Annotated in this window: 106 protein-coding genes and 1 pseudogene (1 of these 107 only partly in view); 47 read left to right on the top strand and 60 right to left on the bottom strand. The window is 60.3% G+C overall.

Features of this window, described 5'->3' with window-relative positions:
* The first annotated feature begins 101 nt into the window (after positions 1-101).
* Positions 102-509 (top strand): SMI1/KNR4 family protein, encoded by a 408-nt coding sequence (locus tag AC1MDC_RS20410; protein ID WP_007954245.1) that lies wholly within the window; start codon positions 102-104, stop codon positions 507-509.
* Positions 510-530: 21 nt separating this feature from the next.
* Here AC1MDC_RS20410 and AC1MDC_RS20415 read toward each other — a convergent pair whose 3' ends face one another.
* On the bottom strand, positions 531-2,294 hold the full coding sequence (locus AC1MDC_RS20415) for a cation:proton antiporter (protein WP_085696713.1): 1,764 nt from the start codon (positions 2,292-2,294) through the stop codon (positions 531-533).
* Between the two features lie 282 nt (positions 2,295-2,576).
* On the opposite strand from AC1MDC_RS20415, the gene AC1MDC_RS20420 reads away from it, so the two are divergent.
* Entirely contained in the window at positions 2,577-3,059 is a 483-nt protein-coding gene (locus AC1MDC_RS20420; protein ID WP_003229693.1) for an acyl-CoA thioesterase, read from the top strand.
* Positions 3,060-3,102: 43 nt separating this feature from the next.
* On the opposite strand, the gene pdxY is transcribed toward AC1MDC_RS20420, so the two are convergent.
* Positions 3,103-3,975, bottom strand: coding sequence for a pyridoxal kinase PdxY (gene pdxY / locus AC1MDC_RS20425; protein ID WP_085696711.1), 873 nt, complete (start codon positions 3,973-3,975; stop codon positions 3,103-3,105).
* A gap of 117 nt (positions 3,976-4,092) precedes the next feature.
* Between pdxY and AC1MDC_RS20430 the strand changes: the two genes are divergently transcribed.
* Positions 4,093-4,506, top strand: coding sequence for a DUF3301 domain-containing protein (locus AC1MDC_RS20430; protein ID WP_085696709.1), 414 nt, complete (start codon positions 4,093-4,095; stop codon positions 4,504-4,506).
* A gap of 1 nt (position 4,507) precedes the next feature.
* On the opposite strand, the gene AC1MDC_RS20435 is transcribed toward AC1MDC_RS20430, so the two are convergent.
* A complete protein-coding gene (locus AC1MDC_RS20435; RefSeq protein WP_085696707.1) occupies positions 4,508-5,479 on the bottom strand; it encodes a CobW family GTP-binding protein in 972 nt (323 codons plus the stop codon).
* A 25-nt stretch (positions 5,480-5,504) separates the two neighbouring features.
* Between AC1MDC_RS20435 and AC1MDC_RS20440 the strand changes: the two genes are divergently transcribed.
* Positions 5,505-5,861, top strand: coding sequence for an NADH:ubiquinone oxidoreductase (locus AC1MDC_RS20440; protein ID WP_085696705.1), 357 nt, complete (start codon positions 5,505-5,507; stop codon positions 5,859-5,861).
* Between the two features lie 4 nt (positions 5,862-5,865).
* Here AC1MDC_RS20440 and AC1MDC_RS20445 read toward each other — a convergent pair whose 3' ends face one another.
* Positions 5,866-6,516 (bottom strand): DUF1826 domain-containing protein, encoded by a 651-nt coding sequence (locus AC1MDC_RS20445; protein WP_085696702.1) that lies wholly within the window; start codon positions 6,514-6,516, stop codon positions 5,866-5,868.
* Positions 6,516-7,721 (bottom strand): zinc metallochaperone GTPase ZigA, encoded by a 1,206-nt coding sequence (zigA, locus tag AC1MDC_RS20450; protein WP_085696700.1) that lies wholly within the window; start codon positions 7,719-7,721, stop codon positions 6,516-6,518. Before zigA ends, AC1MDC_RS20445 begins: the two co-directional genes overlap by 1 nt.
* A 223-nt stretch (positions 7,722-7,944) precedes the next feature.
* Between zigA and AC1MDC_RS20455 the strand changes: the two genes are divergently transcribed.
* Entirely contained in the window at positions 7,945-8,319 is a 375-nt protein-coding gene (locus tag AC1MDC_RS20455) for a glutamine synthetase (protein WP_085696698.1), read from the top strand.
* Here AC1MDC_RS20455 and AC1MDC_RS20460 read toward each other — a convergent pair.
* Positions 8,316-9,515, bottom strand: coding sequence for an N-acetylmuramoyl-L-alanine amidase (locus AC1MDC_RS20460; protein ID WP_480393558.1), 1,200 nt, complete (start codon positions 9,513-9,515; stop codon positions 8,316-8,318). The genes AC1MDC_RS20455 and AC1MDC_RS20460 overlap by 4 nt on opposite strands.
* 84 nt (positions 9,516-9,599) lie before the next feature.
* On the opposite strand from AC1MDC_RS20460, the gene folE2 reads away from it, so the two are divergent.
* The 6 genes from folE2 to AC1MDC_RS20490 are packed head-to-tail and all read left to right on the top strand — an operon-like array spanning position 9,600 to position 14,812.
* The gene (gene folE2 / locus AC1MDC_RS20465) at positions 9,600-10,496 is read left to right on the top strand and encodes a GTP cyclohydrolase FolE2 (RefSeq protein ID WP_085696694.1); all 897 of its coding nucleotides are present in this window, start codon (positions 9,600-9,602) and stop codon (positions 10,494-10,496) included.
* Positions 10,493-11,161 (top strand): metal ABC transporter ATP-binding protein, encoded by a 669-nt coding sequence (locus tag AC1MDC_RS20470; protein WP_480393559.1) that lies wholly within the window; start codon positions 10,493-10,495, stop codon positions 11,159-11,161. The genes folE2 and AC1MDC_RS20470 overlap by 4 nt, the downstream gene beginning before the upstream one ends.
* On the top strand, positions 11,161-12,027 hold the full coding sequence (locus AC1MDC_RS20475) for a metal ABC transporter permease (protein WP_085702269.1): 867 nt from the start codon (positions 11,161-11,163) through the stop codon (positions 12,025-12,027). The genes AC1MDC_RS20470 and AC1MDC_RS20475 overlap by 1 nt, the downstream gene beginning before the upstream one ends.
* Before the next feature lie 11 nt (positions 12,028-12,038).
* Complete coding sequence (locus AC1MDC_RS20480; RefSeq protein ID WP_085702268.1) at positions 12,039-12,914, top strand: metal ABC transporter substrate-binding protein; 876 nt, start codon at positions 12,039-12,041, stop codon at positions 12,912-12,914.
* On the top strand, positions 12,911-13,471 hold the full coding sequence (locus AC1MDC_RS20485; RefSeq protein ID WP_011336655.1) for a gamma carbonic anhydrase family protein: 561 nt from the start codon (positions 12,911-12,913) through the stop codon (positions 13,469-13,471). Before AC1MDC_RS20480 ends, AC1MDC_RS20485 begins: the two co-directional genes overlap by 4 nt.
* A 3-nt stretch (positions 13,472-13,474) precedes the next feature.
* Complete coding sequence (locus AC1MDC_RS20490) at positions 13,475-14,812, top strand: dihydroorotase (RefSeq protein ID WP_480393560.1); 1,338 nt, start codon at positions 13,475-13,477, stop codon at positions 14,810-14,812.
* Between the two features lie 45 nt (positions 14,813-14,857).
* On the opposite strand, the gene AC1MDC_RS20495 is transcribed toward AC1MDC_RS20490, so the two are convergent.
* Entirely contained in the window at positions 14,858-15,376 is a 519-nt protein-coding gene (locus AC1MDC_RS20495) for a DUF3617 domain-containing protein (protein WP_007954220.1), read from the bottom strand.
* 146 nt (positions 15,377-15,522) lie between these two features.
* On the opposite strand from AC1MDC_RS20495, the gene cls reads away from it, so the two are divergent.
* Complete coding sequence (gene cls / locus AC1MDC_RS20500) at positions 15,523-16,962, top strand: cardiolipin synthase (protein WP_480393561.1); 1,440 nt, start codon at positions 15,523-15,525, stop codon at positions 16,960-16,962.
* A 2-nt stretch (positions 16,963-16,964) separates the two neighbouring features.
* Here the strand turns inward: cls and cfaB are convergent, their stop codons facing one another.
* The 5 genes from cfaB to hflK (AC1MDC_RS20525) all read right to left on the bottom strand — a co-directional run bounded on the left by cfaB (position 16,965) and on the right by hflK (AC1MDC_RS20525) (position 24,278).
* The gene (gene cfaB, locus AC1MDC_RS20505; RefSeq protein WP_480393562.1) at positions 16,965-18,152 is read right to left on the bottom strand and encodes a C17 cyclopropane fatty acid synthase CfaB; all 1,188 of its coding nucleotides are present in this window, start codon (positions 18,150-18,152) and stop codon (positions 16,965-16,967) included.
* Between the two features lie 177 nt (positions 18,153-18,329).
* Complete coding sequence (locus tag AC1MDC_RS20510) at positions 18,330-20,237, bottom strand: heavy metal translocating P-type ATPase (protein WP_480393563.1); 1,908 nt, start codon at positions 20,235-20,237, stop codon at positions 18,330-18,332.
* A complete protein-coding gene (gene hflK / locus AC1MDC_RS20515; RefSeq protein ID WP_480393564.1) occupies positions 20,234-21,292 on the bottom strand; it encodes a protease modulator HflK in 1,059 nt (352 codons plus the stop codon). The genes AC1MDC_RS20510 and hflK (AC1MDC_RS20515) overlap by 4 nt, the downstream gene beginning before the upstream one ends.
* Entirely contained in the window at positions 21,289-22,335 is a 1,047-nt protein-coding gene (gene hflC / locus AC1MDC_RS20520) for a protease modulator HflC (RefSeq protein WP_085696676.1), read from the bottom strand. The genes hflK (AC1MDC_RS20515) and hflC overlap by 4 nt, the downstream gene beginning before the upstream one ends.
* Positions 22,332-24,278, bottom strand: coding sequence for a protease modulator HflK (gene hflK / locus AC1MDC_RS20525; protein ID WP_480393565.1), 1,947 nt, complete (start codon positions 24,276-24,278; stop codon positions 22,332-22,334). Before hflK (AC1MDC_RS20525) ends, hflC begins: the two co-directional genes overlap by 4 nt.
* A gap of 210 nt (positions 24,279-24,488) precedes the next feature.
* Between hflK (AC1MDC_RS20525) and lpdA the strand changes: the two genes are divergently transcribed.
* The gene (lpdA, locus tag AC1MDC_RS20530; protein WP_480393566.1) at positions 24,489-25,889 is read left to right on the top strand and encodes a dihydrolipoyl dehydrogenase; all 1,401 of its coding nucleotides are present in this window, start codon (positions 24,489-24,491) and stop codon (positions 25,887-25,889) included.
* A 37-nt stretch (positions 25,890-25,926) separates the two neighbouring features.
* Here the strand turns inward: lpdA and AC1MDC_RS20535 are convergent, their stop codons facing one another.
* Positions 25,927-26,400 (bottom strand): Lrp/AsnC family transcriptional regulator, encoded by a 474-nt coding sequence (locus AC1MDC_RS20535; RefSeq protein WP_007954205.1) that lies wholly within the window; start codon positions 26,398-26,400, stop codon positions 25,927-25,929.
* Positions 26,401-26,544: 144 nt separating this feature from the next.
* On the opposite strand from AC1MDC_RS20535, the gene AC1MDC_RS20540 reads away from it, so the two are divergent.
* Positions 26,545-27,174, top strand: coding sequence for a LysE family translocator (locus tag AC1MDC_RS20540; protein WP_227233982.1), 630 nt, complete (start codon positions 26,545-26,547; stop codon positions 27,172-27,174).
* Here the strand turns inward: AC1MDC_RS20540 and AC1MDC_RS20545 are convergent.
* Genes AC1MDC_RS20545 through AC1MDC_RS20575 form a run of 7 tightly spaced genes read right to left on the bottom strand, consistent with a single transcriptional unit; the run spans position 27,171 to position 36,271 of the window.
* Positions 27,171-29,309 (bottom strand): hypothetical protein, encoded by a 2,139-nt coding sequence (locus AC1MDC_RS20545; protein ID WP_480393567.1) that lies wholly within the window; start codon positions 29,307-29,309, stop codon positions 27,171-27,173. The genes AC1MDC_RS20540 and AC1MDC_RS20545 overlap by 4 nt on opposite strands.
* A complete protein-coding gene (locus AC1MDC_RS20550; RefSeq protein WP_480393568.1) occupies positions 29,296-30,492 on the bottom strand; it encodes a DUF3142 domain-containing protein in 1,197 nt (398 codons plus the stop codon). Before AC1MDC_RS20550 ends, AC1MDC_RS20545 begins: the two co-directional genes overlap by 14 nt.
* Positions 30,493-30,542: 50 nt before the next feature.
* Positions 30,543-31,370, bottom strand: a complete 828-nt coding sequence (locus AC1MDC_RS20555; protein WP_480393569.1) for a class I SAM-dependent methyltransferase — start codon at positions 31,368-31,370, stop codon at positions 30,543-30,545.
* A complete protein-coding gene (locus AC1MDC_RS20560) occupies positions 31,364-32,518 on the bottom strand; it encodes an acyltransferase family protein (protein ID WP_480393570.1) in 1,155 nt (384 codons plus the stop codon). The genes AC1MDC_RS20555 and AC1MDC_RS20560 overlap by 7 nt, the downstream gene beginning before the upstream one ends.
* Complete coding sequence (locus tag AC1MDC_RS20565; RefSeq protein ID WP_480393571.1) at positions 32,515-33,417, bottom strand: class I SAM-dependent methyltransferase; 903 nt, start codon at positions 33,415-33,417, stop codon at positions 32,515-32,517. The genes AC1MDC_RS20560 and AC1MDC_RS20565 overlap by 4 nt, the downstream gene beginning before the upstream one ends.
* Positions 33,414-34,718, bottom strand: coding sequence for a glycosyltransferase (locus AC1MDC_RS20570; RefSeq protein WP_480393572.1), 1,305 nt, complete (start codon positions 34,716-34,718; stop codon positions 33,414-33,416). The genes AC1MDC_RS20565 and AC1MDC_RS20570 overlap by 4 nt, the downstream gene beginning before the upstream one ends.
* A complete protein-coding gene (locus AC1MDC_RS20575) occupies positions 34,718-36,271 on the bottom strand; it encodes a glycosyltransferase (RefSeq protein WP_480393573.1) in 1,554 nt (517 codons plus the stop codon). The genes AC1MDC_RS20570 and AC1MDC_RS20575 overlap by 1 nt, the downstream gene beginning before the upstream one ends.
* A gap of 426 nt (positions 36,272-36,697) precedes the next feature.
* Here AC1MDC_RS20575 and AC1MDC_RS20580 point away from each other — a divergent pair, with 426 nt between their 5' ends.
* Genes AC1MDC_RS20580 through AC1MDC_RS20615 form a run of 8 tightly spaced genes read left to right on the top strand, consistent with a single transcriptional unit; the run spans position 36,698 to position 45,683 of the window.
* The gene (locus AC1MDC_RS20580) at positions 36,698-37,612 is read left to right on the top strand and encodes a GDP-mannose 4,6-dehydratase (RefSeq protein ID WP_085696656.1); all 915 of its coding nucleotides are present in this window, start codon (positions 36,698-36,700) and stop codon (positions 37,610-37,612) included.
* Complete coding sequence (gmd, locus tag AC1MDC_RS20585) at positions 37,609-38,580, top strand: GDP-mannose 4,6-dehydratase (RefSeq protein WP_007954189.1); 972 nt, start codon at positions 37,609-37,611, stop codon at positions 38,578-38,580. Before AC1MDC_RS20580 ends, gmd begins: the two co-directional genes overlap by 4 nt.
* A gap of 3 nt (positions 38,581-38,583) precedes the next feature.
* Positions 38,584-40,026, top strand: coding sequence for a mannose-1-phosphate guanylyltransferase/mannose-6-phosphate isomerase (locus AC1MDC_RS20590; protein ID WP_085696654.1), 1,443 nt, complete (start codon positions 38,584-38,586; stop codon positions 40,024-40,026).
* Positions 40,027-40,824, top strand: a complete 798-nt coding sequence (locus AC1MDC_RS20595) for an ABC transporter permease (RefSeq protein WP_480393574.1) — start codon at positions 40,027-40,029, stop codon at positions 40,822-40,824.
* Positions 40,824-42,074 carry an ABC transporter ATP-binding protein gene (locus tag AC1MDC_RS20600; protein ID WP_085696652.1) on the top strand — a complete coding sequence of 417 codons (1,251 nt, stop codon included), beginning with the start codon at positions 40,824-40,826 and terminating at the stop codon, positions 42,072-42,074. The genes AC1MDC_RS20595 and AC1MDC_RS20600 overlap by 1 nt, the downstream gene beginning before the upstream one ends.
* Entirely contained in the window at positions 42,071-43,438 is a 1,368-nt protein-coding gene (locus AC1MDC_RS20605) for a glycosyltransferase family 4 protein (protein WP_480393575.1), read from the top strand. Before AC1MDC_RS20600 ends, AC1MDC_RS20605 begins: the two co-directional genes overlap by 4 nt.
* Complete coding sequence (locus AC1MDC_RS20610; RefSeq protein ID WP_480393576.1) at positions 43,422-44,552, top strand: glycosyltransferase family 4 protein; 1,131 nt, start codon at positions 43,422-43,424, stop codon at positions 44,550-44,552. The genes AC1MDC_RS20605 and AC1MDC_RS20610 overlap by 17 nt, the downstream gene beginning before the upstream one ends.
* A complete protein-coding gene (locus AC1MDC_RS20615; RefSeq protein ID WP_085702251.1) occupies positions 44,553-45,683 on the top strand; it encodes a glycosyltransferase family 4 protein in 1,131 nt (376 codons plus the stop codon). It abuts the gene before it with no gap.
* A gap of 4 nt (positions 45,684-45,687) precedes the next feature.
* Here the strand turns inward: AC1MDC_RS20615 and AC1MDC_RS20620 are convergent, their stop codons facing one another.
* From AC1MDC_RS20620 to rpmH, 24 genes are all read right to left on the bottom strand, one after another.
* Positions 45,688-47,718 carry a 2Fe-2S iron-sulfur cluster-binding protein gene (locus tag AC1MDC_RS20620; protein ID WP_266202010.1) on the bottom strand — a complete coding sequence of 677 codons (2,031 nt, stop codon included), beginning with the start codon at positions 47,716-47,718 and terminating at the stop codon, positions 45,688-45,690.
* Between the two features lie 45 nt (positions 47,719-47,763).
* Positions 47,764-48,390, bottom strand: a complete 627-nt coding sequence (locus AC1MDC_RS20625; protein WP_085696644.1) for a glutathione S-transferase family protein — start codon at positions 48,388-48,390, stop codon at positions 47,764-47,766.
* A 104-nt stretch (positions 48,391-48,494) separates the two neighbouring features.
* The gene (locus AC1MDC_RS20630; protein WP_480393577.1) at positions 48,495-49,421 is read right to left on the bottom strand and encodes a LysR family transcriptional regulator; all 927 of its coding nucleotides are present in this window, start codon (positions 49,419-49,421) and stop codon (positions 48,495-48,497) included.
* 72 nt (positions 49,422-49,493) lie between these two features.
* A complete protein-coding gene (gene glmS, locus AC1MDC_RS20635) occupies positions 49,494-51,326 on the bottom strand; it encodes a glutamine--fructose-6-phosphate transaminase (isomerizing) (protein ID WP_085702248.1) in 1,833 nt (610 codons plus the stop codon).
* A gap of 2 nt (positions 51,327-51,328) precedes the next feature.
* A complete protein-coding gene (locus tag AC1MDC_RS20640; RefSeq protein ID WP_085696639.1) occupies positions 51,329-52,105 on the bottom strand; it encodes a DeoR/GlpR family DNA-binding transcription regulator in 777 nt (258 codons plus the stop codon).
* A 129-nt stretch (positions 52,106-52,234) separates the two neighbouring features.
* Positions 52,235-53,602, bottom strand: a complete 1,368-nt coding sequence (gene glmU, locus AC1MDC_RS20645; RefSeq protein WP_480393578.1) for a bifunctional UDP-N-acetylglucosamine diphosphorylase/glucosamine-1-phosphate N-acetyltransferase GlmU — start codon at positions 53,600-53,602, stop codon at positions 52,235-52,237.
* 119 nt (positions 53,603-53,721) lie between these two features.
* Positions 53,722-54,147, bottom strand: coding sequence for a F0F1 ATP synthase subunit epsilon (locus AC1MDC_RS20650; protein WP_007954164.1), 426 nt, complete (start codon positions 54,145-54,147; stop codon positions 53,722-53,724).
* A 45-nt stretch (positions 54,148-54,192) separates the two neighbouring features.
* On the bottom strand, positions 54,193-55,569 hold the full coding sequence (atpD, locus tag AC1MDC_RS20655) for a F0F1 ATP synthase subunit beta (protein ID WP_065260117.1): 1,377 nt from the start codon (positions 55,567-55,569) through the stop codon (positions 54,193-54,195).
* A 27-nt stretch (positions 55,570-55,596) separates the two neighbouring features.
* Positions 55,597-56,457 carry a F0F1 ATP synthase subunit gamma gene (gene atpG / locus AC1MDC_RS20660; protein WP_040071850.1) on the bottom strand — a complete coding sequence of 287 codons (861 nt, stop codon included), beginning with the start codon at positions 56,455-56,457 and terminating at the stop codon, positions 55,597-55,599.
* Between the two features lie 50 nt (positions 56,458-56,507).
* Positions 56,508-58,052, bottom strand: a complete 1,545-nt coding sequence (gene atpA, locus AC1MDC_RS20665; protein WP_085696635.1) for a F0F1 ATP synthase subunit alpha — start codon at positions 58,050-58,052, stop codon at positions 56,508-56,510.
* Positions 58,053-58,073: 21 nt separating this feature from the next.
* Complete coding sequence (locus AC1MDC_RS20670) at positions 58,074-58,610, bottom strand: F0F1 ATP synthase subunit delta (RefSeq protein ID WP_085696633.1); 537 nt, start codon at positions 58,608-58,610, stop codon at positions 58,074-58,076.
* Between the two features lie 12 nt (positions 58,611-58,622).
* Positions 58,623-59,093, bottom strand: coding sequence for a F0F1 ATP synthase subunit B (locus AC1MDC_RS20675; RefSeq protein ID WP_007954149.1), 471 nt, complete (start codon positions 59,091-59,093; stop codon positions 58,623-58,625).
* Between the two features lie 58 nt (positions 59,094-59,151).
* Positions 59,152-59,409: a F0F1 ATP synthase subunit C gene (gene atpE, locus AC1MDC_RS20680; RefSeq protein ID WP_003097235.1), complete on the bottom strand. Its 258-nt coding sequence runs from the start codon at positions 59,407-59,409 to the stop codon at positions 59,152-59,154.
* 134 nt (positions 59,410-59,543) lie between these two features.
* Positions 59,544-60,413, bottom strand: coding sequence for a F0F1 ATP synthase subunit A (gene atpB, locus AC1MDC_RS20685; RefSeq protein ID WP_085696631.1), 870 nt, complete (start codon positions 60,411-60,413; stop codon positions 59,544-59,546).
* Between the two features lie 16 nt (positions 60,414-60,429).
* Positions 60,430-60,837 (bottom strand): F0F1 ATP synthase subunit I, encoded by a 408-nt coding sequence (locus AC1MDC_RS20690; protein ID WP_003229783.1) that lies wholly within the window; start codon positions 60,835-60,837, stop codon positions 60,430-60,432.
* 148 nt (positions 60,838-60,985) lie between these two features.
* Positions 60,986-61,858 (bottom strand): ParB/RepB/Spo0J family partition protein, encoded by an 873-nt coding sequence (locus AC1MDC_RS20695; protein WP_085686130.1) that lies wholly within the window; start codon positions 61,856-61,858, stop codon positions 60,986-60,988.
* A 9-nt stretch (positions 61,859-61,867) separates the two neighbouring features.
* Positions 61,868-62,665 (bottom strand): ParA family protein, encoded by a 798-nt coding sequence (locus AC1MDC_RS20700; RefSeq protein WP_039764974.1) that lies wholly within the window; start codon positions 62,663-62,665, stop codon positions 61,868-61,870.
* Positions 62,666-62,683: 18 nt separating this feature from the next.
* Positions 62,684-63,328: a 16S rRNA (guanine(527)-N(7))-methyltransferase RsmG gene (gene rsmG, locus AC1MDC_RS20705; RefSeq protein ID WP_007911906.1), complete on the bottom strand. Its 645-nt coding sequence runs from the start codon at positions 63,326-63,328 to the stop codon at positions 62,684-62,686.
* Positions 63,325-65,223 (bottom strand): tRNA uridine-5-carboxymethylaminomethyl(34) synthesis enzyme MnmG, encoded by a 1,899-nt coding sequence (gene mnmG, locus AC1MDC_RS20710; protein WP_085702244.1) that lies wholly within the window; start codon positions 65,221-65,223, stop codon positions 63,325-63,327. Before mnmG ends, rsmG begins: the two co-directional genes overlap by 4 nt.
* 553 nt (positions 65,224-65,776) lie before the next feature.
* Positions 65,777-67,147 (bottom strand): tRNA uridine-5-carboxymethylaminomethyl(34) synthesis GTPase MnmE, encoded by a 1,371-nt coding sequence (mnmE, locus tag AC1MDC_RS20715; protein WP_085696625.1) that lies wholly within the window; start codon positions 67,145-67,147, stop codon positions 65,777-65,779.
* Between the two features lie 81 nt (positions 67,148-67,228).
* A complete protein-coding gene (gene yidC / locus AC1MDC_RS20720; protein ID WP_007954136.1) occupies positions 67,229-68,911 on the bottom strand; it encodes a membrane protein insertase YidC in 1,683 nt (560 codons plus the stop codon).
* A gap of 2 nt (positions 68,912-68,913) precedes the next feature.
* A complete protein-coding gene (gene yidD, locus AC1MDC_RS20725; RefSeq protein WP_010465488.1) occupies positions 68,914-69,159 on the bottom strand; it encodes a membrane protein insertion efficiency factor YidD in 246 nt (81 codons plus the stop codon).
* Positions 69,152-69,553: a ribonuclease P protein component gene (gene rnpA / locus AC1MDC_RS20730; protein ID WP_011336726.1), complete on the bottom strand. Its 402-nt coding sequence runs from the start codon at positions 69,551-69,553 to the stop codon at positions 69,152-69,154. Before rnpA ends, yidD begins: the two co-directional genes overlap by 8 nt.
* 16 nt (positions 69,554-69,569) lie before the next feature.
* Entirely contained in the window at positions 69,570-69,704 is a 135-nt protein-coding gene (rpmH, locus tag AC1MDC_RS20735) for a 50S ribosomal protein L34 (RefSeq protein WP_003213577.1), read from the bottom strand.
* 567 nt (positions 69,705-70,271) lie between these two features.
* Here rpmH and dnaA point away from each other — a divergent pair.
* From dnaA to gyrB, 4 genes are read left to right on the top strand one after another with little or no spacing between them, the layout of a single operon-like run.
* Positions 70,272-71,795: a chromosomal replication initiator protein DnaA gene (gene dnaA / locus AC1MDC_RS20740; protein WP_480393579.1), complete on the top strand. Its 1,524-nt coding sequence runs from the start codon at positions 70,272-70,274 to the stop codon at positions 71,793-71,795.
* 39 nt (positions 71,796-71,834) lie between these two features.
* Entirely contained in the window at positions 71,835-72,938 is a 1,104-nt protein-coding gene (gene dnaN, locus AC1MDC_RS20745) for a DNA polymerase III subunit beta (RefSeq protein WP_007954131.1), read from the top strand.
* Between the two features lie 14 nt (positions 72,939-72,952).
* Entirely contained in the window at positions 72,953-74,056 is a 1,104-nt protein-coding gene (gene recF / locus AC1MDC_RS20750) for a DNA replication/repair protein RecF (protein WP_003220208.1), read from the top strand.
* A gap of 5 nt (positions 74,057-74,061) precedes the next feature.
* On the top strand, positions 74,062-76,479 hold the full coding sequence (gene gyrB, locus AC1MDC_RS20755; protein WP_085686140.1) for a DNA topoisomerase (ATP-hydrolyzing) subunit B: 2,418 nt from the start codon (positions 74,062-74,064) through the stop codon (positions 76,477-76,479).
* A gap of 71 nt (positions 76,480-76,550) precedes the next feature.
* Here gyrB and AC1MDC_RS20760 read toward each other — a convergent pair whose 3' ends face one another.
* Complete coding sequence (locus AC1MDC_RS20760; RefSeq protein WP_085696622.1) at positions 76,551-77,270, bottom strand: response regulator transcription factor; 720 nt, start codon at positions 77,268-77,270, stop codon at positions 76,551-76,553.
* A 166-nt stretch (positions 77,271-77,436) separates the two neighbouring features.
* Between AC1MDC_RS20760 and AC1MDC_RS20765 the strand changes: the two genes are divergently transcribed.
* Positions 77,437-78,978 carry a sensor histidine kinase gene (locus AC1MDC_RS20765; RefSeq protein ID WP_480393580.1) on the top strand — a complete coding sequence of 514 codons (1,542 nt, stop codon included), beginning with the start codon at positions 77,437-77,439 and terminating at the stop codon, positions 78,976-78,978.
* 157 nt (positions 78,979-79,135) lie between these two features.
* Here the strand turns inward: AC1MDC_RS20765 and AC1MDC_RS20770 are convergent, their stop codons facing one another.
* The 4 genes from AC1MDC_RS20770 to glyQ form a co-directional block, all read right to left on the bottom strand.
* Positions 79,136-79,915, bottom strand: a complete 780-nt coding sequence (locus tag AC1MDC_RS20770) for a lysophospholipid acyltransferase family protein (protein ID WP_085696942.1) — start codon at positions 79,913-79,915, stop codon at positions 79,136-79,138.
* Positions 79,916-79,997: 82 nt separating this feature from the next.
* Positions 79,998-80,537, bottom strand: a complete 540-nt coding sequence (gmhB, locus tag AC1MDC_RS20775) for a D-glycero-beta-D-manno-heptose 1,7-bisphosphate 7-phosphatase (RefSeq protein WP_164872121.1) — start codon at positions 80,535-80,537, stop codon at positions 79,998-80,000.
* Positions 80,538-80,541: 4 nt separating this feature from the next.
* Positions 80,542-82,596 (bottom strand): glycine--tRNA ligase subunit beta, encoded by a 2,055-nt coding sequence (glyS, locus tag AC1MDC_RS20780; RefSeq protein ID WP_085696617.1) that lies wholly within the window; start codon positions 82,594-82,596, stop codon positions 80,542-80,544.
* Complete coding sequence (gene glyQ, locus AC1MDC_RS20785) at positions 82,593-83,546, bottom strand: glycine--tRNA ligase subunit alpha (protein ID WP_085696941.1); 954 nt, start codon at positions 83,544-83,546, stop codon at positions 82,593-82,595. Before glyQ ends, glyS begins: the two co-directional genes overlap by 4 nt.
* 81 nt (positions 83,547-83,627) lie before the next feature.
* Between glyQ and tag the strand changes: the two genes are divergently transcribed.
* Positions 83,628-84,185 carry a DNA-3-methyladenine glycosylase I gene (gene tag, locus AC1MDC_RS20790; RefSeq protein WP_085696615.1) on the top strand — a complete coding sequence of 186 codons (558 nt, stop codon included), beginning with the start codon at positions 83,628-83,630 and terminating at the stop codon, positions 84,183-84,185.
* Positions 84,186-84,225: 40 nt separating this feature from the next.
* Positions 84,226-85,113: a lysophospholipid acyltransferase gene (locus AC1MDC_RS20795; RefSeq protein ID WP_085702241.1), complete on the top strand. Its 888-nt coding sequence runs from the start codon at positions 84,226-84,228 to the stop codon at positions 85,111-85,113.
* A gap of 51 nt (positions 85,114-85,164) precedes the next feature.
* Here AC1MDC_RS20795 and AC1MDC_RS20800 read toward each other — a convergent pair whose 3' ends face one another.
* Genes AC1MDC_RS20800 through def form a run of 5 tightly spaced genes read right to left on the bottom strand, consistent with a single transcriptional unit; the run spans position 85,165 to position 89,726 of the window.
* Entirely contained in the window at positions 85,165-85,479 is a 315-nt protein-coding gene (locus AC1MDC_RS20800) for a tetratricopeptide repeat protein (RefSeq protein ID WP_085696612.1), read from the bottom strand.
* 18 nt (positions 85,480-85,497) lie between these two features.
* Complete coding sequence (trkA, locus tag AC1MDC_RS20805; protein ID WP_085696610.1) at positions 85,498-86,874, bottom strand: Trk system potassium transporter TrkA; 1,377 nt, start codon at positions 86,872-86,874, stop codon at positions 85,498-85,500.
* 22 nt (positions 86,875-86,896) lie between these two features.
* The gene (gene rsmB / locus AC1MDC_RS20810; RefSeq protein WP_480393581.1) at positions 86,897-88,207 is read right to left on the bottom strand and encodes a 16S rRNA (cytosine(967)-C(5))-methyltransferase RsmB; all 1,311 of its coding nucleotides are present in this window, start codon (positions 88,205-88,207) and stop codon (positions 86,897-86,899) included.
* Positions 88,204-89,163 (bottom strand): methionyl-tRNA formyltransferase, encoded by a 960-nt coding sequence (gene fmt / locus AC1MDC_RS20815; protein WP_480393582.1) that lies wholly within the window; start codon positions 89,161-89,163, stop codon positions 88,204-88,206. The genes rsmB and fmt overlap by 4 nt, the downstream gene beginning before the upstream one ends.
* A 56-nt stretch (positions 89,164-89,219) precedes the next feature.
* On the bottom strand, positions 89,220-89,726 hold the full coding sequence (gene def / locus AC1MDC_RS20820) for a peptide deformylase (RefSeq protein ID WP_085696605.1): 507 nt from the start codon (positions 89,724-89,726) through the stop codon (positions 89,220-89,222).
* A gap of 169 nt (positions 89,727-89,895) precedes the next feature.
* On the opposite strand from def, the gene AC1MDC_RS20825 reads away from it, so the two are divergent.
* The 8 genes from AC1MDC_RS20825 (at position 89,896) to AC1MDC_RS20860 (ending at position 98,049) form a co-directional block, all read left to right on the top strand.
* Positions 89,896-90,921: a LysM peptidoglycan-binding domain-containing protein gene (locus AC1MDC_RS20825; RefSeq protein ID WP_085696603.1), complete on the top strand. Its 1,026-nt coding sequence runs from the start codon at positions 89,896-89,898 to the stop codon at positions 90,919-90,921.
* 79 nt (positions 90,922-91,000) lie between these two features.
* Positions 91,001-92,101, top strand: coding sequence for a DNA-processing protein DprA (dprA, locus tag AC1MDC_RS20830; protein ID WP_480393583.1), 1,101 nt, complete (start codon positions 91,001-91,003; stop codon positions 92,099-92,101).
* Between the two features lie 54 nt (positions 92,102-92,155).
* Complete coding sequence (gene tsaC, locus AC1MDC_RS20835; RefSeq protein WP_085696600.1) at positions 92,156-92,713, top strand: L-threonylcarbamoyladenylate synthase type 1 TsaC; 558 nt, start codon at positions 92,156-92,158, stop codon at positions 92,711-92,713.
* Positions 92,714-92,984: 271 nt separating this feature from the next.
* Complete coding sequence (locus AC1MDC_RS20840; protein ID WP_480393584.1) at positions 92,985-93,656, top strand: hypothetical protein; 672 nt, start codon at positions 92,985-92,987, stop codon at positions 93,654-93,656.
* Complete coding sequence (locus AC1MDC_RS20845) at positions 93,634-94,368, top strand: iron-containing redox enzyme family protein (protein WP_085696597.1); 735 nt, start codon at positions 93,634-93,636, stop codon at positions 94,366-94,368. The genes AC1MDC_RS20840 and AC1MDC_RS20845 overlap by 23 nt, the downstream gene beginning before the upstream one ends.
* A 42-nt stretch (positions 94,369-94,410) precedes the next feature.
* Positions 94,411-95,505 carry a DUF3419 family protein gene (locus AC1MDC_RS20850; protein WP_085702237.1) on the top strand — a complete coding sequence of 365 codons (1,095 nt, stop codon included), beginning with the start codon at positions 94,411-94,413 and terminating at the stop codon, positions 95,503-95,505.
* Positions 95,502-96,770, top strand: a complete 1,269-nt coding sequence (locus tag AC1MDC_RS20855; RefSeq protein WP_480393585.1) for an aminotransferase class I/II-fold pyridoxal phosphate-dependent enzyme — start codon at positions 95,502-95,504, stop codon at positions 96,768-96,770. The genes AC1MDC_RS20850 and AC1MDC_RS20855 overlap by 4 nt, the downstream gene beginning before the upstream one ends.
* Positions 96,760-98,049: a phenylacetate--CoA ligase family protein gene (locus tag AC1MDC_RS20860; RefSeq protein ID WP_480393586.1), complete on the top strand. Its 1,290-nt coding sequence runs from the start codon at positions 96,760-96,762 to the stop codon at positions 98,047-98,049. The genes AC1MDC_RS20855 and AC1MDC_RS20860 overlap by 11 nt, the downstream gene beginning before the upstream one ends.
* 23 nt (positions 98,050-98,072) lie before the next feature.
* On the opposite strand, the gene AC1MDC_RS20865 is transcribed toward AC1MDC_RS20860, so the two are convergent.
* The gene (locus tag AC1MDC_RS20865) at positions 98,073-99,050 is read right to left on the bottom strand and encodes an NADPH:quinone reductase (protein ID WP_480393587.1); all 978 of its coding nucleotides are present in this window, start codon (positions 99,048-99,050) and stop codon (positions 98,073-98,075) included.
* Between the two features lie 147 nt (positions 99,051-99,197).
* Here AC1MDC_RS20865 and hemF point away from each other — a divergent pair, with 147 nt between their 5' ends.
* Complete coding sequence (gene hemF, locus AC1MDC_RS20870; RefSeq protein ID WP_007954079.1) at positions 99,198-100,112, top strand: oxygen-dependent coproporphyrinogen oxidase; 915 nt, start codon at positions 99,198-99,200, stop codon at positions 100,110-100,112.
* Positions 100,113-100,121: 9 nt separating this feature from the next.
* Entirely contained in the window at positions 100,122-100,943 is an 822-nt protein-coding gene (aroE, locus tag AC1MDC_RS20875; RefSeq protein ID WP_085696589.1) for a shikimate dehydrogenase, read from the top strand.
* Positions 100,944-100,950: 7 nt separating this feature from the next.
* Here the strand turns inward: aroE and AC1MDC_RS20880 are convergent, their stop codons facing one another.
* The 3 genes from AC1MDC_RS20880 to betC all read right to left on the bottom strand — a co-directional run bounded on the left by AC1MDC_RS20880 (position 100,951) and on the right by betC (position 105,069).
* Positions 100,951-102,519, bottom strand: coding sequence for a SulP family inorganic anion transporter (locus AC1MDC_RS20880; protein WP_480393588.1), 1,569 nt, complete (start codon positions 102,517-102,519; stop codon positions 100,951-100,953).
* Positions 102,520-102,620: 101 nt separating this feature from the next.
* Positions 102,621-103,538, bottom strand: coding sequence for a choline ABC transporter substrate-binding protein (gene choX, locus AC1MDC_RS20885; RefSeq protein ID WP_085696585.1), 918 nt, complete (start codon positions 103,536-103,538; stop codon positions 102,621-102,623).
* 16 nt (positions 103,539-103,554) lie between these two features.
* On the bottom strand, positions 103,555-105,069 hold the full coding sequence (gene betC / locus AC1MDC_RS20890; protein WP_480393589.1) for a choline-sulfatase: 1,515 nt from the start codon (positions 105,067-105,069) through the stop codon (positions 103,555-103,557).
* Positions 105,070-105,183: 114 nt separating this feature from the next.
* On the opposite strand from betC, the gene AC1MDC_RS20895 reads away from it, so the two are divergent.
* Positions 105,184-106,134 carry a choline sulfate utilization transcriptional regulator gene (locus AC1MDC_RS20895; protein WP_227234018.1) on the top strand — a complete coding sequence of 317 codons (951 nt, stop codon included), beginning with the start codon at positions 105,184-105,186 and terminating at the stop codon, positions 106,132-106,134.
* 4 nt (positions 106,135-106,138) lie between these two features.
* On the opposite strand, the gene AC1MDC_RS20900 is transcribed toward AC1MDC_RS20895, so the two are convergent.
* Entirely contained in the window at positions 106,139-106,798 is a 660-nt protein-coding gene (locus AC1MDC_RS20900) for an NAD(P)-dependent oxidoreductase (protein ID WP_480393590.1), read from the bottom strand.
* Positions 106,799-106,882: 84 nt separating this feature from the next.
* On the opposite strand from AC1MDC_RS20900, the gene AC1MDC_RS20905 reads away from it, so the two are divergent.
* Positions 106,883-107,209, top strand: a complete 327-nt coding sequence (locus AC1MDC_RS20905) for a DOPA 4,5-dioxygenase family protein (protein WP_085696579.1) — start codon at positions 106,883-106,885, stop codon at positions 107,207-107,209.
* A gap of 12 nt (positions 107,210-107,221) precedes the next feature.
* On the opposite strand, the pseudogene AC1MDC_RS20910 reads toward AC1MDC_RS20905, so the two are convergent.
* Positions 107,222-107,323, bottom strand: a pseudogene (locus AC1MDC_RS20910) (GFA family protein); the annotation flags it as partial.
* 324 nt (positions 107,324-107,647) lie between these two features.
* On the opposite strand from AC1MDC_RS20910, the gene AC1MDC_RS20915 reads away from it, so the two are divergent.
* From AC1MDC_RS20915 to AC1MDC_RS20940, 6 genes are all read left to right on the top strand, one after another.
* Positions 107,648-108,955, top strand: coding sequence for a CitMHS family transporter (locus tag AC1MDC_RS20915; RefSeq protein WP_007954069.1), 1,308 nt, complete (start codon positions 107,648-107,650; stop codon positions 108,953-108,955).
* Positions 108,956-109,026: 71 nt separating this feature from the next.
* The gene (locus AC1MDC_RS20920) at positions 109,027-109,794 is read left to right on the top strand and encodes a TerC family protein (protein ID WP_085696577.1); all 768 of its coding nucleotides are present in this window, start codon (positions 109,027-109,029) and stop codon (positions 109,792-109,794) included.
* Between the two features lie 214 nt (positions 109,795-110,008).
* Entirely contained in the window at positions 110,009-111,667 is a 1,659-nt protein-coding gene (locus tag AC1MDC_RS20925) for a Na/Pi cotransporter family protein (protein ID WP_480393591.1), read from the top strand.
* Positions 111,668-111,836: 169 nt separating this feature from the next.
* Positions 111,837-113,228 carry a M16 family metallopeptidase gene (locus AC1MDC_RS20930; RefSeq protein ID WP_085696574.1) on the top strand — a complete coding sequence of 464 codons (1,392 nt, stop codon included), beginning with the start codon at positions 111,837-111,839 and terminating at the stop codon, positions 113,226-113,228.
* A 76-nt stretch (positions 113,229-113,304) separates the two neighbouring features.
* Positions 113,305-114,333, top strand: coding sequence for a DUF5924 family protein (locus AC1MDC_RS20935; protein ID WP_085696573.1), 1,029 nt, complete (start codon positions 113,305-113,307; stop codon positions 114,331-114,333).
* Positions 114,334-114,388: 55 nt separating this feature from the next.
* Positions 114,389-114,507, top strand: partial view of an ABC transporter permease gene (locus AC1MDC_RS20940; RefSeq protein ID WP_480393592.1) — the start only. Its footprint extends 1,030 nt past the window's final position; the window shows 119 of its 1,149 coding nt (coding positions 1-119); it begins with the start codon at positions 114,389-114,391; its stop codon lies beyond the right edge, outside the window.

Here is a 114,507-nt window from a genome sequence, read left to right on the forward strand (position 1 = left end):
GGCCTCGGCCGGGGTTTTCTATTTCGCGGTTGCATCTGTAGCGAGCTACTGTATAAACCGGCCCATATGAACCGCGCCATTCAAGCAAGAGGATCCCGGACGTGGAAGAAATCATCGAACAACTGCGCGAAGCCAACGAACCCGTACCGGTTCCCCTGGAGTTGCCTGACGAAGACCAGTTGGTGGAAATCGAAGAAGAGCTCTTCATCAACATCCCGTTCGTCTTCAAAGAGTTTCTGCTGACCGTCAGCGACGTGGTTTACGGCAGCCTGGAGCCGGTGACCGTCACTGACCCGCAATCCCACACCTACCTGCCGGACGTAGCCGCCAATGCCTGGGATGCCGGCGTGCCGCGTGACCTGATCCCGATCTGCCAGGACGGTGACGACTACTACTGCGTCGAAGAAGACGGCACCGTGGTGCTGTGGTCCGGCGAAGAAGAACTGATTACCGAAGAGTCCTGGGAATCGGTCTGGCACTGGGCGCGGGACGTCTGGCTGGAAAGCTGAAACGCCCCTCACCCTGGGAGGTCAATGCCCCGACGACTCCTTGTGGTTGTCGAGGGTTTCCAGCAAGGCCACCTGCATCCGCGTGTGCACCCGGATGAACCAGCGCCAGAGCAGCGCCGCCACGGCGGCCGCGACCACGGCGACCAAGACCAGCAACTTGTTGGTCGGCAAGATACTGGCCGACAAGGCTGCCAGCAGCAGGAAAATCACCAGCAGCGAGATGATCGGGATCACTTCGGCGATTACCCGGCGCACTCGCTGTGTGTGACGCCCGGCCATTTCCGGCTTCACGCCCATCTCCGCCAGCAGCATCGACAGCGCCTTGAGCTTGCGATAGGCCGCGATCAGGAACGGCAACGACACCAGCAATGCCCCGCCCCAGATCAACGCCTTTTGCCAACTCGGATCGCTGATCCAGTCCTGCATCCAGATCGAGAGGCGCCCGGCAAAGAAAGCGCCGGCAAAGAAGATCGCGATCACCAGCGCCAGATTGACCCCGACCTGCAGCAGGATTCGCCGGATCATCGAGGCCAGCATCGCGCCCTCACCCTGCGGCTGAATGCTGCGTAACCATTCGCCGTACATTCCGAATACGCGACCGAGACGCTGCGGCATCGCGGCGGACAACTTGATCGACAGCGGATCGGCAGCCCGGATCAGGTACGGCGTCAGCAACGTGGTAATCACCGAAACCGCCACGGCCACCGGATAAAGGAAGTTGCTGGTGACCTGCAGCGTCATCCCCAGCGCCGCGATGATGAAGGAAAATTCGCCAATCTGCGAAAGCCCCATCCCCACGCGCAGTGAGGTGCGTCCGTCATTACCGGCGATAAAGGCACCGAGGCCGCAGGACAGCATCTTGCCCAGCACCACGGCTACCGTGATGACCGCGATCGGCCACGCATATTGCAGAAGAATCATCGGGTCGAGCATCAGGCCGATGGCGACGAAGAAGATCGCACTGAACAGGTCGCGAACCGGCTCGATCAGGCGCTCGATTTTCAGCAGTTGCCGCGACTCGGCCATGATTGCGCCGATCAGGAACGCCCCGAGCACCATGCTGTACTCGAGCTTGACCACCAGCAGGCAGAAGCCGAAACACAGCCCCAGCACGGTGATCAGCAGCATCTCGTTGCTTTCGAACTTCGCCACGTAGGCCAACAGTCGTGGCACCAACAGGATGCCGACGACCAACGCGACGATCATGAACAGTGAGAGCTTGCCCACTGTGGAAAACACTTCACCGGAACTTACCGTGCCGCTGACCGCAATGCTCGACAGCAAGGCGATGATGCCGATGCCGAGAATGTCCTCGACGATCAGCACGCCGAAGATCAGCTGCGCGAAGCGCTCGTTTTTCATCTTCAGGTCATTGAGCGCCTTGACGATGATGGTGGTCGAGGAAATCGCCAGGATTGCGCCGAGGAACAGCGAATCCATGGTGTTCCAGTCGAACCAGCGGCCGATTTCGTAGCCGATCCAGATCATCAGGACAATTTCCAGGAACGCCGCGATGAATGCCGTGGCGCCGACCTTGAACAGCTTGCGCAGGCTGAACTCCAGGCCCAGGCAGAACATCAGGAAAATCACCCCGAGCTCGGCGAGGGTCTTGATGGTTTCCTCGTCGTGGATCAGGCCGAACGGCGGCGTGTGCGGGCCGATGATGAAGCCGGCGACGATGTAGCCGAGCACTACTGGCTGCTTGAAGCGGTGAAACAGAACGGTCACCACACCTGCGACCAACATGATCACCGCCAGATCCTGAATAAAGCTGATGGCATGCATGGTGTGGGCTCCTTGAATGACGAGGCTCACGCAGGCATGGGAAATGTCTGGGCGAGCTGAGTAAAAATCCGCTTTGGGTGTAGGAATCGCCCTTGGAGAGGCGCTTTTGCAGGGTAACACCGCGACTTCCGGCTGAAAGGCGGTGCAATATATGGAAACAGATCGATTCGGGCGTGACGGCGGCCAGTTGCCTGGCGTCCCGATAACGGTGCTTTTGAAAAGCGACCAGGCACCCGCAGAGGTGTTTCTTTCAGCAACCCTGCCTTGACCCGTGAGAACGTTATGGAACCCGGAAACGCCCAGCTGTCGATGACGGTACTGATGACCCCCGACATGGCCAACTTCTCTGGCAATGTCCACGGCGGCACCCTGCTCAAATACCTCGACGAAGTGGCCTACGCCTGCGCCAGCCGCTATGCCGGCCGCTACGTGGTGACCCTGTCGGTGGATCAGGTGATTTTCCGCGAGCCGATCCACGTCGGCGAGCTGGTGACCTTCCTGGCGTCGGTGAACTACACCGGCAATACCTCGATGGAAGTCGGCATCAAAGTGGTGACCGAAAACATCCGCGAGCGCTCGGTGCGCCACACCAACAGCTGCTTCTTCACCATGGTTGCGGTGGACGATCAGCGCAAACCCGCCGCCGTACCGCCGCTGCAACCTCAGAACAGCGAAGACAAACGCCGCTACATGCAGGCGCAGCAACGCCGGCAGATCCGTCAGGAGCTGGAAAAGCGCTATCAGGAAATCAAGGGCGACGCCTGATTGAAAGCGCGCTCGCGGACCCCGTCCGCGAGCGCGGCAATGATCAGAGACTGATCGGCGTAGCCTCGAATTTCACCCGAGGATGCGCAATCCGGTCCTGCGCCCGCACCAATTGCAACTCGTAACTGGCGCAAGCCTGAGTTTCCAGAAGCACCTCATGCACCGCCGCTGCGGTGAATTCGAACGCCGCCACCAGACTGTCGCCGAGCAGCACGCGCGCCAGGAACAGGCCGGACGTGAGATCGCCCACTCCCACCGGCTGACGCGGAAACGCCAGCAGCGGACGCCGCAGATGCCAGCTGCCCTCGGCCGTCACCAGCAACATCTCAAAACCATCCGCCGGCTTGCCCGGATAATCCAGATGTTTGACCAGCACCGCTTTCGGCCCACGTGCCAGCAGCGCCCGCGCCATCGCCAGGCAATCGAACAGCGACTGCGGCTTGCGCCCGGCGAAGCTGTCCAGCTCCAACTGGTTCGGACACATGAAATCCGCAACGGCGGCGGCCTCTTCCAGCAGAAACTCACTGACCTCGGCAGGAACGCTGCAACCCTTTTCCGGATGCCCCATCACCGGGTCGCACAGGTAAAGGGCTTTCGGGTTAACCGCTTTGATCCGCTCGATGCCACTGAGAATCGCCCGGCCCTGCGCCGCACTGCCGAGATAGCCGGACAGCACCGCGTCGCAATTACCCAACTCACCGATGGCGGCGATGCCTTCGACCAGCTCGGGGATCCGCTGCGGCACGAGCACTTCTCCGGCCCACTGGCCGTACTGGGTGTGGTTGGAGAACTGCACGGTATTGAGCGGCCAGACATTCACCCCGACCCGCTGCATCGGAAAAACCGCAGCGCTATTGCCGGCGTGGCCGAACACCACATGGGACTGGATGGCGAGCAGATGAGGCGTACGTTTCATTCGGGTTTTTCCGTAAAACGATTGAAATTCAAGCCGCGCAGTATGCGACGAAACGCAGCCTGTACGACAGACCGGCGACGCAGTTAAGCTGACGCCATCATTTGGAGTTTCGTGTTGATGCTCACCCTGGAAAACATTTTCGTGCTGATGCTGTTCGCCGTCGCCGGTGCGTGGCTTTGGCACAACCACGGCTTGCGCGAGCGGGCGCTGGAGCGGGTCAAACAGCATTGCGTGAATGTCGGCGTCGAGTTGCTCGACGGTAACGTGGCGCTGAAGAAGATCGGCCTGATCAAGGACGCCAGTGGCCGGCGACGCCTGGCCCGGGTCTACAATTTCGAATTTACCGTGACCGGCGAAACCCGGCACAACGGCACCATCACCCAGTTCGGAGCACACAGCGCCCAGATCGAGCTGGCGCCCTACCCGGCGCCGTTCGATGACTCACCGCCCGTGGTGGAAGTGACCAAGCCGCGTGGTGAAGTGATCGAGCTGAGCCAATGGCGTCAGGAACACACCAAGTGGAAGCCTTGAATCAGCTCGTCTGAAGCCGGCACTGAGCCAGCGCAGCCTGTAATTCACCGACCGCTTGTGGCTCGGCGAAAATCAGCTCGATCCGGGAGTCCTTGCGCCATTCACTGGGCAGCCAGCTGAGCTCGGCATTGTCCAGCGCATTGGCTGACTGCCAGCCGTCCGGGCTGTGAATCACCAGTTTGGCCCGGCGCCAGTTCAGACTTTTCAGCCATTGGGTAATCCCCGATACATCGAATACCTGGCTCGGATGCCAGCGCCAACCGATACTCCAGCCACCTTCCTGCGCCTGACTCAGACAGATCGGCAACGCCGGATCGCTCCAGATGGCCGGCATCTGCGCCAGCCCTTGGGGCACGATCAACTTATCCACACCTGCTTGCGCCTGTACCGCCAGACCCGGCAACTCGCTGAGCGGCAACATTGCCTGCTGCGTCCAGATCAGTCGGGCAGGCGGCAACTGTCGGCTGATTCGCTCGCGCGTGGTCTCGTCGAGGTTTTCCGCTTTGTTCAACAGCAGCAGGCCTGCACTGGCCAAAGCCTCTTGCTGCGCGTCCGGCAACGGTTTGCCTGCGGCGAGAGCCTTGGCGTCCAGTACCAGCACGCAAGGCTGTACGGCGAGTACGCCTTGCCACGGCGCCTCGTTCAGCTGGTTCAGCAACTGCGCCGGATGCCCGAGCCCCGAGGGCTCGATGAACAACCGATCCGGCCGCGCCTTGCGCAACAAACGCCCCAGACCAATCTGGAACGGCGCCCCGTTCACGCAACACAAACAGCCCCCGGCCACTTCACCCAGTGCGATACCATCGGCGTCGCGGGTCAACAGCGCAGCGTCGAGCCCGATCTGGCCGAACTCATTGATCAGCACCGCCCAGCGCTCGCCCGCCGGTCGCTGAGCCATGAGCTGGCGGATCAGGCTGGTCTTGCCCGCGCCCAAGGGGCCGGCGATGACGTGGGTGGGAATGTTCTGCAACATGATCAAGGTTTTCTGGAGGTCGAAGATGCGGTGGATGGGGTGGTCGTTGCTGTTGATGCTGATGTCCGGCGAAGCTTTGGCACAGGCCTGTGTGGTGCACAGCCAGGCGGAGCGGCTTGACGTGAAAGTCTGCCAGCAAAATCGCAACATCCCGGAAAAACTGTTCAACGACGGCTTCTGCCAGCCGACCCTGGCCGGGCAGAAAGTCGAGGTTCAATACGTCGACCATTGCCCCGTCGGCGCATTCGGCGTGTGCAGCAGCGCGCAAGTCGCCAATATGCCTTATCGCCAGGATATCCACTATTACGGCGTTGCCACCGATGCGGCGTATTTGCAGCCCTATTGCGAGGCTCAGAGCCAGGGGGAATGGCTCAAGCCCTGAGGTGCTAGCCGAGCCAGTCGAGGGTCAGCATCAGCCGCCGCTCACCCGGCGCCGGCTGCGGCGAGCGATGGATCAGCCCGAAACCTTCATTGCCGTGCCATTTTTCGCCTTTGAGCAATGCCACCTCGCCCCGATTCAATTGCTGAATACGTGACGTTTCCTGCAGCTCGGCTTGCGGTTGGCCAAGTTGCCGACGGTCCATCTGCCCTTCCCTTAGCCATTCACTGCCGACACCTGCATACGTCGTGATCAATCGCACCGGCACATGATCGACGTGAAAACGCGGACACATGGCCTTGTCCAATACCCGCAGACGCAAACCGATCCGCCGTGCACCCAACAGGCAGGCGAAGGCACTGATCAACCATTTCAGGTCGGCGATAAACCCTTCGTAACCCTGCAGATCACGAAAACCGCTGGCCAGTCCCGTGAGATCCGGCTCTGCGTCATCGTCCGGCAATTCCAGGCACAGCGCCTCTGCGTAAGGTTCGTTCAGAGAAAGTAACAGGTCCGCAAATTCGGAAATGTGCAGCGGAAGCTGGCGTTGCCAGACCGCGAGGTTGGTCTCGTCGTCAAGAATGTCCGCCAGCGTCTGCGGGGTCTGGCCGAACGATTGATGACGCGTGCTGCCGGGCAGCGGTTTCAGGGCGAGCATCAGGCCACCTCGTCGTGCCAGGAGCCAAAGGGATCGTGCAGTTGTCGCCAGCCTTGAGTACCGAGCGCCATTTCGGCATCGGTCAGCAGGCAATCATCCAGTTCCGACGACAGCTGTGCGAAATCTATGTTCTGCCCGATAAACACCAGCTCCTGGCGACAATCGCCTACGCTGGCGTTCCAGTTTTCCATGATCGCGGCGGTACTTTCCTGATCCTGTGGCCATTGTTCTTTTGGCACGAAGCGCCACCAGCGCCCGGCGAAACCGTGGCGCATCAGGCCTCCGGCCTGGGACCAGCTGCCAGCGTCGGTGGGTTTGCTGGCCAGCCAGAAGAAGCCTTTGGAGCGCAGCAGTTTGCCGTTTACCCAAGGGCGATCGATGAAGTCGAAAAAGCGCTGTGGATGAAAGGGTCGACGCGCCCGATAGGCTGTGGATGCAATGCCGTACTCCTCGGTTTCCGGCACATGTTTCCCACGCAGTTCCTGCAACCAGCCTGGGGCCTGGGCAGCTTTTTCGAAGTCAAAACGACCGGTGTTGAGAATTTTCTCCAGCGGTACTTCACCCATGACCATCGGGATGATCTCGGCCTGAGCGTTGAGACGTCTGAGAATGGCCATCAGCTCCTCCCGCTCGCGACTGCTGATCAGGTCGATCTTGCTGATCAACAGAACGTCGGCGAACTCGATCTGTTCGATCAGCAGATCGGTGATCGAACGCTCATCCTCTTCACCGAGAAATTCGCCACGGGAAGCGAGATTTTCAGCAGCCTGGTAGTCCGGCAGGAAATTCATGCCGTCGACTACAGTGACCATAGTGTCGAGGCGAGCGATGTCGGCAAGGCTTTGCCCCTGCTCATCGCGGAAGGTGAACGTCTCGGCCACTGGCAATGGCTCGGAGATTCCAGTGGATTCGATCAGCAGGTAATCGAAACGGCCTTCACGAGCCAGCTGGCTGACCTCTTCAAGCAGGTCTTCGCGTAACGTACAGCAGATACAGCCGTTGCTCATTTCCACGAGCTTCTCTTCGGCACGATTCAGGCTGACATCACGCTGGACTTCGCTGCCATCGATATTGATCTCGCTCATATCGTTGACAATAACGGCAACGCGCAGATCGTCTCTGTTACGTAGTACGTAATTCAAAAGTGTACTTTTTCCGGCGCCGAGAAAGCCGGACAAAACGGTCACGGGAAGTCGGGAAGACATTGGATAAACCTCATCAGACGTTCGCTAAACAGCGCTGGAAGCTCTCGGGGCTAGCGTTCTTGGGCTTCGATGAGATCACCTGGGAAGCGGACGCTTGAAAAAGAAGCCACGAAAAGCCTTGTCTGAATAATGTTATAGTATAACAACAAATTCAATCTACTCTCTTCTTGCCCAAAGTGACAAAGGGCCGGAAGCTGCAATCAGTTTGTCGCCGAGTGACGTCATGGAAACCGTGCTGAAGTACTCGCTTATCTGCCTGGCAATGCTGACGCTGAGTGCCGAAGCACAAGTGCCGGGGCTCGCCAACTGCACACGCAGCGCAAACCTGTTGGCTTGCATTGATGCCAACGGCAACGCCTATAGCGTCAACACCGTCGGCAGCACAATTTACGTGCGCGGATTCGAGAAAGCGGGCAACCGCTACTGGGCACAAACCAATAGCCGTTATGGGCAACTCACGTTCTTCACCGGCATCGCTTCTGATGGAGAAGCCTGGGTTGGCTACAACCGGCGCGTAGGCTGGACGACGATCAATCGGTTCTCCAGCTCCGGCGGCAGCAGTGCGAAGTTCACCTGCAGCCGGATCATCGGGTGTTAAACCCGTGATCCTTTCTGCTCTTGTTGCCAGGCCATGTAGCTGTCGATGGGTGGACTTTTCTGGAAATAGCGCTGCAAGCCGTCAAACAAACCATCGGCCACGGCCTGTTGATGACGCGCCGTCACCAGGCGCTGACTGTCCCGCGCGTTGGAAATGAACCCGGTTTCCACAAGAATTGACGGCACGTCCGGTGATTTCAGAACAGCAAATCCAGCCTGTTCCACGCGCTTTTGGTGCAGCGTGGTGATGCCGGCCAGACTGCTCAGCACTGTGCTTCCGAGTTGCAAACTGGCAGCGAGGGTCGCGTTCATCGACATGTCGAGAATCACGCCAGCAAGCATCGGATCCTTGTCCTTGAGATTGAGCAGGCTGGTTGCACCGAGCAGATCCACGCCGTTCTCACGCTGCGCCATGAACCGTGCGGTGGCGGACGTAGCACCGCCTTCGGACAAGCAATACACCGATGCCCCGGAAGCCGTCAGACGTGGCGCAGCATCGGCGTGTACCGAAATGAACATGTCGGCCTTGTGCTGACGGGCTATCTCCACACGTTTGCGCAACGGGACGAAGAAATCGTCGTTACGAACCAGCTTCACATCAAAGCCTTTCTCTCGCTTGAGTCTTCGTGCGAGCAGTCGCGCAATGGACAGAACTACATCCTTTTCCCGCTCGCCCTTGGCGCCGATTGCACCTGGATCTTTCCCGCCATGACCCGGGTCGACTACCACCATGATGTCGCGCTTGGAATGGGATTTTTCTTGTGGTGTTTCACGTGGAACGCTTGCCGGAAGCTCTGCCGGAGCTCCCATCAAGTCCAAAACCAAGCGGTGACCTTGTCCATCCTGAGGCGCCAGCAAGAAAGAATTAAGCTGAACCGGACTGCTTAAATCCAGCACGATCCGGGTGTTTCCTTGGCCAAAATGGCCGGAGCGAATCGAGCGAATCGGGGTGCCGGATAACGCTAATTGGCTGAAATCGCCATCCAGGCTCGCCCCGCTCAAATCGATAATCAAGCGTTCAGGCGTACTCAAAGTGAATGTCTTGTAGCTCACAGGCCCGCTTAGATCGAATACCAGCCGAAGCTTTTCATCCGAACGCCAAAGCCGAGCATTCCGTATCTGCGCGGCGGGCACTGAAAAAGGCAAAACAAAGGCCGCGCTGGCCAGCATCAAGTTGAGCAAGTGGCGTCTGTGCATATGAAAGCCTGTTCATGAAAAAGGCATCGTGGTTTGAATTGTTATAATGTAACATCAAATCCAATAACCATCATGGAACTGCTCATGAACGCGCTGACTTTGCCGGATGTCGCGGCTCAAGCCGCTCGCCAGGCCCTGCCTCTCGAATGGGTGGGGATGTGCGGCATCGCTTTACCTGTGTTTATCGAAGGCCAGCGCCTGGCCGCAAAAGCGGATGCAGGCGTCAGTCTTGACGATGGAGACGCACGCGGCATTCATATGTCGCGACTGTATCTGGGGCTGGAAACGCTGGAGCAGCAGAATCTTTCGCCGGCCCTTCTGCGACAAGTTCTGCAACGCTTCCTCGACAGCCACGAAGAGCTCTCCGACGCCGCCTATCTCAATATCCACGCTGATTTACTGCTCAGAAGGCCGGCATTGGTCAGCCCGTTGGCAGGATGGAAAACCTATCCGGTCACTGTTTCAGCCCGGCTGAAAAACAAAGTGTTCCACGTGGAACTGAAAATCGACGTCGCGTATTCCTCGACTTGCCCCTGTTCCGCGGCATTGGCGAGGCAGTTGATCCAGCAACAATTCGTCGACGACTTCGCCAACAAACCGCTGCAACACGCCGATGTGTTGGCGTGGTTGGGCTCGACCCAAGGCATTGTCGCCACACCTCACAGTCAACGCAGTACTGCGCAATTGCATCTACATCTGGATGAATTCATTGATGAACTGCCTCTGACATCCATCATCAACGACGCCGAAGCAGCCCTCGGCACCGCTGTACAAACCGCTGTAAAACGCGCCGACGAACAAGCCTTCGCCCTCGCCAACGGCCAGAACCTGATGTTCTGCGAAGACGCTGCCCGCCGCCTGAACCAGGCACTGCGCCGCTCACCGGGTGTCAGCGAATTCCATGTTCGAGTTATCCACGCCGAAAGCCTTCACGCTCACGACGCCGTCGCCGAGAGTCATTGGAGCCGGGAGCAGCCATGATTCGTTGCCAGAATCTGAGCTGGGGAGCACCCGGCCAACCGCTTACCGCGCCGCTTGACCTAAAGCTGGAAAGCGGCAGCCTGACGGCAATCATCGGCGTCAACGGCAGCGGCAAAAGCAGCCTGCTCAAAGTCATCGCCGGGTTACAGCGACCATTGGCCGGCAAGGTCGAACTGGGTGTTCCACGCCAAAGCGGTTTGTCCTTCCTGCCTCAACAGCAGCATCTGGATCGACAGTTCCCGATCAGCCTCCAGGAATTGGTGGCTGCAGGTTTTTGGGGACGCCGACTGTCATCGCAACTCAGGGCTCAACGTCTTGAATCCGCACTCGAAGATTGGCACCTCGGCGGGCTGGAACATCGTCCCCTGATGGCCCTCTCCGGCGGAGAACTGCAACGCGCCCTGCTCGCCCGATTGAGCCTGGCCGACACACCGTTGCTGCTGCTCGACGAACCCCATGCCGCACTCGACGAACTGGGTCAGACATTGCTGTGGCAACACCTGCACGCCTGGCATGAGCAGGGACGAACCCTGGTCGTGGTTTGCCATGACCTTGCCGCCGTGCGCCAACACATTCCACAAACCTTGCTGATCAAACCGAGCGGCTGCGCATTCGGCAGCAGCGTCGACCTCATCCAGCAAACGCCTCACACGCAGGTGGCCTGATGCTCGCGCTCAGTCATTTATGGCAGCCGTTCCACGAGTTCGTCTTCATGCGTCGGGCCTTGCTGGGCGGTCTGGTATTGGCGTGCAGCACTGCACCACTGGGCGTTTTCCTGATCCTGCGGCGGATGAGCCTGATCGGTGATGCCGTCGCCCACGGCATTCTCCCCGGCGCCGCATTGGGGTTCTGGTTCGCCGGGCTGAGTCTTCCAGCGCTGACCCTCGGCGGGCTCGGTGCCGGCCTGAGCATGGCCGGACTCGCCGCGTGGATCACTCGACGCACCGGCCTGCGCGAAGACGCCAGCCTCGCGGCCATCTATCCCATCTCGCTGGCGAGCGGCGTGCTGATTCTCGGCATCGCCGGCAAGCGACTGGATTTGCTGCACCTGCTGTTCGGCTCTGCACTGGCGGTCGACGGGCCAACCCTTAACGGCATGTTGTGGGTATCAGCGCTTAGCCTGATGGCCATGGCATTAATCTACAAACCCTTGCTCCTCGACACGCTCGATCCGTTTTTCCTGCGCACGGTCAGCCGACTCGGCCCCGTCGCCCATGGCGTGTTCCTGACGCTGGTGGTGCTCAACCTGGTGATCGGTTTCCAGGCCATCGGCGCCCTGATGGTGGTCGGTCTGATGATGCTGCCAGCCGCCGCCTCACGCTTCTGGAGTCGACGCCTGCCGATCCTGATCGCCATCGCCGCGCTCATTGGCTGCGCATCGGTATGGCTCGGTCTGTTGCTGTCGTTCTACTACTCGCTGCCCAGCGGCCCGGCCATCGTGCTGGTCGCCGGTGGCGGCTATGTGTTTTCCGTGGTGTTCGGACCGGTTCACGGTCTGTTGCGCCGCCCGCCTTTGCTCACATCCCAATGAGGTGTTTCCCGATGCGCGCTCTACTCGTGCTGTTCAGCCTGATGCTGTCGATGTCGTTATCGGCGGCGGAAAAACTGCCGGTGGTCACCAGTTTCAGCATCCTTGCCGACATGGTGCATCAGGTCGGCGGTGAGCATATCCAGATCACCGACATGGTCGGCCCTGACGCTGATGCCCACACTTACGAACCCACTCCGGATGACGCCAAGGCCCTGCTCAAGGCGAAACTGATCGTCAAGAACGGGCTGGGTTTCGAGCCTTGGCTGGATCGGCTGGTCGCCAGCACCAACACAAGAGCCCCAGTGATCAGTGCCAGTCGCGGCGTGATTCCGCGCTCGCTGGATGAGGACGGCGAAACCGTCCCCGACCCTCACGCCTGGCACAACCTGGCAAACGCCGAGCTGTACGTTGCCAACATTACCAAGGCGCTGATCGCTGCTGATCCGGCCAACAAAGCCGACTACGAGCGCAACAGCCAGGCCTACCTGAAACAGATCTACGCCCTCCTCGCCCAAGCAAAAACCAAGCTCGGTTCGCTGCCGCCGGGCAACCGCAAGATCGTCACCAGCCATGACGCCTTCGGTTATCTCGGTCAGGCCTACGGCATCGACTTCATGGCGCCACAAGGACTGTCCACCGAACGCGAACCTTCTGCTGCCGAAGTCGCCGCGCTGATCACCCAGATCCGCCAGGCCAAGGTCAAAGCGGTGTTCATGGAAAACATCAAGGACGCGCGCCTGCTGAAACAGATCGCCGACGAAAGCGGCGCACACATCGGCGGCACGCTGTACTCCGACGCCCTCGCCGCCAACGGTCCGGCCAGTACCTTCACCGGGCTGTTCGAATACAACCTCAACACTCTCTACCAAGCCCTGAGCCAGCCATGATCCGAAAAAATCCTTCCGGTGATTTGCCGCAGATTGCCGAGTCTGCCTACGTCGATAAAACCGCGATCATCTGCGGCAAAGTGGTGATCGGCGAAAACGTTTTCGTCGGCCCGTACGCGGTGATCCGCGCTGATGAAGTGGACGCCACGGGCGAGATGGAACCGATCACCATCGGCGCCAATTCGAACATCCAGGACGGCGTGGTGATCCACTCCAAATCCGGCGCAGCGGTGACCATCGGCGAATTCAGCTCCATCGCCCACCGTTCGATCGTGCATGGCCCGTGCACGGTCGGCGACCGCGTTTTCATCGGCTTCAACAGCGTGCTGTTCAACTGCGTGGTCGGTAACGGTTGCGTGGTGCGGCACAACTCGGTGGTCGACGGCCGGGACCTGCCGGACGCGTTCTATGTGCCCTCCACCACCCGCATCGGTCCGGGTACCGACCTCTCGCAATTCCCGCCGGTGAGCGTCAGCGCCTCCGAGTTTTCCGAAGACGTGGCGCGTACCAACGTCGACCTGGTGCGCGGCTACAAAGCCCTGCAGAACGAGTTCTGAATCATGAGCAGTATGTTGATTCGCAATGCGCGGCTGGTGAACGAAGGTCGTCAGTTCGACGCCGATCTGTTGGTCAGCAACGGGCGCATCATCAAGATCGCCGGCAGCATCGAAGGTGAAAACGCGACCCGTGAAATCGACGCCAACGGCCAATGGTTGCTGCCGGGCATGATTGACGACCAGGTGCATTTTCGCGAGCCGGGTGCGCCGGCCAAGGGCAGCATCCACACCGAATCCCGTGCTGCCGTGGTTGGGGGCATCACCAGTTTCATGGACATGCCCAACACCAACCCTGCCACGCTGACCCTTGAAGCGCTGGCCGACAAAAAGCGCCGGGCTGCGATCACCTCGGTGGCCAACTACGGTTTTCACTTCGGTGTCAGTCACGACAATCTGGACACCGTCGCGGCGCTCAATCCCTGTGAAGTGGCCGGTGTGAAAGTGTTCATGGGCGCGTCCACCGGCAACATGCTGGTGGACGACCCGAACACCCTCGAGCGCCTGTTCGCGCAAGTGCCGACGATTCTGCTGGCCCACTGTGAACACACGCCGAGCATCGAAGTGAATGCCGGGAATCTGCGTGAGCGCTACGGCAATCATTTGCCAGCCGATGCCCACGCGCTGATCCGCAATGCGGATACCTGCTTTCGTTCGTCGTCTCTGGCAGTGGATCTGGCGAAACGTCATGGCACTCGTCTGCACGTCCTGCACCTGACCACGGCCCGCGAACTGGCGTTGTTCGAAGACAAGCCGCTGTCGCAAAAACGCATCACCGCCGAAGTCTGCCTGCACCATCTACTGTTCGATGACCGTGACTATCCGAACCTCGGCAACCTGATCAAATGCAATCCGGCGATCAAGTCCCAAAGCGATCGCGACGCCCTGCGCCAGGCACTGCTAAGCAATCGGCTGGACGTGATCGGCAGCGATCATGCGCCGCACACCTGGGCGGAAAAACAGCAAGCGTATGAACAGGCGCCGTCCGGGCTGCCACTGGTGCAACACGCGCTGCCGGCGTTGTTGGAACTGGTGGCGGATGGCGTGCTGCCGATCACCACACTGGTGGCCAAGACCAGTCACCGGGTGGCGGATCTGTTTGCCATTCCGGATCGCGGTTATTTGCGTGAGGGGTATTGGGCGGATCTGGTGTTGGTGCAACCGGAGCCCAAGGGTGTCGCGGTGTCACGCCAGCCGGTTCTGTCGCAATGCGGCTGGACGCCGTTCGCTCAGCGCAGCTTTCGGCATCGGGTCAGCACGACGCTGGTTTCGGGGCAAATTGCGTGGCATGACCATCGGATCCATGACAACTGTCAGGGATTGCCGCTGCGGTTCATGCGCTGAAAAAAACCGCCTCCACTCGATGTGGAGGCGGTTTCGACAGTGACGTTACGCTCTCGGTTTGACCGTACCGCAATCCTGACCCAGCCAGACTGCCCGGGTTTCCAGACTGCCCTTCTGGTTGATCCCGATGGCGTTGAAAGTACCGTTGGCGACGGTGGTGAACTCGCGGTCACTGAGGAACGTCGCGACACCGGTGCCTTGGGCTTTCGGGCAACTGAAGCGGAATTTCCACTGGTTGCCGACACGCTCGGTGATCTGCTGCTTGCAGCCCGACTGTGGATCCGCCAGTGGAATATCGTTGGTCGCCACCTGCTGCGGCGTCAGACAGGCGCGAATGCCCTTGCCGCCGATGTTGATCCCCTGCTTCTCCAGTTCAGCCCGTTGTTGCGGAGTGATCTGGCCCTGAATCTGGCCGAGGATCGACTGCACATCCATCACCTGATCATCGACCTTCACATTGCTCGACGTCATTTCCCACAACCCCGGCTGCAGCATTTGCGCCTGAGCAACCACCGGCAAGGCCAAACCCAGGCCCAGCGCCAAACCCAGCAGACGAACGTTCATTGAAAAACTCCTGATCAGTAGTGGCCGTTAGACGCCGGCCGCCTGTTTCGGTTCATGGCGGACGCTGGCGACTTGAAAACAAATAGCGACAATCGCCCTGGAACATGGTCTGTTAAGCATTGAATCTTCAGGAGCAAGGTTGCCCCATGGATTATTTCGGACCGCACATCTTCGGTTACCTGATCGCCCTGATACACACCCTCGGCTCGATCGCTGCGATCCATGCCGTATTGACCGTACGCACGGCACAAGGCTCGATTGCCTGGGCGCTGTCGCTGATCTTCATTCCCTACCTCACCCTCATCCCGTATCTGGTGTTCGGCCGCAGCACCTTCGATGGCTACATCAAGGCCCGCCGCCAGGCCAACGAACAGATGCGCCAGGCGATTTCCGAACTCAACTGGCGGCCGTGGGTGGAAGAAGCCCTGACCGCCCGCGCCTCGAATGCGTATGACTCGTTGCGGGCGATGCCGAAACTGGGGCGCATGCCGTGCCTGGCCAACAATGAAGTGCGATTGCTGATCAACGGTGCCGCCACCTTCGAGGCGATTTTCCACGCAATCGACCAGGCGCGGGAAGCCGTGCTGATCCAGTTTTTTATCATTCACGACGATCGACTCGGTCAGCGCCTGCGTGACCTGTTGCTGAAAAAAGCGGCCGAAGGCGTGGTGATCCATTTGCTCTATGACCGCATCGGCAGCCACGCCCTGCCCCACAGCTACGTGCAGGCGCTGCGCGATGGCGGCGTCGAGGTCAAAGCATTCGCCACCCGCGGCGGCTGGCTCAATCGTTTCCAGGTGAATTTCCGCAACCACCGCAAGATCGTGGTGGTCGACGGGCTGATCGGGTTTGTCGGCGGCCACAACGTTGGCGACGAGTACATGGGTGAAAAACCACCGCTGGCACCGTGGCGCGATACCCACGTCCAGGTGCGCGGCCCGGTGGTCGCGTGCATGCAGGAGTCATTTGCCGAAGACTGGTTCTGGGCCGCGCGGTCATTGCCGCCGCTGATCCTGCCGGACGCCTACCCGGAGGACGGCGTACTTTGCCAAGTACTCGCCAGTGGCCCGGCGGATGCCTACGAAACCTGCTCGCTGTTCTTCGTCGAAGCCATCCACGCCGCCACCGAGCGCGTGTGGATCACCAGCCCCTACTTCATTCCCGACGAAGCCGTGTTCGCCGCATTACGCCTCGCGGTATTGCGCGGGGTCGATGTGCGTCTGCTGCTGCCTTCGCGTCCCGACCACCGCATCGTCTACGCCGCATCCAGCCTGTACGCGTTCGAAGCGGTGCGCGCCGGCGTGCGGGTATTCCGCTATGAACCGGGATTCCTGCATCAAAAAGTGGTGTTGATCGACAGCGAAATCAGCGCCATCGGCAGCGCCAATCTGGACAACCGCTCGTTCCGGCTGAATTTCGAAGTGATGCTGCTGACCGTCGACAGCGAATTCGCCGCCAGCGTGGAACAGATGCTCAATGACGACTTTGCCCAAGCCTACGAGGTCGCCAAAGAAGAAAGCCGGGAGATCCATCGCCTGCAACAGGTCGGCATGCGGATCGCCCGGCTGATTTCACCGATTCTCTAGGTTCAAGGGTTGTAGATGTCGTCCCTGGTCCACGGCAGTTCATGGCTGCCGTCGGCATGGGCTTTCACGGCGAGAATCTGGTGCAGGTTGATCCAGCCGCGAGCGAATGCGTAAGCGCAGCCCGCCAGGTACAGACGCCAGATACGCAGCGCCTGCTCCGGCACCAGTTTCGCGGCGGCTTCAAGATTGTCCTCCAGCCGTTCGCTCCAGTGGTCCAGGGTGCGCGCGTAATGCAGACGCAGACTTTCGACGTCGACAATCTCCAGACCCGCTTCGCTGATCTCGGCCGAGATCATCGCCAGGTGCGGCAGCTCGCCGTTGGGGAACACGTACTTCTCGATGAAATCCCCGGCACCGCGCCCCACCGGACGGCCATCGGTGTGCTTGGCGGTGATGCCGTGGTTCATCACCAGACCGCCCTCTTTCACCGCGCCGAACAGGGTTTTGCAGTATTCGGCGAGGTTGGCGTGGCCGACGTGTTCGAACATGCCGACGCTGACCACTTTGTCGAAACGCCCATCCTGAGGCAGGTCGCGGTAGTCAAGCAGCTGCAGTTCGACCTGGTCTTCCAGGCCTTCAGCCTTGACCCGCTCACGAGCCAGCGCCAGTTGTTCCTTGCTCAGGGTGATACCGAAGACCTTGGCGCCGAACTCACGGGCGGCGTAACGCGCCAGACCGCCCCAGCCGCAACCGACGTCCAGCAGGTAATCACCCGGCTGCAAACGCAGCTTGCGACACAGGTGCCGGAACTTGGCCTGTTGCGCCTGTTCAAGGGTTTCGCTGCCGGTTTCGAAATACGCGCAGGAATACGCCATGTCGCTGTCCAGCCACAGCTGGTAGAACGCGTTGGACAGATCGTAGTGATAGGAGATGGCCTTGGCGTCGGTTTCCTTGTCGTGGAGCGTGCGCACCGGGTGACTGTCTTCGTCTTCATCGAGCAGCGCGGAGCTCAACTCATCGCACACCCGGATGACCTCGCTGATCGACCCTTCCAGTTCAAGTTTGCCCTCGACAAACGCCGCCCCCAGCGCGTCGAGGCTTGGATGGGTCAACTGGGACACCATCAACGGGTCCTTGACCACGATGGTGACGCTGGGCGTCGGGCCCAGATTGAATTCATGGCCGTCCCAGAGTCGCAGGCGAAGCGGAAGCTGCAGATTCTGTAAGGCCGGTGGAAGTTGCGCGAGCATGGAATATCCCCCTGGTTTCAGACGTCTGATCTGAGGGTAGACCATCCTTGAAAATTAGCAGGCTATCGATCTGATAGTCGCCGACTATCATTCACAGCGGCTGTCACCGCGCGGTCATCCGTGTTTCAGTGCGCCTTCTCAAATGACTGCGAGAGCGGCGCACAGTTCGAAAAATGATCAGTCCGATGCCTTCAGTTTCAGCAGCGGCTCCTGAAAACGCAGCAGCCGGCCAGCATTGCCCAGCACCAGCAGCGTGCTCAGGTTGTGCAGCAATGCAGCGATCATCGCGCCCGCCGCACCGAGCCAGCCGAAGGCCGCGAATACCACGATGGCCAGCGTCCAGCCCAGGCCGATGATCACGTTCACCTGCAAGGTTTTTCGGCACTGACGACTCAGGCGCACACAGGTGCCGAGCCGACGCAGGTCACTGCCGATCAGCACGATGTCGGCTGACGCCAACGCAATGTCCGCGCCGCCCGCGCCCATCGCCACCCCGACGACACCTGCTTTGAGCGCCAGCGAATCGTTGATCCCGTCGCCGACCACCATCGGCCGGAAGCCGTTATCGATTTCCTTGAGCACTCGGTTGAGTTTGTCTTCGGGCAACGCCTGGGCTTCTACTTCATGCAGGCCGATGTCCATGGCCAGGGTTTGCGCAACGCTCTGCCGGTCACCGGTTAACAGCAGTTGCCTCCCCAGCCCGAGGTCACGCAGCTCGCTCAACGCAAATCGCGCTTCCGGTTTGACGGTGTCGGCCAGCAACAGCCAGGCGAGAAATTCGCCATTCAATGCCAATCCGGCAAGCGGGCCATCGTGTTCGGGGATCGCGGTGGTCGGGATGCCCAACTGCGCAAACAGCTCCGGGCGCCCGAGTGCGGCCTCGCCTTGCGCGGTTTTGGCCACTACGCCCAACCCCTGCCGCTCATGAATATCGGTCAGCACCAACACCTCTTCCGCGCTGACCAGTCCGGCCAGCGCGCGGCTGACAGGATGGCTGCTCGCCGCGCCCAGGCTCGCGGCCAGTGCCATTACCGATCCGTGATCCGCTCGCGGGCTGCTGATCGACTGCAAGCGCAGCGTGCCGTAAGTCAGGGTGCCGGTCTTGTCGACGACCAGCGAAGTGAGATCAGCCAATTCCTCCAGGAACGCCGAACTGCGGATCAGAATCCCGTGCCGAGCGGCCACCGCCACTCCGGCAATCGCCGTGGCCGGCGCCGACAACACCAGCGCGCATGGGCATGCCGCCACCAGCACCGCGAGCATCGCCTGCGCATCGTTGGTGATGAACCAAGTGACTGCCGCAAGCAACAACACCAGCACCATGTAACTGCCGGCATAGCGTTCGAGCAAACGGGTGATCGGCGGCTTGGAGCGTTCGGCGTTTTGCATCAGCGCGATGACCTTGCCGAGGGTCGACTCATCCCCGGTACGGGTCACTTCAATTCGCAGCAACCCGTCGAGGTTGATCGCGCCGCCGAACACCGCCATGCCGACAACCGCCTCCACCGGCACCGACTCACCGGTGATCGACGCCGTATCTAGGCTGGCCTGACCGGACACCACCCGACCGTCCGCCGGCACGCGATCGCCGGCGCGCACTTCAACTTTGTCGCCGGCCTTGAGCGCACCATTGTCGACTTCGATGACCGAGCCGTCCGCCTGCACCTTGCGCGCATGGCTGCGCGTCAGTTGGCCGAGGGCATGAATCGCTTCCTGGGAGCCGATCACACTGCGCTCTTCCAGCACATGGCCGAAGATCATGATGATCGGCAACAGCGCAGCGGTGAGCAGATCGCCCGTGGCCCAGGCCCCGATCATCGCCAGGGCGATCAATTGATCAGTGATGCCGTGCAGGCTCGGATAACGCAGGCTGAACCACGCAGAACGCATCACCGGCACCGCGACCAATAAAGAAGCAAATCCGAGCAACAACTGACTGACGCCGGTCTGTTCCGGCATCAACCAGCGCCAGATCAGTCCAAGACCAAGCAAGCCGAGGGCGAGCATCGCCAGGGTCAACTGGCGCGCGGCGCGGCGTTGTTCGGCCGAAGACAACAGGCTCGGAGCGGAGGTGGTGGCAGTCATTGGCTGGCTCCCTGAATGATCAGGCGTGAATCGTCTTTCGGATCGACCGTGGTCACCGAACCGGCCTGGCCGAGAATCTTTGGCATCCGCTCGCGGTACAAACGCAACAGCATTTGTGGATCAGTGCCCTGCTGTTGCGCCTTGGCCAGACTCAGCACCGTCGCCGTGTCGGCGGAGGCTTTGGCCAGGCGCTCACCGGCCTGGGCGTGGGCGACTTGCAGCGTGCGGTCGGCCTGTTCGTTGGCGGACTGGGTCAGCTTTTCAGCGTCCGTGCGGGCATTGGCGACCGCCTTGTCGGCTTGCTGGCTAGCGGTGAGGACGGCGTTGAAAGCACTCACCGCCGGCTCCGGCAGGCTCGATTGCACATCGACCCGCGCCACTTCGATGCCGATGCCCTGACCGCTCGCCTTCAACTCGGCGAGACGTCGGTTGATGCCTTGCACCAGATCACCGCGCAACCGTTCGCGACGTTCGGCGGCCTGATTGTCAGCGCCGATCAACTCGGGCCGCGCCACCAGAATGGTGTCCAGATCCCGCGCAGCCGTCAGCGCAACCGCGCTTCGCGTCACCACTCGATCCAGTGCCGGCAAAACATGTTCGCCTTGCAGCACAAAGTCATAGGGATCGGTGACCTTGTAGAACACCCGCACATCCAGCTGCACAACGCCGGCATCACCGGTGAGCAGATAACCGGAACCGGCCAGCGCGTCACTCAGCGGTGTGGCGAAGGTGGCGACGCGATCCGCCCGCACGGCCCGATCACTGCGCAGCAGATTTTCCACCCGTCGCTCAATGACCCGATCCGCCGCCGGCAACAAAATTACCTGTTCAAACGGCTGCGGCCACGCCAATAGCAACCCGGCATTCTGAATGCGATCCAACGCTCCGAAATGCAAAACCATCGCGCGATTTTGCGGGTCAATCTGCCGCACATTGGAAAATGCCCAGGCCAACGCCGCGAGCACGGTTACTGCGTACAGGGCGAAAAACGCCAGACGTCCCGCTTGAATCCAGGGACTGTTCAGCGAATGTGTTCCACGTGGAACTTCATTCATGGCTGCGTTCCGCTTTTGCTGTCGAGATTGGGCGGACCGTCGACCAACACCCGGAATGGCGCGGCGTCGGTGCGCAGGATCAGCTTGGTGTCTGGCGAAACGATGGTGCCCAGGGTGTCCAGCGAACGCAGCAAGTTGTACAGCTGCGGCGAACCGGCGTAAGCACGTCCGTAAATCTGCGCCGCTTCCACCCGCGATTGGGCCTCGATATCGGCGGCTTTCACCGTGGCATCAGCTTGCACGATTCGCGCATCGCGTTCGGCGGCGGAGCGGATTTGCGCCGCTTCACGCTTGCCGACGGCGGTGCGTTCGGTGGCGATGGTTTCACGCTCGGCACGCATCCGGTCAACCGTTGCAGTCAAGGTCACCGATGGCAATGTCAGCCGTTCGATGCCCACCTGCACCACGCGCACCCCGTAAGTGGCGAGCAGTTGCTGATCGATTTGCTGACGCAGCTGCGCTTCAAAATCGGCGATGCGAACCTGACTGGCATCGGTGTTCACCAGATTGGCCAGATCGAAACTGCTGGCCGTGGTTTCCAGCGCCGAGCCGACAAACGTCCGAATCTGCCGCGCCGCTTCGTCCGGCTGGTTCTGCACGGCGCGCATGAAGCGCTGCACGTTGTCGGGGTCGCCTTGTACCTGCCAGGCGACGTACGCCTGAACGATGATGCGCAAACCATCGCGGGTGCCGACGTCCTGCAAGCCGCTGGAGGTCGTGCGCAAACGCAGGTCTACCGGAATCGCCGCTTCGAACGGTGCCGGCCAGCGCCAACTCAGACCCGGTTCCAGCAACACGCGGGACGGGTTGCCAAACCGCGTGATGACCGTGGCTTCACCGGAGCGCACTTGCACCAGGCTTGCCGCCGCGATGGCAAAGGCCACCAGTAACGCTGCCCAACCCATGCGTTTCCAGGGAAAAGGCCCCGCCTCTTCCGGCGCGCCGTGGTGATGGTGATGATGCCCGTGATGGTGATGACCGCCGCCATGAGCATGATCGTGGCCGCTGTGGTCATGGTGATCGTGAGTGTGCGACTGGCTCAATGGGTGGCTCCTGGCTGAGCGGTGGTGCGCGCCGGGTCTGCCGGCAGCGTGAACGTACGCAGATCGATGGTCGGCGCATTACTGCTGCCGCCCAGGCGATGGTCGAGTACCAACAGTTTGGCTTTGCTCAAACCCTGGCTGAGTTGGCTGAGGTATTGCTCCAGCACGAAGGCTTGGCCGGCGCTGGCGTAGGCCTTTTGTTCGGCGCTGAATTTCAGGTCCGCCGCCCGGGCGGTGGCATTGATTTCGTGGGCGTTGGCAGTGGCCTGATCCCGAGCGAGACTGGCCTGCAATTGCGCCTGGTTACTCGCTTCGGCAGCAGCGCCGCGCTCGCGGGAGATCAATGCCTGAGCGCCGATCTGTGCCGCTTGCACGCTGTGATAGGCATTGGCCGCCCCTGCCGGCGGGTGAATCGCTTCGACCACCGTGGCGAGAATTTCCACGCCGCTGTCGAGTTTCTGCAGATCGCCTTGCACGGCGCGGCCGATTTCTTCGGCGAGCCCGGTCCTGTCCTCGCCAAGCAATCCGTCGAGAGTACGCGAGGCAAAGTCATGCACCAGAATCCGGCTGGCGGTGCTGCGGATCAGCGTCGGTACATCGGCGCTGTTGTAGGTGGCGGCCAGCGCGGCTTGATCGCTCAGTCCTATGCGATAGACGAAGCGCACATCCATGTTGACGATCTGAAAGCTCTGCTGATCGCCACGGCTGCTGGCGATAACCTGAGACTTGTCGTTGACGTGGCTGGCGTCCCACAAACGATTCGCGGTGAAAGGCGCCGGCCCTTCTGCCGGGTCCAACTGCGCGGGCGTCGGGTTCTCGCCGACGCTGGTCGCCAGTTCGTGCACAACACCATTTTCAACATTCAGCACGCGCCCCAGCGGCCAGGGTAAACCGGCGTGCAAACCCGGACCGAAAACCTGCACCGGTTTGCCGAAGCGCTCGTAGATGCCACGGCTTTGCAGCGGAATTTCGTGAAGGCCGGTGAGCAGCCAACCCACCGCTGCCACCAGCAGCAACACCGGCAAGAAGGCGCGACGCATGTAACTGAAGGCCCAGATCTGACGCAGATCGATGCCGAAACGGTTGTGCAATTCGTGCTGCAATGCGAGCAACGGTTGTGGCGGCCAGCGCAGCAAATCGGCGACGAAACTGCGCGCCAGCAATACCGGTTCGAGTTGTTCGCGGCGCGGGCTGAACAGCGACAGCAGCGCACGCAGCAGTAATTCCAAGGCAACCAGTCCCGGCAGAATGCCGATCAACACTGCCAGACGCACCGGCCAGATTGCACTCTCACTGGCGAAAAGCAGGCACAACGCGCCCAACACCAGACTGATGATCGCCACTCGCGTCAGTTGCGCCAGCGCTCCGGCCTCGGGCCATTGCGCCGGGTTTTCCTGCGCCAGTTGCCGCTCCAGCACCAGCAGAGCGAATGCCAGGAGCAAAGCGATGGCCGCGCCAACCGTGGCAGACAAGCCCACACCCGCCGCCGGCAACGCCAGATTCCATATTTGCTCGATGCTCAACAGCACCAGTACCGACCACCCGCCCAACCACAATGTGGCCGCGCCAATCTGCCTGAGCAGGTGCAGACTGCGCTGGCTCATGCGATCCAGCAGGCGCTCGTACCAGCCTTGCGGCGCTGGTTCCTCAGCAGCCGTCACCGGCACGACGGGATTGATCACCCGCGCCCGCCAGCGCGTCACCCACCACGCCGATTGCAACCCGGCCACCAGCACCAGCAACGCCGCGCTCTGATTGACCAGCAATGCGGGCCACAGCGATTGCGGCGCAAACAGGCCGACGAAAAATGCCAGCCCCCATCCCGCCCCGGCCAACACGCCCAGACCGATCGCCAGGCGACGCAAACGCCGGCCCTGCGTCGCCGCTTGCTGAAAGCGCGGCATCGCGGTCACCTGCGTGCCTTCATCCAGATCGACTTGCATATCCCCCCAAAACCCTTGGCTTTCCACACATATCGTTACGATATAACGAAAGTCGTGAAATATTTGTACTCATTTGCGCCATTCAAAGATGCGCAACCTGTCGCTTGCCTGAAGCCTTGACCGAAATGTCTGGAAACGCACATATTACGTTCGTAATTTTCAGTGCGAACTACTTTTACCGATCCGCATCCTTAAGCCAGGAGTGAGAGCATGAGCAACTATGACGTGGTGATTCTGGGCGGCGGCCCCGGCGGTTATAACGCAGCGATCCGCGCCGGCCAGTTGGGCCTCAAGGCCGCGTGTGTCGAGGGCCGCGCCACGCTGGGTGGCACCTGCCTGAACGTCGGCTGCATGCCGTCAAAGGCGCTTTTGCACGCGTCCGAGCTGTACGAAGCGGCGCTGGGTGCGGAGTTCGCCAACCTCGGCATCGAGGTCAAACCCACGCTCAACCTTGCGCAAATGATGAAGCAGAAAGACGAAAGCGTGAGCGGCCTGACCAAAGGCATCGAATTTCTGTTTCGCAAAAACAAAGTTGACTGGATCAAGGGCTGGGGCCATATCGACGGCCCCGGAAAAGTCAGCGTGACCGGCGATCAGGGCAGCCGGATCGAGCTCACCGCCAAGGACATCGTCATCGCCACCGGCTCCGAGCCCACTCCCCTGCCCGGTGTGGAGATCGACAATAAGCGCATCCTCGACTCAACCGGCGCGCTGTCCCTGAATGAAGTACCCAAACATCTGGTAGTGATCGGCGCGGGCGTGATCGGCCTCGAACTTGGCTCGGTCTGGCGCCGGCTCGGCGCGCAGGTAACCGTGGTGGAATACTTAGACCGCATCTGCCCCGGCGTCGACGGCGAAGCCGGCAAAACCCTGCAACGCTCGCTGAGCAAACAGGGCATCAGCTTCAAGTTGAGCTCGAAAGTGACCAGCGCCACCTCCTCGGCCACTGGCGTACAGCTCAGCGTCGAACCCGCCGCTGGCGGCAGCGCGGAAATCCTCGAAGCCGATTACGTGCTGGTGGCCATCGGTCGGCGTCCGTACACCCAGGGCCTGGGCCTGGAAAATGTCGGCCTGAGCACCGACAAACGCGGCATGCTCGCCAATAAACAGCATCGCACCGAAGCACCCGGCGTGTGGGTGATTGGCGACGTGACGTCCGGGCCGATGCTCGCGCACAAGGTCGAAGACGAAGCCATGGCCTGCATCGAGCAGATCGTCGGCAAGGCCGGCGAGGTCAATTACGACCTGATTCCCAACGTGATCTACACCCGCCCAGAGCTGGCCAGCGTCGGCAAGACCGAAGAGCAACTGAAGGCCGAAGGCCGGGCGTACAAGGTCGGCAAATTCCCGTTCACCGCCAACAGCCGGGCGAAGATCAATCACGAGACCGAGGGCTTTGCCAAGGTCATCGCCGATGAGCGCACCGACGAAGTCCTCGGCGTGCATCTGGTCGGGCCGAGCGTCAGTGAAATGATCGGTGAGTTCTGCGTGGCCATGGAATTCAGCGCCTCGGCCGAAGACATCGCGCTGACCTGTCACCCGCATCCAACCCGCTCCGAAGCGTTGCGTCAGGCGGCAATGAATGTCGAGGGGATGGCGACGCAGATGTAAGCACTGTGCGAATACTTCCCGCGCAATGCGGGAAGTATCAGGACGGCAGATGCCCCAGCGGTAACGCGCCGGGCGTCTTCACTGTGTGGATCGCAAAATTGCTGCGGATATCGCTCACCCCCGGCAGCTTCAACAGACATCCGGTGAGGAAGCGGTCATAAGCGCGCAGGTCCGGCACCACCACTTGCAGCAGAAAGTCTGATTCTCCGGACACCAGGAACGCCGAAATCACCTCCGGCAACGCCGTCACCGCCCGGTGGAACGCCTCAGCCTGTTCATCGTTGTGGCGCTCGACCTTGACCCCGACAAACACCGTCAGCCCCAACCCCACTTCATCACGATCCAGATTGGCCTGATAACCGCGAATGACTCCGGCCTCTTCGAGCATGCGCACCCGGCGCAGGCACGGCGATGCCGACAGACCGATTTCATCAGCCAGCTGCACATTGCTAAGGCGCCCGTCCCGTTGCAGCGCGGCGAGAATCTTGCGGTCGAAGGCATCCAGTTTCATGGTTGGCAGATCCTGATGGTTTAGGCGGTGAAAGTGCGCAGATTATGCCAATTCATCCGCCCTTAGAAGCTGATTACGCAACCACCTGCCCTGCCCTTCGGCCCTAGACTGAGGCGACCGAATCGACAACGAGAGGGGTGCGACATGGCGAGTCTCTGGCTGTTTTTCCTGGCGTTGGGGGTGGTCTATCTGCTGCCCGGCCCGGACATGATCCTGCTGTTGCAGACCGGCGCCCGCCAGGGACGCGGCGCAGCGCTGGCCACAGCGATGGGCCTGGCGATTGCCCGAGGTTGCCACGTCGCGTTGGCGGCGTTGGGTTTGGCGGCGCTGTTCAAGGCGGCGCCGTGGACGTTCGATGCCGTGCGGATCGCCGGGGCGGCGTACTTGCTGTGGATCGGCGTTCAATGTCTGCGCACCACGCTGTTGCCGGATCTGAACGCCGACACCGTAACGGACAGTCATGCGCAGTGGTACGCAGCCATCCGTCGCGGCCTGCTGACCAATCTGCTCAACCCGAAAGCGTTGCTGTTCTGTTCGGTGCTGCTGCCGCAATTCATCGTGGCGAATGGCGCACCGGTGCTGACGCAGTTTGCGCTGCTCGGCGCGATGTTGGTGGGCGCAGGTCTGCTGTTCGACAGCGCCTACGCCCTGACCGGCGCCGCGCTGGGCCGCTGGCTGAAACACAGCCCGACAGCCCAGCGAGTGCAACAGTGGCTGTTCGGCAGCCTGTTGATCGGCTTCGCCGTTCGCCTGACGTTTGTCCAGCAGGCTTAAGGTTTGCGGGCCTTGCGTTGGCGGCGAGCAATCAGCAACAACGCCACGGCAGTGAAGGCCACAATCGCGCCGATCTGAACCGGCCACTTGTACGGGCGCAGTGTCGAACGCACCGAATCGGTCACCTGAGTGACGTAGCGCTTGTCGGCGTTTTCGAAGTCCGGATAAGGACATTGATGGCCGAAATCCACGGCCCACGGTACGTACGGCCCTTCGTCGACATAACGTTTGTACAAGGCGCTCTGCTCTTCCAGGCTGCTGTTCCAGCCCGCCGCCGAGCACAATACGGCGGCGAATGCCTGACTGGTGTGCGGCAGATTATCCGCCGCACGACTGGCCAGCGCCGTCGCGACGAACCGATAGTGATAACGCTCATCCGGCTGCGCCTCACTGGCTTTCTGACGTTGCACTTCGGCTTCGCTCACCAGCGGCCCGACTTTGAGCTCGGCATTTTCCAGGCTGTAGTTGCCGCCGAATGTCGCGTAATCCGGGGCCATTTCGTAGCCCAGAATGTCCATGCCCCACTCACGGGCCGTCCACGCGGCATTGAACAGCGCGCTGGCACGCTTGGTCGGCCACCATGCCGAATCCGCCTTCAGGCGTTGCTCACCATAGAGCCGGGCCTTGTTCTGCAGATCGGCGCTGTCGAAATAGCCGACCGCCTCTTCATAACGCCCCTCACGCAGCAACCGCCGCCCCAGCAGATTGCGCAGGCTTGCGGCCACCGGCAGCGGCACGTAATTGTCGCGATCCTGCTGACTCAGCGCGGGCGGTGCCGGGACATTGGTATCGACGTAGTTTTTCAGTTCTTCGACCGTCAGCACCCGCTCGGCCACGGTCGCGGCGTCGAACCAGTAAATATTCCGGCTGCGATACAACTGGTCAAAAGCCTGCAGATACTCGCCACGTTGCAGCGCGAGAATCGCGCTTTCACCCTCGACCCGGCACTTGGGCTGCACGCTTTCGAGATTCCAGTCGGCGGTGCGCCGCTCACCCCAGGATTCGTCCTGCGGGAACGCTTGCGCGGCTTTTGCGTAGGCCGCAGCTGCTGCGTTCCTGTCGCCGTCGCGCACCGCCAGTTTTGCCCGCAACCACCACGCCAGGCCACTGTCGCCAGCGTGTTCGAGGAACGCCTTGGCACTGGCGTAATCGCCTTGTTGGTAATTCATCGCCGCCAATCGATCAGCGTTGTCGAGGCTGCCGCGCGTGCTCGCTTGCAGGGCCTTGACCAGCTTCTTCTCGTTCGGCGGCTCATCGCCAAACGACCAGCCCATCCGGCTGATGAGCGAGGCGGTCACCAGTTGCTGCACCGCTTCGCCGCGCAGCAATTTCGCCAGCCGGTCTTCGGGCTCCTCGGCCAGCTCGTTCATCAATTGTTTGAGCGAGGTGTAACCGACGTTCGAGCCGTGCAGGTTCTGCGCGGCATAGAGCTTGATGGCATTGTTCCAGTCACCTGCCGTGCGCAGCGCCCGCGCCTCTTCGCCGAGGCTGGCCACGCCGAGTTCCAGCGGATCGCTGAAACCGTCGATGCTCAATTGCCGGGTCTGGCGGAAGGCTTCGATGGCGTTCTCCAAAGCTAGTAGCGCATCCCCGGCTTCGCTGCTCATGGCAAAGAATGCCCGGCCCAGTGAATAAGCCGCCCAAGTGCTGCGCAACGCGCGCTGATCGGCCGGCAGCGCCAGCAACTGACGGAAATACTCGACAGCCAGTTGATGGTCACCGGCGCCGAACGCCACGGCGCCCGCCACATATAGACGCAGTTCCGCCGGCAGGCTCGCGCCCTGCACGTCGACCTGACGCGCATCGGTCAGGCTGCGCAGTCGTTTGACCAGTGCCTGCTGTTCAGGTGTCAGACCGATCTGCTCGGCCTTGTCGCGCACCTCGGCGGGTTCTGGCGCCTCGGCGTAGATGTCATCCGGATTATGGGTGGCGGCGGTGACGTTCTTCAGCCCGGCAATGGTTTTGCCGAGACGACTGATCTCGAACCTGAAGTTGCCCTCCGGCAGTTCCGCCAGCGATTGCCCGCGATCGTCGAGCAGACGCATCGGGAAATCAGGGCCGCAGGCCAGGGCCGATCCCAGCGGCAGGCTGAGACTCAGACAAAGCAGATGGCGGGGCCAGTTACGGGTCAACATGCGAACCTCCTTGATCAATATTTGCGCAGCGTGCCCAACCGATCGCCCGCTGCCCGCCCGCCGGCAATCGGCCGTCGCGCAGGCGGGTGAAGGTAAGCAGATCCGCTGTCTGTTGCAACGCGTAACCGGCGAGCGCGTCAGCCCCTTCGCAGCTCCGGGCCTGGATGGTGATGCGGGCGGGCCAGGTGCTGTCGAGGTTACCGACGTTACGCAAGGTGATGTCATTCACATCGTTCTGTTCGGTGAACACCAAGCCGAGCTGGCTGTTCAACGCATCGCCTCGGGCGACCGCACGCAGCGTGCTCAGGCTCCAGGCTCTGCGGTCGTTGGCCAACGGCAGCCGAAACCAGATCAGACCGGCCAGATGCGCCGGGCGATCCTCGCGTAATGCTTTGGCCAACCGGCCCAACTGTTGTGGATCGGCCAGCAATTCGCGTCGCTGGCCGCCACGTTCGAGCGGCACTTCACTTTCCACCACCGGGGCGCCATCGGTATTCGCCAGCAACGCCACGCCGTAGGCCGGCAGCGCCAGATAAAACGGCTTGTTGGTCACCCGCGCCCAGGCCTTGGCCCAGCGCTGCGCCTGCTCGGGATCGAACAGACCGTGACGCGGATCGCTGACGGCGTGCACCTGCAACACGCTGCTGTCGACGGTCGCCAACAGCGCCGGCAATTGCGGGCTGTCGAGCCAGGCGGGCAATGCGGTGATGCTCAGGGGCAGGCTGGCCGGCAATGCGCCGCGCAAGTGGGTGAGGAATTCGATGTAAGCGGGCAGTCGGGCACTGCCGGCGTCATGGTCGATCTCGACGCCGCTCAGGTTCAGCCCCTGCCCTTGCCAGTCGGCAAGTACTTGAAGGATTTGCGCCGTGACCGCTTGCGGGTCGAGCGCCTTGAGCTGGCCGTCGAGGCGAATTACTGCGATCAACGGCCGGGCATCGCGTTTCAGCAGTGCGGTATCGATTCGTGCCCGACTCCATCCAGCCTGCGGAAAGGCTTGCAGCGCCAGCACCCGCAGTGTGGAGAAATCAGCGTGGCTGTCACGCAATGCCGCCTCGTGGGCCGGCGTCCATTGGCGTTGCCAGATATAGAGTTGTTGATCGAGCGGCAGCGCGTCCTGCCGCTCGCAGCCACCCGACAGCAACAGCGCTGCCAGCAAGACCGAACCACTCAAGATAAAACGCATAGCTGTGCAAACCCCGACCTCACGAGGCTGCAAGGTTACACAAAAAAGCGTTACGGCTTGCGCGCGATGATCACCTGACTCTTCGCCACCACCGCATCCAGCGCTTCCTTGATCTGCGCACCACGCGGCGAGTCCAGAACGGTTTTCCAGGTTTGAGCCCAGTGGTTGAGCATCGGGTGATCGGGGCTGCTCAAGTCAACCTTGGCTTCCCAGAACAGCAGCATCCACATCGACCAGTAAAAACCGTATTGGCTGTGGCTGATGATCTCCAGGCCGGCGTTGCTGACCATTGCCTTGAACTGCTCTTCACTGATGATCCGGATGTGGTTGGGCTTCTGGAAATACACCGGCGCGGCGATGTCCTTTTGCAAGTCTTCGGAACTTGGGTGCGGCACGCTCAACAGGTACAGCGCTCCTGGCTGGCCGACCCGCACCAGCTCGGAAAGAAACTGCGCCGGGTCATCGACGTGTTCGATGACTTCAGTGGAGACCACACGGGTTGCCGTTCCATCAGGAATGGGTAGCGGGTTGCAATCTGTGACATGACACTCGACGCTGCGCGCCGGGGTATCAACCAGACGTTGGCGGGTGGCTTCGATTTTGGCGGCATCGATATCGGCAACGATAATTCGCGCGCCGCGCCGGGCGCAGAACTGCACGTTGCCTCCGTCACCGCAGCCAACATCGATCAAGGTATCGTCGGCCGTCACCGGGAAGCCTTTGAACAACTCGCCGGTTTCCTGATTGAACCAGCCGCTGAGCATCGCATCGTGCAGGCCGAGCATGAATGGATCGATACGCTCAGGTGCCGCAGCAACAGGTTGCACAGGCGCAGGTGCAGCCGGCGCCGCCGTGAGTTTCTTCAACAGTCTCAACATGAGGTGGCTCCAGAGGATGGGGCATTGATGCGCGATGTTCCGAGGCGTTGGACCAGAGCGGCGCCACGATTACGCATGGGCATTTCGATCAAGCGGTAATTGAGTTCACTGAGCAGCACGATCAAGCCACCGGCGATCAACAGTGTGATGATCGGGTGCCCGGCCGGACTCGGCAGCCCGGCGACCTGCAAGCGAAAGATCAGCTCACGCACTAACTGGTAAGCCGGAATGTGGATCAGGTAGATTCCGTAGGAACGGCTGCCAATCCAGCCCATCAGTCGTTGCAGACTGCCTGCCGGCATCAGGTAGTCGCGATTGTACGAAGCGATCCACACCAGCACCGCGCTGAGCACGGCGATCGAACCGATGCGGTAACTGGCAAACGTGAAACGATCAGTGGCCATGAAGCTCAACAGCGCGCCGATAACGATCAGCGCCGACAAACCGGCCCACGGCTGCCGCAGAAAGGTCGGTTCCCAGCGCCGGTAACCTGGCTGCGTGGTCCACATCGCCAGCAGCACCCCCAGCGCCAGGGCGTCAGTGCGCACCACCATCAGCATCGGCGTGCGCACGGTGAACAATTGCACTGCGACCAACGCCAGCAGTACCCACACCAGGTGTTTGCGACACAGCACGATCAGCAGTGGAAACAGCAGATAGAACTGCTCCTCCAGCGCCAGGCTCCAGTACACGAAACTGCTGCCGTACTCGTAATGGAAAAAGCTGTCGGCAAAGCGGAAATTGGCGTACTGGAATACCCCGGCCAACGTCGCCTGCACGTTGGCAGACAAAGTACCGAATGCACCCGAGCGGTTGAGAAACAGGCACCCGAGCAGCATCAGCGCAAGCCACAACCATGCCGACGGCAACAGCCGAAACGCTCGGCGCAGCCAGAATCCACGTATCTGCTGCCAATACTCCTGCCGCGTGCTGCAACTGCGCATGGCCGGGATCAGGCCCCGGGCAATGACAAATCCGGAAATGGCGAAAAAAAGATCCACACCCCACCACGGCTGCGCCCAGCCGTGAATGTTAACCAGCAGCGGCACCGGGTCGGTAAACAGGCTGCCTTGCAAGTGGTGAAACAACACACCGAGTACCGCTATCGCACGCAGCACCTCGATGTCCATGATCCGCCTGGCGCTCATGAGGCCCCCCCGGGGTTCATGGGCTTGCGGGCAATGATCACCTGACTTTTTGGCATGAACTGGTCGAGCACCTGCTTGATTGCCGGCCCGTCGGGCTGGGCCAGCAAGTCTTGCCAGGTCTTGGCCCAACCCTGCATCAGGGGCGCAAACGGTGCCTGGATCCGGTCGCGCACTGCGCCACCCGCGTCGACACCGGCAGCCCGTTCAGTGGCCCAGAAAAAGATCATGCTCATCACCCAGAAAAAGCCTGTGGCCTGACGATGCTCGATCACCAGGCCCGCGTCCTGCACCAGTGCCGCGAATCGCTCCTCGGTAAAAATCTGCACGTGATTGGGCGACTGGTAATAACCCGGCGGAGCAATGCCTTTCTGCAAATGCTCGCCCACCGGCGCCGGCACGCTGAGCAGGTACTGGGAACCCGGCCGACCCATGCGCACCAGTTCGGCCATGAACAACTCGGGCTGGTCGATGTGTTCCAGCACTTCCATGCAAACCACTTTGCTCGCGCAACCAGTGGTCAGCGGCAGCGGCAGGCTGTTGCTGACCAGCCCGAGGCTCGTCGCACCGCCTTGGGCTTCAACCTGACGTGCGAGGTCACGCACCTTGTCATGTTCACTGTCGGTGAAGATCACCGACGCGCCCTGGCGCACCGCGAACATCGTCGCTCCACCCTCGCCGCAACCAACGTCGAGCAGGGTGTCGTGCGGGCCGATGGCAAAGCCTTTGAGCAGTTCACCGGTGTCGTTGAGAAACCAGCCATCGAGCACTGCATCATGCAGCCCGACATCGCGCGGCGAGAAACCCGGCGATACGACCTCGTCTGCAACCCGAGCTTCGCTTAACACTGCAGGCTGCACTTGAAACGGTGAAAACAGTCGTCCAAGCAATCTGCCGATCATGCGCCCGATACCCCCAGCGCAGAGCCAGCACGTAACTCGACCGCACGCTGGAGAAAAATACGCAACCGCTGCTCGGCCACGGCCTGACTGCAAAATGCCTGCAGGCTCTCCACTGCCTGCGCCGACATCTGCGCATAACGCAACGGTTCATTTTTGGTCACCGCATAACTGGCGCGATACGCCTCGCACAACGACGTCCAATTGGTTGCATAGCGCAGCGTGCGATAAGCGCCGCGTGGATCGTGCGGCCACGCAGTCAGTTCGTCAGTGGACTCGATCACAAACGCATTGTCACAGCTCAAGTAATCGATCATCGCTGTGGTGCGTGGCGCGACCGCCGGTTTGCCACAGGACATGAACTCCATCAGCGGCAGACATTGACCTTCGCCATAAGAGGTGTTGACCACGTAGCGGGTTGCCTGCACCAGGCGCTCGTAATCCGGGTCAGCCAGATAGCCGTAGATCAGCACAATGCGGCAGCGATAAGGCTGGTTCTTGTAAAGGTGGTGCAGAATATCGGTGAGCGCTTCTGCAGCGTCATGGTGAGTGAGCTTGAGCACCAGTGTCGCGTCTTCAACCTCGCGGAACACCACGCAAAAGGCGCTGATCATATCCTCCCAGTTCTTGCGTCCATCGCTGGGATTGAACACCGAGGTGTAAACCACGCCTTCGAGCAACAACTCCTGCTCGCGCAGTGGCGCGGCGAAATCGATGCCCGAACTTTTACGCACATGCACCGGTCCGTAGGCACTCAGGTCCAGCTGCCGACTGTCGGCTACCAACCCCTTGATCTTCAACAGCACCGAGTCCATCGGTGGCTGCTCGCGCAATTGCGCGCCACGCGCAGCGAACCGGTCCCACACCGGCGCGGGAACCGCGACGACTGGATAATCGGCGCTCATCGCTTCGCGTACCGATTCGACCGTGTAAGTGGAATGAGTGATCGCGGCGCCACATGCACGCAAAACCGTGCGCCAGTCATTACGCGGCTCGCCGGCGAACGGCTCGTTGGGAATAGAACTGAATTCCCAGGCGAACACCGGCAGTGTCGGGCAGGCCAAGTGCATCGGGGTACGATGTGGCGGCGAGAACGACAAAAACACGCAGGGCTCTCCGTTGGCCAGGCAGGCCTCGTACAACGGATCGACTTCGCGCTCGGGATCAACCACTTCGATCACTCGCCCAAGACGTTCAAGCACCGGACGATATTCCTTGAGCACGAAGTAATAGCTGTACTCCGAACGGCCGAGATTTTGCGCAATGGTGTGCTGGTTGGTTTCCGAATAGATGATGATCAGCATCAAGCGTTATCCGTGATCGGGGCGCGATTGCCGGCCTGTGACTCAAGTGAGAAAAAGTCTGCCAGGCGCTGTTGCAGGGCTGGCATCGCGCAGAAATCGTGCATGCGATCGATGGCCGCGAGCGACATGCGTTGATATTCCTGCGGTCGGGTTTTGGCCATCCGATAGCTGTTTTCATAGGCGCTTTTCAGCGAGCCCCAGTCGAGTCTGTGGCGCAGCGTGCGGAACAGGATTCGCGTGTCCTGGGGCCATGTCGTCAGCTCTTCGCTGGACTTGACCACAAACGCCACCGAATCATCTATGTAGTCGTGCATCGCCGTATGGTCGGGGGCAATGACCGGTTTGCCGCTGGCCATGAACTCCATCAGCGGCAGACACAGACCTTCACAGTGCGAAGCATTGACATAGAAACTGGTTGCCTGGTGCAGTCGTTCATATTGCTGCTCGTCCAGATAACCCTGGAGCATGACCACACGGCAGGCAAATGGCGCCAGTTGCGCGAGTGGGGTCATCAATTTGGCGTAACTGGAAGCCAGATCGTTCTGCGTCAGTTTCAGCACCAGGGTGGCATCGGGGGTATCACGAAACGCCCAGCAGAATGCGGTGAGGATCTGCAGCCAGTTCTTGCGACCATCCGCGGGATTCAGGACAGCGACGTAGACCACTCCATCGACCGTGGTTTCAACCAGAGATGAGGTGGTCGGCATATCCCGTGGCGGAGGCTGAACCGCAGCAGGCACAGATTGCGCACCGGCGATGGCCGGCAGGCGCTTGCCGAGCCAGTCATGCATGTGATCCGGGAGCAGGTCGCGAATGCCCTCCCAGTACCAGTTCTGCAGATAGGTAACCCGCGCCACCGGCGCGACTTGCTTGCGAATCAGATCCAGTGCCCACAGGCGCAAGTAATGCCGAGCAATCACATATCGCCGACGCAGGGTCAGCGCCGGGGGACGCGTAGCCTCGGCTTCGGCGAGTTGCTCGGGCGTTGGTAGCAGGTTGTCGGGGTGCAGATCGAGCAACCGGGAATCGAAAATGCAGCCCTTGAACGCGAGCGTGACGCCGGGATTTACCGCTGCACTGACGTGTCGTTCGCGAATGCCTGCGAAGGTTTCCCACAGAGGCGTCGGCAATACCAGCACGGGGAAGTCGTCACCCATGGCCTGACGGATTGCTCTGGCGGTGTGGGTCGATAACGTGATCGCCCGCCCCTGACGCGCGAACATTTGTGTCCAGTCCTGACGGGGTTCGTCATCCCACTGCTCATCGGGGATCGAATCGAACTCCCAAGCGACTACGCAGATGGTCGGGCATTCAAGGTCGGCAGGGGTTTTCTGCGGAGGCGAAAACGAGAGAAAAACGCTGTCCTCGCCGGCGGCGAGCAATTGTCGATGGAGGGGGTCGACCTCGGCTGTGGAAGACACCACGTGCACCCGCCCAAGACGTTCAAGCATTGGGCGATAGGCCTTCAGCACAAAGTAATAACTGTATTCGGGACGTCCAAGACTCTGGCTGATCGAGCTGTCGTTGACATCCGAGTAAAGAATGAAATTCATGGCATCCCACGGTGAGATCACCATCCCGGCGTCCTCACATAATGACGAACTGGCGTCGGGCACAACCGGCATCCCCGGAAATCGGCCTTCAACTTACAGCTCGTCTTTGTTCTTGTTTTGAGTGGTCAGTTTCACTGTGACGCATGCTCGTCCAAAACTACCCGGAGGATCGCGCCGAGGGGCATTCTAAACACATCCCCCAAGGATTCGGGAACCGCCCGGCGAGAAAAACCCGACTAGTCTGACGAGAACTGACCAGTCACGATTTGCCCGGTTGAAATTGCTGCGCAATTGGCACAGATTGGCAACCAAACAAATACAACAACGACTTCACCCGTCTTCTGACATGGTTTTTCTCTTGGTCTGACAGACATCCCCTTAAAGCCTGTGGGAAGAGGTGAAAGTTAAAGACCGAGGGGTCGCTGTTTGAAAAAGAGTCTGTTCATCACGGGCCTCAGCGGGTTCGTAGGACAACACATCCAGTCACGTCTGCATGGGGAAGACGCGTCGTGGCAACTGCTGCCTGCCACCTCTGCCTATGACCTGACAAAACCGGACAGCCTCATCGATCTGTGGCCGCAGCTGCCCGATGCGGTCATTCACCTGGCTGGCCAGACCTTTGTCCCCGAAGCTTTCCGCGACCCGGCACGTACGATCGACATCAACCTGCTCGGCACCCTGAACCTGTTGCAGGCACTCAAGACCCGTGGCTTCAAGGGCACGTTCCTGTATGTCAGCTCGGGCGACGTCTACGGCCAGGTTGAAGAAGCCGCACTGCCGATCACCGAACAACAACCGCCCTGCCCGCGTAATCCTTACGCCGTGAGCAAGCTGTCGGCCGAATTCCTCAGCCTGCAATGGGGATTGAGCGAAGGCTGGCCGGTGCTGGTGGCGCGTCCGTTCAACCACATCGGCACCGGGCAGAAGGACAGCTTCGTCATCGCCAGCGCCGCGCGGCAGATCAATCGCATCAAGCAAGGGCTGCAGGCACCGCAGCTGGAAGTCGGTGACATCGATGTCACCCGCGACTTCCTTGATGTCGGCGACGTGGTCTCGGCCTATTTCGCGCTGCTGGAAAAAGGCACGCCGGGGCAGGTCTACAACATTTGCTCCGGACATGAGCAAAGCATCCGCAGCCTCATCGAACAGCTGGGCGATCTGGCCGAGGTCGAGTTGCAACTGGTTCAGGATCCGGCACGCATGCGCCGCGCCGATCAGCGTCGCGTCTGCGGCAGCCATCAACGGCTGGCCCGGACCACAGGATGGACGCCGCAAATCACTACACAACAATCCCTGCGGGCGATCCTGTCCGACTGGGAGACGCGAGTACGACAAGAATGACAAAAAGTGCATTGATCACAGGGATCACCGGCCAGGACGGCGCCTATCTGGCCAGACTGCTGCTCGACAAGGGCTACAAGGTTCACGGCCTGGTGGCACGGCGCAGCAGCGACTCACGCTGGCGCCTGCGCGAGATGGGCGTTGAAGCCGATATCGTTTACCTGGACGGCGACATGGCCGACGCCTGCTCGGTGCAGCGTGCGGTGATCAAATCGGCACCGGACGAGGTGTACAACCTGGCGGCCCAGAGCTTCGTCGCTGCCTCCTGGGATCAACCGGTGACCACCGGCATCGTCGATGGCCTGGGCGTGACTCACCTGCTCGAAGCGATCCGTCAGTTCAGTCCGCACACGCGTTTTTATCAGGCATCCACCAGCGAGATGTTTGGCCTGATCCAGGCCGAGCAGCAGGACGAAAACACCCCGTTCTACCCGCGCAGCCCTTACGGCGTGGCCAAACTCTACGGCCACTGGATCACCGTCAACTACCGCGAAAGTTTCAACCTGCACGCCAGCAGCGGCATCCTGTTCAACCATGAATCGCCACTGCGCGGCATCGAATTCGTGACCCGCAAGGTCACCGACGCGGCCGCCCGCATCAAGCAGGGCAAACAGCAGGAGCTGGCCCTGGGCAACATCGACGCCAAGCGCGACTGGGGGTTTGCCGGTGACTACGTCGAGGCCATGTGGCTGATGCTGCAACAGGACAAGCCTGACGATTTCGTGGTCGCCACCGGGGTGACCACCACCGTGCGCGAGATGTGCCGCATCGCTTTCGATCACGTCGGCCTCAACTACCGCGACTACGTGAAGATCGACCCGGCCTTCTTCCGCCCGGCCGAAGTCGAAGTGTTGCTCGGCAACCCGGCCAAGGCCCAGCGCGTGCTCGGCTGGAAACCCAAGACCGACCTCGACACCCTGATCCGCATGATGATGGATGCGGACATGAAACGCGTCGCCAAGGAGTAGGCCATGCTGATCCCCGTGATTCTGTCCGGCGGTGCCGGCACCCGTTTGTGGCCAGTGTCCCGCGAGGGCCATCCCAAGCCGTTCATGGCCCTGCCCGACGGCCAGTCGCTGCTGGGCAAGACCTACCGCCGCGCCGCCGCGCTGCTGGACGGCTGGGGCGACATCGTCACGGTGACCAATCGCGAGTACTACTTCCAGAGCAAGGATCACTATCAGGCCGCGCGCCTTTCACGCCATCGCGGGCACTTCCTGCTTGAACCCACCGGGCGCAACACTGCACCGGCCATCGCGGCGGCGGCACTGTCGCTGCAAGCCTTGCACGGTGATGCAGCGATCATGGTGGTGATGCCCGCCGACCATTTGATCGTCAACGAAGACGCACTCAAAAGCGCAGTCGAGCACGCGGTCAATCTGGCGAAAGACGGTTATCTGGTGACCTTCGGTGTGGTGCCGACCGCCCCGGAAACCGGCTTCGGCTACATCGAGACCGGCGCCCCGCTGGATGCAAAAGGCGCAGCCAAGGTCCAGCGTTTCGTGGAAAAGCCCGACCTGCAAACCGCCACCCATTACCTGGAAAGCGGCAACTTCCTGTGGAACTCGGGAATGTTCTGCTTCACCACCGCCACCCTGATCGCCGAGCTGGAGCTGCACGCCCCCGAGCTGCTGGAACAGACGCGCGCCTGCATGGCCGCCAGCGAACCGCTGGAAACCACGGGTTACCTGCAACAGGAACTGTCGCCGCAACTGTTCGCCGAGATCACCGACATTTCCATCGACTACGCGTTAATGGAACGCTCCGAGAAAGTCGTGGTGGTGCCCGCCGGTTTCGACTGGAGCGATATCGGTTCGTGGGGCGCAGTCGCCGCGCTGGTGCCGGCCGACGCCGATAACAATCGCGCCAGCGGCGAGGCGATCTTCATCGACAGCCGCAACAACTTCGTTCAAAGCGAAGGCCGGCTGGTGGCCGCAGTAGGTGTTGAAGACCTGATCGTCATCGACACCGCCGACGCCGTGCTGGTGGCCCACGCCGACCGTGCGCAGGATGTGCGGCGGGTGGCCAAACAGCTCAAGGACAAATCTCACGAAGCCTATCGTCTGCATCGCACGGTCAGCCGTCCGTGGGGCACCTACACCGTGCTTGAGGAAGGTCCGCGCTTCAAGATCAAGCGCATCGTGGTCAAACCCGGCGGCAAGCTGTCGTTGCAGATGCACCATCACCGCAATGAACACTGGGTGGTGGTCGAAGGCATGGCCAAGGTCACCAACAACGGCAGCGGCACGACCCTGGTGGCAAAGAACGAATCAACGTTTATCGCCGCCGGTCACAAGCATCGCCTGGAGAACCCCGGCGTCATCGACCTGGTGATCATCGAAGTGCAAAGTGGCGAATACCTGGGAGAGGACGACATCGTCCGCTTCGAAGACCAATACGGCAGGACGGTGTGAATGCTGCTTTCCCTGTACCGCTCGCTGCATGACTACCGGGGTTTCATCCTCGGTAGCGTCAAGCGGGAGTTTCAAGCGCGGTATCGCAATTCGCTGTTCGGCGCGCTGTGGACGGTACTCAACCCGCTGTCGATGATCATCGTGTACACGGTGATCTTTTCCCACATCATGCGCGCCCGTCTGCCCGGCGTGGACGACGGCATGGCCTACAGCGTCTACCTGTGCGCCGGGCTGCTGACCTGGGGCCTGTTCTCGGAAATCACCCTGCGCAGCCAGAACATGTTTCTGGAGAACGCCAACCTGCTGAAGAAAATCAGCTTCCCGCGCCTGTGCCTGCCGGTGATCGTGCTGCTCAATGCCGGGATCAACTTCGCGATCATCATCGGCCTGTTCCTCGGCTTTCTGTTGATCACCGGACGCTGGCCGGGCATGGCCCTGTTGGCACTGGTGCCGCTGCTGGCGCTGCAAGTGCTGTTCTGCGCCGGGCTGGGCATGATCCTCGGCGTGCTCAACGTGTTCTTTCGCGATGTCGGACAGCTATTCGCCATCTGCCTGCAATTCTGGTTCTGGCTGACCCCGATCGTGTACCCGCTGAGCATCCTGCCCGAGTGGGTGCAGCGCCTGTTGCAGCTCAATCCGCTGACCAATCTGATCGGCAGTTATCAGAACCTGTTTCTCTACGGTCAGTGGCCGGTGTGGAGTTCGCTGCTGCCGACCTTCGTGATCGGCCTGCTGTTGTGTGCGGTCGGCCTGCGCCTGTTTCGCCGGCGGGTCGGCGAAATGGTGGATGAACTCTGATGGGGTACATACGCGTTACCGGCCTGGGCAAGGCCTACAAGCAGTACCCCACTCGCTGGAGTCGCCTGGCCGAATGGCTGATACCGTTTTCGCCAATGCGCCATCGCCAGCACTGGGTGCTGCAAGACGTGAATTTCGAGATCGCCCCCGGCGAAGCGGTGGGCATTGTCGGGGTCAACGGCGCCGGCAAAAGCACCCTGCTGAAAATGATCACCGGCACCACTCAACCGACCTGCGGCCAGATCCAACTCGAGGGCCGGGTCGCCGCGCTGCTGGAACTGGGCATGGGCTTTCATCCGGACTTCACCGGCAGACAGAACGCAATCATGGCCGGGCAACTGCTGGGCATGCAGGTCGAAGACATCGAAGCACTGATGCCGGACATCGAACGCTTCGCGGAAATCGGCGAGGCCATCGATCACCCGGTGCGCACCTACTCCAGCGGCATGCAGATGCGTCTGGCCTTCAGCGTCGCCACCGCGCGCCGCCCCGACATTCTGATCGTCGACGAAGCACTGTCGGTGGGCGACGCCTACTTTCAGCACAAAAGCTTCGACCGCATCCGCAGCTTCCGCAAGGCCGGCACCACGCTGTTGATCGTGTCCCACGACCGTTCGGCGATCCAGTCGATCTGCGACTCGGCGATCCTGCTCGAGGGCGGCCACATGGTCATGCACGACAAGCCCGAAGCGGTGATGGATTACTACAATGCCCTGCTCGCCGAGCGCGAAGGCCAGACCGTGCGCCAGGAACTGCTCGACGGCGGCCAGGTACGCACCGTGTCCGGCACCGGCGAGGCCGGGATCCTCAGCGTGCGTCTGCTCGATGAACGCGAACGCTCTATCGACGCCGCCGAAGTCGGTCAGCCGGTGACACTGGAAGTCGAGGTGGAGATTCGTCAGGACATCGAACGGCTGGTGCTCGGCTTCCTGATCAAGGATCGCCTGGGCCAGGCCATGTACGGCATCAATACCCACCGCCAGAACCAGGCGCTGGAAGACCTGCGGGCGGGTGAGCGCATCACCTATCGCTTCGCCTTCGTCATGGGCTTGGGCAAGGGCAACTATTCAGTCGCCCTGAGCCTGTCGCGACTGGACTCGCACCTGGACCGCAACTTCGAATGGCGCGACTACGGTCTGGTATTTCACGTAATCAACAACCGCAAGGAAGATTTCGTCGGCTGTTCCTGGCTGGGCGCCCACACGTCGATCACCCGCCATGCGGACAACCTCGCGGAGCGTGCGCCATGACCCGCCTGCTGGTCGAATGCACCCACGTCTTCAAACACCCGAAGGTCAATTCGGGGATTCAGCGGGTGGTGCGCAACGTCATCAAACAGCTGCCGCCGAGTGCCGAAGGCGTCGAATGCGTGCCGGTGGTTCTGCTCAAGGGCCAGTTATACCGTGTGAAGCGTCTGGCGCCGCTGGATTCGCCGCTGTTCAATGCCATCGTCACATTTGGCGAACGCCTGGAACGGCTGGCTCATCGTTTCTGGCAGCTGCATCAACGGCTGGACACCCGTTGCCGCACAAAACTGGCACGACGCGTGTTGTACGTCGGCTATCGCCTGACCTCGTTCGGTGCATTCGGGCTACCGCTGCGGCTGGTCGAGCAGGTCAATCGCTATCAAATGCCTCAACGCTGTGAACCACTGCAACACCAGCCAGGCGATCAACTGGTGCTGCTGGATTCGTCATGGCATTCGGACTTTTTCCTGCATGCCGAGCGCCTCAAACAGGAAGGCCTGGGCCTCGTTGCGGTGATCTACGACCTGATTCCGCTGTCCCACCCGCAGTTCTACGACACGCGGCTGGTCGAGGTGTACAGCGAGTGGTTCGACTGGATCGCCCGCAACGCCGACGGCTTCATGGCGATTTCCGCCACGGTGCGCGATCAGGTGCGGGCAGAACTGCAACGTCGCCTGGGATCGGCGCAAGTCGGCAAACGCTGGTTCGACTACTTTCACCTCGGTTCGGAGCTGGATCTGCAGAGCGTCGAAGCCGGCGTCGAACCACGTTTGCAACAGCTGTTCGCCACACCGGAGCCGGTGTTTCTGATGGTCAGCACCATCGAGCCGCGCAAGAACCACGACTATCTGCTGGATGCCTTCGACCGTGCCTGGGCGAACGGCTCGAAAGCTCGCTTGTGCATTGCCGGGCGCATTGGCTGGAAGTGCGACGCGCTGCTTGCGCGGATCCGCAATCATCCCGAACTGAACCGGCGTCTGTTCATGTTCAACGACTTGAGCGACACCAGCCTGGAACACGCTTACGCCCATGCCAGCGCACTGGTGTTTCCGTCGTTCATCGAAGGTTTCGGCCTGCCGCTGGTGGAAGCGATGCAGCGCGGGCTGCCGGCGATGGGCAGTGACATACCGGTGTTCCGCGAGATCGGCGGTGAATTCATGGCGTATTTCGATCTGCAATCGCCGCACAGCCTCGCCGATCTGGTGCAGACCTTTGAACGCAGCGGTCGATTCCCCGCGGCCCGCGATGTGAGCGACTGGCAATGGATCGGCTGGCGCGAAGCCAGCGCGCAACTGGCCGAGCGTACCGCGCGCCATGTGCTGGAGGCACCTGAGGTGTCAGCGAGGCAACATGCGCATAGCCCTTAACGCCCGGATTCTCCAGGCACCGCGCACCGGCATCGGCCATTACGTGGCCGAGCTGGTGAATGCCTTGCACGCGGAAACCGATATCGAAGTGGCGCTGTTCCATGGCTGGGGCTGGAGCTCGCAACTGCCGGAAGCGGCGATGCCCGGTTATTCGCGCCTGACGCCGCTGCTGCGGCAGATCCCAGGCGCCTATCAGGCGCGCCGCTGGCTGGAGCAGAAACGCTTCGATCAGGGCCCTGCGCAACCGGTCGATCTGTATCACGAACCAAGCCTGTGGCCGCTGGCCTTCGACGGCCCGACCGTGATCACCCTGCACGATCTCACGCACCTGCATTTCCCCGAGACCCAGCCGCCGGCACGGCTGCGGGAAATCGAGCGGCGGCTCGCCGACGGCGTACGCCAGGCGCGGATCATTCTGACCGACTCACAAGCCATCGCTGACGAGGCCCGGGATTATTTCGGACTGCCTGCCGAGCGCTTCGTGGTCGCGCCGCTGGGTGTCGCCGAGCGCTTCCATCCGCGCGAGCCGCACGACATCGATGCGGTGCTCAAGGCCCATGCGGTCGAGTACCGGGAGTATTTCCTGTGTGTCGGGACTCTGGAGCCGCGCAAGAACCTTAACCTGGCCCTGCGCGCCCACGGGCGGCTGCCGGAACGGGTGCGCCAGCATTTCCCGCTGTTGATCGTCGGCATGGCCGGCTGGCAGCGCGATCAGTTCAGTGAAGAATTGAATCAGGCGCTGGCTTGCGGGCACGTGTGCCTGCTCGGCTATTTGCCCGACGAGCAAGTCGCGCAATTGCTGGCCGGCGCCCGGGCGCTGGTTTTTCCGTCGCTGTATGAGGGGTTCGGCCTGCCGGTGCTGGAAGCGATGGCCAGCGGCACGCCGGTGGTGCTCACCCGCTCTTCGGCCATGCCGGAAGTGGCGGGCGATGCCGGCAACTATATTGAAGCTGACGATGCAGACGGCTTGCGTGATGCGATGAGCCGACTGATCGATGATCAAGCGCACTGGCAGGCATGCCGGGAAGCCGGATTGCAGCAGGCACGGCTTTTTTCCTGGAAGCGTTGCGCGCAGGCCACGGCCGGCGCCTACCACCAGGCCATGGGAGGTTGAATGCGGGTTCTCCATTTTTTCAAGACATACCTGCCTGACTCGGTCGGCGGTATCGAACAAGTCATCTTTCAACTCTGCGAAAGTGGCGCCCAGCACGGCATCGAAGGCCAGGTACTGACGCTCAGCGCCAATCCCGAGCCAGCCGTGGTACGCCTTGGCCAGCACGAAGTGCATCGGGCCAGACTGGACGTGCAGTTCGCCTCCACCGGGTTTTCCTGGAGCGTGTTCAAGCGGTTTCGCGAACTGGCCGCCGAAGCCGACGTGATCAACTACCACTTCCCGTGGCCGTTCATGGATCTGGTGCACTTCGCCAGCGGCGTGAACAAACCGACGGTGGTGACGTACCACTCGGACATCATTCGCCAGAAGCACCTGCTCAAACTTTATCGTCCGCTGATGAACCGCTTTCTCGCCAGCGCCGACCGGATTGTCGCGGCTTCGCCGAACTACCTGCACACCAGCGATGTGTTGCAGCAGTTTCGGGACAAGACCCGCGTCATCCCGTATGGATTGAACAAGGCAGGTTATCCACAGCCCGACGTCGAGCGCATGAACCGCTGGCGTCAGCAGCTTGGGGATAAGTTTTTCCTGTTCGTCGGGGTGATGCGCTATTACAAGGGCCTGCACATCCTGCTCGACGCCTTGAAAGACGTGGACTATCCGGTGGTGATCGTCGGCGCCGGCCCGCTGGAGCAGGAACTGCACGCCCAGGCCGCCGCGCTGGGCCTGCGCAACATTCATTTCCTCGGCCGTCTGAGCGATGAAGACAAGGTCGCCCTGCTGCAACTGAGCTACGCCATCGTATTCCCGTCGCACCTGCGCTCGGAGGCGTTCGGCATTTCGCTGCTCGAAGGCGCGATGTACGGCAAACCGATGATCTCCAGCGAGATCGGCACCGGCACCAGCTATATCAATATCCACAACGAAACCGGACTGGTGGTGCCACCGAGTCATCCACAGGCGTTTCGTGAAGCGATGCGCACCCTGTGGGAAAACCCGGCCCGCGCCGCCGAAATGGGCCTCAAGGCTGAGGCCCGTTATCGGCAGTTATTCACAGCCGATGAGATGGGCCGCAAGTGGACCGAGTTGTATCAGGAGCTGCTGGAAGAAAAGGCATTGTCCTTCGCCTGATCCGTTACAGATCCAGCACCAGCGGCTGGGCACTTTGTGCCGGTACCGCGCAGCAAATCAGCACCTGCCCCTCCTCCGGCACGTCCGCCGGAGGCTGTGGATAATTCACCGCGCCACTGATCAGCCGTGTCTTGCAGGTGCCGCACGAACCACCGCGGCAACTGAATTCCGGACGCAGACCGCGGCTTTCAGCCAGCTCCAGCAAACTGCCGCCGTCAGGCTGCCAGCGCGCTTCCTTGGCCGAACGCTCGAACACCACCGGCACCGACGTGGTCGCGGCGGGCAATTGCTCGATCACGATCGCATCCGGATCGGCTTGGCGCTTGAGGGTCGAAGGGCCGAAGGTTTCGGCGTGGATCTGCCCGTCCCGCACATCCAGTTCACGCAAAGTGTCGTAGATCCCCTGGGTAAAACCGCCGGGACCACAGAGCACAAAGTCGACCTGATCAAAGTCCTCGTCGGTCAGCAGATTGCGCAATAGGTCGCCATCAATACGGCCACGAATATCGAAATCCTCGCCTTGCACCAGATCGTCCTCTGGCTGGCTGAGCACTCGCAACACCTTCACGGCGTCACCGGCGTCTTCCAGCAAGCGATCCAGCTCCGCGCGAAACGGCTGGTCGGCGAGGCTGCGGGAACTCTGAACAAACAGGGTCGGACGAATCCGCCGAGTCCGCAGGCCCTGATACACCACCTCACGCAGCATCGACAGCAACGGCGTGATGCCGACTCCGGCGGCGAGCAACACCAATGGACGGCGTTCCAACGCCGCGACGGTGAAATGTCCTTGAGGCAGGCGCGCCTCCAGTACATCGCCCACGCGAATCTGCTCGTGCAGGTGCGTCGACACACGACCTTCACGTTTGACGCTGATCCGAAAGAAATCGTCTGACGGCGCGCCCGACAGGCTGTAGGTGCGGATGTGCACCTCGCCATCGAGGTTGAACCGCAGCGGCAGGTGTTGCCCTGCCAGAAACACCGGCAGACCCGCGCCGTCGTCCGGCTCCAGATAGATCGAGCGGATGTGGCGGCTTTCCATTTCGATCCTGGACACCCGCAATGGCCGCCAGCTGTCACCCAATGCCTTGGCCTGCAACCGTGCATCGGCCTGGGCCCAGTTACCGGTCAGCAGACTGGTTGGCGACATACCCTCGAAGCGCCAGCGCAGAGCCAGGGCCGCCGGACGTCGAACCAGTTTCTCCACTTCAAATGTCCACAACCGCTCGGCGCCCTGGAAGGCTTCGATCTGCGGCCCTTCGAGAATCACCTCGGTACGACCGCTGAGCTGCAACACATCGCCTGTGGAAAAGTCGATAAACAGCAAACCGGCCAAGGGATTCAGCAGCAGATTGCCGAGGGTGTTGAAGTGCAGATTGCCGGCAAAATCCGGGATCGTCAGGCGATTGCCTTCGATCCGCACAAAACCCGGCTGGCCGCCACGGTGAGAAACATCCACCGAACGCTCACCGTCGACATCAACGTAACTGGCGACAAAGAACGTGTCGGCGCTTTCAATCAGCGCAATGGCGGCGTCATCGAGGCTGTCACGGTGTTCGGCCTTGCGAGTCTGCGGATCCGTCAGTGGCACCCGCTGAAACTGGCGCAATTGGATGTACTGCGGACAGTTGCCGAACGACTGATCTACCGTCAGCGCAAAACCGTCCGCCCCGAAGCTGCCAATATGACCATTGAGCCGATTGCGCCGGCGGGTGTGCAGCTCGATGCCGAGCAATCCGATCGCGGCGCCGGCCTGCAACTGCGCCGGATCATCGGCAGCCGGCAGACTGGCGAACTGCAGTTGCGTCGGCTCCGGAGAGTGAGCAAAACCCGGCTCCCCCTCCAGCACACTGGCCCAGGGGCGACCTTCGGCATCCACCGCGCCGTACAGCATGAAGGGCAATTGCTGATAGAACTGGCGGTGCTGATCCGGCATCCAGGTGCGAATCACCTTACGACCGAATTCCTCCATGCGTTCGGCAACGCCGACATGGGCCTGCAATTGTTGCTCGCCAGCGTGCCACGGTGAACGTTCCATCTCGGCCTCTCCCCTGCACCCTCGGCGCAGTGTGGATGATCAATGTCAGGCGGTGGTTTGCAGGCCGGCGACAGTGCGCGGCATGCCGACAAAACCGGGCAGCGCTTCGATGCGCGAGAGCCAGGCGCGAACGTTAGCGTAGTCGTCCAGCGACACATTGCCTTCCGGCGCATGGGCGATGTAACTGTAGGCCGAGACATCGGCAATGGTCGGCTCGCTACCCACCAGGTACGGGGTTTTGCCCAGTTCCTGATCCATCACCTTGAGAAAGTTATGCGCACGGGTGATCACTTCCTCGGCGTTGAACTTCGCTCCGAATACCGTGATCAGGCGGGCGGCGGCGGGACCGAAAGCAATTGGCCCGGCGGCTGCGGACAACCAGCGCTGTACGTGCGCGGCGCCGACCGGATCGCTTGGCAGCCAGCGACCATTGCCGTATTTCTGTGCCAGGTAGACGAGGATCGCGTTGGAGTCGGCCAGCACCACGCCGTTGTCATCAATGGCCGGTACTTGCCCGAAGCTGTTGATCGCCAGGTAGCCGGGCTGTTTGTGCTCGCCTTTGGCCAGATCGACAAAGATCAGCTCGGTCGGCAATTGCAGCAGGGACAACATCAGCTCGACGCGATGGGCGTGGCCGGAACGCGGGAAGTTGTAGAGTTTGATCGCTTGCATGGTCGACTCCGTTGAATGATGGCGCCGTTCAGGGTGGACGGCGGCCGTGGGAGCCATCTTCCACCTATCGTGAAAACAACAGAATCACCAGCAAACGCAATCCATTATTTCTCTGGATGAAATAAAGCGGCATTTTTCAAGGCGGGATGCTCACGCAATGCGTTCACCATGAAGTCGACAAAACTGCGCACCCTCGCCGGCGCCTTGCGCCCGCCCTGATACACCACATGGATCGGCAGCGCAGGCAATTCAAACTCGGCGAGGACGATTTCCAGTTCGCCGGAAGCCACCTTGCTGGCCACCTGATAAGACAGCACACGGGTCAGCCCCAGGCCCAGCGACGCTGCCGTGATCGCAGCCTGATTGGCGGTGACCACCAGACGCGGCTCCGGTCTTACGCCAATGAGTTCACCGTTTTCCATGAATGGCCAGCTGCGCTGCTGGCCGATGGCCGACGTCGCCACCACCGGCGCCCCTGCCAGGGCCTGTGGATGGGTCGGCCGGCCATGGACCGCAAAGTACTCCGGCGAGCCACAAATCACCCGCCGCACCTCACCGACCCGGATCGCATGCTGATTGCTGTCCGGTAGCTCGCCGATACGTATCGCGACGTCGACACCCTCCTCGACCATGCTCACCACCCGGTCGAGCAACAGGGCGTTGATGGCAACGTCCGGGTATTGCGTCAGATAACGCGCCATCACCGGTGTGACAAACAACTCGCCGAACAAAACGGGCGCCGTCACCGTCAACTGCCCACGGGGCTGGGTATGACTGCCGGCAGCGGAATCCTCCGCTTCCTGCACCTCGGCGAGAATTCTCCGACAGTCTTCCAGGTAACGCAGACCCGCTTCGCTCAGATGCACGCTGCGGGTGGTACGAATCAGCAACTGCGTACCGATCCGCTGCTCCAGCGCCGCCACCGCCCGGGTCACGCTGGCTGCCGACAGACCCAAGCGCCGCGCAGCAGCAGAAAAACCCTGCTCCTGGGCGACGATGGCGAAAACCTGCATTTCCTGGAAGCGATCCATGGTGTCCTCGATCCGGATAAAAAAATCGCAGCCGAAGCTGCGATTTTATTGGGGTGATCCACTGTGGATAACTTATTCCACCGTCACCGACTTCGCCAGGTTACGCGGCTGATCCACGTCAGTTCCCTTGAGTACCGCGACGTAGTACGACAGCAGTTGCAGCGGAATGGTATAGAGGATCGGCGACAGAATGTCGTGGATGTGCGGCATCTGCACCACATGTGTGCCTTCGCCGTTGGTCATCCCGGCCTTCTCGTCGGCGAACACGATCAGTTCGCCGCCGCGGGCGCGGACTTCCTGCAGGTTGGATTTGAGTTTCTCCAGCAGCTCGTTGTTAGGCGCGACGGTCACCACCGGCATGTCGTTATCCACAAGCGCCAGCGGACCGTGCTTCAATTCGCCGGCCGGGTAGGCTTCGGCGTGAATGTAAGAGATTTCCTTGAGCTTCAAGGCCCCCTCCATCGCTACCGGGAATTGCGCGCCACGGCCCAGGAACAGCGTGTGGTTCTTCTCGGCAAACAACTCTGCGATCTTTTCCACCGTGCTGTCCATCGCCAGCGCTTCGCCCAGACGGGTTGGCAGACGACGCAGTTCTTCGACCAGCGAGGCTTCAACGCCTTTGCCCAATGTGCCGCGCACTTGGCCCAGAGACAGGGTCAGCAACAGCAGACCAACCAGTTGCGTGGTGAACGCCTTGGTCGAGGCCACACCGATTTCGCGACCGGCCTGGGTCAGCAGAGTCAGGTCGGACTCGCGCACCAGCGAGCTGATGCCGACGTTGCAGATCGCCAGGCTTCCCAGGAAACCCAGTTCCTTGGCGTTGCGCAGGGCGGCCAGGGTGTCGGCGGTTTCGCCGGACTGGGAGATGGTGACGAACAGAGTGTCGGGCTGCACCACCACCTTGCGGTAGCGGAACTCGCTGGCGACCTCGACCTGACAAGGAATGCCGGCCAGCTCTTCGAGCCAGTAACGGGCAACCATCCCGGCGTGATAACTGGTGCCGCACGCCACGATCTGCACGTTGCGCACTTTGGCGAACAGTTCAGCGGCTTGTGGGCCAAACGCCTGAACGAGCACCTGATCCGAACTCAATCGACCTTCCAGGGTGCGCTGCACCACGGATGGCTGCTCGTGGATTTCCTTGAGCATGTAGTGACGGAACTCGCCTTTGTCGGCGGCTTCGGCGCCATCGGTGTACTGGACGGTCTGGCGCTCGACGGCTTTACCGGTCACGTCCCAGATCTGCACCTTGTCACGCTGGATCTCGGCGATATCGCCCTCTTCCAGGTACATGAAACGGTCGGTGACCTGACGCAGGGCCAGTTGGTCGGAAGCGAGGAAGTTCTCGCCCAGGCCCAGACCGATGACCAATGGGCTGCCGCTGCGGGCAGCAACCAGTCGATCCGGCTGCTGCGCGTAAATGACCGCCAGACCGTAAGCGCCATGCAGCTCCTTGACCGCAGCCTTGAGGGCGTCGGTCAGGTCCGGCAGCGTCTTGAGTTTCTCAGTCAGCAGGTGGGCGATGACTTCAGTGTCGGTATCGGAACTGAACACATAGCCTTGCGCCTTGAGTTGTTCACGCAGCGCCTCATGGTTTTCGATGATGCCGTTGTGCACGACAGCGATGTCACCGGAGAAATGCGGGTGGGCATTGCGTTCGCTCGGTGCACCGTGGGTCGCCCAGCGGGTGTGGGCAATACCGAGACGGCCGACCAGCGGATGTTCGGCCAGAGCGGCGTCGAGTTCGCTGACCTTGCCCACACGACGGGTGCGCTCGAGGGTTGCGTCATTGGTAAAGACAGCCACGCCTGCGCTGTCATAGCCCCGGTACTCCAGACGCTTGAGGCCTTCGACCAGAATGGCGGTGATATTACGTTCAGCAACGGCGCCGACAATTCCACACATGCTTATTTCTCCTGACTGACAGTCGCGCAAATCAAGTTGATACCGCGAGCCTGAATCTGATCCCGTGCGTCTGAAGGCAGGCGATCATCGGTAATTAGGGTATGGACGCTGCTCCATGGCAGCTCCAGGTTGGGAATCTTGCGGCCGATCTTGTCGGCCTCGACCATCACGATCACTTCCCGCGCCACTTCCGCCATCACCCGGCTGAGGCCGAGCAATTCATTGAACGTGGTGGTACCGCGCACCAGGTCGATGCCATCGGCACCGATAAACAACTGGTCGAAGTCGTAAGAGCGTAGTACCTGCTCCGCGACCTGGCCCTGAAAGGACTCCGAGTGCGGATCCCAGGTGCCGCCGGTCATCAACAGCACCGGCTCGTGTTCGAGTTCGCTCAGGGCGTTGGCCACATGCAGGGAGTTGGTCATCACCACCAGACCCGGCTGCTGGCCGAGTTCGGGAATCATCGCGGCGGTGGTGCTGCCGCTGTCGATGATGATGCGCGCATGCTCGCGGATGCGTGTAACCGCAGCCCGGGCGATCGCCTGTTTGTATTTGGAAACACTGAGGCTGGCGTCCGCCACCAGCTCATGCGGCATGGTGATGGCTCCACCGTAGCGACGCAGCAGCAGGCCATGACTTTCCAGCGCGGCGAGATCCTTGCGAATCGTAACTTCCGAAGTTTCGAAGCGCTTCGCGAGTTCGTCGACACTCACTTCGCCCTGTTCATTAAGCAAGGCGAGAATGTTGTGACGGCGCTGAGGTGTATTGCGTTTCGACATGGCTGATTAAGTTTCGATTCGAAAGATAACGGAAGCAATCAAAACCTATCAGTTGCAAGTCGTCAAGCCGACGCCCATAAAAAAAGACCGCCGGCGGCGGTCTTTTCAGATTCAAGCGTTGTGGATAACTTAGTTCTTTTTGATTTTCTCAGGCCGCTTCCAGCCATCGATATTTCTCTGCCGCGCCCGGCCAACCGCCAATTGCGCGTTATCCACATTCTGGGTGATGGTCGAACCGGCCGCAGTGGTTGCACCGGCGGAGATATCCACAGGCGCCACCAGCGAGTTGTTGGAACCGATGAACACATCCTCACCCAATACGGTTTTCCACTTGTTGGCACCGTCGTAGTTGCAGGTGATGGTGCCGGCGCCGATGTTGGTGCGCGCACCAATCTCGGCGTCGCCCAGATAAGTCAGGTGCCCGGCCTTGGCGCCTTCACCCATGCGGGCGTTTTTCAGCTCGACGAAGTTACCCACATGGGCGCGGGCCTCCAGCACGGTGCCCGGTCGCAGACGGGCAAACGGGCCGGCATCGCTGCCTTCGCCCAACACCGCGCCTTCGATATGGCTGTTGGCCTTGACCACCACGCCCTTACGCAGAGTGCTGTCCTTGATCACGCAGTTCGGGCCGATGACCACGTCATCCTCGATGACGACCTTGCCTTCGAGAATCACGTTGATGTCGATCAGCACGTCGCGACCCACGATCACTTCGCCACGCACATCAAACCGGGCCGGATCGCGCAGAGTGACACCCTGGGCCATCAGACGGCGACCGGCGCGCAACTGATAGTGACGCTCCAGTTCGGAGAGTTGTTTGCGATCATTGGCGCCCTGCACTTCCATCGGGTCGTGCGGTTGTTCAGTGGCGACGGTCAGGCCATCGCTGACTGCCATCTCGATCACATCGGTCAGGTAGTACTCGCCCTGAGCGTTGTTGTTCGACAGGCGACTCATCCAGTCCGCCAGACGATTTGCCGGCACAGCGAGAATGCCGGTATTGCCTTCGGTAATCGCCCGCTGTGCTTCGCTGGCGTCCTTGTGCTCAACGATCGCGGTAACCTTGCCGTCGGCGTCGCGCACGATGCGGCCATAACCGGTCGGGTCATCCAGTTCGACGGTGAGCAAACCCATCTGCCCGGGCACAACGTGCTTGAGCAGGCGTTGCAGGGTTTCGACTTCGATCAACGGCACATCACCGTAGAGAATCAGTACGGTATCGGCAGTGATGAACGGAACAGCCTGAGCCGTGGCGTGTCCAGTGCCCAGTTGCTTGTCCTGCAGCACGAAATTCAGGTCATCGGCGGCCAGACGTTCGCGTACCACGTCGGCGCCGTGGCCAATCACCACATGAATCCGTTGTGGATCAAGTTGACGAGCGCTGTGGATAACATGCCCAAGCATGGAGTCGCCGGCAATCGGGTGCAGCACTTTTGGCAGCGCGGAACGCATGCGAGTGCCTTGGCCGGCCGCGAGGATAACGATTTCAAGAGACATGACTGGCTACCAATCCTGGGTGGTCAGCAACTGCGACCGGGGGTTTTGAAAGTCGGAAAAGAAAAAAGGGTAGCCGAGGCTACCCTTTTTTATCAATCGCACAACAAGTGGCTGACGGATTAACCGCCAAACTTCTTGCGGATCTGCTGGACGGTGCGCAGCTGAGCTGCAGCCTCGGCCAGACGTGCGGATGCAGCTCCGTAGTCGAAATCTGCGCTCTTCTCATGCAGAGCAGCTTCGGCAGCCTTGAGAGCTGCTTGAGCCTGAGCTTCATCCAGGTCGGCGGCACGTTGCACGGTATCGGCAAGCACCTTGACCATGTTCGGCTGAACCTCGAGGAAACCACCGGAGATGTAGAACACCTCGGCTTCCCCGCCTTGCTTGATCAGGCGGATCGGACCTGGCTTCAGATTAGTGATCAGCGGCGCGTGGCCCAGAGCGATACCAAGATCACCCAGAGCACCGTGCGCAATCACCATCTCGACCAGGCCGGAAAAGATCTCTCCTTCCGCGCTGACGATGTCGCAATGGACTGTCATAGCCATCTGATTGCCTCAACCTAAATTAGCGCCCGTTGCCGGGCGCCTGGATTACAGTTTCTTGGCTTTCTCGATCGCTTCTTCGATGCCGCCGACCATGTAGAACGCTTGTTCTGGCAGGTGGTCGTAGTCACCGTTGAGGATGCCTTTGAAGCCAGCAATGGTGTCTTTCAGGGAAACGTATTTACCCGAAGCACCGGTGAAGACTTCAGCCACGAAGAACGGCTGCGACAAGAAGCGCTGGATCTTACGAGCACGGGCTACCAACTGCTTGTCGGTTTCCGACAGCTCGTCCATACCCAGGATCGCGATGATGTCCTTCAGCTCTTTGTAACGCTGCAGCACGTACTGAACGCCACGAGCGGTCTCGTAGTGCTCGTTGCCGATCACGTTCGGGTCCAGCTGACGCGAAGTCGAGTCCAGTGGGTCTACCGCCGGGTAGATACCCAGGGAAGCGATGTCACGGGACAGAACGACGGTGGCGTCCAGGTGAGCAAACGTGGTTGCTGGCGACGGGTCGGTCAGGTCGTCCGCAGGTACGTATACGGCCTGGATCGAAGTAATCGAACCTTGCTTGGTCGAAGTGATGCGCTCTTGCAGCACGCCCATCTCTTCAGCCAGGGTCGGCTGGTAACCTACTGCCGAAGGCATACGGCCCAGCAGTGCGGATACTTCGGTACCGGCCAGGGTGTAACGGTAGATGTTGTCGACGAACAGCAGAACGTCGTTACCTTCGTCACGGAACTTCTCGGCCATGGTCAGACCGGTCAGCGCTACACGCAGACGGTTTCCCGGTGGCTCGTTCATCTGACCGTAGACCAGGGCAACCTTGTCGAGAACGTTGGAGTCCTTCATCTCGTGGTAGAAGTCGTTACCCTCACGAGTACGCTCACCCACACCGGCGAACACGGAATAACCGCTGTGCTCGATGGCGATGTTGCGGATCAGTTCCATCATGTTTACGGTCTTGCCTACACCGGCACCACCGAACAGACCGACTTTACCGCCCTTGGCGAACGGGCAGACCAGGTCGATAACCTTGATACCGGTTTCGAGCAGGTCGTTGCCACCTGCCTGTTCAGCGAAGGAAGGAGCGGCGCGGTGGATACCCCAGCGCTCTTCTTCGCCGATCGGGCCGGCTTCGTCGATCGGGTTGCCCAGTACGTCCATGATCCGGCCCAGGGTCGCTTTACCGACCGGTACGGAGATGGCTGCGCCAGTGTTGTTGACGTCCAGACCGCGCTTCAAGCCTTCGGTGGAGCCCATCGCAATGGTACGAACCACGCCGTCGCCCAGCTGCTGCTGAACTTCCAGAGTGGTTTCGGCGCCTTGAACCTTCAAGGCGTCGTAGATGCTCGGTACGCTGTCGCGTGGAAATTCCACGTCGATAACGGCGCCGATGATTTGAACGATACGTCCGCTACTCATAGCTGGATCCTCTGAATATTTGAACCGTTAAACCGCGGCAGCGCCGCCGACGATTTCCGAGATCTCTTGGGTGATCGCAGCCTGACGCGCCTTGTTGTAGATCAGCTGCAAATCGCTGATCAAATCACCGGCGTTGTCGGTAGCGTTCTTCATCGCGATCATCCGCGCAGCCTGTTCAGCCGCGTTGTTCTCGACCACCGCCTGGTACACCTGCGACTCCACGTAACGCACCATCAAGCCGTCAAGCAGCTCTTTGGCGTCTGGTTCGTAGAGATAGTCCCAGTGGTGCTTGAGTTCTTGATCCGGGGTCGCCACCAGTGGAATCAACTGCTCCACGGTAGGCTGTTGCGTCATGGTGTTGATGAACTTGTTGGATACCACGGACAGACGGTCGATACGGCCGTCCAGATAAGCATCCAGCATCACCTTGACGCTGCCGATCAGATCGTTGATCGACGGCTCTTCACCCAGGTGGCTGATAGCTGCAACGACGTTACCGCCGAAGTTGCGGAAAAAGGCCGCACCCTTGCTACCAACGACACACAGATCAATCTCGACGCCGTTTTCGCGGTTTACCGCCATGTCCTTGACCAGGGCCTTGAACAGGTTGGTGTTCAAGCCGCCGCACAGACCACGGTCACTGCTCACCACGACATAGCCGACGCGCTTGACGGCGCGGTCGATCATGAACGGATGGCGGTATTCCGGGTTGGCGTTGGCCAGATGCCCAATTACCTGGCGGATACGCTCCGCATAAGGACGGCTAGCAGCCATGCGCATTTGTGCCTTGCGCATTTTGCTGACCGCCACTTTTTCCATGGCGCTGGTAATTTTTTGCGTGCTTTTGATGCTCGCAATCTTACTGCGAATCTCTTTTGCGCCTGCCATGTAACACCTATCAGGTTAGCAAGCGGGAGCCTTGCGGCTCCCGCTGCGGCTTACCAGGTTTGGGTGGCCTTGAACTTCTCGATACCAGCCTTCAGGCCAGCGTCGATTTCGTCATTGAAGTCACCTTTAACGTTGATCTTTGCCATCAAATCGGCGTGATCGCGGTTGAAGTAAGCAATCAGCGCTTGCTCGAAGCTGCCGACTTTGGCGATTTCAATGTCAGTCAGGAACCCACGCTCAGCGGCATACAGCGACAGCGACATGTCGGCGATCGACATTGGCGCGTATTGCTTCTGCTTCATCAGCTCGGTAACGCGCTGACCATGCTCAAGTTGCTTGCGGGTCGCTTCGTCCAGGTCAGAAGCGAACTGGGCGAATGCCGCCAGTTCACGGTACTGAGCCAGAGCGGTACGGATACCACCGGACAGCTTCTTGATGATCTTGGTCTGAGCGGCACCACCCACACGGGATACCGAAACACCGGCGTTCACTGCAGGACGGATGCCCGAGTTGAACATGGCCGATTCCAGGAAGATCTGACCGTCGGTGATGGAAATCACGTTGGTCGGAACGAACGCGGAAACGTCGCCAGCCTGGGTTTCGATGATCGGCAGTGCGGTCAGGGAACCGGTTTTGCCGGTGACTGCGCCGTTGGTGAACTTCTCTACGTACTCTTCCGAAACGCGGGATGCGCGCTCCAGCAGACGGGAGTGGAGATAGAACACGTCGCCTGGGTAGGCTTCACGTCCTGGTGGACGGCGCAGCAGCAGGGAAATCTGGCGGTAAGCCACTGCTTGCTTGGACAGATCGTCATAAACGATCAGCGCGTCTTCACCGCGGTCGCGGAAGAATTCACCCATGGTGCAACCGGAGTACGGAGCCAGGAATTGCAGTGCTGCAGATTCCGAAGCGCTCGCTGCAACGATGATGGTGTTGGCCAGTGCACCGTTTTCTTCCAGCTTGCGAACCACGTTGGCGATGGTCGATTGCTTCTGACCGATTGCCACGTAGACGCAGAAAATGCCGCTGTCTTTCTGGTTGATGATCGCGTCGATCGCCAGAGCGGTTTTACCGATCTGACGGTCACCGATGATCAGCTCACGCTGGCCACGGCCGACAGGGATCATGGCATCGACAGCCTTGTAGCCAGTCTGTACAGGCTGGTCTACCGACTTACGCCAGATCACGCCCGGAGCAACTTTCTCGACCGCGTCGGTCTCGGTGTTGCCCAGTGGACCTTTGCCGTCAACAGGATTACCCAGTGCGTCGACAACGCGACCCAGCAGTTCCTTACCAACCGGAACTTCGAGGATGCGGCCGGTGCACTTGGCGCTCATGCCTTCAGCCAGAGTCGTGTATGCGCCCAGTACAACGGCACCTACGGAGTCTTGCTCCAGGTTGAGGGCCATACCGTAGACGCCGCCCGGAAACTCGATCATCTCGCCGTACATGACGTCGGCCAGACCGTGAATCCGCACGATACCGTCAGATACGCTGACGACAGTGCCTTCGTTACGGGCTTGGGAGGTCACATCGAGCTTTTCGATGCGGCCCTTGATAATTTCACTTATTTCGGAAGGATTGAGTTGCTGCATTGCTCTGCTGCCCCTTCAAACTCAAGATTTCAATGCTTCGGCAAGTTTCGCGATTTTGCCGCGAATCGAGCCATCGATAACCAGGTCGCCGGCGCGGATGACGACACCCCCTATAAGGGAAGCATCCTCCGCAACTTGCAGGCGCACTACCCGGCTGAGTCGTGCACTGAGAACCTTGGCGAGTTTGTCTTGCTGTTCTTGGTTCAATGCAAAAGCACTGGTCACTTCAACGTCTACCGATTTCTCTTGTTCGGCCTTGTACAGGTCGAAAAGAGCGGCAATCTCCGGCAGAAGCGGGAGACGGTCGTTCTCGGCAACGACATTGATGAAGTTCTGTGCCTTGGCATCAAACTTGTCGCCGCACACGTCAATGAACGTGGCGGCCTTTTCTGCGCTCGTCAGTCGCGGGGCCTTGAGCACGCGCTGCATGGTGTCGTCTTGCGACACCGCTGCTGCCAGGCCGAGCATGGCTGACCAATTGGCCAGTTGCTGGTGGGCCTGAGCGTGCTCGAAGGCCGCCTTAGCGTAAGGTCGGGCCAACGTGGTCAGTTCTGCCATGATCGCCCTCGCTTAGATTTCAGCAGCCAGTTGGTTAACCAGCTCTGCGTGCGCGTTTTGATCGATTGTGGCACCCAGGATCTTCTCGGCGCCGCCGACAGCCAGCAAGCCCACTTGGGCGCGCAGCTTGTCTTTGACACTGTTCAGTTCCTGTTCGATCTCGGCTTGAGCCTGAACCTTCACACGGTCAGCATCGACGCGGGCCTTTTCAACGGCCTCTTCGACAATCTGGTTACCGCGTTTCTTGGCTTGCTCGATGATTTCAGCTGCCTGAGCTTTCGCTTCGCGCAGTTGCTGACCCGCTTTTTCTTGGGCCAACTCCAGGTCGCGAGCTGCACGGCTGGCAGCGTCCAGACCATCAGCGATCTTCTTTTGACGTTCGTGCAGAGCTGCGATGACCGGAGGCCATACGAACTTCATGCAGAACAGTACAAAAATCAGGAACGCAACGGACTGGCCAATCAGGGTCGCATTAATGTTCACGCCAACACCTCGCAGTTACGTTGTCCATCACACCAAATCACTCGGAAAATCCGAATGATTAGCCAGCGATCTGACCAACGAACGGGTTCGCAAAGGTGAAGAACAGAGCGATACCAACACCGATCATGGTTACGGCGTCGAGCAGACCGGCAACGATGAACATTTTAACTTGCAGCATTGGAACCATTTCTGGCTGACGCGCTGCGCCTTCCAGGAACTTGCCGCCCAGCAGGCCGAAACCAATTGCGGTACCCAGTGCGCCCAGGCCGATCAACAGTGCAACAGCGATAGCGGTTAGACCAACTACAGTTTCCATCTTTCCTCCCGACTTTTACGTCGTATGGTTTAGGTTTTTTAGATTAAAGCGGTAAAACAAATCGTTTCATGGTGCCCCGTGAGGAGCCCCTTCCCGTTTGACCGGGAAGGACATCAGACTAGTCGAGACTGGTCTTAATGGTTTTCTTCGTGCGCCATCGACAGGTAGACGATGGTCAGCATCATGAAGATGAACGCCTGCAGGGTGATGATCAGGATGTGGAACACAGCCCACGCCCACTGCAGGACAACGCCCAGGCCGCTCAGCCAGAGCAGGCCGCTGCCGAACATCACAGCGATCAGGATGAACACCAGCTCGCCGGCATACATGTTGCCGAACAGACGCAGAGCGAGAGAGATCGGTTTGGCGATCAGGGTCACGAACTCCAGCAGGAAGTTCACCGGAATCAGCAGGGCCTGAACGAAGATGTTCTTGCTGCCGAACGGATGCAGGGTCAGCTCGCCGATGAAGCCGCCGAGGCCCTTGACCTTGATGCTGTAGAAAATGATCAGTGCGAAAACCGAGAACGCCATGCCCAGGGTCGCGTTCGGGTCAGTAGTCGACACGGCGCGGAACGGGATGTGGTGGTCGCCGGAGATCAGGACGGCCAGCTGAGGAATCCAGTCGACCGGTACCAGGTCGACGGCGTTCATCAGGAACACCCAGACGAAGATGGTCAGTGCCAGCGGTGCGATCACCGGGCTACGGCCATGGAAGCTGTCTTTCACGCTGCCATCGACGAATTCGACCAGGACTTCAACGAAGTTCTGCAGTGCACCCGGCTGACCGGAAGTCGCCTTCTTGGCCGCCATGCGGAAAAGAATGACGAAGATCAGACCCAGCGCGACCGACCAGCCGAGGGTATCGACGTGGAAAGCCCAGAAGCCCATTTCCTTGGCTTCTGCTGCGGTGTGGGCAAAGCCCCAGCCGCCGTTGGGTAGCTGACCGAAGGTCAGGTTCTGCAAGTGGTGCTGGATATAGCCCGAAGCGGTTGTTTCTGCCATGGTTGCCTCAAACGCCCTAAGGTCTCGAAAGTCTTGTTCTCATCAGCAGGGGAGCGAACCAGCTGACCGACTGAGTCAGCACGAACGCGCCGAATACAGCAATCGGCGCCAGTGGCTTCACACCTGCAAACACCAGTGCAAACAGCACTGCCGTCAAAATCAGTTTGCCTGCCTCGCCGGCATAGAAAGACCGGACGATGGACTGGGCTGCTCGGGCGCCGGAAAACCGAAATGCCTTGTGAGCGAAATAAACATTGGGCAGCAAGGCTATCAGGCCTCCGCAAAGTCCCGAGTATCCGGCAACGACTCCGTGCCATTGCCAGAGCGCCAAAGCGGCAATGAGCAAAATGACAAATTGAGCCATCAACACCGGAAAAACCGCCAGGCGATGGAACGGCAGGCGGTTTGGCTTGCGGGTTTCCATCACTATTGCTCTCCAATGGTCGGCTGCCAAAATTCAATAACTTGGCATAATTTGTGCCGACAAAATGCGCGCAGAGTATAGGGGCGGTTCTGCCCCTATTCAACTGTCAGGTAGTGATTTCCGACTGCGCGCTACAAGGGGAATTGTTTCAGCGGATGTGTGCGAGCACACCTTGAAGCTCATCGAGGGAGTTGTAACCAATCACCAACTGGCCTTTGCCCTTCTTGCCGTGGCGGATCTGCACCGCAGAGCCCAGCCGCTCGGCCAGACGCTGTTCAAGCCGGGCGATATCCGGGTCGGGTTTGGCAGGCTCGACCGGCTCCGGTTTGCCGCTCAGCCACTGACGAACCAGTGCCTCAGTTTGGCGCACAGTGAGGCCGCGTGCGACAACATGTCGCGCCCCTTCCACCTGCTGATTGTCCGGCAGACCGAGCAATGCACGGGCATGACCCATTTCCAGGTCGCCATGGGACAGCATGGTCTTGATGACTTCCGGCAGCGCAATCAGGCGCAACAGGTTGGCTACCGTGACGCGGGACTTACCCACAGCCTCGGCGACCTGTTGCTGAGTGAGCTGGAATTCCTGCTGCAAGCGCTGCAGGGCCACCGCTTCCTCGATCGGATTCAGGTCTTCGCGCTGGATGTTCTCGATCAGCGCGATGGCGATCGCGGTTTCATCCGGCACGTCGCGAACCATCGCAGGAATGGTTTCCTGCCCGGCTTGCTGACTTGCGCGCCAGCGACGTTCGCCGGCGATGATTTCGAAACGACCACCGCCAATCGGGCGAACCACGATCGGCTGCATCACGCCCTGGGCCTTGATCGACTGCGCCAGCTCTTCCAGCGCCTGCGGATCCATGTCCCGGCGTGGCTGATACTTGCCGCGCTGCAGCAGGTCCAACGGCAGGTGCTGCAACTCACGGCTGTCCGCCTGCGCTGCCTGTTCTTCCAGCGCGCTGACAGTCGGACCGCTCAGCAGTGCATCCAGTCCTCGTCCGAGACCTCGTTTCTTGACGGCCATGGGAATTCCTTAAGTTGGCTGGGCAGCGGCGGTGCGTGAATTTTTGCGCTGACGGCGAACCATCTCGCCCGCCAGGGCCAGATAGGCCAGCGCGCCACGCGATTGCTTGTCGTACGCCAGCGCCGGCATGCCGTAGCTCGGGGCTTCGGCGAGACGGATGTTGCGCGGGATCACCGTGTCGTAAAGCTGATCGCCGAAGTGTTCCTTGAGCTGGGCCGATACATCGTTCATCAGGCTCAGGCGCGGGTCATACATGGTCCGCAGCAGGCCTTCGACTTTCAGGTTCGGGTTCAGCAGTTCGGCGATGCGTTTGATGTTATCCACAAGGTCGCTCAGACCTTCGAGCGCAAAATACTCGCACTGCATGGGGATAATGACCCCGTCGGCGGCAACCAGTGCGTTCAGCGTGAGCATCGACAGCGACGGCGGGCAGTCGATCAGAATGTAATCGTAGTTTTCACGGATCGGCGCCAACGCGCTGCGCAGACGGCTTTCCTTCATCTGCATTTCCAGCAGCACCACCTCGGCCGCCGTCAGGTCGCGGTTGGCCGGTAGCAGTTGATAACCGCCGTGTTCCGAATAGTGCATGGCCTGGGCCAGATCGCATTCACCGATCAGCAGGTCGTAGACCGAATTTTCCAGGCCATGTTTATCCACACCGCTGCCCATGGTGGCGTTGCCCTGTGGATCGAGATCGATCAACAGCACCCGGCGCTTGGTCGCGACCAGGGATGCTGCGAGGTTGATGCAGGTGGTGGTCTTGCCCACACCACCCTTCTGGTTCGCTATCGCGAATACCTTAGCCATTCTTGCTTGTGTTCCCAATCATGCCGTGCGGCGCAGTATCAGCAGATGGCGTTGGCCTTGGCAACCGGGTACGGCCAGGGCGTGTTCGCTATCGAGTTTGAAGTCTGCCGGCAATGCTACCAGCTCATCGGCCGGATGGACGCCCTTCATTGCCAGCCAGCGCGTATCGGCGTCGCCGAGGTGGCGAGTCCAGTTGGTGAAGTTTTCCATGCTGCTGAATGCCCGGGAAATAATCCCGTTGAATGGCTGTGCAGGCTGGAACGCTTCGACGCGACTGTGGATAACTTGCAGGTTATCCAGTTTGAGTTCGAGTTTGACCTGGGTCAGAAAACGGGTTTTCTTGCCGTTGCTGTCCAGGCACGTCACTTGCGAGTCCGGATACAGGATCGCCAGAGGGATCCCAGGCATGCCGCCGCCGCTGCCGACATCCAGCCAGCGACCGTTTTCGATGAACGACATCACGCTGAGGCTATCGAGCAAGTGACGGGACACCATTTCGTCCGGGTCGCGAACGGCGGTCAGGTTGTAGGCCTGGTTCCATTTGATCAACAGGGCCAGATAACCCAGCAGCAATTCGTGCTGGGTTTCAGTGAGATTGACACCGAGCTCGCGGGCTCCTGTGGATAACTCTTCGGCGTGTTGCGAAGTGACCTTAGAACTCAAGCGCTTTGCTCCAACTGACGGCCCGCGCCGCGTTTTTTCAAATGAATCATCAACAGCGAAATTGCTGCCGGGGTCACACCCGGGATCCGCGAAGCCTGGCCCAGCGTCTCGGGACGCGTGGCGCCCAACTTGCTCTGGATCTCCTTGGAAAGACCGGAAATGTTGGTGTAATCGATATCCACAGGCAGTTTCGTGTCTTCACTGGCGCGCAGACGGGCGATTTCGTCCTGTTGGCGATCGATGTAACCGGCGTACTTGGTCTTGATCTCGACCTGTTCGGCGACCTGTGGATCTTCAGCGCCCTGCCCGGTCACTTCGACCAGACCAGCGTAGTCGATTTCCGGACGGCTCAAGAGATTGAGCAGGTTGTATTCGTGAGTCAGCGGAGTGCCGAATTTTTCTGCAATTGCATCGCCCTGCTGGGTGCCCGGGCGAACCCAGGTGCTTTTCAGACGCTGCTCTTCCAGCTCGATGTTTTCGCGCTTCTTGCAGAAAGCCGCCCAGCGCGCGTCATCGACCAGACCCAGTTCGCGACCTTTTTCGGTCAGACGCAAGTCCGCGTTGTCCTCACGCAGGATGAGGCGGTACTCGGCACGGGAAGTGAACATGCGGTACGGCTCTTGAGTACCGAGGGTGATCAGGTCGTCGACCAATACCCCGATGTACGCTTCATCGCGACGCGGGCACCAGGCTTCTTTGCCTTTCGCACGCAGCGCGGCGTTGGCTCCTGCGAGCAAACCCTGGGCGCCGGCTTCTTCATAACCGGTGGTGCCGTTGATTTGACCAGCGAAGAACAGACCGCCGATGACTTTGGTTTCCAGGCTGTACTTCAGGTCGCGCGGATCGAAGTAGTCGTACTCGATCGCATAACCCGGACGCACGATGTGCGCGTTTTCCATGCCGCGAATCGATTGCACGATCTGCAATTGCACGTCGAACGGCAGGCTTGTGGATATCCCGTTCGGATACAGCTCATGGGTGGTCAGGCCTTCCGGCTCGATGAAAACCTGATGGCTTTCCTTGTCGGCGAAGCGATGAATCTTGTCTTCGATCGACGGGCAATAACGCGGGCCAATGCCTTCGATCTCGCCGGCAGCGGAATACATCGGCGAACGGTCGAGGTTCGCGGCAATGATTTCGTGGGTACGGGCGTTGGTGTGAGTAATCCAGCAACTGACCTGCCGTGGATGTTGTTCTTTGTTGCCCATGAACGACATCACCGGAATCGGCGTATCACCTGGCTGCTCGGTCATCACCGAGAAATCCACAGACTTGCCGTCGATACGCGGTGGCGTGCCGGTTTTCAGGCGTCCAACGCGCAGCGGCAATTCACGCAGGCGATGCGCAAGGGCGATCGACGGGGGATCACCGGCACGACCGCCGGAAAAATTCTGCAAACCGATGTGGATAAGTCCGCCGAGGAACGTGCCGGTGGTCAACACCACGGAATCGGCGAAGAAACGCAGACCCATTTGCGTGACAACACCGCGTACTTGTTCCTGCTCGACGATCAGGTCGTCAGCGGCTTGTTGAAATATCCACAGGTTCGGCTGGTTTTCCAGAATTTCACGGACAGCGGCCTTGTAAAGAATACGGTCGGCTTGCGCACGGGTTGCACGTACGGCCGGGCCTTTGCGGCTGTTCAACACGCGAAACTGGATACCGCCCAGATCGGTGGCCATGGCCATCGCGCCGCCGAGGGCGTCGATTTCCTTGACCAGATGGCTTTTGCCAATGCCTCCGATGGCCGGGTTGCAACTCATGGCACCGAGGGTTTCCACGTTGTGCGTCAGCAGAAGGGTTTTTGCACCCATGCGTGCTGAGGCCAGTGCTGCCTCGGTACCGGCATGACCGCCGCCGATGACGATCACTTCAAAACGGGAAGGGAAATCCACCACGCACCTCGTGCCTGCTTAAGTAGGTAATTCAGGAATAGTTTGAGATCAGGTTTCTGGACCTGGTCGGCAAGTATAGGGACTTCGCCCTTCCTAAAGAACCCTTTGCACAAAATTTAACCAGCTGTGGAGAACTCGCGGTTAAAAGAATAAAAAAGAGAGAAATTTATAAAACCTTTGTTTTAAAGCTTATTCTTACTGCCCATGATTTCTGTGGATAGATTTCTACAGGCCTTTATTTTCAATGTGTACAGAGATTCAAAACCCTGTGGCCATGTCGCCATGAGGCCCTTGGATAACCGGTTTAAGCCTGTGGATTAATGCGGTGGTTATCCACAGAGGCAGTTATGTTCAGTTTTCAGGCCCTGTTATCAACTGCCCTCAGCGGCGGTTATTCACAGGGCTTAATTCACAGAAATCTGATGAATGAAGGGATCGCGGACGCAGAAAATCCGCCCAGGATCAGAAAACCTGTCCGGCACTGGGGCAAGGAAATACGAGGAAGAGGGAACAGACAGGTCGCGTATGGACCTGTCTGTGGACAGCGGATGGATTATTTACCGATGCAGAAGCTGGAAAAGATCCGTCCCAGCAGATCATCGGAGCTGAAGGCGCCGGTGATTTCCCCAAGGGACTGCTGGGCCTGACGCAGGTCTTCGGCCAGCAACTCACCCGCTCCCGCCAACGTCAGTTGGGCACGTCCATGTTCCAGGGCATCACTGGCGTGACGCAGGGCTTCCAGGTGCCGGCGGCGTGCGCTGAAGCTGCTTTCCGACGTCTGTTCGTAGCCCATGCAGGCCTTGAGGTGATCACGTAGCAGATCCAGCCCTTCACCGGCGGATTTTGCGCTCAGACTGATCGTTACATGGCCGTCGTCGCTGACTTCCAGAGCAATGGGTTCACCGGTGAGATCAGCCTTGTTGCGAATCAGCGTGACCTTCGCCGGATCCGGCCGGGTTTCAAGGAATTCCGGCCACAGCGCAAACGGATCGGCGGCCTCGGGCGCCATGGCATCGACAACCAGCAGCACTCGATCAGCTTCGCCGATGGCTTTCAATGCTCGTTCAACGCCGATCTTTTCCACATGATCATCGGTGTCGCGCAGACCGGCGGTGTCCACTACGTGCAGCGGCATGCCGTCGATGTGGATATGTTCGCGCAGGATATCCCGAGTCGTGCCGGCAATCTCCGTCACGATGGCGGCTTCTCGTCCGGCCAATGCATTCAGCAGACTGGATTTGCCGGCATTCGGACGACCGGCAATCACCACGGTCATGCCGTCACGTAGCAATGCGCCCTGCCCGGCTTCGCGCAATACGGTGGATAACTCGTTACGAACCTTGTCGAGCATGCTCAGGACATGGCCATCGGCAAGGAAGTCGATCTCTTCTTCCGGGAAGTCGATCGCGGCTTCGACATAAATCCGCAAACCGATCAGCTGTTCGGTGAGGTTATGCACACGTTGGGAAAATGCACCCTGCAACGAACGCAGAGCGTTTCGTGCGGCCTGGGCAGAACTGGCTTCGATCAGGTCGGCAATGGCCTCGGCCTGGGCCAGGTCGAGTTTGTCATTGAGGAATGCTCTTTCGCTGAACTCACCGGGCCGCGCCAGACGGCAACCCAGTTCCAGACAACGCTTGAGCAACATGTCGAGGACGATCGGGCCACCGTGGCCCTGCAGTTCCAGTACGTCTTCGCCAGTGAACGAGTTCGGCCCCGGGAAATACAGCGCCAGACCTTCATCCAGCACCTGCTGATCGTCACTGAAGAACGGGCCGTAGTGGGCAAACCGTGGTTTCAGTTCACGGCCGCTGATGGCTTTGGCTGCAACGCTGGCCAGCGGCCCGGAAATTCGAACGATGCCCACGCCGCCACGGCCCTGGGCGGTAGCGACGGCTGCGATGGTTTCACGAGGTGCGCTCATAAACCGGTATCCAGACAAAAATGGCAGATAGCAAAACGCCCCACTAGGGGGCGTTTTGAGTGGTGTTATCCACAGAGTAAGTTACGCCTCGGCTTTTTTCGTCGCCGCTTCGATCTTACGCGTGATGTACCACTGTTGGGCAATCGACAGGCAGTTGTTCACAACCCAGTACAGCACCAGACCTGCCGGGAACCACAGGAAGAAGAAGGTGAAGATGATTGGCATCATTTTCATCACCTTGGCCTGCATCGGATCCGGAGGTGTAGGGTTCAGACGCTGCTGGATGAACATGGTCGCGCCCATGATGATCGGCAGGATGAAGAACGGATCCTTGATCGACAGGTCGGTAATCCACAGCATGAACGGCGCCTGGCGCATTTCCACGCTTTCCAGCAGAACCCAGTACAGAGAAAGGAAAACCGGCATCTGCACGAGGATCGGCAAGCAGCCGCCCAGCGGATTGATCTTCTCTTTCTTGTACAGCTCCATCATGGCTTGCGACATTTTCTGCCGGTCATCGCCATGTTGCTCTTTCAGTGCAGCCAGTTTCGGAGCCACGGCGCGCATGCGGGCCATCGACTTGTAGCTGGCGGCCGACAGAGGGAAGAAAATCCCTTTGATCAGCATGGTCAGGAAGATGATCGACCAGCCCCAGTTGCCGACGATGCTGTGGATATGTTGCAGGAGCCAGAAGATTGGCTGGGCAATGAACCACAGAATGCCGTAGTCGACGGTCAGTTCCAGACCTGGGGACAACTCTTTCAGCACAGCCTGGCTTTTCGGACCGGCGTACAGAACAGCGCTGGTTTCGACTTTCGCACCCGGTGCAGCGGTCAGCGAAGGACCGGTGTAACCGATGATGTAATTGCCTTTGCTGTCTTTACGGGTCTGGACGATGTTGTTTTCGCCCTTCGGAGCAACCCATGCCGTCACGAAGTAGTGTTGCAGCCAGGCTACCCAGCCACCGGTGACGGTTTCCTTGAGCTGACCTTTGTCCATGTCCTTCATGGACACTTTCTTGTACGGCTCGGAACTTGTCCACAGGGCAGCGCCCAGGTAAGTCGCGGTACCGGTAGCAGTAGTCGACGAAGGATCGGCGCTTGCATCGCGTTTCAGCTGGGCAAACATCGAACCGGACCAAGGCTGAGCGCTCTGGTTGTCGATCAGATAAGTCACGGTCACGTCATACAGGCCACGTTTCAGAGTGAAACGCTTGATGTAATTGACGCCGTCCTTGCTGAACTTCAGGTCAACGACCAGTTGGTCCTGACCGTCAGCCAGTTGATAAGTCTTCTTCTCCGAGGAGTAGATCGGACGACCGGCCGGGTTTGCATCCGGACCGTTGGTGCCGATCAGACCGCTCTGTGCCAGATAAGTACGTTCGCCGCCGTTGTCGAACAGCTGAAACGGTACGTCCGGACGATCCTGACGGCGTGGATACAGCGGCAAGGTCAGCTGGGCAACATCGCCACCTTGTGGATCGATCGCGAGATCGAGCACGTCGGTCTTGATCTGGATCAGATCCTTGCTGACGGCGACCGGCGTTTCGGCAGGTGCGCTGGTATCACTTGCGGCGCGCGGAATATCGTCACTGGCGGCAGCATTATTGCCAGTGGCGGTGTCCGGCAAACCGGATGTAGTCGTACTGGAAGCAACATTCTGAGTCGGCAGGGCAGCCTGGCCATAGTCCTGGTTCCATTTAAGGACCATGACGTAGGACACGATTGCCAGGGCGACGATCAGGATCGTGCGTTTGATATCCATGATTACTCGGCCATCGAAGAAGAACGGGAGGTAGGGATAGGTGGAACCGGGTCATAACCACCGGGATTCCACGGATGACAGCGACCTAAACGACGAAAGGTCAGCCAGCCACCGCGCAGAAGGCCATGATTTTCGATGGCTTCATACGCGTAGCAGGAACAGCTGGGGTAGAAACGACAGTGACTGGCCATCAAGGGACTAATGGCGTAGCGATAAAACTGGATCGGAACGAGTGCCAGTTTACGCATCGGGACTGTCTACCCCTACAGTTTCGGTTTTGACTGCTGGTACCGGCTTGTTGCGTGCCAGACGCTTCCAGAGTTTGCCGAAATGCTGAATCAATTCGGGGTTTTCTACGTCACCCAAACCTTTGCGCGCGACGATAACGATGTCCCAGCCGACCAGTGAATCCTGGTGCAGGCGAAACGATTCGCGCATCAGACGTTTGAGGCGATTGCGCTCGACGGAGAGTTTTACACTCTTTTTCCCGATAACCAGCCCGAGACGGGGGTGATCGAGATCGTTGTTGCGCGCAAGGAGCAGGAGATTTTTCCCCGGAACCTTGCCGGTAGGGGAGTCAAAGACCGCCTTGAAGTGCCGGGGAGTAAGCAGACGCTTTTCCCGACTGAAGTCCTGACTCACCTCCAGTGCCGGATTATCAAACTGCCAGACGTGCGCGGCCTTTGGCGCGACGACGCGACAGTACGGCACGACCGTTCTTGGTAGCCATGCGAGCACGGAAACCGTGGGTACGAGCGCGTTTGATAGTGCTTGGTTGGAAAGTACGTTTCATGTCGTGTTACCTGGTTCGTCCACAACGGGCCGGAATGGCCCCCGTTTTAAGAGACCGGGGATTCTAGAGAAAGCAAGTCCATAGGTCAATTTCCAACCAACGTTTCCTTATAAATAGATCTTCGGAGCGTGCGGGACCTGATTAACCGTTTGCCAGAGATAAAAATAAAGAAGGGAATTATTTAAAGCTTTTCTGTAAAGCTTGTAAAAGCTAGGCGCGACCTCGTCTGTGGATAACTGGCTCAAGGCCTTGTTTCAAGCGATGTACAGAGAATGACAACTACAGTGGAAAACCGTGTTAAGCCTGTGCTGCACTGTCGGATAACCTGTGTGTGGAAAGGGCGGTTATCCACAGGCCGGTTATCCACCGACTTTCGCCCCCAGTTGTCCAGTGTGCTCAGATAGGGTTATCCACAAAGCTTATGCACACACCGTTGGTCGCCTTTTTCTCGTTTAACGCATTGATAAATCATGTGCACCGGGCAACCTGCATGTGGATAAGTGGACGACTGGCCGCTACAATGGCCGCTTGTTTTTGCCTCACCGGCTTTCAACTTAGGGGATATCCGTGTCAGTGGAACTTTGGCAGCAGTGCGTGGAGCTTTTGCGCGAAGAGCTGCCTGCCCAACAATTCAACACCTGGATCCGTCCACTACAGGTCGAAGCCGAAGGCGACGAGTTGCGCGTCTATGCACCGAATCGTTTTGTTCTGGACTGGGTCAACGAGAAGTACCTGGGGCGCGTCCTTGAACTGCTGGATGAGCATGGCAATGGTCTGGCACCGTCGCTTTCCTTATTAATAGGCAGCAAACGCAGTTCGGCCCCGCGTGCCGCCCCGAATGCGCCATTGGCTGCTGCTCAAGTGGCCCAGGCTCAGGCCAATGCAGTACCGGCCAGCGCACCAGCGCCAGCGCCGACACCTGCACCGAACAAGCGTTCGCCTCAGAAAACCGAAGAGATCAGTGAAGAGCCGTCCCGCGACAGCTTTGATTCGATGGCCGGCGCCGCTTCGCAACAGGCACCGGTTCGCGCCGAACAGCGCACCGTGCAGGTCGAAGGCGCGCTCAAGCACACCAGCTACCTGAACCGTACCTTCACCTTCGAAAACTTCGTCGAAGGTAAGTCCAACCAGCTCGCCCGTGCGGCGGCCTGGCAAGTGGCAGACAATCCCAAGCACGGCTACAACCCGCTGTTCCTTTATGGCGGTGTAGGTCTGGGTAAGACGCACTTGATGCACGCGGTGGGCAACCATCTATTAAAGAAGAACCCGAATGCCAAGGTCGTGTACCTGCATTCCGAGCGTTTCGTGGCCGACATGGTCAAGGCGCTGCAATTGAACGCAATCAACGAGTTCAAGCGTTTCTACCGTTCGGTGGACGCCCTGCTGATCGACGACATTCAGTTCTTCGCCCGCAAGGAACGTTCCCAGGAAGAGTTTTTCCACACCTTCAACGCCCTGCTTGAAGGTGGCCAGCAGGTCATCCTTACCAGTGACCGCTACCCGAAAGAAATCGAAGGCCTTGAAGAACGCCTCAAATCCCGCTTCGGCTGGGGCCTGACGGTTGCCGTCGAGCCACCGGAACTGGAAACCCGCGTCGCGATTTTGATGAAGAAGGCCGACCAGGCCAAAGTCGAGTTGCCTCATGACGCGGCGTTCTTCATTGCCCAGCGTATTCGCTCCAACGTCCGCGAGCTGGAAGGTGCGCTGAAACGCGTGATCGCCCACTCGCACTTCATGGGCCGCGACATCACCATCGAGTTGATTCGCGAATCCCTGAAAGACCTTTTGGCGCTGCAGGACAAACTGGTCTCTGTGGATAACATTCAGCGTACCGTCGCCGAGTACTACAAGATCAAGATCTCCGATTTGCTGTCCAAACGCCGTTCGCGTTCGGTCGCTCGTCCGCGTCAGGTGGCCATGGCCCTGTCCAAGGAACTGACCAACCACAGCCTGCCGGAAATCGGCGATGTGTTTGGCGGCCGCGACCACACGACGGTGTTGCACGCCTGCCGCAAGATCAACGAACTTAAGGAATCCGACGCGGACATCCGCGAGGACTACAAGAACCTGCTGCGTACACTGACCACTTGATGAACACCAGCGCAGCTTATTAAGGCAAGGGACTAGACCATGCATTTCACCATTCAACGCGAAGCCCTGTTGAAACCCCTGCAACTGGTCGCAGGCGTCGTCGAGCGCCGACAGACCTTGCCGGTACTGTCCAACGTGCTGCTGGTTGTCGATGGCCAGCAACTGTCGCTGACCGGTACCGACCTGGAAGTCGAGCTGGTCGGTCGCGTGCAACTTGAGGAGCCGGCTGAAACAGGTTCCATCACCGTGCCGGCGCGCAAGCTGATGGACATCTGCAAGAGCCTGCCGAACGATGCGCTGATCGATATCAAGGTCGACGAGCAGAAGCTGGTGGTGAAAGCCGGCCGTAGCCGCTTCACCCTGTCGACCCTGCCGGCCAATGACTTCCCGACTGTAGAAGAAGGCCCGGGTTCGCTGACCACCAGCCTGGAACAGAGCAAGCTGCGTCGCCTGATCGAACGCACCAGTTTCGCGATGGCCCAGCAGGACGTGCGTTACTACCTCAACGGCATGTTGCTGGAAGTCTCGACCGGTGTGATCCGTGCCGTCGCTACCGACGGTCACCGTCTGGCCATGTGTTCGATGCAGGCCGATATCGGTCAGCAGGAACGCCACCAGGTAATCGTGCCGCGTAAAGGTATTCTCGAACTGGCACGTCTGCTCACCGAGCCGGACGGCAACGTCAGCATCGTCCTGGGTCAGCATCACATCCGCGCTACCACCGGCGAGTTCACCTTTACCTCGAAACTGGTCGACGGCAAGTTCCCGGATTACGAGCGCGTTCTGCCGAAGGGCGGCGACAAGCTGGTGCTGGGCGATCGTCAGGCGTTGCGTGAAGCTTTCAGCCGTACCGCGATTCTGTCCAACGAGAAATACCGAGGTATCCGTCTGCAACTGGCCAGCGGTCAGTTGAAGATCCAGGCCAACAACCCGGAGCAGGAAGAAGCGGAAGAAGAAGTAGGTGTGGAATACAACGGCGGCTCCCTGGAAATCGGCTTCAACGTCAGCTATCTGCTCGACGTGCTGGGCGTGATGACCACCGAGCAGGTTCGTCTGATCCTGTCCGACTCCAACAGCAGTGCGCTGGTGCAAGAGTCCGACAACGACGATTCGGCTTACGTTGTCATGCCGATGCGTCTGTAATCAGCTGACTCTGGATGTCGCTAAGTCGCGTCTCGGTCACCGCGGTGCGCAATCTGCACCCGGTGACCTTCTCCCCCTCCCCCCGAATCAACATTCTTTACGGTGCCAACGGCAGCGGCAAAACCAGTGTTCTGGAAGCCATTCACCTGCTGGGGCTTGCCCGTTCGTTTCGTAGCACGCGGCTGTTGCCGGTCATCCAGTACGAGCAGCTTGCCTGCACCGTTTTCGGACAGGTCGAACTCGCCGAGGGTGGCCACAGCGCATTGGGGATATCTCGCGATCGTCAGGGCGAGTTCCAGATCCGCATCGACGGTCAGAATGCCCGCAGCGCTGCGCAACTGGCGGAAATCTTGCCGCTGCAGTTGATCAATCCCGACAGCTTTCGCCTGCTGGAAGGCGCGCCGAAGATTCGCCGACAGTTCCTCGACTGGGGCGTGTTCCACGTCGAGCCGCGGTTCATGGCCACCTGGCAGCGTTTGCAGAAGGCCTTGCGCCAGAGAAACTCCTGGCTGCGGCATGGTACACTTGACGCCGTTTCGCAAGCGGTTTGGGACAGGGAACTGTGCCAGGCCAGCGCTGAAATCGATGAATACCGCCGCGCTTACATCAAAGCCTTGAAACCAGTCTTTGAACAAACCTTGAGCGAACTGGTTGAGCTCGAAGGTTTGACGCTCAGCTATTACCGAGGCTGGGACAAGGACCGGGAACTGAGCGCTGTACTCGCCGGATCCGTGCAACGGGACCAGCAAATGGGTCATACCCAGGCTGGGCCACAACGGGCTGACTTGCGTCTTAGATTGGGCGCTCACAACGCTGCGGACATCTTGTCTCGGGGTCAGCAAAAGTTGGTGGTCTGTGCGTTGCGGATTGCCCAGGGGCATTTGGTGAGCCAGGCCCGACGCGGCCAGTGTATTTATCTGGTGGATGACTTGCCGTCCGAGCTGGACGAGAGCCACCGTCGCGCGCTGTGCCGCTTGCTGGAAGACTTACGCTGCCAGGTTTTTATTACCTGTGTAGATCACGAATTATTGAGGGAAGGCTGGCAGACGGAAACGCCAGTCGCTCTGTTCCACGTGGAACAGGGCCGTATCACCCAGACCCACGACCATCGGGAGTGAAGGCATTGAGCGAAGAAAATACGTACGACTCATCGAGCATTAAAGTGCTGAAAGGCCTGGATGCCGTGCGCAAACGTCCCGGTATGTACATTGGTGACACCGACGATGGCAGCGGTCTGCACCACATGGTGTTCGAGGTGGTCGACAACTCGATCGACGAAGCCCTCGCCGGCCACTGCGACGACATCAGCATCATCATCCACCCGGATGAGTCCATCACCGTCAAAGACAACGGTCGTGGCATCCCGGTAGACGTGCATAAAGAGGAAGGCGTTTCCGCCGCCGAGGTCATCATGACCGTCCTCCACGCCGGTGGTAAGTTCGACGACAACTCCTACAAGGTATCCGGCGGTCTGCACGGTGTAGGTGTTTCGGTAGTGAACGCGCTGTCCGAAGAGCTGGTCCTGACCGTTCGCCGCAGCGGCAAAATCTGGGAACAGACCTACGTCCATGGCGTACCTCAGGCGCCGATGGCGATCGTTGGTGACAGCGAAACCACCGGTACCCAGATTCACTTCAAGGCTTCCAAGGAAACCTTCAAGAACATTCACTTCAGCTGGGACATCCTGGCCAAGCGTATTCGTGAACTATCCTTCCTCAACTCCGGTGTCGGTATCGTCCTGAAGGACGAGCGCAGCGGCAAGGAAGAGCTGTTCAAGTACGAAGGTGGCCTGCGTGCGTTCGTTGAATACCTGAACACCAACAAGACTGCGGTCAACCAAGTGTTCCACTTCAACATCCAGCGTGAAGACGGCATCGGCGTGGAAATCGCCCTGCAGTGGAACGACAGCTTCAACGAGAACCTGTTGTGTTTCACCAACAACATTCCGCAGCGCGACGGCGGCACCCACCTGGTGGGCTTCCGTTCCGCACTGACGCGTAACCTGAACAACTACATCGAGCAGGAAGGTCTGGCGAAGAAGCACAAAGTCGCCACCACCGGTGACGATGCCCGTGAAGGCCTGACTGCGATCATTTCGGTGAAGGTGCCGGATCCGAAGTTCAGCTCCCAGACCAAAGACAAGCTGGTTTCTTCCGAAGTGAAGACCGCGGTCGAACAGGAAATGGGCAAGTACTTCTCCGATTTCCTGCTGGAAAACCCGAACGAAGCCAAACTGGTTGTCGGCAAGATGATCGACGCAGCCCGTGCCCGTGAAGCGGCGCGCAAGGCCCGTGAGATGACCCGTCGCAAAGGCGCGCTGGACATCGCCGGTCTGCCGGGCAAGCTCGCTGACTGCCAGGAAAAAGACCCGGCGCTGTCCGAACTGTACCTCGTGGAAGGTGACTCCGCGGGCGGCTCTGCCAAGCAGGGACGTAACCGCAAGACCCAGGCCATCCTGCCGCTGAAGGGCAAGATCCTCAACGTCGAGAAAGCCCGTTTCGACAAGATGATCTCGTCCCAGGAAGTGGGCACCCTGATTACCGCGCTGGGCTGCGGTATCGGTCGCGAAGAGTACAACATCGACAAGCTGCGCTATCACAACATCATCATCATGACCGATGCTGACGTCGACGGTTCGCACATCCGTACCCTGCTGCTGACGTTCTTCTTCCGCCAGTTGCCTGAGCTGATCGAGCGCGGCTACATCTACATCGCCCAGCCGCCGCTGTACAAGGTCAAGAAAGGCAAGCAAGAGCAATACATCAAAGACGACGACGCCATGGAAGAGTACATGACGCAGTCGGCCCTGGAAGATGCGAGCCTGCACCTGAACGAAGACGCCCCGGGCATTTCGGGTGAAGCGCTGGAACGTCTGGTGAATGACTTCCGCATGGTGATGAAGACCCTCAAGCGTCTGTCGCGCCTGTACCCGCAGGAGCTGACCGAGCACTTCATCTACCTGCCGGCCGTCAGCCTGGAAATGCTCGGCGACCACGCCAAGATGCAAGATTGGCTGGCCCAATACGAAGTCCGTCTGCGCACCGTCGAGAAGTCGGGTCTGGTCTACAAGGCCAGTCTGCGTGAAGACCGCGAGCGTGGCGTATGGCTGCCAGAGGTCGAGCTGATCTCCCACGGCCTGTCGAACTACGTCACCTTCAACCGCGACTTCTTCGGCAGCAACGACTACAAGACCGTCGTCACCCTCGGCGCTCAATTGAGCACCCTGCTCGACGAAGGCGCGTACATCCAGCGTGGCGAACGCAAGAAAGCGGTCACCGAGTTCAAGGAAGCCCTGGACTGGCTGATGGCCGAAAGCACCAAGCGCCACACCATCCAGCGATACAAAGGTCTGGGTGAAATGAACCCGGATCAGCTGTGGGAAACCACCATGGACCCAAGCGTGCGCCGCATGCTGAAAGTCACCATCGAAGACGCCATTGGCGCAGACCAGATCTTCAACACCCTGATGGGTGATGCGGTCGAACCTCGCCGTGACTTCATCGAGAGCAACGCTCTGGCGGTGTCCAACCTGGACTTCTGATCCCGGTCGTCGTCAAAAAAAGGCCAACGCATTGCGTTGGCCTTTTTATTGGCAGATCAAAATACGCAGTCTTACTCAGACACCGCCGCCACACTCTCCAACCGATACCCATACCCATAAATCGTCAGCAGCTGCCAACCCCGATCCGCCGTCAGTCCGAGTTTGTTGCGTAGGCGATAAATATGGGTGTCCAGTGGTCGCGACGTGGACATCTCTTCGTGGGGCCAGAATCTCTCGTACAGGTAATCCCGCGACAGCGGCCGCCCCAGGTTGCTGAACAGGCAGTGGGCGAGACGATATTCGCGTTCGGTCATGACGATCGGTTTCCCGTCGCGGGTAACGGTCAGTTCGGCGTCGTCGAACACCAGATCGTTGAAACGCAGGACTTCGGCGGGTGCGCTACGTTGCAGGCTATGCCGACGCAATACCGCTGCCACGCGGGCCTTCAATTCATTGGGTCGAAACGGTTTGCTCACGTAATCGTCGGCTCCCGCATTCAACGCCTGGACGATATCGCTCTCGCCGTCGCGGCTGGTGAGCATTATGGCGGCCGGCGGGGCTTCCATGTGTTCGCGGGTCCAGCGCAGCAGTGCCAGGCCGGTGAGGTCGGGCAATTGCCAGTCGAGGATCAACAGGTCGAAGGTTTCCCGGCGCAACTGGCGCAGGAGGTCTTCACCGCTTTCGAAGCTGTGAAGTGACCACGGCTGTCCTCCAGCCTCGGCGATTTGTTGCAGGGTCTGCTCGACCCGGCGCAGTTCGGCGGGTTCATCGTCCAGTATCGCAACGCGCATACGCGGTGGTTCCTTGTCGCTCGGGCAATGGGTGCCGACCGGATCGGCTCTCTCCATGCAGTGAAAGTAAGCGGCACGCCGTGGGGTGAGCCGCTATGATTCTTCGGGTCTACGTCCTCAGACCGGCCGTCCATGAATCCATTCAACCCGCCCTGCCCTGTTTCCCATGAATAACCAGCGCCGACACGAAAGTCGCGTACCCAGCCAGGTTCAGCGTTTGTTCCGGCAACTGGTGCGCGAGTGGGTGTGGATAAGTCTAGTGCTGTTGCCGCTGACTGCACTGCTTTCCTGGCGTGCGCAGATCAATTTGCATGACCCGTCGCCATTAATGGGCGCAGGACTTTCGGTAGCCATGGTCGCGTGCGTACTTGGGTTGCTGCTGTGGCGCCCGCGTCTGGCGCTCTGGCTCACATTGGGCGGGATGGCCTGCGTGCTGTTGACCAGTGCAGGCCTGGCTGAGATGCGGCGTTGGTGGTCACCGACGCCGGCAGTGCTGGGTATGTTGTTCGGTTATCTGATCTGGAACTGGCGACGCCTGAGCGTGGTGCTGACCTACTTCGGTTGGGAGCTTGCGCGGCTGGACAGTGAACCGAAAGTCTTCCCCGAACGGCGTCGGGCGCAGTTTCCCGGCGCCGACCGCTTGCAGGGGCAGATCATGGCGCTTGAGCAAGCCATGAGCCGCACCCGCGATACCCGCCGGTTCATTGCCGACGGGCTGGAATATCTCCCGGTCGCGACCCTGATCAGCGATCCACGGGGGCAAGTCTTGTTGGGCAACCGCAAGGCCCGGAGCCTGTTCGATCACAATCTGGTGGGCGAGGATGTGCTCGATCAACTGGCGAGCCTGGGCTATCCGGAGTTGTCCACCGATCAGCGCCCGCCGCTCTCCGAGCTGCCTCTGCTGGAGTTTCGTGATCACAAGGAACGCAGCCTGCGCCTGGAGCGTGCTGCGTTGTTGCCCGTCGATGGCGACCTGCCGATCGGCTGGCTCCTGAGTCTCACTGACCTGAGCGCCGAACGCGCCGCCGAGGAACAGCGCGGTGTATTGCTGCGCTTTCTGTCCCATGACCTGCGCGCGCCCCATTCGGCGATTCTCGCCCTGCTCGATGTACACCGGCATCAGGCAGGAACGGATTCGCCACTGCTCGAACAGATTGAGCGTCAGGTACGCCGGGCGCTGGAACTCACCGACGGCTTCGTTCTGCTGGCCCGGGCGGAATCCGAGGCGTACCGGTTTCAGCCGAGCTTGTTCGGAATGCTGGTCATGGACGTGCTGGATCAGGCACTGCCCATCGCCCAGCAAAAGCGCATCCAGCTGTTGAACGACATGGACGAACACTCCCAGGAGCGTTTGATCCTGGCCGATCAAGGCTTGTTGACCCGAGCACTGTTCAACCTGCTGGAAAACGCAATCAAGTACAGCCCGGCCGGATCCACGATCGTCATGCGTGTCAGCTGCCATGACGACTGGTTGCGTTGTGAACTGACCGATCAAGGCAAAGGCATCGCGGCAGAGGAACTGCCTGATCTGTTCAGCCAATACCGACGCTTTTCTTCTGCACAAGGCATCGACGGCGTGGGGTTGGGGCTGTCGATGGTCAAAGCCGTGGTGGATCACCATGGCGGTCGGATCGAGTGCCTGAGCGTGGTCGATCAAGGCACGACGTTTCGTGTGGAACTGCCGCTGATTGCCGAAGAGCAGGCATAAAAAAACCGGCTATATCAGCCGGTTTCCTTACTTCCCAAAAAAACTTATGCACCTTTTACGGTGTTTTATCAGCTTCAGAAATATATAAATAAATCAGTCACTTAATCTGATAATCAGGCACTTTGCGAACAAACCGTACACAGGTTATCCACAAATCTCAGACAGCGATCTGATCGTTCGCAGCCGGAGCTTCAGGGGCCGGAGGCAGCGAGCCCATTTCCCGTTGTGTCTTCTCGTTCCACGCCTGTACCCGGTCATTCAGATCGGCAATGGCGCGAGGGCCGTTGCCCTCGGCGTACATCGGCTCACCAATCACCACAGTGATCACGCCGGACTTTTTGCCCCAACCGATTTTCGGCCAGAACTTGCCGGCATTGTGCGCAATTGGCAGCACCGGAAGCGCCGCATTCACTGCCAATGCGCTGCCACTGCGGGAGAACTTGCCGATGGTGCCGTGGGGAACGCGAGTGCCTTCAGGGAAGATCAGCACCCAGACATTGTCCTTGAGCAACTCGTCACCCTTCGCCGCGACCTGCTTGAGGGCGGCTTTCGGGTTTTCCCGGTCAATTGCGATCGGCCGCAGCATGGCCATCGCCCAGCCGAAGAACGGCACGTACAGCAATTCGCGCTTGAGCACCTGGCTCAAGGGCGAGAAATAAGCGGAGAGAAAGAACGTCTCCCAGGTGCTCTGGTGGTTCGATTGAATCACGCAGGGCCGGTCAGGCACGTTTTCTGCGCCTTTGACTTCGTAGCGGATGTCGAGGAACACCTTGGTTAACCACAAGGCGCAACGGCACCAGTACACGTTGATGAAACGATAGCGCGCCTTGAACGGCAGAAAGGGCGCGATAAAAAAGCTCAGGCTGCACCACAGCAGAGCAGTGGTGCCCAGCAGCAGGTAAAAGAGGAAGATTCTGATGGCCTGCAGTATCGACATGGCGACGTTTACCATTACGGGCGATGCCCGACTGTTCAAGCGCACTCCCGATCAATCCCTGGTCAGGAACTTCAGAAGTACTCTAGTTGTGGATAAGTTCTGCGGCAATCGCCGCGAGATCGTCAAAAATCAGGGTGCCCACCGGCAAGGTCTTGGCCTGAGTCTTTTCGCCTTTCCCGGTCTTTACCAAAACGGGCTGTGAATCGACGGCTTTGGCGGCCTCCAGGTCACCAAGGCTGTCGCCGACAAACCAGACATTTGTCAGCGCGACGTTGTAATGCTGCGCGATGGTTTTCAACATCCCCGGTTTCGGCTTGCGGCAATCGCAACCTTCGTCCGGGCCATGCGGGCAATACACGATCAGCCCGACTTCACCGCCCTGCTCCGCCACCAGTTCGCGCAGACGCGCGTGCATGGCATCGAGGGTGGCGAGGTCATAGTAGCCGCGAGCAATGCCCGACTGGTTGGTGGCGACTGCCACCGTCCAGCCGGCCTTGCTCAACTGCGCAATCGCTTCGATCGAGCCGGGCAGCGGAATCCACTCCTCCACCGACTTGATGTAAGCGTCGGAGTCGTAATTGATCACTCCGTCCCGATCGAGAATCAGCAGTTTCAACAGCAATCCCTCAACCCAGCAGCGAGATGTCGGCAACGCCCAGGAACAGACCACGCAGACGCGCCAGCAGCGCGTAACGGTTGGCCCGCACGTTGGCGTCTTCGGCATTGACCATCACCGCGTCGAAGAACGCGTCCACCGGCTCGCGCAGGGCGGCCAGGCGTGCCAGCGATTCGTTGTACTGACGCGCCGCGGCCATTGGCTGTACAGCCTGGTCCGCCTGCTGGATCGCCGAGTACAGCGAGAACTCGTTGGCATTGTCGAAGTACTTGGCCTGGACTTCGGTCGGCACCGAGCCTTCCACCTTGCTCAGCAGGTTCGACACACGCTTGTTCACCGCCGCCAGCGCTGCCGCTTCCGGCAGTTTGCGGAAGGCCTGGACCGCCTGCACACGCTGGTCGAAGTCCAGCGCCGAACCCGGCTTCAGGGCACGTACCGACAGGTAGGTGGCAACGTCCACGCCTTCGTCTTCGTAACGCGCACGCAGACGGTCGAAGATGAATTCCAGCACTGCGTCGTTCAGGCCGGCAGCCTTGACCTTCGCGCCGAAGGAATTCACGGCGAACGCCACGGCATCGTTCAGATCCAGATCCAGTTGTTTTTCGATCAGGATCCGCAACACGCCCAGTGCCGCACGGCGCAGGGCATACGGGTCTTTGCTGCCGGTCGGCAGCATGCCGATGCCGAAGATGCCGACCAGAGTGTCGAGCTTGTCGGCGATGGCCACTGCTGCACCGGTCAGGGTCGCTGGCAGTTCAGCGCCGGCACCGCGTGGCATGTACTGCTCGTTCAGCGCCAGGGCGACGTCTTCCGGCTCGCCGTCATTGAGGGCGTAGTAGTAACCGGCGACACCTTGCATCTCCGGGAACTCGCCGACCATTTCGGTCGCCAGGTCGCACTTGGACAGCAGACCTGCGCGGGCAGCCCACGAAGCGTTGCCGCCGATGCGTGCGGCGATGTACGCGGCCAGTTTCGACACGCGCTCGGCCTTGTCGTAGACGCTGCCAAGTTTTTCCTGGAACACCACGTTCTGCAGGCGATCGTTGAATGCTTCGAGCTTCTGCTTCTTGTCTTGCTTGAAGAAGAACTCGGCGTCGGTCAGGCGTGGGCGAACCACTTTCTCGTTACCGGCGATGATCTGCTGCGGGTCTTTGGATTCGATGTTGGCCACGGTAATGAAACGTGGCAGCAACTTGCCGTCGGCATCCAGCAGGCAGAAGTACTTCTGGTTGTCCTGCATGGTGGTGATCAGCGCTTCCTGCGGCACGTCGAGGAAACGTTCCTCGAACGAGCACACCAGCGGCACCGGCCACTCGACCAGCGCGGTCACTTCGTCGAGCAGCGCCGGCGGCACGATCGCGGTGCCTTCCTGGCGGGTCGCCAGTTCTTCGGTGCGTTTGCTGATGATTTCGCGACGCTCGTTGGCGTCGGCCAGCACGTAAGCGGCACGCAGGTCGGCCAGGTAGCTCGACGGCGAACCGATGCGCACACTTTGCGGGTGGTGGAAACGGTGGCCACGGGACTCACGGCCAGCCTTCTGCGCGAGGATCGTGCAGTCGATGACCTGGTCGCCGAGCAGCATCACCAGCCACTGGGTCGGACGCACGAACTCTTCCTTGCGCGCACCCCAACGCATGCGTTTCGGGATCGGCAGGTCGTTCAGCGAGTCTTCGACGATGGTCGGCAGCAGGCTGGCGGTTGGTTTGCCGGCGATGTTCTGGCTGTAGCGCAATTTCGGACCGCTCTGGTCGATTTCGCTCAGCTCGACCCCACACTTCTTGGCAAAACCCAGTGCCGCTTGAGTCGGGTTGCCTTCAGCGTCGAACGCGGCCTGACGTGGCGGGCCGTCGAGGTTGATGCTGCGATCCGGCTGCTGGGTCGCCAGCGCAGTGATCAGCACGGCCAGACGACGCGGGGCGGCGTAGACGGTTTTGGTCTCGTAGTTCAGGCCAGCGGCCTGCAGGCCCTTGTCGATACCGGCCAGAAACGCTTCGGCCAGGGTGTTCAGGGCTTTGGGTGGCAGTTCTTCGGTGCCCAGTTCAACCAGAAAATCTTGAGCACTCATTGTGCAGCCTCCAGCTTGGCCAGTACTTCGTCACGCAGGTCCGGGGTTGCCATCGGGAAGCCCAGCTTGGCGCGGGCCAGCAGGTAGGCTTGGGCGACGGAACGCGCCAGGGTGCGTACGCGCAGAATGTATTGCTGACGCGCAGTCACCGAGATCGCCCGGCGTGCGTCCAGCAGGTTGAAGGTGTGCGAGGCCTTCAGGACCATTTCGTAGCTTGGCAACGGCAGCGGCTGGTCGAGTTCGATCAGGCGCTTGGCTTCGCTTTCGTAGAAATCGAACAGTTCGAACAGCTTGTCGACGTTGGCGTGTTCGAAGTTGTAAGTGGACTGCTCCACTTCGTTCTGGTGGAACACGTCGCCGTAGGTGACTCTGCCGAACGGACCGTCAGCCCAGACCAGGTCATAGACCGAATCCACGCCCTGCAGGTACATGGCCAGACGCTCCAGACCATAGGTGATCTCGCCGGTCACCGGGTAGCACTCGATGCCACCTGCCTGCTGGAAGTAAGTGAACTGGGTCACTTCCATGCCATTCAGCCAGACTTCCCAGCCCAGACCCCAGGCGCCGAGGGTCGGCGATTCCCAGTTGTCTTCGACGAAGCGGATGTCGTGGACCAGCGGGTCCAGGCCGACATGCTTGAGGGAGCCCAGGTACAGCTCCTGGAAGTTGTCCGGGTTCGGCTTCAGGACTACCTGGAACTGGTAGTAGTGCTGCAGACGGTTCGGGTTTTCGCCGTAACGGCCGTCAGTCGGACGGCGGCTTGGCTGCACGTAGGCGGCGTTCCAGGTTTCCGGGCCGATGGCACGCAGGAATGTCGCGGTGTGGAAAGTGCCGGCGCCTACTTCCATATCGTAGGGCTGAAGTACCACACAACCTTGCTCGGCCCAGTATTGCTGGAGCGCGAGGATCAAGTCTTGGAAGGTACGCACGGCTGGCGTAGGCTGGCTCACGAAATTCACCTGTTTCTTGGGCTGCGATTTAAAGAGCGGGAGTATACCCGATTCAGTCGCACCTCCACCCCCTGGAGCCTTATGCCACGCTGCTTTTGGTGCAACGAAGATCCGCTGTACATGGCTTACCACGATCAGGAGTGGGGTACGCCGCTACGCGATGCGCAGGGTTTGTTCGAGTTGCTTTTGCTCGAAGGGTTCCAGGCCGGGCTTTCGTGGATCACCGTGCTGCGCAAGCGCGAGCGATATCGCGAGGTGTTGTACGGCTTCGACGTACAACGCGTGGCGCAGATGAGCGACGCGGAAATCGACGATTTGATGCTCGATCCGGGGATCATCCGCAACCGTCTCAAGCTCAATGCCGCCCGGCGCAATGCCCAGGCGTGGCTGGAGCTGGAAGACCCGGTGGCGTTCCTCTGGTCGTTTGTGGATAACCGCCCGATCATCAATCATTTCAAGGATCGCAGTGAAGTCCCGGCCATTACCCCGCAAGCCGTGGCCATGAGCAAGGGCCTGAAAAAGGCCGGTTTCACCTTCGTCGGTCCGACCATCTGCTACGCGCTGATGCAGGCCTCGGGCATGGTCATGGATCACACGCAGGACTGCGACCGCTACGCGCAGCTCGTCAACGGCGGTTAGAATGGCCGCCTCGCGCACAGCACAAGATCAGGAGTGACCTGTGGAAAAGTTTAAAGGCGCCATGCTGGTTGGCGCTCTGCGGCTGTTTGCCCTGCTTCCGTGGCGGGCCGTGCAGGCCGTGGGTTCGGCGATCGGCTGGATCATGTGGAAAACCCCCAACCGCTCCCGGGACGTGGTGCGGATCAACCTGGCCAAATGTTTTCCACAGATGGATCCGGCCGAACGCGAGCGTCTGGTCGGCCAGACCCTGAAAGACATCGGCAAGTCTCTGACCGAAAGCGCCTGCGCCTGGATCTGGCCGGCCCAGCGCTCCATCGACCTGGTGCGCGAAGTCGAAGGCCTCGACATCCTCAAGGATGCGCTGGCGTCGGGCAAAGGCGTGGTCGGCATTACCAGCCACCTGGGCAACTGGGAAGTGCTCAACCACTTCTATTGCAGCCAGTGCAAACCGATCATTTTCTATCGTCCGCCGAAGCTCAAGGCTGTGGATGAATTGCTGCGCAAACAGCGCGTGCAACTGGGCAACAAGGTCGCCGCGTCGACCAAGGAAGGCATCCTCAGCGTCATCAAGGAAGTGCGCAAGGGCGGTCAGGTGGGGATTCCTGCGGACCCGGAGCCGGCCGAATCCGCCGGGATCTTCGTGCCGTTCTTCGCTACCCAGGCCCTGACCAGCAAGTTCGTGCCGAACATGCTTGCCGGTGGCAAGGCTGTCGGGGTGTTCCTGCATGCCCTGCGTCTGCCGGACGGTTCTGGCTACAAGGTGATCCTCGAAGCCGCGCCGCAAGCCATGTACAGCACCGACACCGAAACGTCCTGCGCGGCGATGAGCAAGGTGGTCGAGCGTTATGTGGCGGCTTATCCGAGCCAGTACATGTGGAGCATGAAACGCTTCAAGAAGCGTCCGCCGGGCGAGGCGCGCTGGTACTGATCGGCGATGGGAGATTGTGGATAACCTGACCAGGCGGGTTATCCACAGCTGTCACGGCTTCTGCCGTTCGAGCTTCTTCAGGAACACCGTCATTTCTTTCTCGGCCTGCTTGTCGCCATGGGCCCGGGCCGCCTCCAGCCCTTGTTCCCATGCCTGCCGCGCTGCCGCGTGATCACCTTGCGCCAGCTGCGCCTTGCCCAACAGTTTCCAGGCCGCCGAGTATTTCGGATCGAAGCCGACGCAACGCTGCAAATGTTCGGCAGCCTTCGCGTTCTCCCCCAGATCCAGATAACCCTTGCCCAGGCCGAAGCGCAGCAGCGAGTTATCCACACCCTTGGCGAGCATTTTCTCCAGCGATTCAATCATCGGTTCGGCTCCTGGTGGTCAGAAGAAACTCAGGCCCACGTGGAACAGTTTCTCCACATCGCGAATATGTTTTTTATCCACAAGGAACAGAATCACATGGTCACCGGCGGCGATGACCGTATCGCCGTGGGCGATGATCACTTCCTCATCACGGATGATCGCGCCGATAGTCGTGCCCGGAGGCAGTGCGATGTTTTCGATCGCCTTGCCGATGACCTTGCTCGACTTCGAATCGCCATGGGCTACCGCTTCAATGGCCTCTGCCGCGCCCCGGCGCAACGAGTGCACGCTGACGATATCGCCGCGCCGCACGTGGGCCAGCAAGGTGCCGATGGTCGCCAGTTGCGGGCTGATGGCGATGTCGATGTCACCGCCCTGGATCAGGTCGACGTAGGCCGGGTTGTTGATGATCGTCATCACCTTCTTCGCGCCCAGACGTTTGGCCAGCAGCGACGACATGATGTTGGCTTCGTCATCGTTGGTCAGCGCGAGGAAGATGTCCGCGTCGGCGATGTTCTCTTCCAGCAGCAGGTCGCGATCCGACGCGCTGCCCTGCAGCACCACGGTGCTGTCGAGGGTGTCGGAGAGGTAGCGGCAGCGCGCCGGGTTCATCTCGATGATCTTCACCTGATAGCGACTTTCGATGGCCTCGGCCAGCCGCTCGCCGATCTGCCCGCCGCCGGCAATCACGATGCGTTTGTAGCTTTCGTCTAGGCGGCGCATTTCGCTCATCACCGCGCGAATGTTCGCACGGGCGGCGATGAAGAAGACTTCGTCGTCCGCCTCAATCACCGTATCGCCCTGGGGAAGAATCGGTCGGTCACGACGGAAAATCGCGGCCACTCGGGTTTCCACATTCGGCATGTGCTCGCGCAACTGGCGCAGTTGCTGACCCACCAGCGGCCCGCCGTAGTAGGCGCGCACCGCCACCAGTTGCGCCTGGCCTTCGGCGAAATCGATCACCTGCAAGGCACCGGGGTGCTGGATCAACCGCTTGATGTAGTTGGTGACCACTTGCTCGGGACTGATCAGCACGTCGACCGGAATCGCCTCGTTCTGGAACAGTTGCTCCTCGCGGGTCAGGTACGACGCTTCGCGCACCCGGGCAATCTTGGTCGGTGTATGGAACAGGGTGTGGGCAACCTGGCACGCGACCATGTTGGTTTCGTCGCTGTTGGTCACCGCCACCAGCATGTCGGCGTCGTCGGCACCGGCCTGACGCAACACGGTCGGCAGCGAGCCACGGCCCTGCACGGTACGGATGTCGAGTCGATCGCCAAGATCGCGCAGACGGTCGCCGTCTGTGTCGACCACCGTGATGTCGTTGGCCTCGCTGGCCAGATGTTCAGCCAGCGAACCGCCGACCTGTCCCGCACCGAGGATGATGATTTTCATCCAGTCACTCCATTGAATCCGTTTAGCCGCGCGCGGCAGCGATCTTGATCAGCTTGGCGTAGTAGAACCCGTCATGCCCGCCCTGCTGGGCCAGCAATTGGCGACCATGGGGCTGCTTGATCCCGGCGGCGGTGGCCAGATCCAGCTCCCGTGCGCCCGGCGTACGCTCAAGGAAAGCGCCGATCACCTCGGTGTTCTCGGTCGGCAAGGTCGAGCAGGTGGCGTAGAGCAGGATGCCGCCCACATCGAGGGTTTTCCACATCGCGTCGAGCAACTCGCCTTGCAGTTGTGCGAGGGCGGCGATGTCGTCGGCCTGACGGGTCAACTTGATGTCCGGATGGCGGCGGATCACGCCGGTGGCCGAGCACGGCGCGTCGAGCAGGATGCGCTGGAACGGTTTGCCGTCCCACCACGCTGCCGTGTCGCGACCGTCGGCGGCGATCAGTTCGGCGTTCAGACCGAGGCGCTCGAGGTTTTCCTTCACTCGCACCAGACGTTTGGCTTCCAGGTCCACTGCCACCACGCCGGTCAGTGCCGGTTCGGCTTCGAGGATGTGGCACGTCTTGCCGCCCGGCGCGCAGCAGGCGTCCAGTACTCGCTGGCCTGGCGCGAGGTTGAGCAGATCGGCAGCCAGTTGCGCGGCTTCGTCCTGCACGCTGATCCAGCCTTCGGCGAAGCCCGGCAGGCTGCGTACATCAGCGGCGGCGTCGAGAACGATGCCGTCGCGGCTGAAGGTGCACGGCTGCGCGGCGATACCTGCTTCAGTCAGCAATCCGAGGTACGTGTCACGGCTGTGATGACGGCGGTTGACCCGCAGGATCATCGGCGGATGCGCGTTGTTCGCCTCGCAAATGGCTTCCCATTGTTCAGGCCAGAAGGCCTTCAGGGATTTTTGCAGCCAGCGCGGATGGGCGGTGCGAACCACCGGATCGCGTTCCAGTTCGGCGAAGATCGCCTCATGTTCGCGCTGGGCATTGCGCAGCACGGCGTTGAGCAGACCTTTGGCCCACGGCTTTTTCAGCTTGTCGGCGCAACCGACGGTTTCGCCGATGGCGGCGTGCGGCGGGACGCGGGTGTAAAGCAGTTGATAGAGACCGACCAGCAGCAGCGCCTCGACATCGGCGTCCGCAGTCTTGAACGGTTTCTGCAGCAGTTTTTCCGCCAGCGCCGACAAACGTGGCTGCCAGCGGGCGGTGCCGAACGCCAGGTCCTGGGTGAAACCGCGATCGCGATCTTCGACCTTGTCCAGCTGCGTCGGCAGAGAACTGTTGAGCGAAGCCTTGCCGCTCAGGACGGCGGCGAGTGCCTTGGCGGCGGCCAGACGCGGGTTCATGGCGCGTCCACCGTTGCGCCCAGCACGGTGCCGGTGGCGAATTTCTCACGACGGCTGTTGAACAGATCGCTGAAGTTCAGCGCCTTGCCGCCGGGCAATTGCAGGCGGGTCAGGCACAGTGACTGTTCGCCGCACGCGACGAGCAGGCCCTCCTTGCTGGCGCCGAGAATCGTACCCGGCGCGCCTTTGCCTTCGGCCAGTGTCGCCGCCAGCACTTTCAGCGCTTCACCGTTGAGCGTGCTGTGGGTGATCGGCCATGGATTGAAGGCGCGGACCAGACGTTCCAGCTCGACGGCCGGACGGCTCCAGTCGATGCGCGCTTCGTCCTTGTTCAGTTTGTGCGCGTAGGTGGCGAGGTCGTCGTTCTGCACTTCGCCTTCCAGGGTGCCAGCGGCCAGACCGGCAATCGCCTGCACCACGGCGGGCGGGCCCATTTCGGCGAGGCGATCGTGGAGGCTGCCGCCAGTGTCTTCGGCGCTGATCGGGGTGACGACCTTGAGCAGCATCGGACCGGTATCGAGGCCGGCTTCCATGCGCATCACGGTCACGCCGCTTTCAGCGTCGCCTGCTTCGACGGCACGCTGGATCGGCGCAGCACCGCGCCAGCGCGGCAGCAGCGAGGCGTGACTGTTGATGCAACCCAGACGCGGAATATCCAGCACCGCTTGCGGCAGGATCAGGCCGTAGGCGACCACCACCATCAAATCCGGTTTCAGCGCCGCGAGCTCGGCCTGAGCGTCGGCGTTGCGCAGGGTCGGCGGCTGCAACACCTGGATATTGTTTTCCAGGGCGAGCTGTTTGACCGGGCTCGGCATCAGTTTTTGCCCACGACCGGCCGGGCGATCCGGTTGGGTGTAGACCGCAACGATCTCGTAAGGGCTGTCCAGCAGGGCCTTGAGGTGTTCGGCGGCGAATTCCGGGGTGCCGGCAAAAACGATGCGCAGTGGCTCAGTCATGGGGGAGTCTCATAAAAAGAAAAAGGCTTGCCGCAGCAAGCCTTTGGAGAGGGGCATCAAGCGTTCTGGCGGTGCTGCTTTTCCAGTTTCTTCTTGATCCGGTCGCGTTTGAGCGTGGACAGGTAATCGACGAACAACTTGCCGTTGAGGTGGTCGCATTCGTGCTGGATGCACACCGCGAGCAGACCTTCGGCGATCAGTTCGTAAGGCTTGCCGTCACGGTCCAGAGCCTTGATCCTGACCTTCTGCGGGCGGTCGACGTTTTCGTAGAAACCCGGCACCGAGAGGCAGCCTTCCTGGTATTGCTCCATTTCGTCGGTCAGCGATTCGAACTCGGGGTTGATGAACACCCGGGGTTCGGTGCGGTCTTCGGAGAGGTCCATCACGACGATACGTTTGTGCACGTTGACCTGGGTCGCGGCAAGGCCGATGCCCGGCGCTTCATACATTGTTTCAAACATGTCATCGACCAGCTGACGCACTTCGTCGTCCACTACAGCCACAGGTTTGGCGATAGTGCGCAGACGCGGGTCCGGAAATTCGAGGATGTTCAAAATGGCCATAAGCTTGATTGCTGCACGTGTGAGGTAAAGTCGGGCGATGGCCTGGCGGGTCCGAAGATGCAGGCTACCGTTGTGAAACGTAGCTCCTTGCTTTTCAGCATAGAGCAGGGAGCGAGCCACGGGGGCTCTGGCGTTTCACGCGAACGCACATAATAAAGGGATTCACCGCATGAGGAAATCACTACTCGCCCTGCTGTTTCTGGCCTCGGCCGGCGCCGCGCACGGGCAAGTGCAACTCAAGGAAGGTTTTCCACAGCAATACACGGTGGTTTCGGGGGATACGCTCTGGGACATCTCCGGTAAATATTTGCGCGAACCCTGGCAGTGGCCGCAACTGTGGCAGGCCAATCCGCAGATCGAAAACCCCAATCTGATCTATCCCGGCGACACGCTGACGCTCAGCTACGTCAACGGCCAGCCGCGTCTGACCGTCAATCGCGGCGAGTCGCGCGGCACCATCAAGTTGTCGCCGCGCATCCGCACCAGTCCGGTCGCGGAGGCGATTCCGAGCATTCCGCTCAAATCGATCAACAGCTTTCTGCTGAGCAACCGCATCGTCGACAAGGTCGAGGACTTCGACAAGGCGCCGTACATCGTCGCCGGCGATGCCGAACGGGTGCTCAGCGGCACTGGCGACCGGATCTTCGCCCGTGGCCATTTCGACCCGAGCCAGTCGGTCTACGGCATCTTCCGCCAGGGCAAGGTTTATACCGATCCGCAGAGCAAGGAGTTTCTGGGGATCAACGCCGACGACATCGGCGGCGGTGAAATCGTTGCCACTGAAGGCGATGTCGCCACCCTCGCTCTGCAACGCACGACCCAGGAAGTACGCCTCGGCGACCGTTTGTTCAGCGGCGAAGAGCGTTCGATCAACTCGACCTTCATGCCCAGCGCGCCCGCCGCCGACATCAACGGCCTGATCATCGATGTGCCGCGCGGCGTCACGCAGATCGGCGCGATGGACGTGGTGACCCTGAACAAAGGCAAACGCGACGGCCTGGCGGAGGGCAACGTCCTGGTGGTGATGAAAACCGGGGAAACCGTACGTGACCGCATCACCGGCCAGCCGCTGAAAATCCCCGATGAACGCGCCGGATTGCTGATGGTGTTCCGCACCTACGACAAACTCAGTTACGGCCTCGTGCTGAACGCATCGCGCTCGCTGGCGGTGCTGGACAAGGTGCGAAATCCTTAGCTGGCTTCACAAGTTACCAACAGAGTTATCCACAGCTTGTTCCGAAAGGTTCGGGCCTTATAACGATCAAGGATGATCCATGATGATGCCTGACTCGTCGCCGGTTTCCCCGGCGGAACTGGAAGCGCGCCTGCGCCTGCACCGCTTGCCGGAAATCGGTCCCAAGCGTTTTACCAAATTGCTCGAAGCTTTCGGCTCGGCCTCGAAGGCGATTAGTGCGCCCGCCAGCGCCTGGCGCTCGCTGGGTTTGCCGATGGCTTGCGTCGAGGCCCGACGCTGCCCTGACGTTCGCGACGGTGCCAGTCATGCATTGCGCTGGCTAGAGCGTCCGGATCAACATTTGCTGATGTGGGATCACCCGGATTACCCAGCCTTGCTGGCGCAGATTCCCGACCCGCCACCCTTGCTGTTCGTCGCTGGCGACCCCCGGATTCTGGAAAAACCGCAACTGGCGATGGTCGGCAGTCGCCGCGCTTCCCGTCCGGGCATGGACACTGCCGCTGCATTTTCCCGCAGCCTGGCCGGCGCCGGTTTTGTCATCACCAGTGGCTTGGCGCTGGGCATTGATGCGGCCGCGCATCAAGCCGCCGTCGACGTCGGCGGGCAAACGGTCGGTGTGCTCGGTACGGGTCTGGAAAACTTTTATCCACAGCGCAACCGTCGGTTGGCGGACGCGATGATTGCATCCGGCAGTGCAGTGCTTTCGGAATTTCCTCTGGATGTCGGGCCAACGCCGAGCAACTTCCCCAGACGCAACCGGATCATCAGCGGTTTGTCCCTCGGCGTGCTGGTGGTCGAGGCCAGTGTCGCCAGCGGCTCTTTAATCACCGCGCGGCTGGCTGCGGAACAGGGGCGCGAGGTGTACGCCATTCCGGGTTCGATCCACCACCCCGGCGCCCGGGGCTGTCATCAACTGATCCGTGACGGGGCGGTGCTGGTGGAAACCATCGAGCACATTCTCGAAGCCCTGCGCGGCTGGCAGCAGTTGCCGCTGTCCGCCTCCGCACCGGATCCCGATCATCCTCTGCTGGATCTGTTGCGCGCGGCGCCGCACACCAGCGAGGGTCTGGCCGACAGCAGTGGCTGGGCGTTACCCAAAGTCCTGGCGGCATTGTCCGAACTGGAGATGGATGGTAGCGCCGTGTGCGAAAACGGCCGCTGGTTTGCGCGCATAAGCTAGGTTTTACATTGAAGATCGGTAAACTGCGCGAAACCTGTTTGCGGAGAGTTTTTCATGGTCAACAGTTGGCGGGTGCAACAAGCCGCACGAGAGATTCGCGCCGGGGCGGTGATTGCCTATCCAACCGAAGCCGTCTGGGGGCTGGGGTGCGATCCTTGGAATGAAGAAGCGGTGGATCGTCTGTTGGCGATCAAGAACCGTTCGGTGGACAAGGGCTTGATCCTGGTCGCCGACAACATTCGTCAGTTCGATTTTCTGTTCGAGGATTTCCCCCAGGACTGGATCGATCGCATGGCCAGCACCTGGCCGGGCCCGAACACCTGGCTGGTGCCGCATCAGAACCTGTTGCCGGAGTGGGTGACCGGGGTGCATGACACCGTGGCATTGCGAGTCAGCGATCATCCGCAGGTGCGGGATCTGTGCTCGCTGGTGGGGCCGTTGATTTCGACGTCGGCGAATCCGCAGGGGCGGCCGGCAGCGAAAAGTCGCTTGCGGGTCGAGCAGTATTTCCGTGGTCAGGTCGATCTGGTGCTCGGCGGAGCGCTGGGCGGTCGCAAGAACCCGAGCCTGATTCGGGATCTGGCCACTGGCAATATCGTGCGTCCGGGCTGATATCACCCCTGATTAATTTCGTGAGTACTCCTCGGCTTTCATGGCGAGGGGTACTACGCTTGCCCGCGATTTTTCCCTCATGTAGCTGTAGTTATAGTCCGGTTTTTTGTTCGATTTTTTCCCTTCTACGTCAGATGAATCCGTAAGTATTAAATTGTTGTAATTTTTCCGACGTTATTCTCAGAAGCCACACAGTGGCGATTTTTCTAAAACCATTCATTATTTCAATGCGCTCAGAAAACTTCGAAAAGTTAACGGCTGCGGAGAAGAAATGGATATCAGGGATTCGCAATTAACGGATTATTTTCAGGAGATTCAGACGACCTTTAAAAGGCGTCATGAAAATTATCGCATCGTTATTCTTGAAGCAGGATCGGATACACGAGAGTTTGAACGGTTTGTTTCCCGTCATTTTAGGTTGCGATTGCAACACTACATGCTGACACCCAAAGCCAGATTACTTGAAACACGTCTGGCGATTATCTCGCGCAGTACCCACTTTTTGTTGTATCAGCACGACAGGCCCACGGCGGTATTGCGCGTGACCCCCGGGCCGTTCGAATGGGCTTCACTGACGCAGCTGCAACTATCCCCTGCCACGACGCTGTCGCGCCATGTCGAGTTCAGCCGCTTGATCAGCCACTCGCAAACGCAGTTCCCCGTGTCGATCAACGGCCTGCTGGCGGCTGCCACGGAATGGGCGATCAAGCGGGGTTATGAAGGGGTCACCGCGCTCTGCCGATCACCGCAACGGCGATTGTTCCAGCGTTTCGGCCTGACGCCCATTACCACCAACGCCCTGCGCATCGAACAGCGCCAGCGCGGCGATTACTGGCTGCTCTCGGCTCAATGGCCGCAAATCCTCACAGCACTTCAACAGTCTGCCCACCTGCTCGCCAACCCATTGGAGAACCCGGTTGATGAACTCGCCTCTCAGTTTTGAACAACAACTAAGCCTGCTCGATGAGCGAATCGAAAAGACATGGGCCGATATTCTGGAAAGTTCGCGACTGATAAAAGCCATACGTGAAGGCAGTGTTTCAAAAGCCTTGTACGCGATCTACATGATCCAGACTTTTCACTACACGGCACACAATGCACGAAATCAGGGATTGGTCGGAGTCCGACATGCGGATAATCCGGTGTATGCCAAGTTTTGCTTTGAACATGCGGCACAAGAAGTCGGCCATGAAAAAATGGCGCTGCATGATGTCATGAGTCTTGGTTTGAAGAATGAGGTGTTCGATATTCCGCCTGCACTTCCAGCTACGGATGTATTGATCGCCTACTTATACTGGATTTCCTTTACCGGTAATCCGCTACAACGGCTTGGTTATAGTTATTGGGCAGAGAACGCTTACCAGTTCATTACTCCGTTGATTAACAGCCTGAGTGAAGTTCTGGAACTGAAGCCCGCTCAGCTGACGTTCTTCATTGCGCATTCCGACATTGATGTCGAGCACTTCAATGAAATCAAACTCATGCTGCAACGCACCTGCAAGCGACAGGAAGACTGGGATGCGATCAGCACTGTCATGGAAACCAGCCTGCGTCTGACCGGCAACATGCTCGAGGCGGTTTATGAGCAGTTCGAGGCCTGGCAAAACGGGCTGGCGCCTCGCTATGACTTCCTTCACGCCGTGGACAACCAATGAAGTCTGGCCGCCCTTGTTCCAATCAGACGGCTGGAGGCAGACATGGCTGATTATTTCGACCGGCTCAACTACACGCTGGGGGATGAAGACACTGCACTCGAGTACGCGATCCTGCCCAGACATGCCGGGCACGTGCTGGGTATTGCCGGATGCGGCGGCCGGATGTTGCCGTTGCTGGCCGCCGCTCCGTCACGCATGACCTGTACCGATATCAGTGCGCCGCAACTGGCGTTCAGCCGGTTGCGTTTTGCCCTGCTGGAACAGACCGATCACGAGTCGTTCATGGCGTTCATGGGCTATCGAATGGAAAGCCTGAGGTCGCAACGCCAATCCATTTTCCAGCAACTGGTTTTACCGCCGGCGGATCGTCGCTGGTTGTTCGCGCTGTTCCAGTCCCGGCACTGGGAAGCGCCGATTTACATGGGTGCATTCGAGCAAACCTTGAAGCGGTTGGCGAGGATCACCGGACTGTTTACCGGCAAGGCTGGCCGAGGCATTTTTCATTCAAGCCGGCTTGACGAACAGACGGAATATTACCGAAACCGCTTTCCACTCAAGCGCTGGAAAGCCGTGGTCGCTTTGCTGGGGAACGCAGCAGTGCTCAATTCGCTGCTGTACAAGGGCGCGTTTCCACCCAACAACCTGGGGATCAGTTCCCGCGCGGCGTATCTGGAAATTTTTCATACGTTGTTCACCACTCAGGTGATCCGCGAGAGCTTTTTCCTGCAAATGCTGTTTTTCGGTGAGCTGCGTTATCCACAAGGCTTTCCGCTGGAGTGCGATCCGGCAATTTTCCAGCGGGCCCGCGAGGGACTTCAGCAGTGCGAGTTACGCGTGGTGCAGGCCGACATCCTCGACTGTGCCGCCGGGGAAACAGCCATCGATTTCGTATCGCTGTCGGACGTGCCTTCCTTCATGTCCGCAGCGGCCGGCAAGAACGTTTTACAGCGCCTGGCACCGTCCCTGTCGGAAAACGCACAGGTGGTCATGCGGGGGCATTTGCATGTGGTGCGACCCGATTGCGCAGGTTTCTGCGATATCACCCAGCAGTACCAGGCAGACATTGCGCGAGAAAAAACCCAGCTCTGGCGAGTCCAGGTCTATCGCCGTACTCCCTCTTTGCAGGTATCCCGATGAACACTTTTCAACCGACCGTCAATTGGGTCAAAAACCGTGTCCGGCAAGCGCGTGACGATCAGCAGCAATTGTTCGATGCCGGACTCAATGGTCTGAAATTGGCCAAACGTGAAGGCAAAGAGATCGAACTCGAGAGTGGCGAACGGCTGACCGAGTTTCTTTCCTGCTCTTATCTGGGACTGGAGTGTGACCCTCGCTTGATTCAAGGAGCGGTGAGCGCCTCGGAGTCCTTCGGCGTGCAGTTCGCCGCCGCACGAACCCGAGCGCTGTTGCCGCCCATGCGTGAACTGGATGAACTGCTGAACCGGATATTTCAGGGACATACAGTCACCTTCAACTCGGTGGGCAGTGCGCATCTTGGCTGTTTGCCGCTGCTCGGCTCCGGCGAGATGCCCTCGTATCCCATGCGTCGAGGCCCTTGCTGGATTGTTGACCGTGCCGCTCACGCTTCGATGCAAGTGCTGCAAGGCATTCTCTGGCAGTTCGGGCCGATCCAGCGCCGTGACTGCAGCGATATAGAACAGGTGGAGGAAGCGTGTTCAACGGCCGTCGCAGCGGGTAATACGCCCATCATTCTGACGGACAGCATCGGCTCGATGCGCGGTGTATACCCGGTCAGTCGCCTGCTGCAACTGGCGGAGCGTTTCGACGGTTATCTCTATGCGGATGACGCCCACGGTACCTCGATCCATGGTTTCGCCGGAGGTGGTTACGCGCTGGATGCGGCGGGTGACCGATATCGTGGCCGGTTGATACTCCTGTCATCGCTGTCCAAGGCGTTCGGTGCAACCGGCGGGGCAATCACTGTGCGCACCGAAGCCGATGCCGAAATAATTCGGCGCCATGCGTCGACCTATACGTTTGGCGGGCCACTGTCTGTTGGCGGAGTGGGCGCGGCAGTTGCCTCGGGGAAAATTCATTTGTCGCCGGAGTTGGGGCAATTGCAGGTGGCGCTGTGGAAAAATATCGCCACGATCGACCGTTTGCTGGGGCCAGGGCTGGGTAATCATCACGTCGCGTCCCCCATTCGATTCGTCCGCGTCGGGGCCGAGAGAGATGCGATCAGCCTGGCGCAGCATTTGCGTCGGCAGGGCATGGCGGTCACTACCGCGCTGTTTCCGGTGGTGGCGAAAGGCGAGGCAATTTTGCGTCTGGCCATCAGCGCGAGCCACAGTCAGCGCCAGCTGGAATGTCTGGCGAACGCCGTCCGTAGCGGATTCGATGAGCTGGGCATTCGTCAGGGAAGGCGCGGCAATGAGCAATGAATCGATAACGGATATATCGGCCGAGGCCTTCGCTCGCAAATTGGCTCACGCGCGTTCGCTGCCTTGGTTCCTTGCGTTGTACCCGCGAATCCTGGAAGTGCAGGGATTGGCCGATCAGCATCGGTTGCCGGTTCTGGCGGTGGAAGACGAGTTCGGCGGGGCCCTGTTTTCCGCGCTCGGTGACGCTTCTCATCGAGCACCGGGCGGTGGACTGACCCTGACCTCGGGAGGCAGTACCGGCAGTCGCAAACAGATCACCCATTCCTGGGCGTTCAACGCTGCAATCGTGCACTTGGGGGCACGGATGTTCGGTGCGATGGACGAACGCCCTGAGGTGGTCATCAACTGCCTGACTGCCGGAGAAATGCAGGGAGCCTTTCAGTACGCGTCAGCCATCGTCCAGCACATTGGCGCACGCTTGTTGCCTGCCGGTTCACAAATGGGCGTGGAACGCATCGCCGAGCTGATTGAGGCACACAAGGCCGATGCGTTGATATGCACTCCCTCCTTCGCCGCCGCGTTGTTCAATCATGACGCAGCCCGGTTGGGCACCCTGAAGTGGCTTTATTACATCGGAGAACCCTGCAGTAAAACGCTGCGCGACCAGTTGGCCCGGGACTGGCCGATGCTCAATATTCGCTCGTTGGGCTACAGCTCGACGGAGACCGGCCCCATCGGTTTTCAGTGTGCCCATCTGGAGCACGGCTTTTATCATCTGCATGCCGACGCCATGCTGCTCGAGGTGGTTGATCCTCTGACCCTGAACGCTGTGGCTGAAGAGCAAACCGGTGAGTTTCTGCTGACGCCACTGCTGCCCGATCACGTTCCGCTGTTGCGCTACCGGATCGGGGATCGTGGGCGAATCCTGCGCACAGGGACGACGTGTGCCTGTGGCAGCTCCCTGCCGGTGCTGGCGCTGGAGGGGCGGGTCGAGACTTCGATCAAACTGGGTGGCGCGCTCGTCACTCAGTCACAGGTATTGCACGTACTCCGGCAACTTTTACCGCAGTTGCAGGCCACCGATGTCCAGGTGCAGATTGATCGACAGCCCGAGGGCGCACGCATGCGTCTGGTCCTCGCTGAGGACACACTGACAGCCGACACCCGAAGCGTCATTGAAGGTGCGTTGCAGGTCGAAGGGCAGGCCAGCGGATTGCTCAGGCTGCCCGGGGTGTTGGGGCTTGAGGTGAAGCGTCTTGCCCGTCAGGAATTCGAAACCACCCTGGCCGGCAAGACGCCGTTTTTTATGACGCTGGAACAGACCCCGGCACTGTCATGACGATATGCAGAGGCCATAGGCGGTCAGGGCAGCAGGATAGTGGAGCCCGTGGTGCGCCGCGCGGACAGCTCGGTTTGCGCTTTCGCCGCGTCAGCCAGCGGATAACGCTGGCTGATATCCACTTTCAGCTTGCCGCTGGCGATCATCCCGAACAGCTCGTCGGCCATGCGCTGCAGGTTCTCGGCGTTGTTGGCGTAGGTCGCCAGGGTCGGCCGGGTGACGTACAACGAGCCTTTCGCCGCCAGAATCCCCAGATTCACGCCGTCCACCGCGCCCGACGCATTGCCGAAGCTCACCAACAGGCCACGGGGCGCCACGCTGTCCAGCGAGGCCAGCCAGGTGTCCTTGCCGACGCCGTCGTAGACGACCGGGACTTTTTTCCCGTCGGTCAATTCCAGCACCCGTTGGGCAACGTTTTCGTGGCTGTAGTCGATGGTTTCCCAGGCGCCATGGGCCTTGGCCAGATCGGCTTTGGCTTGCGAGCTGACGGTGCCGATCAGCTTCACGCCCAGGGCCTTGGCCCATTGGCAGGCGAGCAAGCCGACGCCGCCGGCCGCTGCGTGGAACAAAATGGTTTCGCCACCCTTGAGTTCATAGGTCTGGCGCAGCAGGTATTGCACGGTCAGGCCCTTGAGCATCACGCCAGCGGCGGTTTCGAAGCTGATGGCGTCCGGCAGGTGCACCAGATTCGCTTCCGGCAGGACGTGGACATCGCTGTACGCGCCCAGCGGGCCGCTGCCATAAGCCACACGATCACCGACCTTGAACCGGGTGACCTCGCTGCCCACCGCCTCGACGATGCCGGCGCCTTCCGCACCTACGCCCGACGGCAAGGCCGGTGGCGTGTACAGACCGCTGCGGTAGTAGGTGTCGATGAAGTTCAGGCCGACGGCCTTGTTGCTCACGCGAACCTGCTGCGGACCGGGTTCGGCGGGTTGATAGTCAACGTACTCGAGCACTTCGGGGCCGCCGTGGGCGCGGAACTGGATTCGCTTGGCCATCTGCCTACTCCTTGGGTGATTCGGGAAGGCCCCTATCGAACGCTCATGCTTGATCTTCGTCAACTGCGGCGTGCCGGTTTGCGATGGTATGCTACGCGCCCATTTGCGCGGGGGGCCGCGCAGTTCCGCCCGATCCAAGGTGAAGCCATGACGACCCGCACCGACGCCGTAAAGGCCTATCTGCTCGACCTGCAAGACCGCATCTGCGCCGCGCTGGAAACTGAAGACGGCGGCACGCGCTTCGTCGAAGACGCCTGGACCCGTCCGGCCGGCGGTGGCGGTCGAACCCGAGTGATCGAGAACGGTACGGTGATCGAAAAGGGCGGCGTCAACTTTTCCCACGTATTCGGCAGTGGCCTGCCACCGTCTGCCAGCGCCCATCGTCCGGAACTGGCCGGGCGTGGTTTTGAAGCCCTCGGCGTGTCGCTGGTGATCCACCCGCACAACCCGCATGTGCCGACGTCCCACGCCAACGTGCGCTTTTTCATCGCCGAGAAGGAAGGTGAAGAACCGGTCTGGTGGTTCGGCGGTGGCTTCGACCTGACCCCTTACTACGGCAACGAAGAAGACTGCATTCACTGGCACCGCGTCGCCGAACAGGCCTGCGCGCCGTTCGGTCCGGACGTCTACCCGCGCTACAAGGCCTGGTGCGACACCTATTTCCACATCAAGCATCGCCACGAGCCGCGTGGCATCGGCGGCCTGTTCTTCGACGACCTGAACGAGTGGGACTTCGACACCAGTTTCGCCTTCATGCGCGCCATCGGCGATGCGTACATCGACGCTTACCTGCCGATCGTGCAGCGCCGCAAGAACGACGCCTTCACCGCCAAGCAGCGCGAGTTCCAGGAATTCCGTCGCGGCCGCTACGTCGAGTTCAACCTGGTTTACGACCGTGGCACCCTGTTCGGCCTGCAATCGGGCGGGCGCACCGAATCGATCCTGATGTCGCTGCCGCCGCAAGTGCGCTGGGCCTACGACTGGAAAGCCGAGCCGGGCAGCGAAGAAGCGCGCCTGACCGAGTACTTCCTGCAAGACCGCGACTGGCTGGCTCAGGCCTGAGGACTTCTGATGGATCGTTATGTCGTTTTCGGTAACCCGATCGGCCACAGCAAGTCGCCGATGATTCACAAACTGTTCGCCGAACAGACCGGGCAGAGCCTCGACTACAGCACGCTGCTGGCGCCGCTCGACGATTTTTCCGGCTGCGCCACGGCGTTTTTCCAGGAAGGTCGCGGCGCCAACGTGACCGTGCCGTTCAAGGAAGATGCCTATCGCCTGGCCAACAGCCTGACCGCCCGCGCCGAACGCGCGGGTGCGGTGAACACTTTGAGCAAACTGGCCGATGGCAGCCTGCTCGGCGATAACACCGACGGCGCCGGGCTGGTGCGGGATTTGACGGTCAACGCCGGGTTCAGCCTTACCGGCAAACGCATTCTGCTGCTCGGCGCCGGTGGCGCGGTGCGCGGTGCGCTGGAGCCGTTGCTGGCAGAAAAACCGGCCTCGGTGATCATCGCCAACCGCACAGTGGACAAGGCCGAGCTGCTGGCTGAACTGTTTTGTGATCTGGGGCCGGTGTCGGCCAGTGGTTACGACTGGTTGCGTGAACCAGTGGACGTGATCATCAACGCCACCTCCGCCAGCCTCACCGGCGATGTGCCGCCAATTGCCCCAAGCCTGATCGAACCCGGCAAAACGCTGTGCTACGACATGATGTACGGCAAGGAACCGACCGCGTTCTGCCGTTGGGCCAGCGAGCATGGCGCGGGCGTGGTGATGGACGGGTTGGGCATGCTGGCCGAACAGGCTGCCGAAGCCTTTTTCCTGTGGCGTGGCGTGCGTCCCGACACGGCGCCGGTTCTGGCGCAATTGCGTCGGCAGTTGGCGCTGTAAGGCGCCCTCAGTCCTCGAAGCGGATCGGGCACTTCTCCGGCCCTTCGAGCTTGCGTAATTCCTCCACCACCTGGGGGCGCGCCTGACGCAAGGTCAGGCTGCGATCCTGGCGCAGCAGGCGCCGGGCTTCCTGATGGAGCATTTCCACGCCTGAATAGTCGATGAAGTTGATCTGCTGCGCCTCGATCACCACCCGTGCGCCGTGCATTCGTTGCAAGCGCACTTGCAGGTAGTGGCTGGCGCCGAAAAAGATCGAACCGCCGACCCGCAGCACATCGTCTTCGCCATCGCGCCAATGCTGCACCCGGGGTTGTGAGGTGCGCTTGAGGTAGAAAAACAGCGAGGCCAGCACACCGGCATAGATCGCCGTCTGCAGTTCCAGCAGCAACGTGGCGATGCAGGTCAGGCTCATCACCACGAACTCGGCTCGACTGACCCGCAACAACGCACGAATGCCACGATGATCCACCAGTCCCCAGGCGATCAGCAGAATGCTGCCGGCCATGGCCGGGATCGGAATGTGCGCGATCAGCCCGGCACCGAAAATCGCGAACAACGCCACCCACAACGCCGAAAACACTCCGGCCAATGGCGAACAGGCCCCGGCCTCATAGCTCAGCCCGGAACGGGTGAACGAGCCGGCGGACAACGAGCCGGAAAAAAACGCACCGATAATGTTCGAAAGGCCCTGCGCGCGGACTTCCTGATTGGCATCGAGCAACTGTTGCGAGCGCGCGGATATCGAACGGGCAATCGACAGGCTGGTGACCAGCCCGAGCATGCCCACCGCCACGGCACTGGGCAGCAGGCGCAGGATCAGATCCATATCCAGCGGCAATCCACTGAACGGCGGCAGGCGCCCGGCAAACGCGCTGACCAATTGAACATGGCCGAACATCGCCGGCCACAGCCACACCACCAGACTGCCGAGCACCAGGGTCATCAACAACGTCGGCCAGCGCGGTAGCCATTGTTTGAGCAACGCACCGACCACCACCGTGGCGACACCGAGGAGCAGCGACGGTTTATCCACAGCCCCCAGATGGCGCAGCAGATCCATCAGGCTGTCCAGCGCCGTGGCCCTGGCCGGCAGATCCAGCCCCAGCAGGTTCGGCAATTGACCGATGGCAATCACCACCGCCGCGCCGAGGGTGAAACCCAGCACCACAGAGTGCGAGACGAAATTCACCAGCGCACCGAAGCGCAACAGGCCGAGCAGCCACTGGAAAATCCCGGCAAGGAAAGTCAGCAGCAGGATCAGGGTGATGTAGTCCTGTGACGCGGGCACGGCCAGTGGGCTGACGCTGGCAAACAGCACAATCGAAATGGCTGCCGTCGGCCCGCAGATCAGGTGCCATGACGAGCCCCACAGACAAGCGATCAATACCGGAACGATGGCGGCGTAGAGCCCGTATTCCGGTGGGAGACCGGCGATCAGGGCGTAGGCAATCGACTGGGGCAGCGCGAGAATCGCTCCGGAGAGGCCGACGACCAGGTCCCGCCCGACGCTGGCGCGGGTCTGTCGGGGCAGCCAGGTCAGGAAGGGGAAAAGTGCGCGACGGCTGGGGAGGGCCATGGATCCTCTCGGGTGAAATTTTGCGCATTGTACGCAGTCCGGGACGCCGAGCGTCCATTGCGGCGTTCCCACGCAGAGCGTGGGAACGGTCGGCCGCGTAGTTACAATTTGGCTTTTACGGCTGGCAACGCATCTTTGCCGTCCACGGTTTTCACACCATCAAGCCACTTATCCAACACCCCCGGATTTGCCTTGATCCAGGCCTTTGCCGCATCGGCATTGCTGACCTTCTTGTTCACCACTTCAGCCATGATGCTGTTCTCCATCTCCTGAGTGAACGAAAGATTGGTCAGCAATTTACCCACATTCGGGCACGCCTCGGCGTAGCCCTTGCGGGTCAGGGTGTAGACGCTCCCCGTGTCGCCGAAGTATTTCTCGCCGCCCTTGAGGTAATGCATTTTCAGCTGCACGTTCATCGGATGCGGGGTCCAGCCCAGGAAGGTGACGAATTTCTGTTTCTTCACCGCCCGCGAGACTTCGGCCAGCATCGCCTGCTCGCTGGACTCGATCAGCTTCCACTGACCCATGTCGAAGTCGTTCTTCTTGATGATCTCTTGCAGCGAGATGTTCGCCGGCGCGCCGGAGCCGATGCCGTAGATCTTGCGCTCGAACTTGTCGGCGAATTTGTTCAGGTCGGCAAAGTTATGCACACCCGCATCCCACACATAATCCGGCACGGCCAGGGTGAATTCGGTGCCGTCGAGGTTCTTCGCCAGTTGCGTGACGTCGCCGGTGGCGACGAACTTGTCGTAGAAGCCCTGCTGCGCCGGCATCCAGTTGCCGAGGAACACGTCGACCTGACCGTCCTTCAAACCACCGAAGGTGATCGGCACCGCGAGGGTGTCGACCTTGGCCTTGTAGCCCATGCCATCCAGCAGAAACCCGGTGATGGCGTTGGTCGCAGCGATGTCGCTCCAGCCGGGATCGGCCATTTTCACCGTGTCGCAGCTCTCGGCGAACGCGGATGCGCTGCCCAGTGCCAGCAGACTGACCGTCACGACTGTGGATAACTTGACCATGGACTTCCCCTTAACGTTATTGGTTTTGGCAGGGTTGTGGATAACGGGCCTTGCGCTCCAGGTCATCGAGGTCGATGTGGTTGCGCATGTACTGCTGACTGGCGTCTACCAGCGGCTGGTGATCCCAGCTCTTCAGCTTGCCGATCGTCAGTGCCTCGGCAACGAAACGCCGACGCCGCTGGCTTGCAAGAACATCGCGGTGGATCGCCGGGATGTCCCACTTGGCCCGCGCTTCGGCAAGAAAATCGTCGAACAGCTGACGATGTTGCGGTGATTGGCTGAGTTCTTCCTGTTCGCGTGGATCGTTATCCACATCGAAGAGTAGGCAAGGGTCGGTTTCGCTGTAGATAAATTTGAAGGCGCCACGACGAATCATCATCAGTGGACTGACGGTACCCTCGGCCATGTATTCGCCAAACACTTCGTCGTGACCGCCCCGCCCTTGCAGGTGCGGCACCAGCGAACGGCCGTCCAGCGGCAGGTTCGGTTCCAGGCTGCCGCCCGCCAGTTCTACGAAAGTCGGCAGCAGATCGGCGGTGGACACCGCGGCGCTGATACGGCCGGATTTGAACTGTCCGGGTGCACTGATCAACAGGGGCACGCGCGCGGCCATTTCGAACCAGTGCATTTTGTACCAGAGGCCTTTCTCTCCCAGCATGTCGCCGTGGTCACCGGAGAACACGATGACGGTGTCGTCCATCAGCCCACAATCCTCAAGGGTTTGCAGGAGTTTGCCGACGTTGGCGTCGATATAGCTGCAAGCACCGAAGTATGCACGGCGTGCGTCGCGGATTTTATCCACAGGCAGCGGCTTGTCCCACAGGTCGTAGACTTTGAGCAGGCGCTGGGAGTGCGGATCAAGAGAATGCTGATCCGGCGTCGTCGGAAGCGGGATATCCGCATCGTCGTACAAATCCCAGAACGCCTTGGGAATCGTGTACGGGTCGTGGGGGTGAGTCATCGACACGGTCAGGCAGAACGGCTGGTCGCCGTCCTCGCGGATGTGATCGAACAGGTATTGCTGCGCCTTGAACACCACCTCTTCGTCGAAGTCGAGCTGATTGGTGCGCACGCACGGCCCGGCCTGCAGCACCGACGACATGTTGTGATACCAGCTCGGCCGCACGTCGGGCTCGTCCCAGTTCACCGCCCAGCCGTAGTCGGCCGGGTAGATATCGCTGGTCAGGCGCTCTTCGTAACCGTGCAGTTGATCGGGGCCGCAGAAGTGCATCTTGCCCGACAGCGCGGTGCGGTAACCGAGGCGGCGCAGGTAATGGGCGTACGTGGGGATGTCGGCGGGGAAATCGGCGGCATTGTCGTAGGCGCCGATCTTGCTCGGCAACTGGCCACTGACCAGGGTGAAACGCGACGGCGCGCACAGCGGGCTGTTGCAGTACGCGGCATCGAACACCACGCCTTGTTCGGCGAGGCGGCTGAGATTCGGCAGTTTGATGGGCGACTGGCCGTAGAACGGCAACATTGGCGCGGCCATTTGATCGGCCATGATGAAAAGAATGTTCTTGCGCTTCATGTGATCGCGGCATTCCATAGTGAATATTTATGCGACATTGCTGCGATTGAGCATGGATTCCACGCAATATCCGGTAAAGCCCGCGCCGGACAATGACTAGGATAAGCACAGCTTATGTATGAAGCCCTCGGTGATTTGTCGCTGGATCTGCTGCGCGCCTTCGAGGTGGCGGCCCGTCATCGCAGTTTTACCGCTGCGGCGGTGGAACTCGGGACCACCCAACCGGCTATCAGTCAGCAAATCAAACGCCTGGAGGAACAGCTCGGAACGCGGCTGTTCGATCGCATCTACCGAGGCATCGAACTGACCGAGGTCGGCTCGATCCTGTTCGAGCAGGTTACCCTCGGTTTGCAGAATATCGACGCAGGATTGAGTGCAATCAGCACGCAGCAGCAACATGAAGTGCTGCAGGTCGCCACCGATTTCGCCTTCGCCGCGTATTGGCTGATGCCACGTCTGCACCGTTTCCATGAGGCTTATCCACAGGTGGACGTGAGCCTGGTTACCAGCGAGCGCAATCACAATATGCTGCGCCCGGATATCGACGTTGCCGTGCTGTTCGGCGACGGTCGCTTCAAGCAGGGCGAAAGTCACTGGCTGTTCAGCGAAGAAGTGTTTCCCGTGTGCAGCCCGCAGTTGCTCAGGGATCGCGCCCTGCCCTTGCCGGCCCAGGCATTGATGGAGTTTCCGCTGCTGCACCTGCGTGGAGAAAACAGCAGCAACTGGTTCAACTGGAGTGGCCTGTTCCGCGCGCTGAACATCATTACACCGCCGGCCCCGGGCCAGCTGCGCTTCGACAATTACACCTTGCTGATCCAAGCGGCGATTGGCGGTCAGGGCGTGGCGATCGGCTGGCGGCACCTTGTGGATAACTTATTAACCCAAGGGCTGTTGTGCCGGCCGATCGCCGAGACCACTCTGTCGCGCCTCGGTTATTACGTGGTGTTGCCGCAGCGCAAACGCCGGGGAGCATTGATCCAGACGTTCGTGGATTGGCTGATGGCCGAACAGGCCAGCAGCGCCGAGTCCCTGGCTGGACTGCCGTTGCCCTCGATTGCTGTGTAACGGATCAGGAAGCCGCAACAAAATCCACGTGCTGACGCAGATGCAGATTCAACCGCAGCTCATCGGAAATCCCCACCGCCACCCGGTTCAGGCGCTCCAGCGGCTCGGCGAGACCCGGTTCAAGCGCGCGGCCGACCTGACTGAAATGCTCGATTGTCAGCCCCGCCACACTGCGCGGTGCATTGACCAGCGTCCAGTGCAGCGGGCTGCTTTGCAGGGCTTCGCGTATTTCCTTGGCGGCGTGGCGTTGCAACGGCTCGGCGTTTTCCGGATCGTCCAGTGCTTCGAATTCGCCAATGACAAACAGCCGCGAGACGTTCGCCGCCTGCAACCCGTCGATCAACGCATCCACCGCCAGGACCTGTTCCACCGGTCCCAGCACCACGGATTTCTCGACATGATCGCTGCTCAACGGCAGGCCCGGCGCATTGAGCAGGCAGATCACCACCGAGCTGCCGGCCACGCTCTGATGGACCCGTTCGGCGTCCAGCAGGTCGCCGCTTTTGGTGCGCAGCCCCGGCCGTGGCGCGAGCGCCGTCAGATCGTCGAGGATCGCGATGACTTCGTGCTGGCGGCGCAGCAGTTCAGCCATCAACGCGCTGCCCAGGCTACTCATGGCACCATAGAGCACCACTTTTACCACCGGGGTTTCGGCATTTTTCATGGCTGAGATCCCTTGTGTTTTCCCTTGTATGGTGTGTGACATGCAGCCAACGCCAAGGGTTCGAACCGATACAGAGGGTTTGCGATGCAAACGATCAAGGGTTATCACGCCCACGTTTATTACGACGCCAGCACGATCGAACAGGCGCGGGCGCTGTGTGAGCAGGCGGCAACGCTGTTTCCATTGAAGATGGGCCGCGTGCATGAACGTCCGGTCGGCCCGCACCCGGACTGGAGCTGCCAGCTGGCCTTCGGCCCGGAGTTGATCGGCGATGTGCTGCCGTGGCTGGCGCTCAATCGCAAGGGGTTGGTGGTGTTCCTGCACCCGGACACCGGCGATGACTTGCTCGATCACACCGAACACGCGATCTGGATGGGCGCAATGCGGCCGCTGGATCTGTCTGTTTTTTGATCAGATGGTTTCTTTACTGATCGAACAATGACAGTCGGCGATGTCGTGCAACGCTCCGCTGAACTGATAGCGGATATGTCCGCAATGGCAGGCACTGCTGTGTAATTCAGTCATCGACCTGCCCTCCGCTTCCCGTGTTCATTGACTCCAGTCGCATCCGACGGCCGGTTGGTCGTTCGCATCGAAGCTTTCAGCTGCGAAAGCTGGCTGAAAGGTTGCCCCATTAGGATCGCCGCCACTACCGGCAACAGACCGGTTGGCCAATGCGTGTGATTGCTCGCACGACAGGCCCAATTAACAACAACAATGGTGATTCTGATGTTCTCTGCAACCCGCCTCCTCGCTGCAACTCCGCCCGTACGTCTCGTGCTTCCCGTTCTGCGCTGATCCCGCCCGATCCGCTCACTTACCTAGCCGCGCTACGCCTGGAGTATTCCCATGCTGACTTTCCTTGGCTTCGCCATGGTCATCACGTTCATGTTCCTGATCATGACCAAGCGCCTGTCTGCGCTGATCGCTCTGATCATCATCCCGATCCTGTTCGCCTTGTTCGGTGGTTTCGCCCCGAAGATCGGCCCGATGATGCTCGAAGGTATTACCAAGCTTGCGCCGACCGGCGTGATGCTGATGTTCGCGATTCTGTATTTCGCCCTGATGATCGACTCCGGCCTGTTCGACCCGGCCGTGCGCAAGATCCTCAAACTGGTCAAGGGCGACCCGCTGAAAGTTTCGGTCGGCACCGCCGTACTGGCGCTCGTCGTTTCCCTCGATGGTGACGGCGCGACCACTTACATGATCTGCGTGGCCGCCATGCTGCCGCTGTACAGCCGCATCGGCATGAGCCCGCGGATCATGGCCGGCCTGATCATCCTCGCCGGCGGCGTGATGAACATGACGCCATGGGGTGGCCCGACCGCCCGTGCCGCGAGTGCGCTGCATGTGGACCCGTCGGACATTTTCGTGCCGATGATCCCGGCGATGGCTGCCGGTGTGGTGGCGATCCTGATCATTGCCTACTTCTACGGCAAACGTGAGCGTGCGCGTCTGGGTGAGCTGCACCTGATCGGCGACGAAATCGATCACAGCGAAATTAGCGTCTCGCAATTCCCGGATGCCCGCCGTCCGAAACTGATCTGGTTCAACGGTCTGCTGACCCTGGCCCTGATGTGCACCCTGATCGCCGGCCTGCTGCCGCTGCCGGTGCTGTTCATGGTGGCGTTCAGTATTGCCATGATCGTCAACTACCCTTGCCTGCAAATGCAGAAAGATCGCGTCGCGGCCCACGCCGGCAGCGTGCTGTCGGTGGTCAGTCTGATCTTCGCGGCGGGCATTTTCACCGGTATCCTGTCGGGCACCGGCATGGTCGACGCGATGTCGAAAAGCCTGCTGGCGGTGATCCCTGATTTCCTCGGCCCTTACCTGGCGGTGATCACGGCGCTGGTGAGCATGCCGTTCACGTTCTTCATGTCGAACGACGCGTTCTACTACGGTGTGCTGCCGGTGCTGTCGGAAGCGGCCAGCCATTACGGCATCACCGCAGTGGAAATGGCCCGTGCCTCGATCGTCGGTCAACCGGTTCACCTGCTGAGCCCACTGGTGCCGTCAACGTACCTGCTGGTCGCACTGGCGGGCATCGAGTTCGGCGATCACCAGCGTTTCACCCTGAAGTGGGCAGTGCTGGTCTGCCTGTGCATACTGGTCGCCGCCTTGCTGTTGGGGACTTTCCCGCTGTTCAGCACGTTGTAACGGCACCAAACTCACCAGGACGCCAGCTGATTGCTGGCGTCCTGGTTTAACACTCGCTCAAAGGAATACACATGGAATGGCTGACCAACCCTGAGATCTGGGTTGCCTTCTTCACCCTGACCGCCCTGGAGATCGTCCTGGGCATCGATAACATCATCATGATTTCGATCCTGGTCAGCCGCATGCCCAAACACATGCAGCAGCGCACCCGGATCTTCGGTCTTGGCCTGGCCATGATCACGCGGATCCTGCTGCTGCTGTCGATCACCTGGGTCATGCGCCTCACCGCCGACCTGTTCGAAGTGTTCGGCCAGGGCATTTCCGGTCGCGACCTGATCCTGTTCTTCGGTGGCCTGTTCCTGCTGTGGAAAAGCTCCCAGGAGATGTACCACGCGCTGGAAGGTGAAGACGAAGCCGGCGACGAGCCTTCGGGCAAGGGCGGCAACTTCCTCTACACCATCATCCAGATCGCGATCATCGACATCGTGTTTTCGCTGGACTCGGTCATAACGGCGGTTGGCATGGTGTCTCATGTGCCGGTGATGGTTGCGGCGATTATCGTTGCGGTACTGGTGATGATGGCGGCCTCGGGCAAGATCAGCGAATTCATCGACAAGCACCCGTCGCTGAAAATGCTCGCGCTGTCGTTCCTGCTGGTGGTCGGCACCGTGCTGATCGCCGAGTCGTTCGACGTGCACGTACCGAAAGGCTACGTCTACTTCGCCATGGCGTTCTCGCTGGCGGTCGAAGCGATCAACATCAAGATGCGCACCGCGATTGCCCGCAAGAAGAAACAGCAGGATCCGGTGAAACTGCGCAAGGATATTCCGGGTCAGTAACCCGAACATTGCACGAAAGATCAAAGGGCCTTCGGGCCCTTTTTTCATGGCCGCGTGAATCTGTTTTCATGACACTTTTGTTTCAATCCCCGCTTTAGCTGTGCAATGCTGGCGCCCAGACCGTTAGCCAACTACAGCTTAAGTATCAGAACGTAGAAATTGCGCGGTACCGTCAACTTGCCCCTCTGGGGCGCTGCTATTACGGGGGGTCTGCATGCTCACCCTGCTCAATCTGCTCTCTGCCGTGGCCCTGTTGATCTGGGGCACGCACATCGTTCGAACCGGCATCCTGCGGGTGTACGGCACCAACCTGCGCCACGTGATCGGCCAGAACATGTCCAGGCGCTGGCTGGCCTTTGTCGCCGGCATTGTCGTCACCGCGATGGTGCAGAGCAGTAACGCCACCGCCATGCTCGTGACGTCTTTCGTCGGTCAGGGCCTGATGGCGTTGACCCCGGCCCTGGCGACCATGCTGGGTGCCGACGTCGGTACGGCGCTGATGGCGCGGGTGCTGACGTTCGATCTGTCGTGGCTGTCGCCACTGCTGATTTTCCTCGGGGTGATTTTCTTTCTGTCGCGCAAACAGACGCGGCTCGGGCAGATGGGCCGCGTGGCCATCGGGTTGGGGCTGATCATTCTGGCGCTGCAATTGATCGTCGAGGCCGCCGCGCCGATCACCCATGCCCAAGGGGTGAAGGTGATTTTCGCCTCGCTGACCGGCGATATCCTGCTCGACGCCCTGGTCGGCGCGCTGTTCGCGATGATTTCCTACTCAAGCCTCGCCGCCGTGCTGCTGACCGCCACGCTCGCCGGCGCTGCGGTGATCAGTCTGCCGGTGGCGATCGGTCTGGTGATCGGCGCCAACATCGGCAGCGGCGTGCTGGCGTTCATGAGCACCAGCATGCAGAACGCCGCCGGCCGGCAAGTGGCGCTGGGCAGTCTGCTGTACAAACTGATCGGGTTGCTGTTGATCATTCCGGTACTCGACCCGCTGGTGCACTGGATCGACAGCCTGGATTTCAGCCCGCAGGAAATGGTCATCGGCTTCCATCTGCTCTACAACACCGCGCGCTGCCTGATCCTGCTGCCAAGCGTCGCGCCGATGGCGCGGCTGTGCGCCTGGCTGCTCCCGGAGCGCCCGGAGGTCAACGGTACCGCCAAGCCGCGTCATCTGGATGCGACGGCATTGGTCACGCCGAGCCTGGCGCTGGCCAACGCTGCCCGGGAAACCCTGCGCATTGGCGACCTGATCGACAACATGCTCGACGCGACCCTCGACGTGTTGCGCGGCAAGCAGACCGCCGTCACCCAGGAAATGCGCAAGCTGACCGATGACGTCGAAGCGCTGTACAGCGCGATCAAGCTGTATCTGGCGCAGATGCCCCGTGAAGATCTCGGCGAACAGGACAGTCGGCGCTGGGCGGAGATCATTGAGCTTGCGATCAACCTCAAACTCGCCAGCGACCTGATTGAACGCATGCTGCGCAAAGTGCAGCAGCAGAAGACTTCGCAACGCCGGTCGTTTTCCGAGGACGGGCTGGAAGAACTGGCCGGTCTGCAGCAGCAATTGATCGCCAATCTGCGGCTGGGATTGTCCGTGTTCCTCAGCGGCGACAAGGAAAGCGCCCGTCAGTTGCTGCGCGAGAAACGTCGTTTTCGCGCACAGGAACGGCGTCTGGCCCACGCCCATGTCAGCCGGTTGCAACGTAAGGTCGTGCAGAGTATCGAGACCAGTTCGTTGCACCTGGAGTTGATTGCCGACATGAAACGCCTGAACTCGCTGTTCTGCAGCAGTGCCTACGTGGTGCTGGAAACTTCCGATACCGGCGCGTTGGCGGCGGACGATATGGCAGACATCACGCATTCGCCTTGAACGTCTGGGGTTGTGGTCAGTCAGTAACTCAGAGTTCAGTCTCCAGGGCGCCTTCGCGAGCAAGCTCGCTCCCACATTTGAAATGCATTCCTTTGTGGGAGCGAGCTTGCTCGCGAAAGCGATCTGACTGACGACACGGATCTCCAATTCAGCCGTATGGAAGCTCGTTATGCGTTGCCTGTTGTTCGCCTGTCTGTTGCTCGGTTCCCTGCCCGCCTTCGCCCTGGATCGTTTTCAGGTCGAAGGCTATGCGTTGCCCAATGGTTTGCAGTTGCTGCTCAAGCCCGGCACCGAGCGTGGGCACGTGGCGATCCGCTTGGTGATCGGTGTCGGGCTCGACGACTTCGATTGCAATGAAAAGGAGCTGCCGCACCTGCTCGAACACTTGCTGTTCAGCGGCATCGACGCCACCGGCGAAGGTGGCCTCGAAGAGCGCATGCAGGCCCTCGGCGGTGACTGGAACGCCTTCACCAGCAACGCCGACACCACCTTCGTCATCGAAGCCCCGGCGAAAAACCAGCGCAAGGTCCTCGATCTGCTGCTGGACCTGCTGACCCAGACCCGTTTCGACGACAACGCGATCAACGCCGCCAAACGGGTGGTCGAGCGCGAGGACGGCGGTCATTACACCCGGCTGCAACGCTTTCTCGATCGGCAGGATCTGGGCCACACCGCCAGCAATCAACTGGCGGTCGAACTGGGCCTCAAATGCCCGCAGCGGGCCGAAGTCGATGGCCTGACCCGCGAGCAGCTGGAGAAAGTACGCAAGGCCTGGTACGCGCCGAACAACATGACCCTGATCGTCGTCGGTGACCTCGACAAGTTGCTGCCGGCCTATCTGGAACGCGCGTGGGGCGCGCTGGAAGCGGTCGAACCGAGCGAACACCGTCCGTTGCCGGACATCCGCGCCAGCGCCGCTCATGAGCGCACGATCACTCGCGGCTTCATCGGCAACAGCGCCAAGCTGCACTGGCTGGTGCCGGAGCCGGTGCTGGACGATCAGTACGACGAAACCTTCGATCTGCTCAAGGAATACCTGGAGTGGGCGCTGTACCGCCAATTGCGCCTGAACCACGGTTTGTCCTACGGGCCGTGGGCCGAGCGCGAAGTGTTTGGCGGTGTCGGTTTCATGAGCCTGAACGCCGATCTGGATCGCGCTGACATTGCCGAAGCCGAACAAGTGCTGGAAGACCTCAAGGCCGACCTGCTGAAAAACGGCCTCGATGCCGACACCTTCAATCGCTTGAAACAAGCCGCTATCGCCCATCAGGCCTGGGCCGTGCAAGGCACCAGCGCCTTGGCCGACTATTACTGGAGCGCCCTGGGCGACTACGAGGATGGTCGCTTCGCCGATCCTGCGCGGGAGCTGCAAGGCGTGACGCTGGAGGCGGCGAACAAGGCCATGCGCGAGTTGCTGCTGCAACCGGGTTATCTGCGCATCGAGAAACCGCTGCTCAGCGACGATCAGGTGTTGTGGCTGCTGGCGGGCGGATTGGGCGTGCTGGTGCTGATTCTGCTCGGCTGGCGCCTGCATCGGCGCAAGTCCGTGCATCCGGATTGACCGGCAGCCTCGCCACGCGGCCCGGCGGGCGCTACTCTGTCGAGGTTTTTTTCCTATCCAGTCGTGAACCGCCCACATGTCTAAATTGACCCTCCTGATCCAGCGCATTCTCGAACTGATGAAGCGCTACCCCGGGGTTATTGCGCTCGGCGGATTCATCTCCGGGGTCGGCAGTTTCATTCTGGTCGACCGGCAACAGGGGCTGGCGAGCTGGATCACCACGATCATGCTGCTGAGCTGGATCTGGCTGATGCTGGAAAACAGCCTGACCCAGCTGTTCACGCGGATCTTCAAACGGGAAATCCCCCAGCCGCTGCTGCGTTACGCGACGCAGATGATCCACCAGGAAAGCCTGTTTTTCGTCCTGCCGTTCTTCTTCATCACCACCACCTGGAACAGCGGCCAGCTGTTTTTCACCGGGCTGCTGTGCATCGCGGCGCTGATTTCGATCATCGACCCGCTCTACTACAAGTGGCTGGCGCCAAGGCGCTGGGCGTTCCTCGCGCTGCACACCCTGACCCTGTTCGCCGCCCTGCTCACGGCGCTGCCGGTGATCATGCACCTGACTACCTCGCAGAGTTTCAAATGGGCGCTGGGGATTGCGGTGGTGCTGTCGTTCCCGAGCCTGGCGTCGATCTTCCCGATCCGCACTGTGCGCAATGCGCTGGCGATCCTCAGCATCACCATCGGGATCGGCGGTGTGGGCTGGGTCCTGCGTTCGTGGGTGCCACCGGCAACGCTGTGGATGACTGACGTGGCGATCAGCACTCAGGTGCAGGACCGGGTTCCGGGCGACAGCCTCAAGGAAGTCAGCGCCGAGCAGATCCGTGGCGGCGGGCTATATGCCTACACCGCAATCAACGCGCCGCGCGGGCTCGATGAGCGGATTTATCACGTGTGGCAGTTCAACGGTAAAGAGGTCGACCGCATCGCCCTCGATATCCACGGCGGGCGCAAGGAAGGCTATCGGGCCTGGACCCACAAACAGAATTTCCCCGGCAACCCGGCGGGCAAATGGCAGGTGCGGGTGTTGACCGAAGACGGTCAGGTGATCGGCGTGCTGCGCTTCGAGGTCAAGGACAGCACACCGACCAAAGAAAAGTAACCGGGTTCGTGCTATTACGTATGCCAGCGTATTCAGCCGAACAAGCCCGGAGCTTATGACCAGCAGCCCAATGACCGGCAGTGCCCGCCTGGACACCTCGATCACCCCTGCCCGCCTGCGGGTTACCGGGGACTGGACGCTTGCCCATTACGCCGACCTCAAGCAACTGAGCGA

The sequence above is a fragment of the Pseudomonas sp. 1 genome (assembly GCF_056626735.1).

Coding starts and splice junctions, on each gene's coding strand:
- AC1MDC_RS20415 (WP_085696713.1), bottom strand. CDS start 2,294: ATGCATGCCATCAGCTTTATTCAGGATCTGGCGGTGATCATGTTGGTC.
- AC1MDC_RS20420 (WP_003229693.1), top strand. CDS start 2,577: ATGGAACCCGGAAACGCCCAGCTGTCGATGACGGTACTGATGACCCCC.
- pdxY (WP_085696711.1), bottom strand. CDS start 3,975: ATGAAACGTACGCCTCATCTGCTCGCCATCCAGTCCCATGTGGTGTTC.
- AC1MDC_RS20430 (WP_085696709.1), top strand. CDS start 4,093: ATGCTCACCCTGGAAAACATTTTCGTGCTGATGCTGTTCGCCGTCGCC.
- AC1MDC_RS20435 (WP_085696707.1), bottom strand. CDS start 5,479: ATGTTGCAGAACATTCCCACCCACGTCATCGCCGGCCCCTTGGGCGCG.
- AC1MDC_RS20440 (WP_085696705.1), top strand. CDS start 5,505: ATGCGGTGGATGGGGTGGTCGTTGCTGTTGATGCTGATGTCCGGCGAA.
- AC1MDC_RS20445 (WP_085696702.1), bottom strand. CDS start 6,516: ATGCTCGCCCTGAAACCGCTGCCCGGCAGCACGCGTCATCAATCGTTC.
- zigA (WP_085696700.1), bottom strand. CDS start 7,721: ATGTCTTCCCGACTTCCCGTGACCGTTTTGTCCGGCTTTCTCGGCGCC.
- AC1MDC_RS20455 (WP_085696698.1), top strand. CDS start 7,945: ATGGAAACCGTGCTGAAGTACTCGCTTATCTGCCTGGCAATGCTGACG.
- AC1MDC_RS20460 (WP_480393558.1), bottom strand. CDS start 9,515: ATGCACAGACGCCACTTGCTCAACTTGATGCTGGCCAGCGCGGCCTTT.
- folE2 (WP_085696694.1), top strand. CDS start 9,600: ATGAACGCGCTGACTTTGCCGGATGTCGCGGCTCAAGCCGCTCGCCAG.
- AC1MDC_RS20470 (WP_480393559.1), top strand. CDS start 10,493: ATGATTCGTTGCCAGAATCTGAGCTGGGGAGCACCCGGCCAACCGCTT.
- AC1MDC_RS20475 (WP_085702269.1), top strand. CDS start 11,161: ATGCTCGCGCTCAGTCATTTATGGCAGCCGTTCCACGAGTTCGTCTTC.
- AC1MDC_RS20480 (WP_085702268.1), top strand. CDS start 12,039: ATGCGCGCTCTACTCGTGCTGTTCAGCCTGATGCTGTCGATGTCGTTA.
- AC1MDC_RS20485 (WP_011336655.1), top strand. CDS start 12,911: ATGATCCGAAAAAATCCTTCCGGTGATTTGCCGCAGATTGCCGAGTCT.
- AC1MDC_RS20490 (WP_480393560.1), top strand. CDS start 13,475: ATGAGCAGTATGTTGATTCGCAATGCGCGGCTGGTGAACGAAGGTCGT.
- AC1MDC_RS20495 (WP_007954220.1), bottom strand. CDS start 15,376: ATGAACGTTCGTCTGCTGGGTTTGGCGCTGGGCCTGGGTTTGGCCTTG.
- cls (WP_480393561.1), top strand. CDS start 15,523: ATGGATTATTTCGGACCGCACATCTTCGGTTACCTGATCGCCCTGATA.
- cfaB (WP_480393562.1), bottom strand. CDS start 18,152: ATGCTCGCGCAACTTCCACCGGCCTTACAGAATCTGCAGCTTCCGCTT.
- AC1MDC_RS20510 (WP_480393563.1), bottom strand. CDS start 20,237: ATGACTGCCACCACCTCCGCTCCGAGCCTGTTGTCTTCGGCCGAACAA.
- hflK (WP_480393564.1), bottom strand. CDS start 21,292: ATGAATGAAGTTCCACGTGGAACACATTCGCTGAACAGTCCCTGGATT.
- hflK (WP_480393565.1), bottom strand. CDS start 24,278: ATGCAAGTCGATCTGGATGAAGGCACGCAGGTGACCGCGATGCCGCGC.
- lpdA (WP_480393566.1), top strand. CDS start 24,489: ATGAGCAACTATGACGTGGTGATTCTGGGCGGCGGCCCCGGCGGTTAT.
- AC1MDC_RS20535 (WP_007954205.1), bottom strand. CDS start 26,400: ATGAAACTGGATGCCTTCGACCGCAAGATTCTCGCCGCGCTGCAACGG.
- AC1MDC_RS20540 (WP_227233982.1), top strand. CDS start 26,545: ATGGCGAGTCTCTGGCTGTTTTTCCTGGCGTTGGGGGTGGTCTATCTG.
- AC1MDC_RS20545 (WP_480393567.1), bottom strand. CDS start 29,309: ATGTTGACCCGTAACTGGCCCCGCCATCTGCTTTGTCTGAGTCTCAGC.
- AC1MDC_RS20550 (WP_480393568.1), bottom strand. CDS start 30,492: ATGCGTTTTATCTTGAGTGGTTCGGTCTTGCTGGCAGCGCTGTTGCTG.
- AC1MDC_RS20555 (WP_480393569.1), bottom strand. CDS start 31,370: ATGTTGAGACTGTTGAAGAAACTCACGGCGGCGCCGGCTGCACCTGCG.
- AC1MDC_RS20560 (WP_480393570.1), bottom strand. CDS start 32,518: ATGAGCGCCAGGCGGATCATGGACATCGAGGTGCTGCGTGCGATAGCG.
- AC1MDC_RS20565 (WP_480393571.1), bottom strand. CDS start 33,417: ATGATCGGCAGATTGCTTGGACGACTGTTTTCACCGTTTCAAGTGCAG.
- AC1MDC_RS20570 (WP_480393572.1), bottom strand. CDS start 34,718: ATGCTGATCATCATCTATTCGGAAACCAACCAGCACACCATTGCGCAA.
- AC1MDC_RS20575 (WP_480393573.1), bottom strand. CDS start 36,271: ATGAATTTCATTCTTTACTCGGATGTCAACGACAGCTCGATCAGCCAG.
- gmd (WP_007954189.1), top strand. CDS start 37,609: ATGACAAAAAGTGCATTGATCACAGGGATCACCGGCCAGGACGGCGCC.
- AC1MDC_RS20590 (WP_085696654.1), top strand. CDS start 38,584: ATGCTGATCCCCGTGATTCTGTCCGGCGGTGCCGGCACCCGTTTGTGG.
- AC1MDC_RS20595 (WP_480393574.1), top strand. CDS start 40,027: ATGCTGCTTTCCCTGTACCGCTCGCTGCATGACTACCGGGGTTTCATC.
- AC1MDC_RS20600 (WP_085696652.1), top strand. CDS start 40,824: ATGGGGTACATACGCGTTACCGGCCTGGGCAAGGCCTACAAGCAGTAC.
- AC1MDC_RS20605 (WP_480393575.1), top strand. CDS start 42,071: ATGACCCGCCTGCTGGTCGAATGCACCCACGTCTTCAAACACCCGAAG.
- AC1MDC_RS20610 (WP_480393576.1), top strand. CDS start 43,422: ATGCGCATAGCCCTTAACGCCCGGATTCTCCAGGCACCGCGCACCGGC.
- AC1MDC_RS20615 (WP_085702251.1), top strand. CDS start 44,553: ATGCGGGTTCTCCATTTTTTCAAGACATACCTGCCTGACTCGGTCGGC.
- AC1MDC_RS20620 (WP_266202010.1), bottom strand. CDS start 47,718: ATGGAACGTTCACCGTGGCACGCTGGCGAGCAACAATTGCAGGCCCAT.
- AC1MDC_RS20625 (WP_085696644.1), bottom strand. CDS start 48,390: ATGCAAGCGATCAAACTCTACAACTTCCCGCGTTCCGGCCACGCCCAT.
- AC1MDC_RS20630 (WP_480393577.1), bottom strand. CDS start 49,421: ATGGATCGCTTCCAGGAAATGCAGGTTTTCGCCATCGTCGCCCAGGAG.
- glmS (WP_085702248.1), bottom strand. CDS start 51,326: ATGTGTGGAATTGTCGGCGCCGTTGCTGAACGTAATATCACCGCCATT.
- AC1MDC_RS20640 (WP_085696639.1), bottom strand. CDS start 52,105: ATGTCGAAACGCAATACACCTCAGCGCCGTCACAACATTCTCGCCTTG.
- glmU (WP_480393578.1), bottom strand. CDS start 53,602: ATGTCTCTTGAAATCGTTATCCTCGCGGCCGGCCAAGGCACTCGCATG.
- AC1MDC_RS20650 (WP_007954164.1), bottom strand. CDS start 54,147: ATGGCTATGACAGTCCATTGCGACATCGTCAGCGCGGAAGGAGAGATC.
- atpD (WP_065260117.1), bottom strand. CDS start 55,569: ATGAGTAGCGGACGTATCGTTCAAATCATCGGCGCCGTTATCGACGTG.
- atpG (WP_040071850.1), bottom strand. CDS start 56,457: ATGGCAGGCGCAAAAGAGATTCGCAGTAAGATTGCGAGCATCAAAAGC.
- atpA (WP_085696635.1), bottom strand. CDS start 58,052: ATGCAGCAACTCAATCCTTCCGAAATAAGTGAAATTATCAAGGGCCGC.
- AC1MDC_RS20670 (WP_085696633.1), bottom strand. CDS start 58,610: ATGGCAGAACTGACCACGTTGGCCCGACCTTACGCTAAGGCGGCCTTC.
- atpE (WP_003097235.1), bottom strand. CDS start 59,409: ATGGAAACTGTAGTTGGTCTAACCGCTATCGCTGTTGCACTGTTGATC.
- atpB (WP_085696631.1), bottom strand. CDS start 60,413: ATGGCAGAAACAACCGCTTCGGGCTATATCCAGCACCACTTGCAGAAC.
- AC1MDC_RS20690 (WP_003229783.1), bottom strand. CDS start 60,837: ATGGAAACCCGCAAGCCAAACCGCCTGCCGTTCCATCGCCTGGCGGTT.
- AC1MDC_RS20695 (WP_085686130.1), bottom strand. CDS start 61,858: ATGGCCGTCAAGAAACGAGGTCTCGGACGAGGACTGGATGCACTGCTG.
- AC1MDC_RS20700 (WP_039764974.1), bottom strand. CDS start 62,665: ATGGCTAAGGTATTCGCGATAGCGAACCAGAAGGGTGGTGTGGGCAAG.
- mnmE (WP_085696625.1), bottom strand. CDS start 67,147: ATGAGCGCACCTCGTGAAACCATCGCAGCCGTCGCTACCGCCCAGGGC.
- yidC (WP_007954136.1), bottom strand. CDS start 68,911: ATGGATATCAAACGCACGATCCTGATCGTCGCCCTGGCAATCGTGTCC.
- yidD (WP_010465488.1), bottom strand. CDS start 69,159: ATGCGTAAACTGGCACTCGTTCCGATCCAGTTTTATCGCTACGCCATT.
- rpmH (WP_003213577.1), bottom strand. CDS start 69,704: ATGAAACGTACTTTCCAACCAAGCACTATCAAACGCGCTCGTACCCAC.
- dnaN (WP_007954131.1), top strand. CDS start 71,835: ATGCATTTCACCATTCAACGCGAAGCCCTGTTGAAACCCCTGCAACTG.
- recF (WP_003220208.1), top strand. CDS start 72,953: ATGTCGCTAAGTCGCGTCTCGGTCACCGCGGTGCGCAATCTGCACCCG.
- AC1MDC_RS20760 (WP_085696622.1), bottom strand. CDS start 77,270: ATGCGCGTTGCGATACTGGACGATGAACCCGCCGAACTGCGCCGGGTC.
- AC1MDC_RS20765 (WP_480393580.1), top strand. CDS start 77,437: ATGAATAACCAGCGCCGACACGAAAGTCGCGTACCCAGCCAGGTTCAG.
- AC1MDC_RS20770 (WP_085696942.1), bottom strand. CDS start 79,915: ATGTCGATACTGCAGGCCATCAGAATCTTCCTCTTTTACCTGCTGCTG.
- glyS (WP_085696617.1), bottom strand. CDS start 82,596: ATGAGTGCTCAAGATTTTCTGGTTGAACTGGGCACCGAAGAACTGCCA.
- tag (WP_085696615.1), top strand. CDS start 83,628: ATGCCACGCTGCTTTTGGTGCAACGAAGATCCGCTGTACATGGCTTAC.
- AC1MDC_RS20800 (WP_085696612.1), bottom strand. CDS start 85,479: ATGATTGAATCGCTGGAGAAAATGCTCGCCAAGGGTGTGGATAACTCG.
- trkA (WP_085696610.1), bottom strand. CDS start 86,874: ATGAAAATCATCATCCTCGGTGCGGGACAGGTCGGCGGTTCGCTGGCT.
- rsmB (WP_480393581.1), bottom strand. CDS start 88,207: ATGAACCCGCGTCTGGCCGCCGCCAAGGCACTCGCCGCCGTCCTGAGC.
- fmt (WP_480393582.1), bottom strand. CDS start 89,163: ATGACTGAGCCACTGCGCATCGTTTTTGCCGGCACCCCGGAATTCGCC.
- def (WP_085696605.1), bottom strand. CDS start 89,726: ATGGCCATTTTGAACATCCTCGAATTTCCGGACCCGCGTCTGCGCACT.
- AC1MDC_RS20825 (WP_085696603.1), top strand. CDS start 89,896: ATGAGGAAATCACTACTCGCCCTGCTGTTTCTGGCCTCGGCCGGCGCC.
- dprA (WP_480393583.1), top strand. CDS start 91,001: ATGATGATGCCTGACTCGTCGCCGGTTTCCCCGGCGGAACTGGAAGCG.
- tsaC (WP_085696600.1), top strand. CDS start 92,156: ATGGTCAACAGTTGGCGGGTGCAACAAGCCGCACGAGAGATTCGCGCC.
- AC1MDC_RS20840 (WP_480393584.1), top strand. CDS start 92,985: ATGGATATCAGGGATTCGCAATTAACGGATTATTTTCAGGAGATTCAG.
- AC1MDC_RS20845 (WP_085696597.1), top strand. CDS start 93,634: ATGAACTCGCCTCTCAGTTTTGAACAACAACTAAGCCTGCTCGATGAG.
- AC1MDC_RS20850 (WP_085702237.1), top strand. CDS start 94,411: ATGGCTGATTATTTCGACCGGCTCAACTACACGCTGGGGGATGAAGAC.
- AC1MDC_RS20855 (WP_480393585.1), top strand. CDS start 95,502: ATGAACACTTTTCAACCGACCGTCAATTGGGTCAAAAACCGTGTCCGG.
- AC1MDC_RS20860 (WP_480393586.1), top strand. CDS start 96,760: ATGAGCAATGAATCGATAACGGATATATCGGCCGAGGCCTTCGCTCGC.
- AC1MDC_RS20865 (WP_480393587.1), bottom strand. CDS start 99,050: ATGGCCAAGCGAATCCAGTTCCGCGCCCACGGCGGCCCCGAAGTGCTC.
- hemF (WP_007954079.1), top strand. CDS start 99,198: ATGACGACCCGCACCGACGCCGTAAAGGCCTATCTGCTCGACCTGCAA.
- aroE (WP_085696589.1), top strand. CDS start 100,122: ATGGATCGTTATGTCGTTTTCGGTAACCCGATCGGCCACAGCAAGTCG.
- AC1MDC_RS20880 (WP_480393588.1), bottom strand. CDS start 102,519: ATGGCCCTCCCCAGCCGTCGCGCACTTTTCCCCTTCCTGACCTGGCTG.
- choX (WP_085696585.1), bottom strand. CDS start 103,538: ATGGTCAAGTTATCCACAGTCGTGACGGTCAGTCTGCTGGCACTGGGC.
- betC (WP_480393589.1), bottom strand. CDS start 105,069: ATGAAGCGCAAGAACATTCTTTTCATCATGGCCGATCAAATGGCCGCG.
- AC1MDC_RS20895 (WP_227234018.1), top strand. CDS start 105,184: ATGTATGAAGCCCTCGGTGATTTGTCGCTGGATCTGCTGCGCGCCTTC.
- AC1MDC_RS20900 (WP_480393590.1), bottom strand. CDS start 106,798: ATGAAAAATGCCGAAACCCCGGTGGTAAAAGTGGTGCTCTATGGTGCC.
- AC1MDC_RS20905 (WP_085696579.1), top strand. CDS start 106,883: ATGCAAACGATCAAGGGTTATCACGCCCACGTTTATTACGACGCCAGC.
- AC1MDC_RS20915 (WP_007954069.1), top strand. CDS start 107,648: ATGCTGACTTTCCTTGGCTTCGCCATGGTCATCACGTTCATGTTCCTG.
- AC1MDC_RS20920 (WP_085696577.1), top strand. CDS start 109,027: ATGGAATGGCTGACCAACCCTGAGATCTGGGTTGCCTTCTTCACCCTG.
- AC1MDC_RS20925 (WP_480393591.1), top strand. CDS start 110,009: ATGCTCACCCTGCTCAATCTGCTCTCTGCCGTGGCCCTGTTGATCTGG.
- AC1MDC_RS20930 (WP_085696574.1), top strand. CDS start 111,837: ATGCGTTGCCTGTTGTTCGCCTGTCTGTTGCTCGGTTCCCTGCCCGCC.
- AC1MDC_RS20935 (WP_085696573.1), top strand. CDS start 113,305: ATGTCTAAATTGACCCTCCTGATCCAGCGCATTCTCGAACTGATGAAG.